Source organism: Roseovarius sp. W115, from assembly GCF_032842945.2.
GTDB classification, from domain to species: Bacteria; Pseudomonadota; Alphaproteobacteria; order Rhodobacterales; family Rhodobacteraceae; genus Roseovarius; species Roseovarius rhodophyticola.
On sequence record NZ_CP146606.1, the window covers coordinates 1,694,310 to 1,806,940 of the forward strand.

The following is a 112,631-nucleotide window of genomic DNA, read 5'->3' on the forward strand; positions in this document are numbered from 1 at the left end:
CCGTTCTTTCGACGCAGAGTATTCCGGTTGCGATGCAGGGTGTTGAGGCGCGCCAGTTGTTTGGAGCGAAGCCCGACGCATCACAACAAAGCACAGCGCCGTTTGGCGGATATGCCAAGGGCTGTCTTGCTGGCGGCGTTCAACTTGCCGAGACCGGGCCAACCTGGCAGGCAATGCGTCTCAGCCGGAATCGAAATTGGGGGCACCCTCAGGCGATTGATTTTGTCCAAAAACTGTCGCGCTTTGCGGCAACTCAACCGGGTTGGGAAGGTCTTTACATAGGCGATATCAGCCAGCCACGTGGTGGGCCGATGCTTACCGGCCACAGAAGCCACCAGTTGGGCCTCGACATCGATATCTGGATGTTGCCACCCAAACGATTGAACCTGAGCCGTGCAGAGCGCGAGAGCCTCTCATCTATTTCTCTCAGACGGGCCAATGGGGCCTTTACCAACGACAACTACTCCCGCCAGCATCATGAGATCATGAAGGCCGCAGCTAAGGACCCGAGGGTGGCACGAATTTTTGTGTTCCCGGGTGCTAAGGTGCGGATGTGCAAGGAAGAAAAAGGTGACAGGGCGTGGTTGCGGAAGATACGACCATGGTATGGGCATCACTATCATTTCCATGTGCGGCTGAAATGCCCTAAGGGCGCGTCGGGCTGTGTGGATCAGGCAGCACCGCCTGCCGGGGATGGCTGCGCGGATGCCGAACAGTGGGCCAAGAACATCCTGAACCCGCCGCCGCCCGATCCCAATGCGCCGCCACCGAAACCGCGTCGTGAGCTTCGGATGCAAGATTTGCCACGACAATGCGTTGCGGTATTGCAATCACAGTGACGCCACATCCTGTGGATAAAAATCAGGCAACCGCTGCATTTTGTTTTGACAAGTATGAAATCTGTGGCAGGCTGCACTTGAGTTCAACAATCGAAAGGAGGTGATCCAGTGTCTATAAAGGGATTGGAGAGAGGTGTCGGAACAGTCAGGGAGGACCTCGTCTAAGGCAAACCTTGGGCGTGTTGACCCACTGATTGGCACGGCCTAACCGGCCCGCCTCCGAAAACTTTAGGGGCCGCTCCACATCTTGGAGCGGCCCTTTTAGGTGTAAATTTCCCCGTCGGTATTGCGTCGGTATAGTGTCGGTATCGCATCGGTGCGAAGGTCAGTGCGCAGCAGAGTGTTATGTTGAAGATCAACGAGCAGATCACGATTGAGGATTGGGAACTAACCGAGCAATTCGTGCGCGCGTCAGGGCCCGGCGGTCAGAATGTGAACAAGGTGGCCACGGCGGTAGAGCTTCGGTTTGAGGCGGAGCGGTCGCCGAACCTGTCCGACCCGATAAAGCGAAGACTGAGGCGACTAGCCGGAAGACGCTGGACCAAGGAGGGCGCTCTGGTGATCCAGGTGTCCGAGGAGAGATCGCAGGCTCGCAATCGCGAGATTGCCCGCGAAAGGCTCAGCGCACTCATTCGCAAAGCCTGCGAAAAACCCAAACGCCGCATCCCGACCAAAGTTTCGGCCAATCAAAAACGCAAGCGTGTAGAGGCCAAGAAAAAGCGCGCCGAGGTAAAAGCGCTCCGAGGTCGGATTGACGACTCATGATGGTTGGACCGTCGCAAGGCACGCGTGTCCTGACCGGAGCCTCCCTTCTTTCAGCAGTCCTGGGCTCTATTCATGCGTTTTCGATTTTCATTGAGCCGTTGGAAACCCAGTTTCAAGCATCACGTGGATTGGTCAGCCTGACCTATTCCGGCGGACTGATGTGTCTCACCCTGATGGTGCTGTTGGGCCATAAATTTTACGGACGAGCACCGGCACCAATACTATGCCTATTTGCCGTCGTCTTGGGTGCGATTGGCGCCAGTGTGGCGGCTAATGCAAATGCGCTTTGGCAAGTTTGGCTTGGATACAGCATCCTGTTTGGTCTGGCCAATGGGATTGGGTACGGCTTTGGGCTTCAGATGGCGGCACAGGCCAATCCAGGACAAGAAGGATTTGCGATGGGTATGGTGACTGCTGCCTACGCGCTGGGGGCCGTTGTTTCACCCGCATTGTTTGAGTTAGGCTTGGCCAGTGGAGGGTTCTGGAGTGCGATGCTGAGCCTTGCAATCGCATTGCTCGTTTTCGGATTGATCTCTGCTTGCTTAATGCGGGGTGCGCGATTTTCTGCGTCGATACCGGTACGGCCGGGGTCAAAGGTTTCAGGCGTATGGCCCATGTGGCTGGCGTATTTCGGAGGCGTTATGGCGGGATTGATGGTGATCGGTCATGCTGCCGGGATTGCAAAGGCGCTTGACCCGAGCAAGGCCTTGTGGATTGCGCCAGCTGTTGTCGCGGCATGCAACCTTTTCGGAAGCTTGCTGGGCGGTCAGGCTGTTGACCGCCTGCCTCCGCGTTGGGTTGTCGTTGGCTTCTCCGTGATCACTTTTGCCGCACTTGTTGCTTTGGTTGCAATCGGTGCGCCAATTGCAATGATCACTTTGGGGATGGTTGGTTTCGCCTATGGCGGAACGATTGCTTCTTGGCCGCCAGTGATCGCAAAACGCGTGGGAATGGATCAAAGTGCCAAAGTCTATGGTCGGGTTTTCACAGCCTGGGGTATGGCGGGCCTTGCCGGGCCTTGGCTTGCAGGAACCCTTTATGACGGTACGGGTGCCTATACGGTTGCGTTGGGGGTGGCGGCCATGTTTTCCGGAGTTGCAGTTGTGATGTCTGGCCTGGTTTTGGCGCAAGGCCGCTAGGCATCCTGAAGTGATACAACTGAGATCCCTCTCGCCACCGCCCCCTCCAGCAACCGCGCCACCTGCTTTTGCGCGCTGTAAAACCCTGGCCCCGTTTTTCGCGCTCTGATGTCGTGCCCGACGAACACCGCTGTGCCGCCGGTTTCCGCGATGAGGTCGAGGAACTCCATTTGGCGCTTCCAGCCCGGGAAGGCTTTGTGCTGCATGTCGGCGAAGCTGAGGTTGGCGAGGCATTTGTTGGCTGGTAATTCTTGATAGATACGAGCGCCGGGATTGTCGGGGTCGATGCTGCGCGGACCATCTGTGCGGATGACTTCGAACCGCTCGGCCAGGGCTTTGCGTGTTTCGGATGTTGAGGCGTGAAACGGGCAGGCGAAGCTGCGCGCGGGAAAACCCAGGGCACGATGCTCTGCGACACCGCGGTCCACTTCGTGTTCAAGCCAGTGCTCCAGGCCATGTCGCTTCAGGTACTGGTCAAGCCGAGGGTGAGTTCGGGTGTGATACGCGATCTCATGCCCATCACGCTGCAAAAGATGCAGCCCCTTAATCTGTTCAGGCGTGGCGGTGTGGAGGTGGCTGATGCAGAAAGTGACCCGCGCTTCATAGGCGTCGAACACCGGTCGCGCGGCGCACCAGTTGTTCACGAAAAGATCATCAAAGGTTAGGCACAGTTTTCCCGGCATAGCGGTGTTTTATCCGGGGTTGTCGGTATTGCCTACACGGCACCGGCATATTTGCTGTAGGCGCCATAACCATAAGGCCTCAGGGCGCCAGGCGAGACGCGGGCGAAGACAAGGCCAGTTATACGCTGACCGGCGCTATGCAAGAGGCGCAGGGCCTCGTTGACCTGTGCTTGGCTCGTTTTGTTCCAGTGAACCGTGAACAGAATGGCATCTGCCGAACGTGCGATGAGACGCGCATCGGGCACGGCAAGAACCGGCGGTGTGTCGATGACGATGTGATCGTAGCGGTCGCGCAAGGTTTCGATCAGGTTCGCAAATGCATCCGTGGCGAATAGATCGGGCGCATTGTGCATTGAGGATGCCCCGGACAGGACGTCGATCTCAAGCTCTCGCGGATGATAGATGGCGTCCTCCAAACATGCCTGATTGAGCAAGACAGACACCAGATCGGTCTCAGGCAGTTCGCGAAAGTACTCGGGCAGTGTGCTGGCGCGGATATCCGCGCCGAGGAGCAGCACACGACGGTTAAGACCGCTTAGAGAGTGGGCGAGGGCCAGCGCGTGGGTGGTTTTGCCCTCCCCGGGCATGGCGGAGGTTGAGACCAGCACTTGTGGCGGATGGTCCGGATCGGACAGAAGCAATGAGGTGCGCAGGTTGCGGATGGCTTCGGCCGCTGCAGAGGTCTGATTTTCGATCAGGCTTGCCAGAAGCTTTGGACGAGTACGAATGGCCAGGGCCGGGACCTGTCCCAGGACGGGATAGCCCGTGGTGGCCTCGATATCTTGCAAAGTCTGGAAGCTATTGCGCAGGCGCTCTCGCAAAAGGACGATCAAAGCACCGAGGACGAGACCGGCCAACCCTGAAAGCGTGAGGATACGCAATGTGCGCGGTTCGGAGGAACGCAAAGGGATCACGGCGCGGGACAGGATACGGCTGTCGGCTTGTTGGATGCCTTGTTGGGCCGCAGTTTCGTTAAATCGAGCCAGAAAGTATTCGTAGAGCACGCGAGACGCTTCGGCCTCTCGTGTAAGCTGCTGCAGGGTAATGAGATCCTGGTTTTGCGCGCTGATCTGCCTCATTAAATCCTGCTCCGAGGCGCGCAGGGAGGCCAATTGCCGGTTAATGCGAGTAAGGTCTTGTTGTTTTTCTGTGAGCTCGGCGGTTTCATGGTTCACAGCCGCGGTGAGCTTTGTTTTCGCGTCGGCCGCGGCCACGATCCGTTCGCGCAGTTCTTTGGCCTGACGCTCCAGAAGGCGCAGGGCATTAGTCGAAATCAGCTCTGTGTTTGCATTGAAATTGGCCACTTTGCTTTCAGCATCCTGCAGGGTTTGTTCCAGTTCTTCGACCTGCGCGCTGAGCCAAGCGGTTGCCTCGCGGGTGGCTTCGCGCTTCACGGTGACTTGGTCGGCGACATAGGCCTCGGCGATTGCGTCGGCAATGCCCGCGGATTTTTCGGGATCGGTTGATGACGCCGTGATGCGGAACACCAGACTGGCGCGTATGTTGGAGACGGATACCTGTGATAAAAGCGCAGAGACAACGCGATCTTCGGCGCGGCGCAGGTCGGTTTTTGCAGGGTTGCTGTCGGGTCTCAAAAGAAACAGATGTTTGACGCGGGTCAGCCAATTTGCCGGGGCTAGGCTTCGGTTGAATTCCGGGTCGCTGATGAGGTTCAATTCCTGCACCACCTTTCCCATAAGCCCACGACTGCGCAAGACTTCGAGTTCAGAATTGATCTCAGACGTATCTCCTGACAGGCCTGCGGCCACGCTTTGCAGATCAACAATCTGTTCTTGGTTGGGTTCAAGGATAATGACAGATGAGGCGCGATAAACTGGAGTTGCGATGCCGATCGCATAGTAACCGCCTATTGTTGTTACAAGTGCGCCGATCAGAGCAATGATCCACTTGCCGCGCCATAACGTTGCAAGAATGGCTCCGAAATTGATTTCTTCCCGATCAAGCTCGGACGCACCTTGGCTCGGAGCATAGAATGCCTGTCTGTGCCGGGGATCGGAAACTGTCATGAGTGGTACCAATTCTGTTAACCCTGACCTTCTTATGCAGCGCAAATGGATAACCATTTCTTAACCGTTTTCACGGCAGGGTGCGGGTTGTGGCCTTTCAGATTTTCCAAACGGAATGACAGCTCAAAAAGGATACATTGTGCTAATACGTGTCGCATGTGTTTTCATTCTTATGTGCTTGGCCCCGCCCGTTCTTGCAGAGGATGCAGCAAAGGATTTGGATTGCTCTGATATTCGCGATGCATCTTTGTCGGAGTGTCTCGACCTCCCGGATGCGGATGAGCCGATCACAAACTTTGCACCGGTCGTTGCACCGATTGCAGGTGTAGCCGCCGCATTGGGCGGTGTGTTGGGGGCAGGCGGGTCAAGCCCGTCGACCACGTCAACAAGCACCACTGGCACACAATAAAAGCCTCTCACCATTCTAAAACTCAATTCAACTTGTTGATGAGTGGATCTTCGCGCTCAACCTTTCCTTAGGACGTGTCTGGTGTTCTTGGGTGTGGTGGAACGCGCTGAGTTTGCTTTGGCGCAATGGTTTGAGTGGGTGTGTCATGCGAGTTTTTTGCAGTATAGGCGCGGGGCGTCTATTGAGAGTTTTGTTTTTTGTGGTGTCCGCTGGCGTTGGTCTGAGCCTTGCTTTTGTAGCGTCAGATCCCGTTTGGGCAAATGAGAACAAGCCTTTGGTTGTTCGCAACGACCGCGGTGGAGAGCTGAAGAAACGCCTCCACCAGCTTAGCGAATTGAGACAAAGCGGTCGTCCGGTAGAGATCCGAGGCGGTGTATGTTTTTCAACATGCACGATGTTCCTCAGCCTGCCGCAGACATGTGTTTTGCCACGCACGACATTCGGGTTTCATGGACCAAGTTCATATGGAAGACCTCTCGCGCCCAAAGTCTTTGAAGAGGCGTCGCACGTGATTGCCGATCACTACCCTCCCGCTTTGAGGCGCTGGTATCTTGAAACGGGACGGTATCGCATTCGCACGCTCTATCGCATACGCGGAGCGAAGCTGATCGAACTGGGCGTGCAGGCGTGTTGAGCTGGCAGCGCACGACGCATTAAGTATTGGGAAACCCACACGGCACAGGGTCGCGGCGACCTCAACATGGAGACCGCAATGCCGATTACAGACAGTTTCTCAAGCTTTGAAACAGGGTTGACCGGCCCGATTTGTGGCGGGTTTGATATCACGCCAGATGATGCAAGTGACCTTTTGACAATGACCCGTGCGATCATGGTTAGCGGGGCGGGTGATCTCAATGTCCTTCTCAAAGATGGCGATACGCTCGTGGTTCCGGGACTGACACCCGGTGTGATCTACCCGTTACGCGTTGTGCGCGTTCTAAGCACTGGAACAACGGCAACCGGATTGAAGGGGCTTTTGTGATGATTGGCCTGTCGACGGGTCTAAAACCACAAGCCAGCGCGCGACAAGGCGTGGATTTTCCAGCGGGGTTTGATTGGGATCAGGCACGCTTTGGGTTTGTAGTTCATAGGATGGGCAAAACCTATGGTACCGACATTCAGCCTCGCAATCTGGTTGATGCCGGAATCTGGTCGGGCGCTGCGATTCACGTGGACGGTGCAACCGGGGATGACAGCAACTCGGGGCTCGGAACACAGGACGGTAATTTCATCAATGCCAAGCGAACGATCCATGCGGCCTTTGTCGCCGGGAACGCAACGGCAGCCCCGTATCGCGTGCTGGTCAAGCCAGGCACTTACGAGGAAAGCGCCTTTACGCGCAACGGCAATGAAGAGCCGGATCAACCTGTTGCAGTGATTGGATGGCAGGGTCCGGTGCGCTATAGGACGGGGCCGTTTCAACCTGTTTGGAGCGATGCCGACGGAACCTATTCATCCGGAGTAAGCTCGGTCAAACGCGCGTTTCGGACCGACATGCTTACGGCTGAAGGACATTTCACCGAGCTTTCCAAAGTGGTTGATGTGGCCACCTGTGCCACAACACAGAATAGCTGGACACAAGATGGTGGCACAGTTCATGTCAATGTGGGTGGTGCGCCCGGCGCCGAGGATATAGCGCTTTTGCGATCCTTTCACGGCGCGCGCTTTATGAGCCATGATCAGGATTTCTATCTTGAAAACATCCATACCGAAGGCGGCATCACTGGGGCTTTGCATTTTGATGCAGTGGCCACGCGCAACATTGTCGGGGTGAATTGTTCGTTCCGCTATTCGGCCCCGTCCAATCCGTCGTCGCCTTTGGATGCTGCACGGGTGCGTCGGACGAATGGTCTGGTTGCGTTTTTGGATGCGATGCAAGCCACGGGGCCAAAGATGGCTGGTCCTTTCACGAGGACGGCACGCCGGGGATGCATGTGCTTTTGCAGAACTGCACCGGGTGGCAGAACGGGGTGGATGGGGCGACGTCATGCAACGCGTTCACCACACATGACTCGGTGCGTGCGATTGTATTGAACGGAGCTTTTGGTCTGTCGCGCAATGGCACAGAGATGCATTGCATTCAGTCCACAGAAAGTTGGCTTGCGGGGGTGCGCGCCGTGGCGCGTGATGTCGATGGAACGTCTGTTGCGTTCAAATGCTCCAACCCATCTTTCATGTGGTTGCAAGATTGTATCGGCGATGCCGCCGGGGCTGCGGCAAACTATGCGCTGGAGGCCAATGCCGGAACAGTTTTCACCCGTGATTTTGATATCGTGGCGGGATCTGTCGAAACCTCACTTGGTGGGTCTGTAACGCCCTTCTGAACCAGACGCCGGGCAAGCTCGGACCAGTCAGGAATATCTTCGGGCCTGTGCGGAAACTCTTCGCACAGGTCCATTGCGTTTGGGGTGTTGTATCCGAAAATCGATGGGTTACCGGAAGAGCAGAGCCGGTCCGGTCCAAGGATCGGCAGGCCGAAGTGTCGATAAAGAAGCATCCTGTTGGAATTGGTGACCTGATACTCAATCCCCGGCTTGTCGAGATAGGGCGAAAGCCCAATATCCGCATGAGCGATATGGGCAAGGGTCTTTTCAAAATTCTGCTCTCCGTGCCAGAACAGATTGCCGCGCTTTGGGGGAAGCTTCTTTAACCGGCCAAGGATGTGGACATTCCAGTTCGGGCGAGAGGTGGCGATGCGCATGATGGCTTCGACGTCGAGCTGTGTCGTGCCCGCGCAGACAACGATCTTGCAATTTGGGCTGTGCTTGTATGGATCGGCGTGAGGGTGATTGACCAAGGACTTTGGAATACCCATCGGATCGAGTGTGACATGCGTGTGCTTGGCAAAACGCTTCGCAAGGACAGGGCTGGCCGTGCTGATCCGGGTAAAGCACTCAAGGTTACGTTGCTCAGCCGCGATCAGTCCGTCGGGTGCGTTGAGCAGCCGGATGTCATCATTCACGCGATAGATGCGCTGGGCTTGTTGTGCATGGTGCGCAAGCGTTGGGGCCAGCAGGATGGGCGGCCCACTTTCACACATGGCAAGATCAGCTTGGCGCAGAGGCCCCTGCAAGCGGCGCTCCCAGTAGGCTGTGAAAAGTGGCCATGTGGTTTGCGCCAGTCTTGTGAGCCAGGTTTGGCGCAGGTTTATCGGGTGGACCGGGGCGTAGCCAAATATGGTTGTCAGATTCGGATTTGGATGCCAGACCCCTGTGCAGGGCTTGTCGTCCAGCGATGTCAGGCGCGGGTCGCCAAGTACCTGCGAGATCCAGGAAAACCCAACGGTGACATGTGTGACATGCCAGCCACTCTTTTGCAGGTGATGTGACACCCATAAAAGGCTTGGCCGACGTTTCTGGTTTGGGAAGTGACCGGTTAGAATAACGGCGCGCTTCATGTGAACCTCAGATGAGGTTTGGGCAGAAGAGCAAAAAGGCTGGTGTAGACCAACGTGCCGCAGAGAATTTGTGCGAGCATTGGCAAATTGGGCGTCGTCAGGACAAGAAAGCACGCGAGCCCCGCCGCAAAGAGTGGTGGTATTGCTGCTGAGAGGTCGGACGAAGTCAACGAAAGGCGCGGCAATGCCCGTCGAACATACCAAAGGCCGGTGAACATGGCCGCGATGGATAAGGCCAGTGCACAGATTTCGGCTGAGACCATTAGAGCCGGAAGTAAGAGTGCAGTGCTAAGGCATAGCGTCAGAATTGCTCGGTGCAGGACAAGTGTGGTTTCTAGTCGTGCGGTCAATGCCTGGTTCACCGGCATGATCACGGCGCTGCAAAATCCGAGACCTGCCAAGGCGCGCAAGATCGGTGCTGTGGCGCCTGCGTGTTCAGGTTCTAGAACTATACCAAGTATCTCGGGCGCAAACAGAAGGACAATCGCCCAGATCCAAGACGATAGCCAGGCCGCGTGTGCAAGATGCTGAGCAAAGCGTTGCTTGGCGCGCAGCGTATCCTGCGCCAGTTGAGGTAAGGCAATGAAGCGGAGCGGTGATAGAGTCAGCGCGTCAATCAGATTGTAAATACGTGCCGCAATCTGGAACGCGCCTGCGGACTGCAAGCCAAGCATCATCCCGATGGCCATCAGCGCCAAAGGCATCTGAGCGGCTCCAATAAAGTCGCGCGCGGCAATCTGGGTGACTTTTGGCAAGAGCAAAACAACCTTTGCAAATGTTGGCCAACCGGATGGAGACCAGCGCGCCAAATAGGCCGTTAGAAGGCAATTTCCGAGCGCATTTATCACTGCAAAGCTCACCAGGGCCCAGATACCCAAATCATAAATCAAAAGCCCGAGCGCGATGACTGCTGCCAGCGATTGTATGAAGATCGTTCGAAGCGCGAGCGCGCGCAGGCGCAAGCCTCGACGCAGAAGGCCTTCTGGCACTGCGCTGATACCGTTCAAGAGAGGGATGGCACTTAGGGCGATCAGTGCAGGTATTGCTGCAAAGTGGCCTATCACTCCAAAAATAAAGGTAAGACCAACACCAGACAGACAGGACAGAGCAAAGAGTGCGTTGAGCCTTGTTTGATACTTGCCGAGAACGATCACGCTCTCAGAGATGCCCGCACGATGCAGGCCCTGACTCAAACGGACCGGAGCGAAGGCAGTGGCGAAGAGACCGATTTCTGCCAGGGTCAAAAACCGGGTCGCAACAAGAAACAGTGCGGCGTTGATGCCCACGCGTGACCATTGCAAGCCAAAAGACCAGAGTTGCGTACTCATGCCGGAACCACTTTTGGATAAGATGCCAGAGCACGCATTATGGGTCGCTCTAAAAGCAGGTGGGTCAGAATGCCCAATCCAAGAGCCAGGCCTGTTACCAGTCCGATGTAAATCCACGCGCCCAGCTGCGTTTGTGGCAGGAGCGGCAAAAGCAACAGCGTCGCAGCGCGAAGGGCAAACCGATGAGACAGGTAAAGCGCGTAAGACGCGTCGCCAAGGAGCTGCCCGGGTGTTGCTCTGTTGGGACAAAGCAAAGTGCCGCTGGCCACAATCAAAGACGCGGGCAGGCCGGCAGCCAATACGCGGGGAATGTTGAAGGCATCAAGGAGTATCAGGAGAGCGACGCCCAAAAAGAGACCGGCAATGGCAAGCACGGTGTTTGGCCTGTGCCAGCCGGTTTGATAGAGCCGCGCCAGTCCCACGCCGAAGAGAAATTCAAGGATGAGAGGATTGGTCCAGAAAACGAATGCCGTGGTGGTGCCGGGATAGACCAGACCAGCGATGACGCAGGCCGAAAGGATTGCGGCAAGGGCGATCCGAGGAGAACGAAAGGCCAAGCACAGGGCAAACATCGCATAAAAGAAAACTTCGTAGTTTAGGGTCCAACCCAGAGAGAGGACAGGCGCGATGCGTCCATCTTCCCGGGCATAAGGCAGGAAGCTATAGGACGAAAGGATTTGAGCCGGATCGAGAGATGTGTCCTTGGTCGCACCGGGCAAGAAAAGCAGGACAATCACCATCAATGTGGTGAACACATAGTAGAGCGGTACAACTCGGAGCATGCGCCGTTTCAAGAAGTTAACAGGTTCCGCGCGCAACCGGTCAGCCGACAACGCAATGACGAACCCTGAAATGACAAAAAAGAGGTCTACGCCTCGGGTCCAGGGAACAGTATCTCCCGGAAGTGACAGGTCAAAATAGTGCTCGGCCTCGGCCAGTACGTGCCCGATCAGGACCATTCCGGCGGCGAGTGCTCGAAGCGATTGAAGTCCGGGCAGTTTCTGGGTGTTCGACAGTGTCACGCGATATGCGCTCTGCGGCAGCTTTTGAAAACGGGCCTTTCGGGGGGCTTTAATGAGCTCTTTGTGCGGCGCGCCACGCGGCAGATTACGGCTATGACCACCACGGAGAACAGGAAGTTCTGATGCGTGACATAGACGGAATGGCTGGAGAAGAGCAGAGCCGCCCCGATCTGTGCGTAGATTGCGGCCCAGCCGAGTGACTGGCAGGCGCGATGGAACACAAAGCGGAACAGAATTGCAAAACACCCGATTACCACCATGCCCAATACAGGGCCAAAATCGACGTAGGCGGTGGTAAAGAATGGAAACTCGCCACCGCCGAGAACGGCATTCAACTCGGGGATCTGGCTTGGGTTTGCACCATCAAAGAGACCATCGGTCAGGGTCAGGAATGTCAGCCCTTCGAACGTAAGTGCGCCATGCGTGTGGGGGATTGGGCGACTGAGCGGAGCAAGGCTGTTCCATGTGTCGTTGATTATGTAGAATGTCAGTTTCTGCCAGGCAATGTCGGCGGCGGAATGATCGAGACTTGGATTTGTGATGATCTCACGGGCGATCCAAAGCCCAAGAAAAAGACAAAGTCCCAGACCCAGAAACCGCAGGCCAAAAACATGCCCGCGCACAAGGCAAGCGGCGATGTAGGCTGAGAGCAGGAACTGTAACAGCAAGAGCCGCTGGCTCATGACGATGGGCAAAACGAAGAGAAGAACAAGGTTTAACACAAGCGTGATCTGGCACATACGCCGCGCTTTGGATGATAACTGGCCATGTGCCAGCAATGCCGCAGCAAGACAACCCGTGGCAGGCAAAGCAGCATAGAACAAGCGCATGCCGGTGAAGAGCTTGTTCTCCAAAAGCATGTCGCGGGTGTTCAGGCTGTCGACATAGACAGCCGTGGCTAGTTGCAGCAACCCACCTGCGCCACGTGCCGTTCCAGCGATCCAGAGCAGGGTCACAAAGGCAAAACAGGTGTTGATCGCGAAGGTTGCTTTTGCCGCAGCGTTCACGTCCAGACGCGGGTGAAATGGGCGTGGTTTGGGTAATGACAGGCGCGCAATCCAATCGGCCAGGATGTAGATTGTGAGGCTGAAGAGAACCCAGAGGATACCAGCCAAAGTGATGGCCGAGAGATCAAGATGCTCGCGCGCAATGAAGATTTGCACCAGCGGCAGGCGATCGAGCGACATAAAAGCCCAGATCGAGAAGGCGCCCGTCAAACCCCAGCAGCACAGCATCAAAGTCAGCGGTGATAGAGCTTGGCGCGTCATGCTGCAGCCTTATGGTGGCGCACACTTTCAAAGATTTCCAGATCGGGCGCGCAGAGATGTTCAAGGCGGGATCGTAGGTTGCGTGGAACCGACACGCTTTGCGGCGCGCGATTGCGATGCCAAAGGGGAAGTGGTCCGTTGGTTATTTCTCGCAAAGCAGCGTGACAGGCCTGGGGATCGGACAAGTCTCCGACAAGGTCAAAGCAGGACAGCGCGCGAATGGCACGGATCACAAGCGGACCGGTATCCTGTGCCTGCCCTTGGCTTTGGCCTGCGAAGTAGAAGAGATATTGTGAGGCCAGCCTGTGGGCGGCGCGGGTTTCGAGAAAGGCGTCCAGCGTATCGGGCCGCTGCGCATCAGGATGTTTGCGCTGCAGGTAATTGTAGTGCGACACGAACCGGCTGACGGGGTCTCGCAACAAGGTCAGAAAGCCATAGTTTTGCGCTTCATTCAGGTGCAAGTCAGAGTCGTATTGCACATGTCCGGAAATCATCCGAACGCCCCGTGCCACATGAGCGTGCAACTCACGTCTGCGCGCGGCGTAGTCGCTCAGGATGTGGGCTTCTCCGGTCAGGCTGAGATCCCCTTGGCCCAGTCGGATGGTGGCCTGTGATGTCAGGAAGCGCAGGCGCAGAGCTGCTCCAAAAGACGAGCCGCCGCATTTGGGTACATGGATATAGATGAAGCCTGCCACGTTGCTTTGAGCCTCCCTCTTGTGGTGGATCAGGTACAGGATGCAACACCCGGTGGGGTGTTAGCCTTTTGGTAAGATTCGCACGGCAGGGTTAACGGGTGCTTAACGTCCAAAGGAGGCTGCACCCGTATGCATATTGTGCATCTGATTACCCGTCTTCTGCGTGCAGGATCAGAAGAAAATACAGTCGAAACAATGCGCTGGCAGCTTGAAGCCGGGCATGAGGTCACACTGATCCATGGCTCTGACGCAGATCCCTTTTGGGACATGAACTTGCCCGAGGGCTTAGGGCGAATCGTGCTGCCTGATTTGGTGCATCCTGTCGATGCAAAGCACGATTTTCGCGCGATCCGCTGGTTGCGTGATATCTACAGAACCCTGTCGCCGGATATCATTCACACGCACCAGAGCAAGGCCGGTCTGGTTGGTCGGTTGGCGGCGGATGCTGTGCCAAATGCGCTTGTTGTACACGGCGTGCATATTCTGCCGTTTGAAGGCGTCAGCCCGATGAAGCGCGCAATTTACCTTGCGGCGGAACGCATTGCGGCGCGGCGCACCGACGCCTTTGTTGGAGTCTCAGAGGCGGTGTCGGATGCCTATGTCGACGCCGGTCTGGCGGATCCGGAGCAGATCTATTGTGTGCGTTCCGGCATGGGTCTGGATCGATTTCGAAACGCGCAGCTGCCGCCTGACTGGCGAGCATTGTCCAATGCCGATAAAGATGGTCGCCGTGCACCTGTGGCGCTGATGATGGCTGCGTTTGAGCCGCGCAAACGGCACATACCATTTCTGCGCGCGTTTGCACGTGTCGCGAACCGGTTGCCGCAAATGCGTCTGTTGCTGGCGGGACAAGGACCCGAAGAAAACCGCGTGCGCGATGAGGTGGCGCGTCTTGGGCTTGAAGATCAGGTGGTGTTTTGTGGGCATCGCGTTGATGCCGAAGCGCTCTTTGCTCTTGCCGATGTCTCGATACTTACCTCTGAACGAGAAGGTCTGCCGCGTGTCGTGGTGCAATCCATTGCCGCAGGGTGCCCGGTGCTGGCGCAAGCGTTGCCGGGTTTGGATGAAATCCTGGCGCATGACATCAACGGGTTGATCCTGCCGGCTGACAATATGGATGTGGTGGCGGATCAGCTGATCGAGGTGTTGGAGGAGCCGGCCAAGCGCACGCGCCTGTCTCGTGGTGCGCGACACACAGATGTCTCGGATTGGGAATTGGCGCGACTGGGATCGGGAACCGAGCGTTGCTATCGCAGCGCCTTGGGTAAACAGGAGCTTGTCCTGCAGGCCAAACTCGCATGACGTTGTTTATCAACGGGCGGTTTTTGACCCAGCCCTTGTCAGGTGTGCAACGATACGCGCACGAATTGGTGCGGGCGCTGGATAATCATTTGGCAAAGCATCCTTCGGTCAAGGCGCGGTTTGGGCAGGTTGTGGTTTTGACACCATTTGCATCCGGCACTCAGCGTAAAAATCTGCCCCGTTACCGCAGCATTGAAGTGTTTCCGACAGGCGCCTCACAAGGGCATGTGTGGGAGCAATCACGGCTTTATCAGATCAGCAAGGATGGTGTTCTTCTAAGCCTTGGCAATTGCGGCCCGCTTGCGCATGAGGCACATGTGGTTGCGTTTCATGATGCGCATGTCTTTGAAATGCCCGAAGCGTTTTCGCCGGGTTATCGTCGTTGGCATCGGTTTCTGCGGCCTCGACTGGCGCAGCGTGCCAAGGGCTTGATCACAGTGAGCCAACACTCGGCGCAGACTTTGGCACATTGGTTGGACGTGGATACAGATCGGTTCGCGATCGTACCGAATTCGGCGGAACATGTGCTTCGAATAGAAGAAAACCTGCAAGCCACCGAAGAGCATGGATTGAACCCAAAGAGATATCTTTTGTCTGTTGGCAATCAAAGCCCGAACAAGAATCTCATTCGGCTGATCGAAGCACATCGCGATGCGGGATCGGATGTTCCGCCCCTCGCCATTGTCGGAGACGCGCCGCGTGCGTTGAACATTGCAAAACTGGAAACTCAAAACGGATTGTATGTTCTGGGCCGTGTGTCCGATGCAGACCTGCGTGGACTGTACAAGGGTGCATTGGGTTTCGTGTTTCCATCCCTGAATGAAGGATTTGGCATACCGCCTCTAGAGGCGATGCAGCTCGGTGTCCCTGTGCTCAGTTCGAACGCCACGGCGATGCCCGAGGTGCTGGGCAATGCGCCGATGTGGTTTGATCCCCGGGATCAGCTTGGGATGACCTTGGCGCTCAAACGCTTCGCGGCAATGGCAGAAGAAGAGCGCAAAATTCGGATCACCAAGGGCTTGGCACGTGCAGGGCGCTATTCCTGGCGGGCCAGTGCAGAGGCGCTTGTAGAGATGTTGGGCCCCATGTTTGCTGCTGGTGCGAGACCAGTACGCAATCCGCGGCTGCGCAAGCTGATCAGCGCCCGGTAGGGCGAAAGATCACAGTCGCGGTGCGCAGTATGAGCGTCAGATCCCGAAGCGGCGTGATAGCGCGGGCATAAGCCATATCAAGGCGGAGACGCTCAGTGTAACACCCATCACTGCGACCCATGACTTGCCACAGGCCCGTGATGCCCGGACGCAGTTTGAGATAGACTTTGGCGTCAGGTCCATAGCGATCCAGTTCAGGTTTGGTGACGGGACGCGGCCCGACAAAGGACATATCCCCGCGCAGCACATTCCAAATCTGTGGCAGTTCATCAAGGCTGGTGCGGCGCAGAAACTGGCCAAGTTTTGTAATACGCGGATCGCGGCTGAGTTTCTGTGTCCTTCGCCATTCGTCAGCGGCCAGTGGGTCAGCATCAAGAAGTTCAGTCAAAAGCCGTTCGGCATTGGGCACCATGGTTCGGATTTTCCAACAAGAGAATTCTGCTCCGTTTCGACCTACCCGTTTATGGCAATAGAATCCGCTGCCACCTTGCAGGCGTATGAGCGACCACAACAGCCCAATCATCGGAAGCAGGATCGGCAAGAGCAAAACAGCGATTGCAATGTCCAAAAGACGTTTGCCCAGAGTTGAGTAGGCCAGCGAAAGAACAGATGCGGTCGAAGGAAAAGGGCGTGCGTGCGCGTGGTCCAGCATGGCCATAGGTTGGCTCCGTCGTATGTCCCCACTCACACGTCGATAACCAATCTTTAAGCATCGCAAGGTTTAACAAGCGGTAAACAAGACAGCTAAATTTTGCTGAAACCGGATAGTTTTTGTTCAAGCGGTCTCGAAGCGGACCTGCCCTGTCTCGATGATCGCCGCCGTCAGGCAGTCCGTGGCATAAGCGCCTGTGTCAATGGCGATGCGCCCGCCCTCGGCGATGGCTGCGTCGACAACCGTGTGCCCATGTACCACCCACATGCCGTCGGTGCGCGGGGTGGTCAGGAACGCCGGATGCCCCCAGCGCAGGGTCTGCGGTTTTTGATCCGCGATGGGTTGCGCTGGATCCGCCCCGGCATGAAGCACGGCCACATTGCCGGATTGCCAGAGCGTGGGTAGGTCCCTGAGCCAGGTCAGCATCTCATCGCCCATCGTTTTCACAAACACATCGCGCAGTTTGACAAGCTCTTCGCCACGTGCCGAAGGAGAGATCCCACCCAGACCAAAGCTTGCGACGGTCTGCATCCCGCCGTGCAAGAGCCAACGACCGCCTTGTTCAGGTGTATCAATAAACTTCAGCATCATGTCTTCATGATTGCCCGATAAACAGGTGATATCTGTTCGCTCCATCAGCAGGCGCAGCACCTCGGCGCTGTGATCCCCACGGTCGACATAGTCGCCCACGCAGATGATCGGAAGATCAGGCAGGCGTGGGAGCAAACGAGTCAAAAGGTCGATACGTCCATGGATGTCGCCGATGGCAACAAAAGGCGTGTCAGGCGCAGGCGGGCCGAGCTCGATATCTGGCTTGTTAAGAAAGTTCCGCAGCGCGTTAAGCATATATTAACGACCCGTCTCCGAGAATTTTAATCAAACTATCGCGTTGTGACGCGCGTGCCCACCTGTTTCGCGCAGCGTGGCGCGACTTGGGGTGAGAGTGTGAATGAGATTTAGGAACGCTGTTTGAGATTTACGGAATTTTTCCCTCGGCTCTTATGCTGTGTTCTGATCCTGGTTTTGGCATCACCCATGCAGCTCAGGGCCGAAACCCTGTCGACATTTGGTACGCCTGGTCTGATCGATATGCCAACCGCTGTGGTGCTGCCTGATGGGCATGTGGCGATAACCGCAAGCACGTTTGAGAACAACCAGCGTCATACGCTCACCTTTCAGGTTTTGCCGCGGGTTTATGGCTCATTTCGGTATTCAATCCTGCGCGATTTGGTTCCCACAGGTCCAAATGGTGGTGATGTGTTTGATCGCAGTTTCGATGTGCATGTCCAGCTCTTGGAAGAACGTCCAAACCGTCCGGCGCTGGCCTTTGGCTTGAGGGACATTGCCGGAACGAGCATTTTTTCCAGTGAATATGTTGTGGCCACCAAGTCGCTTGGCCCAAACCTTCGGGTAACCGGCGGTTTTGGATGGGGGCGATTGGCGCAGCGAGGCTCGTTTTCCAATCCGCTTGGGGTTTTGTCTTCTGGATTTGACACGCGTGCACCACGCGCCACCACGGGGCAGTTGGCGGTGGACTCGTTCTTTCAGGGACCCGTTGCTTTTTTTGGCGGGGCAGAGCTGCGGCTTAGCGATCGTTTGAGTTTGCAGTTCGAGTATTCTTCGGATGCCTATGACCGCGAGCGCGCGGCGGGTAATATCGATATAGACAGCCCAGTTAACATTGGGCTGACCTATCAGTTCGACCAAGGCGCGCAGCTTCGCGGGTATGTGGTTGGGGGAACGACACTCGCGCTGCAGTTCAGCTACTTGTTTGATCCCGCGAAACGTCCTGTGCCCGGTGGACGTGACAAAGCGCCTGTGCCCTTTTCCAGCTCGGCCGTGTCCAGTTTTGGCGATTTTGATGACCCTACAACCCGCGAGAAAGCGCAGGCGCAGCTGTTCAAACAGCTTGATCAGGAAGGGCTCACACTTCAGGGCTTCAAAATCCAAGGTGGCCGGGCACTGGTGCGCGTTGAGAACCGGCGCTGGGATGTCGAGGCACAGGCTGTTGGGCGCGCAGCGCGTCGGCTGGCAAAGGTACTGCCTGCACAGATTGACGTCTTTGAAATCACAGTGCAGCGACGCGGCACCCCGATCAGCACTATCACGCTGAACCGTTCTGATCTTAAAGAGCTTGAACGGCACTACGACGGACCCTGGCGAAGTCTGACGCGTGCACGCATTGCAGATGAACATCGTGTTGATCAGGCAGGTGAACCGAAATCAGCATTCCCCGTTTTTGACTATTCTGTTGGGCCTTATGTCGCGCTGTCGTTTTTCGACCCGGACCAACCCGTGCGCGCGGATGCCGGGATACAGGTAAATGCCGATTATCGCCCATCGCCGGGCCTGACGTTTTCAGGGGTGTTTCGCCAGCCGTTGGTTGGAAACATTGATGATGCGACACGTATGTCTGACTCAGTTTTGCCAAGGGTGCGCTCGGATGCTGTGCTCTTTGCACAGCAATCTAATTTTGAGATCAACGAGCTTACCGCAGAATACCTATTCCGCCCCGGCGCTGATCTCTTCGGGCGCATCACCGCTGGATATCTTGAAAGCATGTTCGGTGGTGTGTCTGCCGAACTACTCTGGTTTCCTATTGAAAGCCGTTTGGCGCTTGGTGCAGAGCTGAACTATGCCCGGCAACGCGATTTCGACATGCTCTTGGGTTTTCAGGATTACGATGTCCTGACAGGCCACGGCTCTGTCTACTATGATCTTGGCCATGGCTTTACCACGCAACTTGATGTCGGTCGTTATCTCGCGGGTGACTGGGGCGCTACATTTTCGTTGGCGCGGGAATTCAACAATGGATTCAAAATCGGTGGGTTCTTTACACTCACCGATGTGCCGTTTTCTGAGTTTGGCGAAGGCTCATTTGATCGCGGAATTACCGTGGAAATTCCCATATCGTGGTTCACCGGTCGTTCCTCTCGCCGCACTTTCCGGCAGGTGATACGCCCGCTGCAACGTGATGGCGGCGCACGGCTGAACGTGAGCAACCGGCTCTATGAAGCGACCAGGGATTACCGGGCGCAAAGACTTAGCGCGGGCTGGGGACGGGTGTTCCGATGAAGCGTGTTTTGGTACTCATGAGTGCAATCTTCGGTTTGCTGGGCTGTGGCACTTTTCAGGCCCCGGAGACACGTCGCTTACTGGCGCAAGTTACTGGGCAACCGGAAGAAATCGCGCCGCGCTACGCTACTCTGATCAAGTCAAAGGCGCCTGCTTTGCAAATCGGGTTTCCTGACCTAGGCAAAGGGGGCGGGACGCTTTTGCTGGAAAGGCGCGAAGGCGCTTTTGAATACTGGCTCAGCCCCGAAGGCGCTCAGGTCATTCTGCAAGGCGGAATGCTGCATGGATTGCATGGCTTTGGAGAGGGGCTTTTGGCCTCGGAACTGACCGAACCCCTTGCGTTAGTTCGCGCGCTACACCCGGGCGTGTCTGACCGATTCCAGACCTTTTTGGATGGCGGTGATCGTGCCGTCACGCGGACCTATCGCTGCACCATCGAACGCATCGGCCCAGAGGACATCGCCCTGGCAGATCGTCTGGTGAGCACCGTTCTGATGGTCGAACGGTGTCGTAGCCTCGATCAGTCTTTTGAGAATTTCTACTGGGTTGTGCCTGCGAGCGGCCAGATCGTCTTGTCGCGCCAATGGGCGGGGCCGTTTCTTGGCGCGCTGTCAACACGTGTTGTGCCGTGAGCGTGCTGATGAAAACTAAAAGGAGACGTGTGAGATGAGGATGATCATTCTTCTGGTATCGATGATTGCGTTGACGGCGTGCGGTGCTGTTTATCGATCCTCGTCCGTAAGCCCCGGTTTGCAAAACGGCACTCAAGTGCGTGTCGTGCCGCTCTCGGCTGAGACAGTGGTGCAGGCCAATCGCTCAACCTACACGCCCAAAACACTTCCAGCTGTGTTTTCCCTGACTGCGGGCACAGGTGGTGGGGTGCGCAGCGTGGGCACGTTACCGCAACCTACATTTGATGCCCAGCTCAAGCCCGAAACCCTCGACGTGCGTTTGCCACCTTCGACAAGGCCGGGTCCGTACCGGATTGGCGTGGGGGATGTGCTTGTGCTGACCACACCAGACACTGGCGTATTGCTCTCAGAGTCGAGTGTGCCGTCTGGTCTCAGGAATGGAAGGCAGGCCTACACGGTGCAGGATGACGGTGCGATCAACATTCCCTCTGTTGGGCGTGTTAAGCTTGCCGATCTTACAATTGAATCCGCTGAGGCGGAGCTTTTCCAGAAAATGGTGACCAATCAGCAGGATCCGACCTTCAGTCTTGAGATCGCCGAATTCAATTCGCGGCGCGTCTCGGTGGGTGGCGCCGTGGCCGCCCCTGCAGTGGTGCCGGTAACGCTGACGCCGCTGTCTCTAGATGCCGCGTTGGCGGCAACGGGGGGTGTTGCGGTGCAGGATCAGGACAGTGCATCGGTGCGGCTCTACCGCGATGGATCACTTTATCAAATCCCGCTCAGTGTGCTTTATGCGCGGCCTGATCTTCTCAAGACCCGGCTTCTCGACGGCGACTCCGTCTTTGTGGACACCGAGTACGAACTTGGCAAAGCGCAGGCGTTCTTTGAACAGCAGATTGCGCTGGTAGCTGCCCGCCAGCAAGCCCAACAAGCAGCCTTGTTGGAGTTGCAGACCGAAGTCAGCCTGCGTCGTGCGCAGCTCACAGAAGCGCGCAGTAACTATCAGGCGCAAGTGGCGCTCGGGGCAGACAAGAATGACTACGTCTACCTGACCGGTGAATTCCGTGAGCAAGGGCGGTTCGCTTTGCCTTTCGAGCGCCGTGCGGTCCTGGCAGATGCGCTCTTGGCGCAGACGCGGGGTTTTTCGGTGCAATCGGCGGACATATCACAGGTCTATGTGCTGCGCGCCTCAAGCGACCCGCGGGAATTTGGAGCGGTCACGGCCTGGCATCTTGATGCCCGCAACGCTGCGAGCTTTACCCTCATGACCCGTTTTGAGTTGCGTCCCAACGACGTGATCTTCGTTGCACAACAGCCCATCACGAAATGGAACCGTGCGGTGTCACAGATATTGCCCTCTTTGATCAACGTGAGCCGGGTAGCGGTGGAGTGAGGGTGTTAAACCACAACCTCCATTTCTTCTTGTTTCCCAACACCAAACACCCGCTTGTAGCGGTCAATCTGGTCTTGGGGGCCCATCGCCTTGCGCGGGTTGTCCGAGAGTTTGACCGTTGGTGTGCCATTGGCGGCCACGGCCTTGCAGACAAGAGAGAAAGGCGCGAGGCTATTGTCGGTGGTGAGGTCTCGGAAGTCGTTCGTGAGCAGCGTGCCCCAACCAAACGATACTTTCACCCGGCCAACGAATTGCTTGTGCAACGACAGGATTTTCTCCTCGTCCAGCCCGTCAGAAAAGATGATGAGTTTTTCTTTTGGGTTCTCACCTCTCGCCTTCCACCAATTGATCGCAGTTTCAGCGCCCTCGGCTGGGTCTCCAGAATCGATGCGAATTCCCGTCCATCCTGCCAGCCAGTCTGGGGCGGCATCGAGAAATCCCTTGGTGCCGTAGGTATCGGGCAGGATGATGCGGAGATTACCATCGTGTTCTTCGTGCCAGTCCGAGAGCACCTCATACGGTGCCTGGCGCAGGGCCTCATCGTCCTTGGCCAGGGCGGCATAGACCATCGGCAATTCATGCGCATTCGTGCCGATGGCCTCAAGGTCGCGGTTCTTTGCAATCAGACAGTTGGATGTGCCAACAAATGCGCCTTCCAGTCGTTCGGTCATGGCCTGAACGCACCAATCCTGCCAGAGGAATGAGTGCCGCCGTCTCGTGCCGAAATCGGCGATGCGAAGCCCCTCAACGTCACGCAGGCGCTCGACTTTTTCCCAGAGTTTGGTCATCGCGCGGGCATAGAGCACCTGAAGTTCGAACTTCCGCAAAGTGTTCAGTACCGCCCGAGAACGCAGCTCCATCAAAACCGCCAAAGCGGGAATTTCCCAGAGCATGACTTCGGGCCACTTGCCCTCAAATGTCAGCTCATACTGCCCGTCACGTTTCTCCAGATGGTACGGCGGCAGGCGCAGGTTCTCAAACCAGTCCATGAATTCCGGTGTGAACATCTGACGTTTGCCGTAAAACGTATTGCCGCGCATCCACGTGCTTTCGCCACGTGACAGCGACAGAGAGCGGATATGGTCAAGCTGTTCGCGCAACTCGCCCTCATCCACCAGCTCTGCCAAACGCACGGATTTGGTGCGATTAATAAGTGAGAAGGTGACGTTGGTGTCGGGTTTGTTTCGAAAAACTGACTGGCACATCAGCAGTTTGTAGAAATCCGTGTCGATCAAAGACCGGACAATCGGGTCGATCTTCCACTTGTGGTTCCAGACGCGTGTGGCGATGTCGACCATATGTGGCCTCCAGGGCAAATTCAGCGATGTCCTTTAGATCAAACAGCTCCTGAATCCGCAAGTTACCGCTTCGGAATGTGTTTCTTGCCGCGCTTGATACAGTTTCCTGGCCTGAGTTTCCTGGTCTGAGCGGCCTGCGCGGACGTGGCTCAACGACGTCGACACCTGAATGTGCTATAGTAGGCTATTCTCAATGGAGGATTTGCCATGCCTATGAGTGCAACCGATATTGAGTTGGTACAGCGTAGTTTTGCGCATGTCCGGGCCGAGTTGGAAACCCACTCTGACGTCTTTTATACCGCTCTCTTTGAGCGCGCCCCCGCTTTGAGGGCTTTGTTCAGGGATGATTTGGAAGGTCAGGGCATGAAATTCATGACGACCTTGCGGTTCGTTGTGCGCAACCTTGGCGATCAAAAAGCCATGGATGAAAAGCTGGGTCAGCTGGGCCACGCACATGCAACCCTTGGCGTAAAGACGGCCGAATTTGACCCAATGGAAGAAGCGCTGATCGACACAATAAGAAACACCTTACAGGACTTGTTCACACCACAGTTGGAATCAGCTTGGAGAGCGGCCTACGCAGAGGCACGCGATACAATGGTACATTCAGGTGGTATTGTCGGCTAACGACGTCTGGTCGGATCTGTCAGCCGCCATGAACCGCTTTGCTGTCTTCCGGTGTCTCGTCGCGCTCGAACATGCCATAGTCGCGGATCACGCTGACCACCCGCAGACGGTAGTCGTCAAACATGATGTCGCGGCCTGCCTTTTGTGCGTTGCGATGGGCCGTCAGGCAGCGCCATTCATCGAGCGCAGCTTCGTCGCGCCAGAAACTCAGTGACAGGAGTTTACCGGGTGTCGTCAGGCTCTCGAACCGCTCAACTGAAATGAACCCGTCGATTCCTTCGGCCAGAGGCCGCATTTTGGCCGCCATGTCGAGATATGCGTCTTTTTGATCTGACTTTGGATGAACTTCGAAGATGACGGCGATCATTTTGGGTCTCCATGCGGGTGTGACACACATTTCACAAAGGTCCGCCTCTCGCGCAACAGGAACTTCTCTGACCTCGCGAATTCGTAATTGGCCTTGCCCAGTGGATCGGCCGCCAATCTTGCGCGATAGGCCTCATATTCTGCTAGTGAGCGGATGTTGTAGATACCATAGGCAAGGTTTGAAGACCCTTCATGGGGCGCAAAGTATCCGATCAGGTCGGCGCCGCAGCGCGGGATGGCCTGACCCCAGGCGCGGGCGTATTGGGTAAAGGCATCACGATTGTTGGGATCGATGTCGTATTCAATGATGCAGGTCAGCATGGTGTATCTCCTTTGTGTTCGACACTAATGGCCTATGGACGTGATTAGATGCTTCGGTTAACGTCGAACTATGAAAGACGGTCCTGACATCTCTCGTGTTGCGTCCCTTATTGGCGACCCTGCCCGCGCCAACATCCTGACAGCGCTGATGAGCGGCAAAGCTCTTACAGCCAGCGAACTTGCGAATGAGGCTGGCGTGACGTTGCAAACTGCATCCTCACATCTGGCTAAACTGGAGAGCGGCGGATTGATACGCCTTCGCAAGGAAGGGCGGCACAAGTATTTTCGCTTGTCCGGAGAGGAAGTGGCCTCTGTGCTCGAGGCTTTGATGGGTCTGGCGGCAGGTACAGGCCATTTGCGTCACCGACCGGGCCCCAAGGACCCCGATTTGCGCAGGGCGCGCGTGTGCTACAATCATCTGGCAGGTGATATGGGCACGCAGATGTTCGACAGCCTGAAATTCCAGAGCTTTTTGTCCTCGAACGGTGATCGTCTTGCACTGACGGCAAAGGGGCGGGCGTTTGTGACCAAGTTCGGAGTGGATTTGGACCATCTGCCCAAGTCCCGCGCGCCGTTGTGTCGCGAATGCCTTGATTGGTCCGAACGGCGATCACATCTTGCGGGTCAGCTTGGACGCGCGATGTTGGCCCGGATGGAAGCTTTGGGTTGGTCCAATCGGATCGAGGGCACGCGTGTGGTGCGGTTCACACGACATGGAGCGGCGGCGTTCGACCAGTGGTTTGGCGTGCGCATGTAGCGACCCTGACGGTCATGCAGAATGCCCCGCAATAAATACATCCAGATTGCGGCTGTGATAAGTCCAGTGTAAACCCCATGCATGGCAATATCGGTCGAAACCTTTTTCCTTGCTCCTGGCGCAGAGGGCACGCTTCAGGCGCAGATCCAGCAGATGATCGCCCAAGGCATCCTGTCGGGACGTTTCCGTAAAGGTGAAAAGCTCCCATCTTCGCGTCAGCTCGCACAGCACCTTGGAGTCAGCCGGATCACCGTCACGCTGGCCTATACAGAGCTTTTGGCCAACGACTATCTCGAAAGCCGCGACCGGTCTGGGTACTTTGTTTCTGAAAACGCGCCAGAGCCACCGCAGTTTCCGCCGCGCGTGTCCCGCCGGGACGTCGTTGATTGGACGCGTGCGTTGGGGCGCAAATTTACCGGCGGCGCGATGCCGGACAAACCCAAAGACTGGTCGCAATATCCCTATCCGTTTATTTACGGCCAAACAGATCCAGGCCTGTTCGATCATGCAAGCTGGCGGCACTGCGCGCTTAGGGCGCTGGGACAGAAGGACTTTCAATCTCTGGCGGCGGATCACTATGATCAGGATGATCCACAGTTAATTGAGTTCATCGTGCGTCACACACTGCCGCGGCGGGGGATACTGGCCGAACCTGGTGAGGTGCTTTTGACAATGGGCGCGCAGAATGCGCTTTGGCTGACGGCACAGGTTTTGTTGACACAGCGCCGGACGGCCGCGGTCGAAGAACCATGCTATCACGCTTTGCGCGATATTCTGACTCAGTCACGGTGTCATCTGGTCTCTGTGCCTGTCGATCGTGACGGGGTGCCGCCCGACCTGCTTCCCAGCGAAGTAGATGTCATCTTCACGACGCCCAGTCACCAGTCGCCAACCAATGCGACAATGCCTCTGGAGCGGCGACAGGCGCTCTTGCAGGAAGCCAAAAAGAGGGATGCGCTGATCGTCGAGGACGACTATGAGTTTGAGATCTCGTTCCTGCGCGCGCCGCTACCTGCGCTCAAGTCGCTCGATACGGATGGCCGCGTCATCTATGTTGGCAGTTTTTCCAAGTCTATTTTTCCCGGTTTACGACTGGGCTACCTTGTTGGGCCCGAGCCTTTCATTCGCGAGGCGCGCGCGCTTCGGGCCAGTGTCCTGCGTCATCCTCCGGGGCATATGCAGCGCACAACTGCGTATTTCCTCAGCCTCGGATATTATGACAGTTTGATCCGTCGCATCGGTCAGGTCTATGCCCGCCGTCGCAAAGTTATGGAGGCCGCACTTGATGCGCATGGTTTGGGTGTGGAAGGGCGCGGCGTGTTTGGCGGCAGCTCTATCTGGATGCGTGCGCCTGAGGATGTGGACACGGAAAAACTGGCCGAGGCTCTAAAAGCCAAGGGTGTTCTGATCGAGCCGGGATTGCCCTTCTTTGATGCAGAGCAGGCGCCCAGAAACAACTATCGTTTGGCTTACTCTTCGATTCCTTCAGAAAAGATACCAGCGGGCATCGCGATTCTGGCTGAAACTTTGCGGAGCTGGGTTGACCATTAAGGCTCGAAGTCAGGGACATGAAAGCGTATTATAAACAATACTTTAAAGACATTGTTCGGCTATGTGAGGTCGCAAGGTATTTGCCAAAAAAGTCAAAAAATGAGATGCAGTGTCTCAATAATTCCCACTTCTGGACATAGAATGCTTGACCATCTGGCCCTAGAATGGGAGCGGGACCGAGTCTAGTTTCCCTTCAAATGCGCCGGGAGACCGGCTCCTTTGCTATTGGATAGGAGCACACCCATGAAGATGACGACCGAAGAAGCCTTTGTCAAAGTTCTGCAACGCCACGGCATTCAGCATGCTTTTGGTATTATTGGTTCGGCGATGATGCCGATCTCTGATATTTTCCCTGATGCTGGTATCCAGTTCTGGGACTGCGCCCACGAAGGCTCCGCAGGCATGATGTCTGACGGGTACACGCGCGCCACCGGCAAAATGTCGATGATGATCGCGCAAAACGGCCCCGGCATCACCAACTTCGTGACAGCCGTGAAAACAGCTTATTGGAACCACACACCCCTTTTGCTGGTTACACCACAAGCGGCCAACAAAACCATCGGTCAGGGCGGTTTCCAGGAAGTCGAGCAGATGAAATTGTTCGAAGATATGGTTGCCTATCAAGAAGAAGTCCGCGACCCAAGCCGTGTGGCAGAGGTTCTGACCCGTGTGATCAGCCAAGCCAAGCGTTTGTCTGGCCCAGCACAAATCAACATCCCTCGCGATTTCTGGACACAAGTTGTCGACATCGAAATCCCAGACCCGATCGAATTCGAAGCCAGCCCCGGCGGCACCAACTCTGTTGCTGAAGCAGCCGCGCTGCTCTCTTCCGCGAAAAACCCTGTCATCCTGAACGGCGCGGGCGTTGTACTGGCCAAAGGTGGTCTGGAAGCCTCCCAAAAACTGGCAGAGCGTCTGACCGCCCCAGTTTGTGTTGGCTACCAGCACAATGACGCCTTCCCAGGCAACCACCCGCTCTTCGCAGGTCCATTGGGCTACAACGGCTCCAAGGCCGGCATGCAGCTGATCTCTGAAGCAGATGTTGTTCTCTGCCTCGGTACGCGCCTCAACCCATTCTCCACACTGCCAGGCTATGGCATCAACTACTGGCCAGCGGATGCGAAAATCATTCAGGTTGATATCAACCCGGATCGGATCGGTCTGACCAAGAAAGTCACTGTTGGTATCGTCGGTGATGCGGCGAAAGTGGCGGAAGGCATTCTGGCCCAGCTGGCGGATGATGCCGGTGACGCAGGCCGCGAAGAGCGCAAAGCGAACATCGCGCAGAAGAAATCTGCATGGGCGCAAGAGCTGACGTCCATGAACGAAGAGCAAGACGATCCAGGCACCAACTGGAACGAGCGTGCACGTGCCGCGAAGCCAGATTGGATGTCCCCACGGATGGCATGGCGCGCGATTCAGTCCGCACTGCCACGTGAAGCGATCATCTCTTCCGACATCGGCAACAACTGCGCGATCGGAAACGCTTACCCAAGCTTCGACGAAGGCCGCAAATATCTGGCACCCGGCCTCTTTGGCCCATGTGGTTATGGTCTGCCTTCCATTGTTGGTGCGAAAATCGGTCAGCCTAACGTTCCAGTTGTTGGCTTTGCGGGAGACGGTGCCTTTGGCATTGCTGTGAACGAACTGACGGCGATTGGCCGCGGCGAATGGCCTGCGATCACGCAGATCGTCTTCCGTAACTACCAGTGGGGTGCGGAAAAGCGTAACTCGACCCTCTGGTTCGATGACAACTTTGTTGGAACAGAGCTTGATGAGCAAGTGTCTTACGCTGGCATCGCTCAGGCTTGTGGCCTGAAAGGTGTGGTTGCGCGGACGCAGGAAGAACTGACCGATGCGTTGAACCAGGCGATCAAGGATCAAATGGAAAACGGCATCACCACACTCATTGAGGCGATGATCAACCAGGAATTGGGTGATCCGTTCCGCCGTGATGCGATGAAGAAACCTGTCAAAGTTGCTGGCATCAGCAAAGACGACATGGTTGAGCAAGTCGTATAAACCACGAAACGGGCCGGGATATGACTGCAAAACCTATTGCGTTGCTGCTGTCGGATCCCCGGCCTGAACCCGCTACGATTGCGATGAGCGAAGGCACGGACCCTCGCATCGTTCAAGGCGCTCTGGCGGCTGTGAAGCAAGGCTTTGCGCACGTGATCCTTGTAGGTGATGCCAGCACGATTGAAGCTGAGCTCGCCAAACATAATGCGCTGGGCAGCGATGGGGTTGAGGTGCATGATCCGGAAAACTCGCCCTTGCACGACGAGTTTGCCAAGGCATTTTTTGAGCTGCGCAAGCATAAAGGCATCGATGAGGTCAAAGCGCAGGCTGCTGTTCAAGATCGCCTGACCTATGCGGCCTTGCTGGTACGTCAGGGATATGCCGATGGCACGGTCGGCGGTGCGGTTGAAACGACGTCCAATGTCGTGCGCGCGGCTATTCAGGTCATCGGCAAGGCACCATCCGCCAAGCTCGTGTCGAGTTTCTTTCTGATGTACCCGCCGGATGCGGCACCTGACGGCGCACGTGCCATGCTGTATTCCGATAGCGGTTTGGTCATTGATCCAAATGCGGAAGAGATGGCAGCAATCGCTGCTGATGCGTCGACCTCGTTCAGGGCGTTGATGCGGGATGATCCAAAAGTTGCGATGTTGTCTTTCTCGACGAAGGGGAGCGCCAAGCATCCGATGACCGAGAAGGTGGTTGAGGCCACCGCACGTGTGAAGTCGGACCACCCTGATCTAAACGTCGATGGCGAACTGCAATTTGACGCGGCCTTTGTGCCGTCAGTCGGCGCGAGCAAGTCGCCGGGATCGGACGTGGCGGGTCAAGCAAACGTCATGGTGTTCCCAAATCTCGACGCGGGGAACATCGCTTACAAGATCACGCAGCGTGTCGGCGGTTACACGGCCATTGGTCCTGTGCTTCAGGGTCTTGCAAAGCCTGCCAATGACTTGTCGCGTGGGTGTGTGGCAAGTGACGTTACAGAGATCATCGCCGTCACAATTCTTCAGTCGCGCGCTAGCACGGCGTGAGGACTCTGTGACGCGTTAAACCTGATTTTTCGGAACATCTGTTCCTGAAGATCAGCGAAACAGGAAAACAGTCGCGAAGGTCGGGAAACTGGCCTAACGTGATTTGAATGCGAACAGGGAAGGCAAGTTGATGCTCGATCAGCCCAAGGTAGATACGTCGCCCAAAGTGTCCGACGAGGTGCGCAAAACGACCTGTTACATGTGCGCCTGCCGCTGCGGCATCAACGTGCATATGAAGGATGGCAAGGTGGCCTATATCGAGGGCAACCGTGATCATCCGGTGAACAAGGGCGTGCTCTGTGCCAAGGGCAGTGCCGGTATCATGCAGCACAATGCACCGTCTCGCTTGCGCGCACCTTTGAAGCGGGTTGGCCCACGTGGGTCGGGTGAGTTTGAAGAGATCAGCTGGGATGAAGCGCTGGAGATCGCCGCGGGCTGGTTGGAACCCATTCGTCAGGAAGACCCCAGCAAACTGGCCTTCTTCACTGGGCGCGACCAAAGTCAATCTTTCACCAGCTTCTGGGCACAAAACTTCGGAACGCCCAACTATGCCGCGCATGGTGGCTTTTGCTCGGTCAACATGGCGGCGGCTGGCATCTACACGATGGGTGGTGCGTTCTGGGAGTTCGGCCAGCCGGATTGGGATCACACCAAGCTTTTCATGATCTTTGGCGTGGCTGAAGACCATGACAGCAACCCGATCAAGATGGGCATCGGCAAGATCAAAGCGCGTGGCGCCAAGGTTATTGGCGTGAACCCCATTCGTAGCGGCTACAATGCCGTGGCTGATGAGTGGGTTGGGATCACGCCGGGGACGGATGGCTTGTTCATTCTGGCGCTGGTGCACGAATTGCTCAAAGCGGGCAAGATTGACCTCAATTACCTCGCGCAATTCACCAACGCGCCGGTATTGGTCAACTCTGACCCCGACTCGCCGGAATACGGCCTCTTGATGCGCGACAAAGATGGCAAGCTACTGGTCATTGATCGCAAGACGGGCAAGCCCGCGCCGTTTGACAAAAAAGGCGTCAAGCCTGACCTCTCGGCGACCTATCGTCAGGCGGGCATCACGCATCGTCCGGTTATGCACCTTCTGGCCGAGCGCTATATGAGCGATGAGTATTCGCCCGAAAATGTGTCGGATCGTTGCGGCATCAGCGCGCGCCGGATCAAGGCGATTGCCGCGGAACTTGCGCGCGTGGCTTTTGAGGAAGAGATTGTCCTCGATCACGAGTGGACGGATTTCCGTGGTGAAAAGCACAAAACCATGGTCGGTCGGCCTGTGAGTTTTCATTCGATGCGCGGGATTTCGGCGCACTCCAATGGCTTCCAGACCTGTCGCTCACTGCACCTTCTGCAAATCCTGCTCGGCTCGGTTGAAGTGCCGGGTGGCTTCCGGTTCAAGCCGCCCTATCCCAAACCGGTGAGCATTCATCCAACGCCGCATTGCAAGGTGACACCGGGTAAACCGCTCGATGGTCCACATCTGGGCTTTGTGCGTGGACCCGAAGACCTGGCGCTTAAGGATGACGGAAGCCCGGCGCGCATTGACAAGGCCTACACCTGGGAAAATCCGATGAGCGCCCATGGCCTCATGCATATGGTCATCTCCAACGCCTATGCGGGTGATCCTTACAAGATCGACACGCTCTTTATGTACATGGCCAACATGTCCTGGAACTCGTCGATGAACACCCGTGGCGTGATCGACATGCTGACCGATAAAGATGAAAGCGGCGACTATGTTATCCCGCGTATTATCTATTCGGATGCGTATAGTTCTGAGATGGTTGCTTACGCCGACCTTGTCCTACCCGACACCACGTATCTGGAGCGGCATGACTGTATCTCGCTTCTGGACCGCCCGATCTGTGAGGCAGACGGAGCCGCCGATGCGATCCGCTGGCCGGTGGTTGAGCCGGACAGGGATGTGAAAGGCTTTCAGACCGCTCTGATCCTGCTTGCCAACAAGATGGGTCTTCCCGGCTTCACGAACGAAGATGGCAGTGCCAAATATCAGGATTATGCGGATTACATCGTCAATCATGAGCGCAAGCCAGGTATCGGTCCGCTTGCAGGGTGGCGTATGGGTGAGAAAGGCCTGACTCACGGGCGCGGTGCCCCGAACGAGGCACAACTTCAGAGCTACATCGCCAATGGTGGGTTCTTTGTGAAGCATATCCCCGATAACTGCGCCTATATGAAGCCGTGGAACATGGGGTATCAGGATTGGGCCGTCGAGCTTGGTCTCTATGACACGCCGCAACCCTATATTTTTGATCTCTATGTCGAGACGATGCGCAAGTTCCAATTGGCAGCTGAAGGGCATGGTGAACGGCAACCGCCCGATCACCTGCGGGAACGGGTCAAGAAGACACTGGACCCGCTGCCAATCTGGTATCCGCCCTTTGAAGATGACCATGTGGATGCGAATGAGTATCCGGTGCATGCGCTGACGCAGAGACCCATGGCAATGTATCATTCCTGGGGCACGCAAAACGCGTGGCTGCGGCAGATTCACGGGCGTAATCCACTCTACGTTCCCACCAAGATATGGGAGGCCGAACGCTTTGCCGAAGGCGATTGGGCGTCTGTGTCGTCGGCTCATGGCGAGATCACAGTCCCAGTGGCGCATATGGCGGCGCTGAATGAAAACACCGTCTGGACCTGGAATGCGATAGGCAAACGCAAAGGCGCCTGGGCCTTGGACAATGACGCGCCGGAGGCCACGAAAGGGTTCCTGCTCAACCATCTCATTCACGAGCTGCTGCCGCCCAAGGGCGATGGTCTGCGCTGGGCCAACAGTGATCCGATCACGGGGCAGGCTGCCTGGTTCGACTTGCGCGTGAAGATCAAAAAGACCCACGCCCCCGCCGAGGCACAACCGGCCATGGCGCCGATCAAATCCCCGGTGGGACAAGGGCCTGATGAATTGACATGGAAGGTGGGCAAATGAGCACGGCCCAAAACTTTTCAGAAAAGTTTGGGCAAAAGTCTTTTGAAGACTTTTGCTGCGGAGGATTGGCATGACGACGCTACCTGAAAGCACCCAACGCAAGATGGGTCTGGTGATTGATCTTGACACTTGTGTGGGTTGCCACGCATGTGTGGTGTCCTGCAAAGGCTGGAACACCGAGAATTATGGCGCGCCGCTGAGCGACCAAGACCCTTATGGTGCCAATCCTTCCGGCACGTTTCTCAATCGGGTGCATTCCTACGAAGTTCAGCCTGCTGAAGGCGCGGCGCAGCTTATTCACTTCCCAAAATCCTGTCTCCATTGCGAAGACGCACCATGCGTGACCGTATGTCCAACTGGTGCGAGCTATAAACGCGTGGAAGATGGCATTGTTCTGGTCAATGAGAGCAACTGCATTGGCTGTGGTTTGTGTGCGTGGGCCTGCCCTTACGGCGCGCGCGAGATGGATGCCGCCGAAGGCGTTATGAAAAAGTGCACGCTTTGTGTGGACCGTATCTACAACGATAACCTGCCTGAGGAAGACCGGGTGCCTGCTTGTGTGCGGACTTGCCCGGCAGGCGCGCGGCATTTCGGGGATCTGGGCGACCCTGAAAGCGATGTGTCCAAACTGGTCGCGGAACGCGGCGGGATGGACCTCATGCCGGAACAAGGCACCAAACCGGTGAACAAGTATTTGCCGCCGCGCCCTAAAGATCAGGTCATGGCCGCACCTGAGGCTGAGATTGACATTCTTGCCCCGCTGCTGGCCCCGGTTGCCGAAGAACCCAAAGGGTTCATCGGCTGGCTCGACAAAGCTCTGGAGAAAATCTGATGCATCCAGCCCCGTCCGTTATTGTTTTCACCACCCTTTCGGGCCTCGGCTTTGGTCTTTTGTTCTGGCTGGGCTTGGGTTTACCAGCCGTGACAGGCTGGGTTGCTTTCGTGTTTTTTGCCATCGCCTATGCTTTGGCAGTGGGTGGTCTTATGGCTTCGACCTTTCACTTGGGTCATCCCGAACGCGCGATGAAGGCATTCACGCAGTGGCGCTCGTCTTGGCTTAGCCGGGAGGGCGTTTGCGCCGTGGCAGCGTTGATTGTCATGGGCGTCTATGCTGCGGCTATCGTGTTCTTTGGCGTCAGGCTGGCTGCTTTGGGCGTGATTGGCGCAGTGCTATGTGCCGGAACGGTTTTCACCACCTCCATGATTTACGCACAGCTTAAAACCGTGCCGCGTTGGAATTCGCCTCTTACCTCCGTGTTGTTTCTGTCGCTGTCGCTTGCTGGTGGCGCATTGCTGGCCGGGCAGACGCTAATTGCACTGGTGCTTTTGCCTGTTGCAGCTGCAGCGCAGGTTGCCTGGTGGTTTGTTGGTGATAAGGCTTTTGTCAAAAGCGGCACAAATCTTGCGACAGCAACCGGCTTGGGCAATATCGGCGCTGTTCGGGCATTCGAGCCGCCTCACACGGGAACAAATTATCTGCTGCGGGAGTTTGTGCATGTGGTGGGACGCAAGCATGCCGCGAAACTGCGGATGATTGCTTTGGCGTTTGGCTACACGGTGCCATTTGTGCTGTTGCTGGTGCCGTTTTCACACGTGGTCGCACTTTTGGCAGTTGCCAGCCACTTGGCCGGGATCGCCGCGTCACGCTGGCTCTTTTTTGCAGAAGCCGAGCATGTTGTGGGGCTCTATTACGGCAAGCGCTGAGTACGGCCAGGCGCTGATACTGCCGGGCGGCAGTTCACCCCCAGCCATCCGTCCATTCATCGACCACCGGGTTGATCTTGTTCTCGCGGAACCGGATCCATCGGACGCGGATGGCCCAGAAGATGGCGAAGAGCAGAGCAAGAATAAAGATGCTGAACCACGGGATGAAGCGCACATCCGGGCCGCTCACGGCGCGCACGCCCACCGCGTTGGGGAAAATCGAGATCAATTCGTTGCGCCAACCGTAGTGCTTGATCGCCACCCATTTGGGCGCTTCTGCTGTGGATTTTAAATCGGCTGCCTCGGCCTGCAGGTTCGAGGTGTCGAACTTGAAATAGGGTGGCCAGCCCCAACCTGTGTCTTCATTCCGATAGACCATGACGCGCCCATTGGTCCGAACGGCTTGGATGAAGAACACATCGCGGTTGGAGGAGGTTGTGTCATTGCCCACATCAGGCGCGGCCCAGAAGATGCTGTTTTCACCAAAATCAATACGCTTTGTGTAGGTGTCGGTGACGCGAGCGACATCGGTTTGTGGCAGTGTGTAGTGTAGAAAAGCCGCGACAAAGACCCACATCAGTGCCCAGAACAGAAATTTCACATAGATCATTTGGGTCTCTCTTACGCGGTCAAAGGGTGCCAATGTCGGGCGTGTGAATTGACCTGCCACGTTCACATGTCATGTTATCGGTGGAAACAACCCTAATTCAACCGACAGGAGGAAAGAATATGTGCGACATCTGTGTGATGAATGCGGTGAAAGACAAGATGCTCTCACGGAGACAGTTCTTTAGCGCGAGTGCGGCCGTTGGCGCCGCCGCTGCAATTGGAACCGTGACGGCACCACCTGCTTTGGCGGATGGACACAGCTCGGTCGAAGATTTAACGCATACCTATGACGATACCTTTCCCACCTATTTCGGAGAGCCGGGTATTTCGATGGAGCAAGTGTTCAATTATGCCGAACACAAGTTCAACCTCCTGAAACTGTCAGTCAATGAGCACACCGGGACGCATATTGATGCGCCTTTGCATTTCTCGGCAGATGGAAACGCGGTGGATGAGATTCCCGTCGACACGCTTGTGGCACCCCTTTGTGTCATTGACGTCGCCGCTAAAGCTGAAGGTGATGCGGATGCGCAGGTGACGCCAGATGACCTAAAAACCTGGATTGCTGCCAATGGCGACATTCCCGACAATGCCTGTGTCGCGATGCATTCCGGATGGGGTGGTAAAACCGGGGGTGACGCCTATCGCGGCTTTGATGGCGAAAAAATGCATTTCCCCGGCTTTCATATCGAAGCGGCAACCATGTTGATGGAAGAAACCGGTGCGCAATCGATGGCGGTCGATACGCTGTCGCTCGATCATGGACCGTCAGCGGACTTTGCAGTGCATTACGCGTGGCTTCCAACAGGTCGGTTTGGGATTGAAAACATCGCCAATCTCGACAAGCTTCCCGCAAATGGTGCCACTATCGTGATTGGGGCGCCCAAACACAAGGGTGGCACAGGCGGCCCAGCGCGAATTATGGCACTCGTCTAAATTTTAAAGGCCCCGGTGTATCGCCGGGGCCTTAGCCTTTTATCCCACGACGTTGAACTCAGGTCCATAAGGATAGCCCGTGATGTTCTCGTTGCCATCTTCGGTGATGATCAGAACGTCATGCTCACGATAGCCGCCTGCGCCGCGGTGATCGTCAGGTAAGGTCAGCATCGGCTCCATTGAGATCACCATGCCGGGTTTGAGCACAGTGTCGATGTCTTCGCGCAGCTCAAGGCCAGCTTCCCGGCCATAGTAGTGAGATAACACACCGAACGAATGACCATACCCGAACGTACGGTATTGAAGCAAGTCTCTTTCGCCCAGGAAATCGTTGATCTTGTGTGCGACCTCCGCACAGCTGATCCCTGGTTTCAACAGCGACATGCCATATTCATGCGCCGCAACGTTGGCTTCCCAAATGGCAAGCGACGCGGGATCGACCTCTCCGACAAACAGCGTGCGCTCAAGAGCGACATAGTAGCCAGAGATCATCGGAAATGTGTTTAAAGACAGGATATCGCCGCGTTCCAGTTTGCGCGCTGTGACCGGGTTATGTGCGCCGTCTGTGTTCATCCCGGATTGAAACCAGACCCAGGTGTCGCGATATTCCGCATCCGGAAAATCCTTTGCAATCGCAAGCTCCATCGCATCTCGACCGGCCATTGCGACGTCTACCTCGCGGGTGCCTTCGCGAATAGCATCGCGGATCGCATAGCCTCCGATATCAGCTATGGCAGTGCACTTACGGATATGGGAAATTTCTGCTATAGATTTTTCCATACGTTGGCGCATTGTTTCTGTAGAGATATCCTTGACGTGGCTTGGGGACAGAAAACTATCGAGCATAGTGCGCTGCACCAGTGTCAGGTGGTCACCTTCGATGCCGATGACTTTGCCTTCGCCTGAAACGGAACGGATTGCGCGCCAGTAATTGTCGCGCTGCCAGTCGGTATAGGTGATATTGTCACCGTAGCACCGGCGCCAGGGCTGACCAGCATCGATGCCGGCGGAAATGGTAACGTTTTCGGTGGGCGTCACAACCAGCGCATAGGGTCGTCCGAAGGCACAGTACAAAAACCCTGAATAATAAGCGATGTTATGCATTGATGTTAGGACTGCGACATCAACGCCTGTCTCTGACATGATACGACGCAACTTGGCAAGGCGCGCCTCATATTCTTCGGGCGCAAAGGGCAAGGGTGCCTTTTCGCCATTGTGAAAACGGTAGAATTCGGGACGTGTGCCCACGAAATCAGTGGATTGGATAGGTGCAGTCATAGTGACCCTCCTTCGTAAAGAAAGGTCCCGGCGTTCAGGACTGTTTGGGATGTGAAGTCCGGCTTGCTGAACGACGCCATCGCTCGCGGACTTACCCGCTTGTTGCGCTCTGGGCGCAATCTGGCAAGATGTTTTGCGACAAAGTGAGGACGGAAACAGACCATGGATGCGAGGCCAGGACAGCGTAATCTGATTACCGATGTGCCGGGTTTACAGGTAGGGCAGGCCCAGGATGACGTTGTCAAAACTGGCGTCAGCGTGGTTATGGGCGCCGCGCCTTTCACGGCTGGTGTGCATGTCATGGGCGGAGCGCCGGGCACCCGAGAGACGGATTTACTCGGGGCTGACAAAGTGGTGGAGCAGGTCGATGCGTTGGTTTTGTCTGGTGGGTCCGCTTTTGGTTTGGATGCGGCCTCTGGAGTTGCGGATGCTCTTCGCAGTGAGGGTCGCGGATTCGCCATAGGCGATCAACGCGTGCCCATCGTACCAGGAGCAATCCTGTTCGACCTTCTTAATGGGGGCGACAAGGCATGGTCCGAGAATCCCTATAAACGTTTGGGTCGAGACGCACTGGCCAAACGCAGCGAGGTCTTTGAGTTGGGCTCTCATGGGGCTGGTACAGGGGCGACCACCGCCGATTTCAAAGGTGGTATCGGATCGGCGTCTTTGGTCCTGCCGGATGGCATAACAGTAGGTGCGTTTGTGGCTGTAAACGCGCTGGGGTCTGCGGTTGCTGGCACTGGCCCAAAATTCTGGGCTGCGCCATTTGAGTTTGGCGATGAGTTTGGCGCTTTGGGTGTTTCAAGCGACCCAGGCGATGTGCAATTGCCAAACACCAAGCTGGGCCAGCATCAGGCGACGACAATCGGCATTGTGGCAACGGATGCAGCGCTAAGCCAAGCGCAGTGCACGCGTATGGCTGTGGCTGCACATGATGGATATGCACGTGCCTTGCTGCCATCCCATACGCCGATGGATGGAGATTTGATTTTTTCACTCTCTACAGCAGATCGAACAGCGCCCGATCTGGCAGGGCAACTTGCCATTGGTCATGCCTCGGCAACCTGCATCTCGCGCGCCGTTGCGCGGGCTGTTTTTGCGGCGCGTCCTGCGGCAGGAGACACGCTGCCATGTTGGGCCGAGGCGTTTGGGTATTTGTGACAAGAAAGAAGCAGGCGGCGTTAGAGCAAAACGTCTTTCATCATCTCGCTATTGGGATCCGAAAGTGCATCGATGACATCGAAATGGTGTTTGTTCGTTGCGATGTGAAGCGGGCAGGACCAGGCTTTGCTCTGCCACTCGGCCTGATCAAGGAAGGCCGGACGCTCTTTGCTTCCGACCCAGATTGACACAGGAACAGATAGGCGATGTGTCATCAAAACGGGGCTCTCGGCAGCAGCACTATCTTCAGTCAGTTTAAAAAGCTCATTCATTGACGTGTGCAACAAGGGTCGCAGATCGGATACAGGAGAGATCGGAAGGATCCGCTTCACTCTCTGCGCGGTCGTTTCTCTCAATAGACCCGGTTCACACATGCGGGACACAAGATGTCCACCTGCAGAATGCCCTGTCAGAATGAGGGGGCCCTCTACGTGTTCAGCGATCGTCTCAATTGCACGGGTGATCTGTTGGGTGATATCGGCGATGCGCACTTCGGGACAAAGATCGTATGACGGCATCGCGACGCAGTATTCGTGCGCCAACGCGCCTTCACTTAGATGGGACCAGAAGCTGCGATCAAACCGCCGCCAATAGCCGCCATGCACGAAGACCAGTGCGCCCTTGGCGGCATCTTTAGGATGAAAAAGGTCAAACGCTTGTCTCTCAGTGCCGCCATAAGGAAGGCCAAGCAATGCGCGTCCCTCGGCGATCAGTACGTCACGATATGCCCCTGCGGCTTTGGCCCAGCGAGGAGGATAGGACATAGCATCGGGAATATACCCGACATTGTCATAGGCATCATCCAGTTCCATGGCACATTCCTCGTCTTACGGCCTAGACAATCCTTGCCCCAAATGCTTAGCCAAGACGAGACGTTTTCTGGGAGGATACGCTATGCTCGATACAACCACCAATCTGAAGTCGCTATTGAAAGACCCTGCGCTTTTGGCCGAGCAAGCCTATGGCGCGGGCGAGTGGATGGACGGGGCGGACGGCACCTTCGAGGTGACCAACCCTGCGCGTGGAGATGTGATCGCCAATGTCGCGGATATGAGCCGCGCGCAGGTGGCTGATGTGATTGCCAAGGCTGAGGCGGCGCAGAAGGATTGGGCCAGCTGGACGGGCAAAGAGCGCGCAACTGTGCTGCGCCGCTGGTATGAGCTGATGATGGAGCATGCCGATGATCTGGCGACCATCCTGACCGCCGAACAAGGCAAGCCGCTGGCCGAAGCCAAGGGCGAGATTGCTTATGGCGCATCTTTCATCGAGTTCTTTGCCGAAGAGGCCAAGCGCATCTATGGCGAGATGATCCCCGGCCATCAGCGGGACAAACGGATCATGGTGCTCAAGCAGCCGATTGGCGTGGCCGCCTCAATCACACCGTGGAACTTTCCCAACGCGATGATCACGCGCAAGGCAGGCCCTGCGCTTGCAGCGGGTTGCTCCTTCGTGGGGCGTCCGGCGAAAGAGACGCCGCTCTCTGCCACTGCGATGGGTGTTCTGGCAGAGCGTGCGGGTATTCCGAAGGGCATCTTCAGCATTGTCACCTCATCGAGTTCCTCAGCCATTGGCAAGGAATTCTGTGAGAACCCGGCTGTGCGCAAATTGACCTTTACTGGCTCGACTGAGGTGGGTCGTATTCTGCTGCGGCAGGCGGCGGATCAGGTGATGAAGTGCTCCATGGAGCTTGGCGGCAATGCGCCCTTTATTGTGTTTGATGATGCCGATCTTGATGCCGCCGTTGAGGGCGCCATCATGTGCAAATTCCGTAACAACGGGCAAACCTGTGTCTGTGCCAACCGCATCTATGTGCAGGCGGGTGTGTATGATGCCTTTGCCAAGAAGTTGCAGGATGCAGTGTCGAAGATGAAGATCGGCGATGGTCTGGAAGAGGGCACGCAGCTTGGGCCGCTCATTAACGCCGATGCGATTGAAAAAGTGCAAGAGCATGTGGCCGATGCCACAGCGAAAGGCGCCAAGATTGCCATGGGGGGCGGAGACCCCATTCAGGGGCTGGATATTTCCTACCACCAACGATCCTGACGGATGTGACGCAGGACATGATGGTCAGCCAGGATGAAACCTTCGGACCTCTTGCGCCGCTCTTCAAGTTCGAAAACGAAGATGACGTGATCGCGATGGCCAATGACACGATTTTTGGTCTGGCGAGCTATTTCTACGCCAAGGATCTCAGCCGAGTCTACAAAGTCGCTGAAGCGCTGGAATATGGCATTGTGGGTGTGAACACCGGGATCATATCGACAGAGGTTGCGCCGTTTGGCGGGGTCAAGCAATCGGGCCTGGGACGCGAAGGCAGCCATCATGGAATCGATGATTACCTTGAGATGAAGTATGTTTGCATGAGCGTTTAAACGAAGGGTCCCAGCAATGGCTTCTCAGGTGGAAAAAGCAAGCTTTTTCAAGGCGCTTCATGTTAACGGCGCGCCGGTCATCCTCTACAATATTTGGGATGCGGGTAGTGCCAAAGCAGTGGCCGATGCTGGTGCTAAGGCGCTTGCCACTGGCAGTGCGCCTGTGGCCATGGCGAATGGGTTCAGCGATGGACAGGCAATGCCACTTGAGCTTGCGCTGGCCAATGTGGCCCGGATCGTCGAGGCCGTTGATCTTCCGGTTTCCATGGATTTCGAAGGTGGATACGCGGTTGATGCCGATGCAGTGACGGCGAATTTCGCGCGTGCGGTTGAAGCGGGCGCGGTCGGGTTCAACTTCGAGGATCAGGTCGTTGGCGGGGAAGGGTTGCATGCAATTGACGTGCAAGCCCAACGCGTCAGCGCGGCGCGAAAGGGTTGTGACATAGGCGGAGTTGGCGCATTTCTCAATGCGCGGACGGACGTGTTTCTCAAAGCGTTCATCGCCAAGCAAGACCCGACACGGGCCATGCTGGATGAGGCAATCACACGCGCGGCGGCTTATGCCGATGCAGGGGCCGATGGGTTTTTTGCGCCTGGTCTGCTCGATCGTGAAATGATCACTGAGCTCTGTGCGGCGGTGTCTTTGCCAGTCAATATCATCGCTTTGCCCGGTGCACCTTCAAACGTGGATCTGGCCAAGGCGGGTGTGGCGCGGATCAGCTATGGGCCTGTGCCGTATCGGCAGATGTCGGCATGGCTGACGGAACAGGCGACAGCCGTTTTTGAGGGCAGTTAAGCCGATCTCAACAAAATTTCAAAGTACTGCCAAGGATTGACCTCTGGCGCGCGTCCAACAATCGTGATGCGCATGGAAGTGACGGATGAAAGCCTGGCCAGGGCGGCGGCGGAAGGGGACGCGGAGGCGTTTACGACCCTCCTGCAGCGCCATTACGGTGGCGTCTTTCGATTGGCGTTTCGTCTGACCGGTGCGCAGGCGGAGGCCGAAGATCTGACACAGGATGTTTGTGCGGCATTGCCTGCGAAACTGCAGGGTTTTCAAGGTTCTGCACGATTTACCACCTGGCTTTACCGGGTTGTTGTGAATGCGGCGCACGACAGTCGTCGCCGCCGTGCGACGCGGGCAAAGTATGCCGATGGCTGGGGCGACTGGGAGGTGGACCGCCGCGCGGCGGATGCTGAAACAGCAGAGGCGCTTGATTGGCTTACCCAGGCGATGCGCGCCTTGCCTGAGGATTTGCGCGACACGTTGGCGTTGGTGCTGGATGACATGAGTCATGCGGAAGCCGCGGAAATCATGGAGGTTTCTCCTGGCACAATCAGCTGGCGCGTCTCGGAAGCAAAGAAACTTCTGCGCGCTTTGCGCGAGAGTGAGGAACGCTCATGAGTGATGATCTTGATGACCTGAAGGCGGCGATGCGGGCCGCTATGCCCACGCCGGATGCGGCGCGGAAGGCCGACGATATTGCCCTGGCGCAGAAAAATTTTACGGCGCTCCAAGAATCCCGGGATGCCGCCCGTCAAACCTCTGAACGCCCCAAACCGGGGCTGATCAGAGGAGTGATGAATATGATCATGCGGATGAACACGCGCGGGGCGCTGACGGCGACCACGGCATTGGTGGCGCTGGGATTGGTGGCTGTTGTGCCGGACTGGCAGACCGCGCCGCGGCTTAACGGGCCGCAGCCGGTGGTTTTGGAGTCGGATGATGTATTGACGGACCGGAGCGAAGACCGGACACGTCAGGTGGCCGAAGAACAATTTGCAACAGAGGCCGCACCGGAGGTGGCGGCTGAGCCTGCACCAGCGGAAGCCCTTGAGTCGGAAAGCGCGCAAGACGCCGAAAGTGCCATCGCGCCCCAAGCTCTGCAACCCAGTGAGACTTTGAAGCGAGAGCAAGCTCCGACAGACGGGCAGACACTGGGTGGTGCAGTGCAGGGATTGGTTCTGCAAGATAGCGAAAACAGCCGTGCATTGATTGCACCGGCTCCTTCGGTGGATGATGTCTATATCCAGTCTGAGGCTAACACCGAGGCTTTTCCCGATGCCGACCCGAACCCATTGAAAGTCACGGCCGAGGAACCGGTTTCGACCTTTTCCATCGACGTGGATACGGCATCCTATGCCGTGGTCAGATCGTCCTTGATGGCAGGGCAGGTGCCACCGAAAGACGCAGTACGCATTGAGGAAATGGTGAACTACTTCCCCTATGACTATGCCGCACCCGAAGGTGATGCGCCGTTTCAGCCGACCGTGACGGTGACGGGAACGCCATGGAATGCCGATACGCAGCTGGTGCATATTGCGATCCAGGGGGAAAACAAATCCTTAACGGAGCGTCCCCCGCTCAATCTGGTATTCCTGATTGATACATCCGGGTCGATGAATGCACCGGCTAAGCTGCCGTTGTTGAAGCAGTCTTTGGCGCTGATGTTGCCGGAACTGACCGAGCGCGACAGTGTTGCGATTGTCACCTATGCAGGAAGTGCGGGGCAGGTTCTTGAGCCGACGCCAGCGACGGACCGGACGCGCATTCTGGAGGCTTTGGACCGGCTGGATGCAGGTGGGTCAACTGCCGGGCAGGCCGGGTTGCAACAGGCCTATGCGGTGGCCGAAAGCATGGCGGAAGAGGGCGAAGTGACCCGCGTCTTGCTGGCCACGGATGGGGATTTCAATGTCGGCCTATCAGACCCCGAGGCACTGAAAGACTTTATTGCCGACAAGCGCGAGAGCGGCACCTACCTTTCGGTTCTGGGCTTTGGTCGGGGCAATCTCGATGATGCGACAATGCAGGCGCTGGCGCAGAACGGCAATGGGCAGGCGGCGTATATTGATACGCTCAGCGAGGCGCAGAAGGTGCTGGTGGATCAGCTTTCTGGCGCGCTTTATCCCATTGCGAATGATGTGAAGATTCAAGTGGAATTCAATCCGGCGGCGGTCGCGGAGTATCGGCTTATTGGGTATGAAACCCGTGCCCTGGCGCGCGAGGATTTCAACAATGACGCGGTGGATGCGGGCGATATTGGGGCCGGGCATCAGGTGACGGCGCTTTATGAGATCACGCCGGTGGGCTCACCTGCGCGATTGACCGATCCGTTGCGGTATGGCGAGGCGGAACTGGCCAGTGATGCCAGTGAGCTGGGCTTTCTCAAGCTGCGCTACAAGCGACCCGGTGAGACGCAAAGTGAGCTGATTGAGCAGCCGATTGTGCCGGGTGGGCAGGCCAATGCCGAGATGCAGTTTACCGCCGCCATCGCAGGGTTTGGTCAGCTTTTGCGGGGAAACCAGTATCTTGGCGACTGGGGCTATGACGATGCGATTGCCTTGGCCAATGAGGCGCGGGGGGTAGATGCGTTCGGCTACCGCGCCGAGGCGGTGCAGCTGATGCGGTTGGCGCAGAGTTTGCAGCGATAGCGCGACTCAGGGTTAACGCGCGGATTCAAAGCGAATTTGGCATGTCGGTATCACGTCGGTATTTTATCGGTGCGACGTTGGTTCGGTCGCCGCGTTAACGGGGCGTTCGATGACCCCAAGACAAAATTAAGCGCCCCGTGGAATGCTCCAGGGGCGCTTGGTTCGTAACGGTGAAGCGTGTTGCTTAGTTTACCGCTTTGGCGTCAACCACGTCTTTGGTGATCACATCGCCACGGGCAATTTCGATCTGACGGGGTTTGAGCGCCTCGGGCACTTCGCGCACGAGATCGATGTGCAGCATCCCGTCTGCGTGGCTTGCGCCATCGACACGCACATGATCGGCAAGTTGGAACTTGCGTTCAAAGGCGCGGGTGGCAATGCCTCGGTGCAGATAAGTGCGCTCGGCATCATCTTCGGATTTGCGGGCCGAGACGATCAGGGCGTGTTCACGCACTTCGACCGAGAGGTCCTCATCGGCAAATCCGGCCACGGCGATCGAAATACGATACGCATCATCGGCGGTTTTCTCGATGTTGTAAGGGGGTAGGTGGGTTGGTTGACGTCGCCGGACAGAACACGGTCCATCATGTCAGCGATTTGGTCAAAACCAATGGATGCGCGGTAAAGCGGCGCAAGATCAAAGTTTCGCATGGGTCATCCTCCATTGAGCGATAACGATATGTTTGCCTTCCCTTTTTGGGACAGGCGAAGGGAACCGGCCCGCTCGGCGGCGCCGGATCCAATATATGTGGGATTTCAGAATTGAGGTTTCAAGATGCTATTAAACACCTGTAAAATCAGGGTTTTGCGAACTTTGCACCGGAGGCAGTTCCGCCTTGGCCGACCTTTACACGCTTGTGTTCGGTGGTTGTGGCGACGGCGGCAGGTGCGGCGCTGCGCAGTTTGCGCTTGAGCGCGTCCAGAACAGGCGGCAGATGCATGCCGTACGCCGTGGTCGTGCCGTCGGGGTTTTTCGATCCGCCGACAACGAGTGACACGATCTGCGCCCGGTAAGCGCCATCGGTGAAGACGGGCGCGCCGGAAGAGCCGAAGGTAACGTCGCAATCAAAAGACACCAGCCCTTTGTGTCTCCAAAGAACGCTGCATTCGCGCTGGCGTGACGGGGCGCGATCACGGCTTTGGCCATAAGACACAACGCTGAGCTTGTCGCCGGGTCGGGGGCTTTCATAGGGCACGAATGGCCCAGCCACCGCGGTGGGGATGGCCTCGGTCAGTTCCAAAAGCGCTGCGTCCGTGCGAATGTTGTCGAGTGTCATGCCGACACCCGGCGCATATCCGTCTGCAACCACGAACCGCCCCACAGAGCGTGTGGCGATTGCGGTGCCATCGCTCAGCCCCGCACGGAATTGCAAGTCCGATGCTTCACGCATTTTGCCGCTGTAGTCAAAAACACAATGCGCGGCGGTTAGGACGAGGTTGCTTGCCACAAGTGAGCCCGTGCAATAACCGTCATCGGTGATATCCACGCGGCCCACGGCCTCCCATCCAAAGAGGTCATCGCGGTCGGACAATCGGGTCAGACTGTCGGCTTGAGACTGGGCGCCGAGCAGGAGCGCGACAGCCGTCAAGGCAGATATGACCGTGAGCCGTTTCAATCTGCTGCGGTCTCCGGTTTGGCGAATTTTGCGCCGGTGTCTCTATTGGATCCGTTCGAAAACAGGCTTTTCTTGCTCTGTGTCTGCAAGCGACCGGTGGAGCGAAGTTTTTCACGCATATCATCGAGCGGTGTTTGAAGTTGCGCGCCCAGAGCAACCTTTTCACCATCCACTTCGGCCATAGCCGAGACGACGGACACCACGCGTGGTGTGCCATCTACGATGGAAAAGACCGGTGCGCCGGACGAGCCGAAGTTCACATCGCAAGACATAACGAGCACGCCGTGTTGACGGGCCAGGACTTTGCAGACTTCTTGCAGTGATGGGGCCTCGGAACGGTCGCGCGCATAGCTGACGACGCCGATTTCATCGCCTTTTTTGGGACGTTCATCGGTGCGGAATGGTACGACGCCTGATTTTGAGATCGGGTGCTGCAGTTCAAGAAGGGCGATGTCGTTGCGCACGCGCTGGGCGTCGACATCTTTGGAAAACACGTAGTCGGGATGGATCACAGCGCGGCGGACCCAGCGATAGGCCGAGGCGCGGCCATTGCGCCAGCCGGCCAGGAACTCAATTTTGGATATATCGACTTCTTTTCCGGTGTGTTTGTTGTAAAGGCAATGCGCGGCGGTCAGAACCAGATCCGGCTCAATGAGCGCGCCTGTGCAAAACCCCTCACCGCCAATATCCAGGCGACCCACGCCTTCCCACAGACGGGTGTCATCACCGGTATCGAGACGTTTCAGAGCACCTTCATCAGCAAACGCAACCGACGCGGCCAGGCCAAGCCAGGCCATTACCAAAAACTTCCGCAAACCCTTACCTCCTGCTTCGATTTGGGCTTACGTGTGTTTTAGGGCAAAAATTTGGCGTTTCAGAGCCCTGCTTTGGCCAATGCGGGTGGTTTTGGACCACCTGTTGCCCAATCGAGCAGTTCTACGGTGTGCACCATGGGGATGTCCGTGCCTGAGCCGATTTGCATCATGCAGCCGATGTTGCCTGCCGCGATAATGTCGGGGTTCTTGGCCTCAAGTGTTTGAACCTTACGGTCTTTGAGCTGTCCTGAGATTTCGGGCTGCATTAGGTTGTACGTGCCAGCCGAGCCGCAGCAGAGATGTGAATCCTTGGGTTCCACCACCTCAAACCCGGCCTTCTTGAGAAGGGTTTTGGGGTGTGTCTTGATCTGTTGGCCGTGCTGCAGAGAGCAGGCGGCGTGATAGGCGATGCGCAGGCCTTTGTCGGCACCTTCGGGGATATCGATCTGCATCAGCAGTTCTGAGATATCCATCGCGATGCCAGAGACGCGCGCGGCATCTTCGGCGAGGGGTTCGTTGCGGAACATATGGCCATAGTCTTTGACCGTGGTGCCGCAGCCCGAGGTGTTGATGACAATCGCATCCAGCCCGACGCCATCCATCTCGCGCGCCCAGGCCGCGATGTTTTTGCCAGCAGTGCCATGGCTCTCGGTGGTTTTGCCCATGTGATGGGTCAGCGCGCCGCAGCACCCTGCGCCCTCGGCCACGACCACCTCACAGCCTAACCGTGTCAGAAGTCGGATTGTAGCATCGTTGATATCCGTGTTGAGTGCCTTTTGCGCACAGCCGGTCATCAGAGCCACGCGTTTGAGTCTCTGTGTCTTGGGCGCAAAGGTTTGCGGGTCGTCATTGCGGCTGACGGGCGGAATTTCCTTGGGGGCCATGGCGAGCATGGCGCGAATGCGCGCGTCAGGTATCAGACGGGCAAAGGGTTTGGCCATCTTGGCCCCCAGCATCGCCACGCGAAAGCGCATCGGGTAGGGGAGGATACGCGCCAGCGTCCAACGCAGAATGCGCTCGAAGACCGGGCGATCGTAGCGCTCTTCGATGTATTCGCGCGCATGGTCCACGAGATGCATGTAGTGCACGCCCGAGGGGCAAGTGGTCATGCAGGCCAGACAGCTGAGGCAGCGGTCGATGTGCTTGACCGTCTTGGGGTCCGGATCCCGGTCGTTTTCCAGCATGTCTTTGATGAGGTAGATACGGCCGCGGGGGCTGTCGAGTTCGTCGCCCAGCACTTGGTAGGTGGGGCATGTGGCGGTACAGAACCCGCAATGCACGCAGGTGCGCAGGATCTCATTCGAGCGCTCTATGGCCGGGTCGCGCAGGCGTTCGGGGGCGAATTCTGTTTTCATGTCAGATGCTTATCATTCTATGTGTAAAAGGATCAGGCCGCCTGGCCCATGAGACCGGGATTGAGAACACCCTTGGGGTCAAACCGGGCGCGCAGTCCGTTTTGCAGCGCCGCGACAGGTGCGGAGAGGGGTTGGAACGCACCGGCCGCGCGATTGCCCCGGATCAAAGTGGCGTGGCCGCCTTTATCTGCCACTGCCGAGCGGATGACCTCTGCTCCGGTATCTTGCGGCATCAGGAGCCAGATCAATCCGCCGCCCCAGTCGTAGACCACGTCTTCGGGCCCAACTTGCGCAACAATGTCGGGGGCGTCGGACGGTTTGACCGACAAGCGCCAGACATCGCCGTCGCGCCCGTGAAATGCGTCAACGTCGCGGATGTTCTGCCAGAGTGTCGCGTTTGCTTGCTGATCCAGTTCAAACTTGACCTCGCCAAGATGCCCGAGCATTTTGAATAGCTCACCAGAGCGATACTTGACGGAGTTTTCGAACCCTTCAATGCGGATGAACGTTTGCGGCGTGCTGTCATTTCCCTTCGGAAGATGCGCGGCGCCGGTGACTTCGTAGGGGGACCCAAGCGCGGCAGAGAGAGCAGAAATCGCCTGAACGTCGGTCAATCCGGCCAGCTTCAGGGTGCCGGTGACATTGCTGCGCGGCAGAACCTTGAGCGCGACTTCGGTTAAAACGCCTAGGGTGCCGTAGCTTCCTGCCATGAGTTTGACGATGTCGTACCCTGTGACATTTTTCATCACGCGGCCGCCGTTGCGGGTAATTTGCCCCTGACCATCGACGAAGCGCACGCCCAGCAGGAAATCGCGCGCGGCTCCGCATTGGATGCGCCGGGGTCCAGAGACATTGGCGGCAAAGACCCCGCCAATCGTCGGTTCCCCCTTGGTGCCTAGCAGGCCGCGATGATCCATGGGTTCAAAGGCCAGACGCTGGTTTTCCTTTGCCAAAGCCTTTTCTATTTCCGCGACGGTCGTTCCCGCCTTGGCGACAAGGGTCAGTGCGCCGGGTTCATAAAGCGCGATGCCACTGATTTTTTGCGTGGTCAAAGGCTGCGCGTTGACCGGGACACCAATAGGTCGCGTACCACCGCCCATCACGCGCAAAGGTTCGGACGTGCTTGAGACGAGTTCGGCCAGCTCGGCCTCGGATGAGGGAGAAAGAGGTTTCATCGTTCCAAAAATACTCCGGAGGTGAGGCCAAAGGCCTCGCAAGACAGGTTGTGGGGCAGCCCCTATTCGGCAGCGATGCGGCGCGCGTCGCTTGACGCAAGCGGGAAGACCTTGGCCGGGTTCAACAGCCATTTGGGATCAAAGACATCTTTGATGGCCATTTGAATTTCGAGATCCGCCGGGTCGTATTGATGCAGCATCAGATCGCGCTTCTCGATGCCCACCCCATGTTCGCCGGTCAGACAGCCATCGACCTCGACGCAGAGCTTGAGGATCTCTGCCCCAAACTCTTCGCAGGTTTCCAGATCGCCGGGTTTGTTGGCATCAAACAGGATGAGCGGGTGCATGTTGCCGTCGCCTGCGTGAAAGACGTTGGCCACGTCGAGGCCAAATTCCTTGGACATTTCACCGATGCGCTTCAGAACGTATGGCAGTTGGCTGATGGGGATCGTGCCGTCGAGACACATGTAGTCATTGATCTTGCCCATTGCCCCGAATGCCGATTTGCGACCCAGCCAGATCTTGGCGCTTTCCTCGGGAGAAGAGCTTTCGCGGAGGTCCACAGGATTGTGGCCTCGCGCTATTTTCATGATGGTTTCAAGCTGTTCGTCAATCTCGGCGTCCGAGCCTTCGACCTCAACGATCAGGAGCGCCTCGCAATCGGGATAGCCTGCGCCGGCAAAATCCTCGGTCGCGCGGATGCAGGGGCGGTCCATGTATTCGATGGCCACGGGCAGGACGCCCGCCTTGATGATGTCTGAGACGCATTGACCGGCAACTTCGGCCGAGTCAAAGCCCATGAGAACGGGCCGTGCACCTTCGGGTTTGTGCAGGATGCGCAGTGTGGCCTCCGTGACGACGCCAAGCTGCCCTTCAGAGCCGCAGATAAGACCCAGGAGGTCATAGCCTTCGGCATCGAGATGTGCCCCGCCGATATCCATGATGGTGCCGTCCATCTGAACCATTTTGACACCCATCAGGTTGTTGGTGGTCACGCCGTATTTTAGGCAATGTGCGCCGCCAGAGTTCATTGCGATGTTGCCTGCAATGGCACAGGCGAGTTGGCTGGATGGGTCAGGGGCGTAGAAGAATCCGTCTTCTTCGACAGCGCCGGTGACAGAGAGGTTGGTTCGCCCGGTTTGCACGCGGATGAAACGATTGTCATAATCTGTCTCCAGCACGTCGTTCAGTTTGGCGACGCCAAGGATCACACTGTCTTCGGTTGGCAACGCCCCTCCGGCCAGGGACGTGCCCGAGCCGCGCGGGACGACCGGGACGTTCATGTCGTGGCAGATGCGCAATGTGGCGGAGACTTCCTCGGTTGAGGATGGCAGCACGACGGCAAGTGGCGGACATTTGTAAGCGGTCAGACCATCACATTCATACGCGCGCGTTTCAGATGGATCGTGGATCACCGACGCCTTCGGAAGCACCTGTTCCAAACGTTCGATCAGCTCTGCTTTCCTGGACAGGACTTTTGGGTCCGGGCTTGGCATTTCCATTGGCGTTCTCCCTGAATTGGTAAGATAATATAACCAATTTAAAAAATAGCAAGAATTATTCAGAAAATCCTGCTGGTCGCGGTTTGTTGAAGCCGCGACAGTGGGTCGTGACTGCACAATTGCATAGTTTGGAGTATAGTCCGATTCATGAAAAAACGACTGGCTGTTCTCATGTTCTCTCTGGCAATGACCCCGGTCTTCGCGGATGAGCCGGTGATCACTGATGTCGCGGCCAAGAAAGTAGGGATGGTTTGGACTTTCAAAGTCACTGTTGAGCATCCTGACACAGGGTGGGATCACTATGCAGATGGCTGGGAAATTCTGGACAGTAACGGAAAGCAGATCGGGTATCGCAAGCTGTTGCATCCGCATGTTGAGGAACAGCCCTTTACGCGGTCGCTGACCGGGGTAGTGATTCCGGATGGCACGCGAGAGGTGTTTGTGCGGGCGAAGTGTTCGGTGGACGGATGGTCCAGCGAAAAAATCCGGGTTGAGCTTTCGCCCTGAGGTTTATCGGCGGCCTTCGCGCAGCCATCCGCCGACGACAAATCCGGACATAAGCAACAAGACCAGCCAAGGCGGCAGCAAATCTGTTTGCCGGACCGAGCGTGTTTCGTAAGCGCCACGTGGCGTTATGCCGATCCAGCCGCGACCGACCGCTGCGCGCCCTTCGCGAACGGCGCGCAAACGTGGGGTCCCATCGGACAGCGCGACAACGCCGCCGCCGGTGGCGTCAACGATGGGTTCCAGAGTCGTGGTGTCGGCAATGGTGTTCACAAACTCTACCGGGGCAGCGGGGCCAAGGCCAATCACGGCGGTGTGGTCTTGGTTCTCAAGCCTGTAGAGGCCGATATCGGGGCCGTCATAGAGCGTCTCAAACCGGCCTGGCGCGACTTCTTCAAGCGACATTTCAATTTGTTCGCCACTCGGGGTGGTGATGATGACCGGTCCGACGGTGTCCTCAAGAGACCGACGGATGATGCGCATTTGCTGGCCGGTGGCTTCGGCCCAGAGCGCCTCTTCCTCCAACTCGGGTTCTTTCATCATCCAGTGTGCAAGGCGACGCAGCAGTTCCAGTTGCGGCCCGCCACCTTCGTAGCCACGGTTCCAAAGCCAGGCGTGATCCGAGGCCAGAAGCGCCACGCGCCCTTCGCCAACGCGGTCAAGCACCAGCAGAGGACGATCATCGACTCCTGTCATGACGGCATCGCCAGAGGCTTGTTCCACTTCGATCTGGCGCATCCAGCGGCCCCATTCGGCACCAAAATCCTGTTCCAGACCGGACGTCACCGGGTGACGTTGGCCTAAATCGGTGATGGCCGGTCGGAAGCGTTCTTCAAGCACGCGGGCGGTCGGACGCGCTGGCAAAATGGCCTCCAGAGGGGTGCGAAAGAGGCTATCGGCGGAGGCGAAATCAGGGCCAGCGGCGATGAGCACAGCACCGCCGCCTTCAACATAGTTGCGCACGTTCTCCAAATAGACTGATGGCAGGATGCCGCGGCGCTTGTAGCGGTCAAAGATTATGAGGTCGAAATCGTCAATCTTCTCCAAAAAGAGCTGCCGGGTAGGGAAGGCGATGAGGGACAGTTCCCGGACAGGCACGCCGTCTTGTTTTTCCGGCGGACGCAGAATGGTGAAATGGACCAGATCCACCGAGCTGTCAGATTTCAGAAGGTTGCGCCAGGTGCGGCCACCGGCGTGAGGTTCCCCTGACACCAACAAAACCGAAAGCCGGTCGCGTACCCCGTTGATCTGCACCAGCACAGTGTTGTTGCGATCCGTGAGTTCACCATCGACCGTGGGTGTCGAGAATTGCAGCACATTGCGACCACCATGGGGTAGCCGCACCGGCAGGTCGATGTCTTCGTTCAGTGGTACCTGAAACCGTTGCGGGGCTTCTCCGTCGATGGACACATCGACCGAAACAGTAGTCGCATCGGCAGGCGCCGCGCCCAGATCAGAGACGCGCAAGGTCATTGAAATATCCTCGCCCAGAATACCGAAGGCGGGGGCGTTGTTGACCTCGATCTTACGGTCCCAATCTTGTTCCTGGCCGGTGTGCAGAAGATGCAAAGGGGCCGGCATGTCTGGTGTTCGATCGAGATCGTGCAGGCGGCCATCTGAGATCAGGATCCCCCCGGCAATGCGGCCCCGAGGTTCTTCGGCCAGTGCCTCAGAAAGGGCCGTCATGAGGCGCGTGCCGGTGTTGTCCGGTCCATCGCGCAGGGTGATGCGGCGCAATTCGGTGTTGGGGCGAGCCTCTATGGCGGTGGCGAGGGCATCGGCGGTCTTAGATGTGGTTGTGCCGCGATCTGCCAAAGTCTGGCTGGCGGTCTCGTCCTCAACCATGATGACGATGTCACTGAGCGGTTCGCGCTCTTCGAGCTGGTAGACCGGACCAAGAAGCGCACCGAGGATCACCAACCCACCCAAGGCGCGGAGCGGCCAGCCGGACAGGCCACGCCAGTAGGCAAAGGCGATGCCAACGACAAGCAAGACGGCCAGTGCTGCAATCAGCCAAACATTGAGCAGTGGATCAAAGAGGATATTTCCTGTCATTGGCCCAACCTGTCCAGAAGGGCCGGTACGTGGACCTGATCGGATTTGTAGTTGCCCGTCAGAACATGCATCACCAGGTTCACGCCAAAGCGATAGGCCAGTTCCCGTTGCCGTTCGCCCGCAAAGCCGCGCCCGACCGGGAACAGGGAGTTGCCCCTTGTATCCGTCGCCCAGGCCGAGGCCCAATCGTTGCCACCGATGACCACCGGCGTGACGTTGTCGTTGAGGTTGCGGAACGGCATGCCTTCGACCTGTTCCGCATCGGGGGTGCTGCTTCAACCCAAACGCCGCGGCCCGTATGGCGGCCCGGGAAGTCCTGTAGCAGGTAGAAGGTGCGTGTCAGCACGTGGTCCTGCGGGATGGGTTCCAATGGGGGCACGTCGAGTGAAGCGGCGAGGCGTTGCAGTTTTTGTCCATTGGGCGAGGAGGCCCCGAAACTGGCGATATTGGCGTCGCGGGTGTCAAACAAGATCATGCCGCCGGTGCGCAGGTAGGTGTTGAGCTTAGCATAGGCTTCGGCAGAAGGGATCGGCTGGTTTGGCGTTATGGGCCAGTAAAGCAGCGCATAGACCGAGAGCTCATCGGTTTCCAGATCAATGCCGACGGGCGTGTCCGGTTCCACCGAGGTGCGGAAAAAGAGCGTCTCGCCCAACCCGCGCAGCCCGGCCTGAGCGGTTTGATCAAGCTGTGGATCGCCGGTCAGGATGTGGCCCAGCACAACCTCTGAAGCCGCCAGGAGTGTTTTTTCCTCGGCTGTCAGGTCGCTTTGTGCTTCGGCGGTTTGTGGGATGAGGATTATTGTCAGAAGGAACGCGGAAAGTGTGGCGCGTGCTGGGACCAATCGGCCTGAGAGGGCCAAAGAGGCCATGATATCGGCCATCAAGAGCGCCAGTGCCGCAGCCAGCAGCCATCCGCCAAGCGGCGTTTCGGGCGCGCGTTCCAGGCCCAGAACCGGAACGTTTGCAGGCCATGTTGCAGGCTGCAGAACGGATTCCGTGTCGAGCACATTGAGCGCAAGGCGCCGGTCGGGGCCTTCATAGATGCCGGGGCGCAAATCTGGCCCGAGTGGGTCTTGCAGGAAATTTTCTCCATCGACACCCGGTAGGGTTCCGGCGTCGGTGAGTGCGCCAAAGCCATTGAGCACCTGAACGGGCTGCCACGTCGTGCCCTGCAGTTCGCTCAGGTCCGGAAGGGCCAGAGTCGAGGATACGGCGAGCCGTTCGAGCATCTGCACAAACACGCCGGAGAGTGGCAGAGTGGACCATTCGGCATTGGCGGTGATGTGGAAGAGCACAACTTGTCCCGCGCCGATGCGCTTGCGGGTGACAAGCGGTGTGCCGTCAGAAAGCTGTGCGATGACGCGCTCTGCCAGGGTCGGGTCAGGTTGCGCCATGACCTGTGCCGAGACGGTGATGTCTGGCGACGCCGTGAGGTCAAAGAAGGGACTGTTCTCTGAGAATGGGGCCAGTTGCTTGGGTTCCCCCAGCTCATGGCACCACCAACCGTCCGCCCCCCGCGCGCAGGCGCACCGGGAGCAGTGGACTTTCGGAACTGCGCGAGACGTCAGATGCGGCGAGACGAGGTCCAGCAAAGCGCAAGAGCATGCCGCCTTCGTTCGCCCAGTCGAGAAGGGCTTCTTCTTCCGCTATGGACAGGGTGGCGACATCGGCCAGCACGACGACGTCGGGGTTGGCAGGCAGGATATCGAGAAGGCTACCTTCCAGAAGGTCTGCGGTGGGTTCCAGCGCCTGTTCAAGATAGTGTAGCGGCGAGAGGAGTTCGAGACCTTCGCGGTCTTCGCGCCCGGCGATCAAGGCCACTTCGCGACGTTTTAGGCTGTCATCGGTCAAGGTCACGGCGCCTGCATGACGCTGGCCGGCAATCTCGAAACGGGTGAGACGCGCGCGCAGCTCGGAGGGCAGCGAGAGCAGACCAGTGGCTTCAAGGTCATCGGGTTGGAATTGCAGAGTCAGGTCTGCCAAGACGCGCGAAATACCGGAGGGATCGCGCCCATGGGCCTCGACCTGCACCGCGCGCGGGGTGCCCGCAACAGCACGCAGGCCTGTGATGCGGATATCACCATCTTCGACAATAGCTTGCTTGAGGGCGATGATGGGGACAGGGCTTTCATAAACAGTGACGGGGCCGCGATCTTCGAGTGCTTGCAAAAGCGTGTCGCGACCTGAGCGGTCAAGGCCGTCAGACATCCAGCGGGTTTCGAAGTTCTCGTCTCCTAGCATACTGGCGGCGTCCGTCATCGTGGTTTCAGAGGCAGTCCACGGAGAGGGGGCCATACCAGACAACCGGCTGCGCCAAGCTTCTGCTGCCTGAAAGACAGGTGGCTCTGCATCCGAGAGGCGCATCATACCAACCGGACGCGCATCGCGGCCTGCCTCAGCGAGCATGGCATCGAGCAGGTCGGATTTCGCGGGCCAGTCGCGGGCGCTGGCCCAGCTTGCGTCCAGCACAATAAGAAGTGGGCCAGAGTTCTGCGTTTCCGCGGTTTGACGCGGGTTCAGAATGGGGCCCGCAAGCGCCACGATGGCGGCAGCCACGGCCAGCATGCGCAACAAGAGCAACCACCAGGGTGTGCGGTCCGAAACGGTGTCGTCGTCTTTGAGACCCAACAGAAGCGCGACACCGGGAAAGCGCCGCCGGATTGGCGCAGGCGGTACCGCGCGCAGGATGATCCACAGAATGGGCAAGACCAGAAGTGCGGTCAGAAGCCAGGGTGTGGTGAAGCCAATTGCGCCGAGCGTCATCTGTGATGCTCCCCGTCAATGGCGTTGTATAGCCACAGAACTGCGGACTGCGCGCTTTGGGACGTGTGGTGCAAGCCGTATTGCCAGCCGGTTGCTGTGCAGAGGGCCTGCAACTCATCTTTACGGGTGGCGAGGCGTGCCAGATAACGATCTCGTAATTCAGACGCTTTGAGCGTTTCATGCGCAAGGGTTCCGCCGACACTTTCAAAGATCGTGCGGCCGCGGTACGGGAAGCTTTCTTCGGCTGGATCAAGAATTTGGTAAAGCGCGCCGCGCACGCCTCGATCAGCGGCGCTGGTCAGGGCTTCTTTGACCGGGTCCAGTTCGCCCAGGAAGTCCGACAGAAAGACACCGCGCCCGTGGGAGAGCATTCCGGTGGTTTCGGGGGCGCCGTAGTCGGCGCTGTCTTCGTGCATGAGCGCCATTGAGATGCGTTCGACTTGTGCTTCGCCGCGCCGCGGCGGCAAGTTCGCCCCGGACAGGCCGACACGTTCTCCACCACGATTGAGAAGGATGGCCATGGCGAGGGCGAGAAGCCGCGCGCGATCGGATTTTTCGGGCAAAGCATCATCTGACGAAAACCGCATGGAGGCGGCACCGTCGACCCAAAGTGTGACGCTTTGCGCAATCTGCCATTCGCGTTGGCGCAGGAATTGACCGTCCGATTTGGCCGAGCGCCGCCAATCGATATGGCGCAACTCATCCCCGGCTTGCACGGGGCGGTATTGCCAGAAATCATCACCCATGCCCGACCGTCTGCGCCCGTGTTCGCCCAAGAGAACCGTGCCTGCCAGATGTTCGGCCCTCGCGAGCAGCGCGGGGAATCTGGCGGCTTCGGCCTCGGCCTGAGCGCGGAGGGGCGCGATTGGACTCACGCAGCAGCCTCGGACCGTGTAAAGTTGGTGACGGTTTCAGCGATGATGGTGTTCAGTTCCTCGCCACGTGCGCGAGCCGCGAAGTTCAGCGCCATGCGGTGGGTGAGGACCGGTTGCGACATCGCGGCCACGTCGTCGGCATCAGGCGCGAGGCGACCATGCAACATCGCACGCGCCCTAACAGTGAGCATCATCGCCTGAGCAGCACGAGGACCAGGACCCCAGGCCACAGTCTCGCGGATTTTCTCTGAGGCTGAGGGGTCTTCGGGCCGGAAGGCGCGGACGAGATCAATGATCTGTTCCATCACAGCTTCACCGACAGGCATCCGGCGTAACAGGTTTTGCGCGTCGATTAGTTCCTGTGGTGTGAACACCTCGTGCGATTCATCTTCTGTCAAGCCAGTGGTGGCGAGGATGATGTCACGTTCTGTGTCACGGTCCGGGTATGGGACGTCGATTTGCACCAGGAATCGGTCAAGCTGCGCCTCAGGGAGCGGATATGTGCCTTCTTGCTCGATCGGGTTTTGCGTGGCCAGCACGTGGAAAGGGGTGAAAGCGGGCGATCTTCGCCTGCGACAGACACTTTACGTTCCTGCATGGCTTGCAGTAGGGCGGATTGAGTTCGAGGGCTGGCGCGGTTGATCTCGTCCGCCATCAGCAACTGGCAAAAGATCGGGCCGGGTATGAATTTGAAAGCCCGTGTGCCGTCGGCACCGGTTTCGAGCACTTCTGAGCCAAGAATATCGGCTGGCATCAGGTCTGGGGTGAACTGAATGCGGTTGGAGTTTAGACCCATGACCGTGCTCAGTGTCTCGACGAGGCGCGTTTTACCCAGACCTGGCAGACCTACCAATAATCCATGACCACCACATAGAAGTGCGGAAAGCGCGAGATCCACGACGCTTTCTTGCCCGATGAAGCGGCGGGTAATTGAGGCGCGCGCCTGGGCGAGCTTGTCTTCCAGGGCTTCGATTCCCTTCAGAAGGTCCGCGTCGTCGGTCATGGAAAGTCTCCGTTTGGGTCTATATCACTCTGGTAGAATGTATCGTGTGTATTCAAAATGGCAAAAGCAATGAGCAAAGATTCCATCACGACACCGTCAGCAGAGCGTTTGGCGGATGCTGCACGTGCAGTTGTGGGCAAAGGTCTTCCGCCTGTGCATCTTTGGAACCCGCCATTTTGCGGTGATCTTGATATGCGCATTGCGCGGGATGGCACGTGGTTTTACCTCGGTTCACCGATTACGCGTCCTGGTCTCGTGCGCTTGTTTTCCACCATTTTGCGGCGTGAAGATGGCAAGTATTTTCTTGTCACACCCGTAGAGAAGGTTGGCATCACAGTGGATGATGCGCCCTTTGTGGCGGTGGATTTTGAAGTTGCCGGTGAAGATGAGGCTCAGGTTTTGGTGTTTGAAACCAATGTCGGGGACAAGGTTTTGGCGTGCTTGGATGCACCAATACGCTGTGAAACAGACCCGGCCACAGGAGAACCGTCGCCTTATGTTCATGTAAGAGCAGGTCTTGAAGCTCTCATTGACCGTAAGTCATTTTATCGGCTGATCGACATTGGAACTCATCACGAGGGGGCGTTTGGATTGTGGTCGGACGGGGTGTTTTTTCCAATCGCAGATTCAAATGAGGTGATGGTCGACTGAGTCTTTTAGGGTTTTTACGCTGATCTCGAAGTGGACCGACGCAGAAGCTGAGCTTGTCACAGCCTATCGAACGTGTTTCGACTTTAACTGGAATCATCAAAAAAGGCGAAGCACGCGCAACATCCAAAGGTCACGCCGAGTCTCGCAAAAAGCCGTGACGCAGGTTTTTCTTGGGACGCTTTGGCGTTCGAAATCCGCGTTCGAAATTTTGAAGCAAAAAATGTGATCTGCGTTCATATGAACGCGTCTCTGCAAACCCTACATCAGTGGATGCAAGGGCCAAAAAATTTTCGGGACGAGGGCATATGGCGAACCCGCCATAGCTCCCGTCCCGAAGAATTCTGAAACGCGTTAACGTTTTAGAGTTTTGTTGAAACAGGCTCGGGCTCAATCGGCGCCGGTGCTGGTTCTTCTTGTTGCGCGCAAGCTGCTACGCCTACGGTTGCGACGAGTGCTGCAATCAGTGCAAGTTTATTTGTCATGTGAACAGTTTCCCTCCAAGTGACATTCCATACATTCCGTTAAAGGGAATCGTTGTCAACACTAAGGCGTTGCGATTAGGCGGATTCCCGTTGACGCGCGGCATTTTTGACAACGTTTGGGGGAAATGTCACTGGTTTGTTTCCAAAATAGGTAACAACCTGTTGCAAATAAACAATTTCAGTGAGCTTCTGCCCAGTTTTTCCCTGTCCGGCGTCCACTACAAGCGGGACATCAATATGTAACGCAGGCTTTGCCGCATCTTGCATGACATTTTTTGCTGTGGCGATCACGCGGTCTTCCTGTCCTTTTTCGACCTCAAAGAGCAATTCATCATGCACTTGCAGCAACATTTTGCAGGGAAGGGCGGAAATCGCGCCTGGCATCCGAATCATGGCTCTGCGGATGATGTCCGCCGCTGTGCCCTGAATCGGGGCATTGATCGCCGCGCGCCGTGCGAACCCCGCGCGTGGGCCTTTGGCAGCAATCTCGGGCGTATGGATTTTGCGGCCAAACAGGGTCTGGACATAGCCATGTTCCTTGGCGAACTCGATGGTGCTGTCCATATAGCCGCGAATGCCGGGGAATCTTTCGAAATACCGGTCGATGAAGGCTTGAGCCTCAGATCTGGGGATACGTAGGTTGCGGGCCAGACCAAAGCCGGAAATCCCGTAGATCACACCGAAATTGATCGCCTTGGCGCGTCGGCGCACCTCGGGTGTCATCTCATCAAGCGGAACGTCGAACATTTCCGAAGCCGTCATCGCGTGAATGTCGAGCCCGTCGGAGAAGGCCTTCTTGAGTGCCTCGATATCGGCCATATGCGCCAGAATGCGCAGCTCGATCTGGCTGTAGTCCAACGACACAAGCGTATTGCCCGGCTCTGCGACAAAGGCCTCTCTGATACGGCGGCCTTCCTCGGTACGGACAGGTATGTTCTGCAAATTGGGGTCGGTGGATGCGAGCCGTCCGGTGGAGGCGCCGGTCTGAACATATGACGTATGCACTCTGCCCGTATCAGGATCGATGTGATCCTGCAGAGCGTCAGTGTATGTGCTTTTAAGTTTGCTCAACTGCCGCCAGTCGAGCACGCGCGCAGGCAGCTCATGTTCGGTGGCGAGGTCTTCAAGCACGTCCGCGCCTGTGGCATAGGCGCCGGTTTTGCCCTTTTTGCCTCCTTCAAGCCCCATCTTGTCGAACAAGATTTCGCCGAGTTGCTTGGGCGAGCCAACATTAAAGCTTTGCCCGGCCAGTTCATGAATCTCTGCTTCAAGCCCGGCCATTTTCTGAGCAAAGGCATTGGACATGCGGCTCAGGGTTTCGCGATCGATCTTGATTCCATGACGCTCCATTTGCGCCAGCACAGGGACAAGTGGGCGTTCAAGGCGTTCGTAAACAGTTGTGACATGTGATTTGTGAAGTTGATGCTTGAATGTGTGCCAAAGCCGAAGTGTGATGTCAGCATCTTCGGCGGCGTATTTGACGGCCTCGTCAATGGGGACACGATCAAAGGTTATGGCGGATTTGCCTGTGCCCAAAAGTTCCTTGATTGGGATGGGAGTATGGGTCAGATAGCGCTCGCTGAGTGTGTCCATGCTGTGGTTGTGGATGCCGGAATTGAGTGCGTAGGACATCAGCATCGTGTCGTCGATGGGATGGATCGATATGTTGTATCGAGCCAGCACCTTGGCGTCGTATTTCATATTCTGCCCGATCTTGAGGATCGCCGGGTCTTCAAGGATGGGTTTGAGTGCGGCAAGTGTGTCTTCTAGGGGCAGTTGACCATCGAGAATTGCATCTGACCCGAAAAGGTCATCAGCATTTCCATCCTTGTGCTGAAGCGGGATGTAGCAGGCCTCACCAGGGACGACGGACAAGCAGATACCTACCAGATTCGCCTGCATTTCGTTGAGCGACGTTGTTTCCGTATCAAAGGCCACGTAGCCGCGGGTGATAATCTGGTCGATCCAGCGTTGCAGAGCATTGGTATCGGAGACGCGCTCGTATTTTTCCGAATCGATAGCGGGCCATTCTGGGGCGGTGTCTTCGGACGTGCTTGGCGCAGGTGCATCTGGTATCACCGGAGGCTCGACATCCAAAGCTTGGGAAATGCGTTTGGTCAGAGTGCGGAATTCCATTTCGGCCAGGAAAGCCAGCAGCCTGTCGGCGTCAGGGTCTCGCACCTCAAGATCATCGAGCGTGAAATCAAGCGGCGTGGCGCAGTCGAGTTGCACGAGGCGTTTGGACAGTTCGATCTGATCACGTTTCTCGATCAGGGTTTCCCGGCGCTTGGGCTGTTTGATCTCTTCGGCGCGATCGAGCAAGTCTTCGAGCGTGCCATACTCGTTGATGAGCAAGGCGGCGGTTTTCACGCCAATGCCGGGCGCGCCGGGCACGTTGTCCACGCTATCACCGGCGAGCGCCTGTACGTCCACGACGCGCTCCGGGCCAACACCGAACTTTTCCATGACGCCGTCGCGGTCGATGCGGCGGTTTTTCATAGCGTCGAACATCTCGACGCCACCGCCCACGAGTTGCATCAGATCCTTGTCAGAACTGATGATTGTGACGCGACCGCCGGCGTCTCGCGCTTGCACAGACAGGGTTGCGATGATGTCGTCGGCCTCAAAGCCTTCCAACTCTTTGCATGCGATGTTGAAAGCCTCTGTCGCCTGTCGCGTCAGCGGGATCTGTGGGCGCAAGTCCTCTGGCATGGCTTCGCGGTTGGCTTTGTATTCGGGGAACATGTCATTGCGAAACGTGTGACTGCCCTTGTCAAAGATCACAGCGACATGGGTGGGGGCATCGGGGCCTGTATTGTCCGAGATGTAGCGCTGCAACATGTTGCAGAAGCCCGAGACTGCGCCGATTGGAAGACCGTCGGATTTGCGGGTGAGCGGCGGCAAAGCGTGATAGGCACGAAAGATAAAGGCGGAGCCATCAATCAGGTGCAGATGATGCCCTTTGCCGAAATGTGTGCTCATCCTGGCCCCCGCCGTTTGCAAACTGGTGTTGCAAAACTATTGCCACGAAGCGGCGCGGGCTTCCACCCGGATTGCATCGAAAGCTGTCAGGCAGTTTCAGCTTGTTGATCGAAGAAAGAGGTAGAGGTGGGCTTTTCCGGGATCTCCATCTCGTAGGAGGAGCAGCGCACGCGCCCGGTTTCGACACCGCGCACAAGCTCATGCGTATGGCGGCTGGGTAGGTGATTGGCGCTGAGTTCAATCGCGTCTTCGGCGTAATAGGTGGCGATATAAAGCGTGCGCGGTTGATCCGAGAGGTTGGGGGCGGAGCCGTGCAGAAGGCTGGAATGCATCAAGCAGACAGACCCGGCTTTGCCGGTGCACTGTACGATGTCGTCCTTGTGCGTGTTCAGAACGTCATCTGAGACAGCGCCGGTGAACTGCCCGTTATGCCAATGCGAATAAAGCGGGCCTTTATGTGTACCGGGAACGACTTCAAGCGGGCCGTTTTCGAGTGTGACATCATCGACAAAGAGAAGGGCCGTGATCAGGTCATCGTTGGTCATCGGTTGAAACGAAAAGTCCTGATGAAACTTGATTTCCGTTGCGGCGCCCGGCTGCTTGGAATTTACCTTGCCATGGTGAAAGCGCAGGTTGGGGCCGATCAAGTCAGCAACCATATCGACGGTTTGGGCCGTGCGCATGGTGTTGAGAAAGACATCCGAGACTTCTTCCGGGGATTGCACCCGGCGCAAGGCAGGAGTTTCGGCGCTGTGGCCCGGTTCAACGGAGAACCGCGCGCGGCCATCCATGGTCTCGCCATAGTCGTTCTGGTGAGCACGGCTTTCTTCGATCCAGCCCTCGAACTCTTCGCGCATGGCGGCAAGTTGATCTGGACTGACGGCGTTCTCAACAGTGAGCACACCATCGCGCCAAAACGCATCGATCTGTGTTTGGGTCAGCACGGTCATTGGCGTTTCTCCGCATACTCCAACTCGAATGGAACATGGGGGACAAGGCGTATGTCAATGCTGTTTCAGCGCCATGAGGCAGGAAGGATGTCGGTTTCAGACTTTGCCTTCAAAATCCTTGTGAACCAGCTTGGCGTCACAATAGGGGCATTCCACAAAGCCGGTGTCATGGGGAATGGAAAGCCACACACGCGGGTGGCCCAACGCGCCTTCACCTCCGTCACAGGCCACACGGTAGCTGTCGACAATACGTGTTTCGGGGGCTTCGGTCACCATTGATGGATTTCCTTTTGGCTTCATGTTCCCTAAACCGCGACTATATCCAAGCGCGGGCCGGGGACAAGGGTTGCAATGCCATCACATGCGATAGAATTACGAGGGTTGCAAAAGACCTATCCGGGTGGACGGCAGGGACCTGCCAAAGAGGCATTGAAAGGTGTTGATCTTGATATTCCGGCAGGGTCCATTTTTGGGCTGCTGGGGCCAAATGGTGCGGGCAAGTCGACGCTCATCAATATTTTGGCCGGTCTCGTCGTCAAATCTGCGGGCAGCGTGCGCATTTGGGGGTTTGATCAGGATGTGAACCCTCGCCAAAGCCGGGCGGCGATTGGAGTGATGCCGCAGGAATTGAACCTAGATCCTTTCTTCACACCGCGCGCCGCATTGGAAGTGCAGGCCGGACTTTATGGGGTGCCGAAGGCACGGCGACAGAGCGACGAGATCCTCGCCATGGTGGGATTGTCCGATAAAGCCGAGGCTTATGCGCGGACACTTTCCGGGGGTATGCGTCGGCGGCTGTTGCTGGCCAAGGCTTTGGTACATCAGCCGCATGTTCTGGTTCTGGATGAGCCGACGGCAGGCGTGGATATCGAGCTGCGGCAAATGCTTTGGCAGAACATTCGCAAGCTCAATGAAGAGGGGATGACGATCATCCTGACGACGCATTACCTCGAAGAAGCGGAGGAGATGTGTGACGAGATCGCAATTATCGATCAGGGCAGTCTTGTGGCACGCGACAGCACGGCGAACCTTTTGGGGCAGCTTGATGCGCGATGTCTGGTGGTCGTGCCAGAGCAAACGCCTGGCCTTATGCCAAATCTGCCGGGTCTGGATGTGTCTGAAAGAGACACGGGCGAACTTGCCCTGTCTTACAGAGGGTCTGTTTTAACCGCGGATGCCGTTTTGGAAGCTGTGCGCGCAGCCGGTATCGTGATCCGGGATGTGCGTACTGAGCAGGCCAATCTAGAAGATGTCTTCTTGTCGTTGACCGGGTCGCACTAGGGTTTGCCGGTCCCGTTCAGGCGCTCTTCGATGGATTGCAGGCGCTTGAGAACCTCATCACGGTACTCATCCGTGCGTTCGGCATCTTCGACACCATGTGCTTCCTGCATAGAGTTTACGATCAGACCCACCACGAGGTTCACAGTGGCAAAGGTTGTCACAAGGATGAAGGGCACGAAAAACGCCCACGCATACGGATAGACCACCATGACAGGCCGCACGATACCCATGGACCAGCTTTCGAGCGTCATGATCTGAAAGAGTGAATAGGCCGAGCTTCCTATGGTGCCGAACCAGTCCTGAAAGTTTGCCGCTTGTTCGGGTGTGCAAGCGCTACAATCGCCGCCAAAGAGCTTGGTCGCCATGACCGAGCCAATGTAGAAAATGATGCCCATCAAAAGAAATACTGAGCCCATCCCAGGTAAAGCGCTCATCAATCCTTCGACCACTCGGCGCAGGGATGGCATGACTGAGACAACGCGCAAAAGGCGCAAGATACGCAGCGCGCGTAGAACGCTTAGTCCCTGTGCGGATGGAACCAAAGAAATGCCGACAATGATGAAATCGAAAATGTTCCAGCCATCGCGGAAAAACGTGAGGCGATAGACGTAAAGCTTGAGCAAAAGCTCCATCACAAAAATGCCAAGGCAAATCGTATCAAGCGCCTCAATGACCGGCCCCGCGGCGTTCATCGCAGTTTTTGAAGTCTCAAGCCCCAGAATGACAGCGTTGAAGAGGATCACACCGAGGATGAAGTTCCTGAATGTGAAGGATTCCACCAATTTCTTGATGCGAGACTGCTCTGATGCGTCATTCATTGGTGTGCTTTGGCTCATGGGGGTGGATATGTATCACCCGAACCATGCCTTCAAGATGGCGAAAAATTGACGCATGGGTGAGTGTGGCATCTGCCACTCACTGTGGTTTGGAGATCATACGACCCAGGCCACGGCCTCCAAGGATGTGCAGGTGGTAATGTGGCACATCCTGCACCCCGGCCTCTCCGGCGTTTGAGATCGTGCGGTACCCGCTTTGACCATCTCCCGGTGAGACACCCGTCATCTCGCAGACTTTGGCCGTGGCTCTGATGAAATCAATGATTTCCGCCTCGCTGGCCTCGGCCGCGAAATGGTCGTGGCACACATAGGCCCCTTTGGGGATGACCAACACATGCACGGGCGCCTGCGGCTGAATGTCGTTGAAAGCCAGCGTATGCTCTGTTTCCAGCACGGTGTTGTTGGGAATCTCGCCGCGCAGGATTTTAGCAAAGATGTTCTGGTCGTCATAAGAGTAAGGCATGGCGTCTCTCAGTCAGCGAAAAGATGATCTGTTTGGGCGATTTCAAGCGCCTTGTCGGGCGCGATCTTTAGGAAGTTTTCAATTTGTTCGGCGTTTGCGTCGGGTGGGTTTGACTGCTTCAAAATCAAGTGGTTCTCAAATTCCGCGTCACGGATGCGGTCGGATTCGAAGTTTATGTCACCCCGGATCGTGGGCAAGAGACGCTCTAGAGTTTCGCGCGGCGTGCGTTCCCCAGCAAGACCCACACGCTTGGCGTGGCCGATCAAGTAGTCGTCGGTGAAGTCACATTGGATTTCCAACATCCGAGTTGTGGATCGGTCGCTGTTGAAATCTTCCAAAAGCTCAATGTTGCCGGGGTCCATGCAGACGATCAAGCGGTCGGTTTCGAAATAGTCAAACAGCATCCGCATCAACGCGCGACGATGGCGTGTACGTTTGCCTAACGACCTTTGGATGCCGCCCAGATCAGGCAGGGGCGTGTCATCTTCGTTAAAGAGATACTCAACAGCGGGCACATTTGTGACCTGACGGATGCGAGCCAACAGGCGCTTGGCCACGTGCCATTTCTTGCACACCAGGATCATCAGCTCGCGTTCGCGACCCAGGGTGCTTTCGGTTTCCCAAAATCGCAGGGCAAAACGACGACCAATCCGCCCTCGTCCGGAAAGGAACTTAAAGAGACTGCGCCCTTCGTCGGAGATTTTGAATTCCGCATCCTCATCGGCATAAAGCGCGCCAAGTCGTTTTTTGAGTTCGGTCGCTTCAGCACTGATTTTGCGGGCAAAGAGCGCATCCTGGCTCAGCAACAGGTCGTAATGATCATTGTAGAAGGTGACCGGCATTCCGTAGTCGGTGAACATCAAGAAGGTCAGAGTTCGTGTGCGGATTTCATTTTCCGGGACGAGGTGGCGGACAATGGTTTGAAAAAACGTCTCGTCTGGGATCCATGTGGTGCGGAAAAATCGCATCACGTCCGGACGTTTGCGCGTGAAATCCAAAATCCATTCAATGGTCCGGCGGCGCAGGCACCACCACTGGCTTCCGATCATGATTTGAATATCAGAGGGAATCTTTCGGGTTAATCCAAGCTTTCTTTGCAAATTGAAGGAAGTGTAGAACAGTTTCTTGTTGTTGCGCTCATTGAAGACGTGCCGATAGATCAGCCTTTCTTCCTTCATCCCCGTTTTGATCCAGTCGCTGGCGAAGAAATCGAAGCTTTCGATATAATCGTTGTCTTCACGATCCAGAAAGTCATGCGCAAAGCGCGCTGATTTTATGGCCGCGCAGTCGCCTGACAACATATAAAAATGCGTAGCGCGCGGAAATTTTTCCACTGCCGCCTCTATGGCGTTGAGCGTTGCCTGGACCAGTGACCATTCCCCCCAGCCGCATTTGATGCGTTTTTTCGCAAAGGTCACATTGGGATTGTCGGCCAGGGCGGCGCGAATCTTCTGATAGGCTTTCGCATCTGCGCGCGCATCAAAATGAATCGCCATGTAATCACCGGCGGCCGTGAGCATATTGGCTTGCCCAATGATGGCATTCGGGTCTTTGTGACACAGAAGAATAAAGGCGATTTTAGCCATATCTCAGCGAAGGTCTGCTCTTTTTGCGTTTGCCTATAGTGATAGTCGTGAACAGGCGTTGAATAAACAGCCTTTCTTTGGTTTTTTGTTGGATATAGTTTGGTAAGACCCGACAAAGGCAAAAGAACGGGTTTGGAGGCAGGGAATGGGCTTTCCCGGAACATGGATGACGGAAAGCGAGAGCGTGGTTTACCGCGTTGTGCCGAAATGCGCCTGCTCGACCATCGGTCAGATCATGTACTACTCCGACCATGGTGCCTTTTTTGATGGCGACATTCACGATGCTGTGGATGGGTTGCACAAATGGGCGCGTGAAGACAGCCAGCCCTTGATCAAGGCCAATGTGCGCACGCACACGTCTTATGCTTTTACCTGTGTGCGGAACCCCTACACCCGCATCCTGAGTTCGTTTTTCGACAAGATTTGCGGCATTCAGCGCAATGGAAAACGCTATCGCGGCAAGCTGGTGCCGCTGCTCATTCAAAAATACGGCATTGATGTTGGCGGTGAGGATGGCAAGCGGGAGTTTGACCAGATCAAGAGCTTCCGGCGTTTCCTGCTCTTTGCGCGGGATACCATTCGGTGGAAGCGTCCGATGGATCCAGACATCCATTGGTCGTCAATGTCAGGACATGTCTCGACCTTCATTGTGAATGGCGGGACCTATGACAAGATCTTCTGGACCGAGCAATTCAATGATGGGATGGGCGAGGTTCTCAAAGAAATCAAAACGCCAAAGAAAATTGATCTGAAGAAAATTCCGCGTTTCAATGAAAGCGAAGGGCATGGTCCCAAGCGCGCGCATCCGGTGGAAGATTATTTCGATGATTTGTCGATGCACCTGATCAAGGAAATCTATCACCGGGACTTTGAACTCTTCAAATATGACTTCGACAATCCGGGCAACAAGATGCCGATTGGCGAAATTGATTTGGCCGAGGTTCACGCGAAACTGGGGGAGTAGGCAGGGAGCACTCAATTCTTTTTAGTTGTTTTCGGTACTTGATTGGTGCTGAGTAAACGAAGGATGAATTGAGCCTTCGGACCAACAGAATTGAACCCAGACCAAGCCAGATTTGATTCTTTGATCAAAGAAGCAGAGTTGCTGCGCACTGAAGCGTTGCAATGCATCGGTAATGTGCGACGGTTGACTGGGTTTGTTACATCCGTCGCGGGAGCCGGTATTCCCTTGCTGGCAGCTCTATTGAACATAGGACCAACATCAGACGTCAAAATTTCCACGCTTTCTGAACTGAACACTCAGATCATAGAGAACGCCATTATCGTTCAGATGGTGATGGTGAGTATTTCTATAACCTGTGTGTGTTTTCTGATGATTTATACAGGAGTTTTCACCCAAATCTTTGTGATTGCAAAATACTTCCGAGAGTATCTGAGCATCGAGATCAATAAGATCGTCACACAACCCGATGACGGGATTACGCCCGTTTTTCATTGGGAAGATTGGTTGCAAAAGTCTCGCAAACATTCCGGTTTCAAAGTTGGTGACATTGAGCTTGCTATTGAACCGCTGATGATGACCGCCTTTAGTGTTATTTATGCGGGGCTGGCGTGCTATGTGTCCTACATCAGCACAAACGCTTGGATTACGTATTCCATCAGCGGAGTGGTTGGCTTTTTGTGCCTCGCGTCATTGGTAAAATTCTTTAGAACGCTATCTGGATCTTTGGTCGTTTCAGAAGCTGTTGCAGATCCGGAAACTGAAAAAGAAACAGTCGAGGAAAAATCAGAAGAAACTTAGGCTTGGTTTTTCGTGAAGTGAAGAATTCCTGTCCCTGTCCACATTAGAAAGGACGGGTTTGAAATTCGAAGGTCGAAGCCGGCATCCGCCATATCCAAGAGAAGTTTGCGTACTTTGTCGGGTGTGGCGTAGTTGCAATGAATCTCCATTGAAATCGAACTAACTCTGGAAAGATACGGCAGGTTGGCGCCCGAAAAGACGTCGAATTCTCCGCCTTCAATATCACATTTTACGAAGTTGAGCCTTTCAATTTGATGGGCTTCGAACAGCGTCTTGAATGTAATGTTCTCCACGGTTTCTGATGTCTTGCTCGGGCCTTTGAACAGCGTCGACGACATGCCGTTGTTCACGTCGTGAAAGTTAAGCGTGCTTTTACCATCCTGAGATGCCGCGCATGCATGTATGGTTGACATATTGTCCAACGCGTTGAGCTTGATGTTCTTTTGTAAGCGCTGAAAATTCTGCGTTGAAGCCTCGATGGCGATCACGTGTTCTGCCGTTTGCGCCGCATAGATTGAAAACGCGCCGATGTTTGCTCCGATATCGAGGACGACGCCAGTGTGGTTTTCGCCGTACTCGTGATTTTGCCAGACTTCATCTATAACAAAGCTGTCGGATGTTCCGCGGCGCACCTCAAAGCGTGAGCCTTTTTTCGCAATTTGATAGAGTTCTGGTTTTTTGCGGTCCTGTTTGACGAATTGCTTGTGCAGGAAGTAAAGCAAGATGCGAAAGCACATCCACCTGAGCTGCCAAAAACCGGGGAAACCGAACCCGTTCAGCTGTCGAACAAGAGCTTTCAAGCCATCTTTATCAGACTGAGAGTATTGCGTTTGCAATTGGAGACCTGAGACAGAGGTTCACGATGCGAGTGTTTATACAGTCAGTCCTTTGAAACTGAAACAATATCAGCAAGAGTTCGCGTGTACGATCCGCGCTACACCAAGCCGTGATCTTTGAAAGCTTGCATTACATCCGATTCCGGTCGCGCGCCGTAGTGGCCTATGACCTCTGCTGCTGCTACACAACCCATGCGGCCTGCAATCTCCAGTGAAACACCTGTTGCCAGGCCGTAGATGAAACCCGCTGCGAACTGATCGCCTGCACCGGTTGTATCTATCGGGGGCACTTCATGCACAGGAACAGTGATTGTGTCGTCGCCTTCGACAATCACAACATCATGGCCTGAGCGGGTGCAGACGATGAGTTTACTTTCCGAGGCTGCCGCCTCCAGTGCCGCGCCCAGATCGTCTGTCTCATAAAGCGACCGCCATTCGTGTTCGTTGCCGATGACGACATCAAGTTCTCGGGCGATTTTGCGGAAATCGGCGCGATGGCGGTCAACGCAGAATGGATCGGAAAGGGTGATCCCGGCCTTGCCGCCAGCTTTCCGACAGGTCCGTGCAGCGCTGAGCAGGGCTTCTTTGCCTTTGTCCTTGTCGTAGAGGTAGCCTTCGAGAAAGAGCAGCTGCGTAGCTGCAGCTACGGCATGGTCCACGTCATCGGTGCTGAGTTCTGTAGAGATGCCCAGGTAAGTGTTCATCGACCGTTCGCCGTCTGGTGAGACGAAGATCATTGAGCGTGAGGTTGGTAACTCGCCATTGGTTACGGGGTCGTTGATAAATGCCGTGCCGCTCTCTTTCATTCCTGCGATATAGTCTCGCCCAGCCTCATCATCGCTAACGCGTCCGATAAAGGCAGTATCAAGACCCAAAGCTCCGATTCCCGCGATGGTATTGGCGACAGACCCGCCTGCCATTTGCGTGCGGTTTTCCATGTTGTCATAGAGAAACGCGCAGCGATCTTCATCAATGAGCTGCATCACGCCCTTTTCGATGTCCATGCGGCTTAGGAAACTATCGTCAGCTTGGCTAATGATATCGACGACGGCATTGCCGATGCCAACAACGTGGTACTTTGTCATAGAGTTTTGTCCTCGAATGGGCAGAGATCGCGAATAAGGCACGCACCGCATTTGGGCTTGCGCGCAACACAGATGTAGCGGCCATGCAGGATAAGCCAGTGATGGGCGTGCAGTTGGAAATCAGCGGGGATGTGGTCTTCGATTGCGCGTTCAACGGCATCGACATCTTTGCCGGGGGCGATGCCGGTTCGATTGCCAACGCGGAATATATGCGTGTCGACGGCCTGAGCCGGATGGCGCCACCACATGTTGAGCACCACATTTGCGGTCTTGCGCCCGACACCGGGCAAAGATTGCAGAGCGGCCCGGGAATTGGGCACCTCGCCGCCATATTCCTCGACCAAAATGCGCGAGAGTTTCATCACGTTTTTGGCCTTATTGCGGTAAAGGCCAATGGTCTTGATATGCTCGATCAATTGCTCTTCGCCAAGATCGAGCATTTTTTGCGGGGTGTCGGCTTTTTTAAAGAGCGCCTTGGTGGCTTTGTTCACTCCTGCATCCGTTGCTTGCGCCGAAAGGGCGACCGCCACGACAAGCGTGTAGGCGTTGACATGGTGCAGCTCGCCTTTGGGCGCATCCTCGGCGTCGCGAAAGCGGGTGAAGATTTCGCGGATGGTGTGGTAGTCGAGTTGCTTGGCCATAACCGCCTTTTGCCGGAAGGCCGAGGAGGGAGCAAGAGTGCGTCAACACTATTGAAACCGGAGCCTGTCATTGTGCGCCAGGTTTTAAGTGGTGTGAGTTATGGCGACGTACGAGTTCTACATCTACAACACCAGTGCGGTGGGATATAATTCCGGCACTGGACGTTTTGATTTTAGTTCCAGCTATACCGCGGATAGTGGTCGTTATCGTGTTGTTGTGACCGATGATGATGCCACAGCGCATGCAACTGGAGATTCGAACCAAACGGCCGATGTTTATGACACCGCCGGAAACATAGTCACCAGTGGGGCAATGGAACTGCCTGGCTACGCCGAGCTTTCTGGACCGGGTGGATACATCTATTTGGATCGGCTTGAGGTGGGCGGCATGCATGTGGGGTATGCCTCAAGCGAGCACCTTACACCGGGCGGTAGCTATCCGGTCACAGACTCATATCAAGTTGATATTGCGTATTCCTATTTCGAAGGAAACTCGATCCCTTGTTTCACCCAAGGAGTAAAAATCGAAACTGAACTGGGCGCTCTGGACGTTGCCGACATTGCCGCTGGAACCCGGGTGCAAACGCTTGACCATGGATTGCAAGAGGTCCTTTGCCATTTTATAACGCCGGTTTCTTTGGCGCGTCTGGTGACGTCTCCCAAGCTGTGGCCAGTAGTGGTTTCCGATAAAACAACAGGTTGCAAGGATTTGTGGGTATCGAGAGACCACCGGATTCTTGTGCGTGATCCCCTGATTGGCTTGTGCTTTGGATATGAAGAAATGCTTGCTCCGGCGGCCGAATTTGGGCGCTCCAGACTAAACCCGGAGCGATGGCCGGGTGGAATTCAGTACCACCATCTTCTGTTTGAAACACATCAGATTATACGAGCTAACGGTCAATGGGTTGAGAGCTTTTTCCCCGGTAGAGAAGCGATCCAACGTTTGTCGTACAAGGACCTCATGCAGGCGGAAGAAGCTTTGGGCGATGCGCTCTACAAAATGAAAACGGCCCGTCCCTGCCTAAGTGTGAGAGAGGTGCGCGCGTATCTGAAAATCAGAAAATCGCTTCGCATGAAACGCAAATCACCACCACAGTTGCGCAATATTCGGGTCGCAGGGGACATGCGCATAGCCTAAATTCGGATCATCTAGCCTACGAGGTCCGCTATGAATGTTCCTGCACACGATGGATATCATTTTAACGTCATGCGCCGCGCCATTGACCTTATCGATGACGCAGATCCAAAGCTTTCGCTGAATGAGCTGGCTGAAAAAATGAACATGAGCCCGGCGCATTTTCAGAGGCTTTTCACTCAATGGGTGGGTGTTTCTCCGAAGCGATATCAGCAGTATCTTGCGCTGGGACAGGCAAAAGACATGTTGGCTGAGCGGTTCACCACACTCGATACGGCGCATGAATTGGGCCTTTCCGGCACTGGTCGGCTATATGATCTTTTCCTGCGTTGGGAAGCGATGAGCCCAGGTGAATTCGCGCGCAAGGGTGAGGGGCTCACGATCTATTGGGGGTGGTTCGACAGCCCCTTTGGTTTGTCGCTTGTGATGGGGACTGAGAAAGGCATCTGCGGGATTGGCTTTGCCAGTGAATCTGGTGAGGACGCTGCCATGGAAGATCTTTTATCCCGCTGGCCCAAAGCAAACTTTGTGGAAGATCCGATGATGCTTCGACCTTGGGTTCTGACCGCCTATGGTGCAGGGGACCAGGCGGTGGAAAAGACACCTCTCTACATGATCGGTGCGCCGTTTCAGATCAAGGTTTGGGAAGCTCTGCTGCAGATTCCATCAGGGCACGTCACCACTTACTCGGAGATTGCAGAGGCGATCGGTCATCCCAAAGCCGTGCGTGCCGTTGGCACTGCGGTTGGTCGTAACCCTGTGAGTTTTCTCATCCCATGCCATCGCGCGCTTCGTAAGTCCGGTGGTTTGGGTGGGTATCACTGGGGCCTTCCGGTCAAACGCGCCATCCTGGCTTGGGAAAGTGCACGGGCCGACGCCTGATCCTAGATTTGAGCAGGCCACAATACGGGAATCAATGTGGCGACCAGAAGAGTGGCCATTACGATGTTGAACACCCGAAGGCGTGTCGGGCTATTGAGGAACCGGCGCATTTGTTGACCGAGGGTGGTCCAGCTTGTTGTACTTACAGTGGACATTGCAACATAGGCGCCCGACACCCACAAGATCGCCTGTAGATCCCGGCTTGTCGCGTAGAGAGTGATGGCGGACAACGCCATGCTCCATGCCTTGGGATTGACCCACTGAAACGCTGCAGCTTGTAAAAAGGTGAGCGGGCTGCCCTTGGATTGCGCGTTTTCGGGTGGGGCTGCATTGGCAATCTTCCATGCCAAATAGAGCAGATATATGACACTGAGGCCCTTAAGGATCGTGTAGCTTGGCTCCCACATGTCAAAAATTTGCATGATGCCAAGGCCCACAAGAAAAATCATTGATGGAAAGCCAAGGCCGATACCCAACATATGTGGTACCGTCCGGCGGAAGCCAAAGTTTGCACCTGAAGCCATCAGCATCAGGTTGTTTGGGCCCGGTGTGATGACCGTAATGAAGGCAAAGCCGACCAGCGCAAGGAAGAGTTCCGGTGTCATTGCGCAATGATATGCACGCCAGAGTGCATAAAGATTGCTTTGTATCGTGCATTTTAAAATTTTTTGCAATATTAAGTGACTATGGATCAGATAAATGAACAAATATTGCACGAACTTCAAAAGGACGGCCGTCTCACCAATCTGGAGCTTGCCGATCGTGTTGGGCTATCGCCGTCGGCTTGCTTGCGGCGGGTCCAGGATCTGGAGAAAAGGGACGTTATTGTAGGGTATCGTGCCAAGCTTGATCGCGCCAAAACCGGGATTGGGTTTGTGGCCTACACAACAGTTGGCCTGAATTCACACACCAAGGACAGTCAGCAGGCGTTTGAACGTGCCATGTCCATCGCGCCGGAAGTTGTCGAGTGTCACAATATCACCGGATCTGTTGAATACTTGTTGCGAATCGAGGTGGCAGACCTGCCTGCCTACAAGGCGTTTCATACCGATGTGATCGGGACCTTGCCGCAGGTGAATGCAATTACGTCTTATGTGGTGATGGGATCGCCCAAGGACATGCGAGCCTGAGCCGATTGATACAAAAGAAAACACCCGATCCTGAGATCGGGCGTTTGGGATTGGTTTCGACTAGACCCGGCCTTTCCAGGGCACGAGCCAGTTTTCGAGGGCGCGTACGCCGACGTCGATCAGGAACCCGATGATGCCAATCAGGATGATCCCCACGAGCACGATGTCGGTCAGCTGAAACTTGGATGCGACCACGATCATCTTGCCAAGCCCAACTTCGGCAGCCACGAGTTCAGCGGCCACAACCGTGCCCCAGCAGACCCCCATGGCAACCCGCGCCCCAGTGAAGATTTCCGGTAGCGAGTTTGGTACGATGACCCGACTGAGAATTTGCCACTTGGACGCGCCAAGGGAATAAGCCGCGTGAACCTTCGAAATGGCGACACCGGACACACCGGACCTTGCGGCGATGATCATGATCCACAAGGCGGCCAGGAAGAGCAGGATGACCTTGGACAGCTCTCCAATCCCGAACCAGATGATCATCAGCGGGATCAAGGCCAGAGGTGGCACGGGGCGCATGAATTCAACGATCGGGTCAAACCAGCCGCGCGACCAATTGGTCAGGCCCATGGCATAACCGATGGGAATGCCAATCAGTGCACCGAACAGAAAGCCCAAAAGCACGCGTTGCAGAGAGTACCGTGTGTGTTCCCAGAGTGTGAACCCCTGATACCCCTCTTGGTTCAGGCGGATGAACCGTTCCAGCACAACTTCGGGCGCCGGCAAGTAGAGCCGGGCCATGCGCAGGCCTGTTTTGGGCTCGAAGGTTGGCGTGCCCTTGTCGGTCAGACCAATCGTGCCTTCTGCAATGGTGATCTTTTGTCCCGGTTCGACAGGTTGTCCATTCAGATGTGTGATCTTTGATCCATCGCTTTTCGACACGTCGTCATTGTTCCAGACTGGAATCACCTTGAACCCGTAGCGCGCCACAGTGAGCGAGTCGTTCTTGGCAAAACCATCCCCTGGTTCAACTTCGGGAGCGGGCGGTTCTCGTCCGGGATTGCCATCTTCGTCGAGCGTTTGCTGTATATCCTCACGGAACACACGTATCGTGACTTCGGCGTCGTCAGTTGCGCCGTCAGGTAGTGTGGCTGTGTAGGTGAAGGTCACGTCTCCATCGAACGGTCCGGGCAGCTTCGGCAGCGGAATTGCGGAGTTCGTGAAGGCGACCCACAGGAAGAAGACAGTTATGACCGAAAGGAACGAGGCTATTCGGTTGGCTTTCACAGCACTTTCGTCGCCGAAGGTTACAGTCTTGAGTTTGTTGAACCCTTCGCGGGCAAAGTAACGTTGAAGCAGTCTGGACAGGATCAGGTAACTGCCAAAGAAGGCGCCCACATAGAGCGCAAGTACGAGAATACCGGTCATGCGCTTTCCTCCGCCCGGCCCATGATCTCTTCTTCCATGTTCCAGATCATTTCGAGAATTTCTTCACGGGTTGTGTTGTAGTCTTTGTGTTTCTTAACATCCCGAAGGTCGTTGCCTACGCCGAGATCGGCAAAGGGCAGACGGTATTCTTTGTGAACACGCCCTGGACGTGGCGCCATGACAAGCAGGCGCTCCCCGAGAAGAAGGGCTTCTTCCACGGAGTGCGTTATCAGGATGATGGTCTTGCCCGTGTCCTTCCAAAGATCGAGCACGAGGCTTTGCATTTTTTCGCGCGTCAGAGCGTCAAGCGCGCCAAGCGGTTCGTCCATCAGGATCACGTCGGGATCGTTTGCCAGACAGCGGGCGAGCGCCACACGCTGTTGCATGCCCCCGGAAAGTTCGTAGACGGCCTTTTCCTTAAAGTCCTGAAGTCCCACGATATCGAGCAGATGCTCAACGTTTTCGGCACTCTCCTTGCGGCTCATGCCTTTCATGTCCGGACCGAAACTCACGTTGTCACGAACGTTCATCCATTCAAATAAGGCACCTTGCTGGAACACCATTCCGCGTTCGGGGTGTGGCCCGGTGACTTCATGACCGTTCAACATAATCTTGCCTTCGGTCGGTGCGAGAAATCCCGCCACGATGTTCAGCAGGGTTGTCTTCCCGCAACCAGATGGACCAAGAACGCTCATCAACTCGCCCGACTTAATGTCGAGCGTCACATTTTTCAGCGCCTGTACATGTCCACCATTTGGCAGGTCAAAGCGCATTGAGATGTCATCTATGAATAGACCGTCCACAAGTGTCCCCTTTTTGGCAGGTCGTTTGGCGCTTGGATGCGCCGTAAAGAAAGACGGGCGCACAAGGCGCCCGCCTTTTGAGCTTCGTAAGTTACTGACCCAGCGGGCCGGTGTTTACGTTATCGGCATAAGATGCTTTGGCCGCGTCAATAGAGCCCGCTTCCACGAAGACGTCTGCAACGCCCTTCATGAATTCCTGAGCGCCACCGCCGAGCCATTTCTCGGACATCTGATCGTCTACAGTAGGGAAGACGAAGGTGCTGATAGTGGCCATTGTGTCTTCTTCGGACATACCCGCATCTTTTGCGATCACGGGCAGCATTTTGGCGTGGTTGGCCTCATCGGCCCACATCGCATTTGCGTCTGCCGTCACATCAAGAAATTTGGCAACCATGTCGCTGTTCTCAGCTACAAAAGACGTTGGTGCGGATGTTACGTCGAAGACGAGAATCCCCAACTCTTCTTTTTCGGCGCCGGTCAAAAGCACGTTGCCGCTTTCTTTCATGCGACGCAGTGCGCCACCCCAGCCACATGCCATGTCAACAGCGCCTTGTGCCAGCGCTGCCTGACCTTCGGCAGGTGCCATGTCGACAACATTCAGGCTATCGAGGGCCACGCCAAAGTGGCTCATCTGCTTGAGGAAGCCATAGTGCGCAGCTGTGCCGAGCGGAACAGCGACTTTCTTGCCAGCAAGCTCTGCGGCGCTTTCCTTGTCGATTTCGAGGCCTGAGGACACAACGCAGTTGTCGTTGTTCGAGTAGGACACGGCCACGTCGATGATTTGCAGGTCCTGACCGGCTGATGTTGCGACTACGAAGGGCGGTACACCTTGGCTGACAGAGATCTGGACGTCGCCCGATGCCATGGCCGCGCTCATGGCGGTCCCTGTATCGAAGCTCACCCAGTTGACCTTGGCGCCGAGTGCTTCGTCATACATGCCTTGTTCTTTGGCAAACTGGAACGGCATTGGCCATTCTAGGAAATAGCCCACGGTGATTTCGTCCGCAGCCTGCGCTGCGCCTGCCATAACGGCCAGACCGGCCACGGCACCCATGAGTGTTGACTTGCGTGTCATGTGAAGATTTCTCCCTATATTCTTCGGTCATTGTTTTGTTGTGCGCCTGCCCATGACCTTGAAGCAGACACAAAAATCCTGCGCCACTCCTGTGGGAGTGGCAACAGACGCGCCGACATCCCATCCGAATTTACGATTCCGTTCAATGGTTTTGTGACATTTCAAACCAATGTTTTGCACATCCGAAACTGAACTTTCGAAATTCTTCCGCCAAACCTTTTGAAAATAAATGTTTTTCAAGGGCGAGTTGTAGGGGTTTCATTTGAATTGGCTGTAATCAAAGCTCCCAACTGGCCCTATTTTAGAGGCGGGATTCAATGCTGATACTGGGCAGAGTTTTTGAAATGGCAATCACCTGTGCCCGTCCCGTTGACGGGCTTTACTTGATGGAGCTTCTCATGGATGGCAACCAGCTGAATGATATTGAAAAAATCGTCGATGCCGATCGCGCACATGTGTGGCATCACCTGATCCAGCACAAACCGTTTGAAACCGGTGCTCCACGGATCATCGTGGAAGGTAAGGGCATGCGGGTTTGGGACCAGCATGGCAAAGAGCATCTGGATGCAGTGTCCGGTGGTGTTTGGACCGTTAACGTAGGCTATGGCCGCGAGCGGATCGCCAATGCGGTACGCGACCAGTTGATCAAGTTAAACTACTTCGCTGGTACGGCTGGCTCGATCCCGGGCGCGCAATTTTCCGAACGTTTGATTTCGAAAATGCCTGGCATGAGCCGCGTGTACTACGTGAACTCAGGGTCAGAGGCGAACGAAAAAGCGTTCAAGATGGTGCGTCAGATCTCGCACAAGCGTTACGGCGGCAAAAAGCACAAGATCCTTTATCGTGATCGCGATTACCACGGCTCGACCCTGGCGACGATGTCAGCCGGTGGTCAAGATGAGCGCAATGCGCAGTATGGCCCCTTTGCGCCGGGCTTTGTGCGGGTTCCGCACTGCCTTGAGTATCGCGCGCAATGGGATCTGTCGGGTGAGGAATACGGCATCGCGGCGGCTAATGCGATTGAAGAAGTCATCCTGGCAGAAGGTCCGGATACTGTCGGAGCACTTTGCCTTGAGCCAGTGACAGCGGGCGGCGGGGTAATAACGCCCCCAGAAGGTTACTGGCCACGTGTGCAAGAGATCTGCCGCAAGTATGACATCCTTCTGCATATCGACGAAGTGGTTTGCGGTGTGGGACGTACGGGCACCTGGTTTGGCTACCAGCATTATGGCGTTGAGCCGGATTTCGTCACCATGGCCAAAGGTGTGGCCTCGGGTTATGCGGCTATTGCATGCTGCGTGACCAATGAGCGTGTCTTTGAGATGTTCAAAGAGAATGTTGAGGATCCGCTGGACTACTTCCGTGATATCTCGACTTTTGGTGGCTGTACTGCGGGCCCTGCAGCGGCTCTTGAAAACATGGCGATCATCGAGGAGGAGAACCTTCTGGAGAACACGGCCCAGATGGGCGATTACATGTTTGATCAACTCAGCGCGCTTGCCGACAAACATGCTGTGATTGGCCATGTGCGTGGCAAGGGTCTATTCCTTGGCGCAGAGCTTGTGGCGGACCGTGACAGCCGTGATCCTGTAGACGAAAAGCAGGCTCAGGCGGTGGTTGCCGACTGTATGCAGCAAGGTGTCATCATTGGGGTGACCAATCGGTCGATCCCGGGGTTCAACAATACGCTTTGCTTCTCACCTGCGTTGATCTCAACCAAGGACGATATCGACGAGATTGTCTCGGCTGTGGATAACGCGCTGGGCAAGGTCTTCGGCTAAGCTTCAAGGTATCTAAGTCAAAAGGGCCCTTCGGTTGCGCACCGAAGGGCCTTTTTAGTGCCACCACGCGGTCCGGTGATGCCGGTTAAGCCAGCCGCCCAGGCTCAGGTGATCTCGACGGATCAAGAGCACCAGCGCGATCAAGGCGCCGAGAACGGCAAGATCAATTACCGGGTTTCGGTTGATGGGAAACCCACGATCATTGAGGGCGAAGGGATCAAAAAACCGCTCCCAACGACGTGCCACCGTGAAAAAATGCATAACCAGAAGCGTCGAATAGGAAGCGTATCGGAAGATGCCAATGGCCACGCATAGGCAGATTGCAATTTGTAGCCCGCCTGCAGAGTAGACCTGCCAGAGGCTTAGCTCGACCTCATCAAAATGGCGGGCCAATTGTTGATACTGGCCTGGCGTGATGATCTTGTGTGCGGCCCACAGGAACATAAACCACGCCAAACCCAGACGCAGGATCAAAAGTGCTGTGCCATCCAGCCAGTCGTTTTTGGTCAGGCGAAACTGATCATCCATCCCTTAGCTGTCCTTTTGTGCCGGGGTTTGGCCATACGATCGGAAACCAATCTTCGCGCAGCCTGTCACCCGGTTGCATTTCATGACCGGGAAAAGGTGGTGATGTCCGCCCTTGCCGTTCGACATAGCGCGCGTCATCGCCAACCAACCGAAGCGAAAAGGCCCGTCGGCGTCGGGTGGTTTCATTCCCGCGTGCGCCGTGCAGGGTGCCAAAGTTGAAGGCTACGGCATCGCCTGGTTGCATCGGCCATTCCGCAATGTCCATTTGTCCGGCATCTGGGTCCGGTACGGGCATAAATTCGTTTGGGTCAGGATAGAAGTTCTCTTCGCTGAGCCATCTTGTGGGCAAGACTTGTTTCTCCCAAAGGTGCGAGCCTTTGACACAACGCAGGCTGGCCTCATCCACCGGATCTACTGGACACCAAAAGCTGATGCTCTGTTGACCTCCAACAAAATAGTAAGGCGCGTCCTGATGCCAGGGCGTGGGTTTCGAGGTCCCGGGCTCTTTGACCAGAACATGGTCGTGAAAAACTTGAACAGTCCCGGACTGCATCAGGTCTGCAGCGACTTCACCCACGGCGGATTTCTCGATCACTTCAGCAAATTCTGGGACATCTTGCCAGTTGCAGTAATCATCGAAGAAACGTCCGTTTTCGCCTTCTTTGAGGTTTTCCGCTGCATATGGCCCAGGGTTTTGCATGTTACGTTCTATGCCGTCCCGCAATGTGTCGACCCAGCCAGCAAAAAGACCGGGGATCATCACGACGCCATCGCGTTGAAATGTTTCAATGTCAATTTGGCGGATGCGTGGATGTGGCATCATGCGTCTCCCTGTCACGAGTACAACTTACTGATGCGGTGTAGAACGTCTACGGCAAAAAAAACCGGACGTGTTTGCCGCCCGGTTTCAAAATGGTCTTTGAAATTGGTTAAGCTGCGTTTGGCAGGATCACGATCTCAACGCGCCGGTTTTGTGCTTTGCCTTCGGCGGTCAGGTTCGACGCAATTGGCTGGTCCTCGCCACGCCCGAAGGTCTGGATGCGACTGAAATCAACGCCGCCATCCATGAGGACGTCAGCCACTGAGTTGGCGCGCCGTTCCGAGAGTGCTTGGTTATATGCCGCACCACCGGAATTATCGGTATGGCCAATGACCTGAACAGTTGTGTCCGGATAGTTTTGCATGCTTTCCGCCACTTTAAGGAGGTCCGTCCTCAGAGCTGGGAAGACTGCGGCACTGTCGACATCAAAGAGAATGTCTTGGGGTAAGGACACAATCAGACGGTCGCCGGTGTTTGTGATCGTCACGTCCTCATTGCCAAGCGACTGCCGCAACTCGGCTTCTTGTTCGTCCAGCAGGCTACCGGCCACAACGCCGCCGGCCGCGCCAACGACACCACCGATGACGGCACCTTTGCCCTTGTCATCGCTCACAAGTGCGCCGACGCCCGCGCCGAGAATGCCGCCCAAAAGTGCGCCCGACTTGGCGTTCTTGTTAGGGTCGTTTTCGTTCAAATGTGCCGGGCTGGTGCACGCGGCCATAACGCCAAGTGAAAGCCCTGCCATCATAAGAGGAAATTTCTTTGAAATGCTCATGTCCTGAAGCCTCGTAAGTTACGCCCGTTGGTCCGGGTCTGAATTTTATATTAAGCAATCAAAACCCATTCCCCAAGCCATATCTGGGGGGAAATTGGCGTCTTGGGGTGCAAATCATGGGGAAATGGGGGATTTTTCGGAGAATGCGCAGATCTGATCACCGCTGGCCGGGCCTCGGGGTGCATGCTAGGGACAAAAGATGAGTGTGCATCTTGTTCATACCGCCCGAGTTCATTGTGCAACCTTTGATCGCTTGCGTGACTTGATTGCGCCGGGTGTCGAGGTTTCTCACCATGTCCATGAGTCCTGGTTGGATCGTGCGCGCAGGGCGGAAGATAACAGCCTCAAGGTCGAAATCGCGGACTATTTGAGCCAACTTCATGGTCCGGTTCTTTGCACTTGTACGACCATTGGGCCTATGGCCGAGGCTGCGGGTGCTTTGCGTATCGATTGGCCCATGATGCAGGCCGCAGCGCAGACAAAAGGTTCTGTTCTGTTGGTGTATTGTCTTGAAAGCACGCGGGAGCCAAGCCGTGTGCTATTGCAGCGGGCACTGGATGACGTGGGTTCCGAACACTCCGTAATTGATCTACCACTTTTGCATCTTTGGCCGCTCTTTGAGGCGGGTAAGGCAGATGAATTTTCAACCGCGATTGCGAAGGGAATTCGGCAAACTCTGAATATTCAGCAAGGCGTGAAAACTGTCATCCTCGCACAGGCGTCTATGGCTGCTGCGGCTGACAGATTAGAGGATGTCGAGATCCCAGTTCTGAGCTCTCCCAGGCTTGCTCTTGAGGTGCTGCTTGGACTGGGCGGCGTTAAAGCCGGTTGAAAGGCCCCTTGTATTCAATATATCCATCCTGCCAGAACGAAGACTGGCGTGGAGACCAGCCATGACGAATTATCTCGACTTCGAAAAGCCTTTGGCGGAGATCGAAGGCAAGGCAGAAGAGCTTCGTGCTATGGCCCGGACGAATGAGGAAATGGATGTTGAGGCCGAGGCCGCAGCACTGGATCGCAAAGCGTCTGATATGCTGGTCGACCTCTACAAGTCTTTGACACCCTGGAGAAAATGTCAGGTTGCGCGTCACCCTGATCGGCCGCATTGCCAGGATTATATCAAGGCACTTTTTTCTGAATACACGCCATTGGCCGGGGATCGTAACTTTGCCGATGATCAGGCTGTCATGGGTGGGTTGGCGCGGTTCAATGACACGCCGGTTGTTGTGATTGGCCATGAGAAAGGCACGGACACCAAGAGCCGGATTGAACGCAATTTTGGGATGGCGCGCCCCGAAGGATATCGAAAAGCTATTCGTTTGATGGATCTGGCGGATCGTTTTGGGTTGCCGGTGATCACGCTTGTAGACACGCCCGGGGCCTACCCCGGAAAAGGTGCTGAGGAGCGAGGTCAGAGCGAGGCGATTGCGCGGGCCACAGAGATGTGTCTCCGCATCGGTGTGCCATTGATCAGCGTGATTATTGGCGAAGGAGGTTCAGGTGGTGCCGTGGCCTTTGCCAGTGCGAACCGCGTGGCTATGCTGGAACACTCGATTTATTCGGTGATCAGTCCCGAAGGATGTGCGTCCATCCTGTGGAAAGACGCCGAGAAAATGCGCGAGGCGGCAGAGGCGCTGCGTTTGACGGCTCAGGACCTGACCAAGCTTGGCGTGGCCGACAAGGTCATTACTGAGCCGTTGGGTGGGGCGCACCGCGATCCGCAGGCGGCGATCGAGTCAGTAGGGCGAGCGATTGAGCAGATGCTCAAACAGCTTTCTGACAAGAGCCCGGAAGCATTGGTTGAAGACCGCCGCACAAAATTTCTGTCGATGGGGTCGCAAGGTTTGGCGGCGTGAGAAGAGAGTGACCTCCCTTCCGCACTGATCAGTCTTTGAAATTCATAACGAAAAGCGAGTACGTGAAAACGCTGTCCTCGTCTTTGATAGCCGCGTCTGCAACTGCTGCTGCGACCATAACACCAATGACGCCAAAGAACTCTGATCCCTGTGTCTTTTCAAGCTCTGTAAGGTTGATTGGTTTCTGAACTCTGGATTTGGTTTCGTCATTGTAGACACAGGTGAACGTGGCGTCGGGTGTCTTGTCGGCAAAACTCGGGACGTTCGCAAAAGCAGGTGTCACAACGTCTATGGTGTATAATGAAGTCGAAATTTTGCAGGGCACGCCGACGAGTTCGGTGCGACCGCCCGAGCCGTTTTTGAATGTGCGTATCTCGTTTTTGATCAACTTATTCGGCGTCAGGGCCTTACCAGCGCTATTGTAAACTGGGTTGACCGGTGGGGACGTGATTGCCGAAGTCTGGGGTGCCGAGCAACCGGACAAAACCGCCAAGCCAAGTCCAAAAGCCGCGAATTTCTTGATCATTTTTGCATCTTTCTACTTAATGTGGAATTCAATAATAATCACTCACTCTTAGGAGGCAATTTCCGACAACCAAGAAACTACGGATGTCTTTGAAACTGTTGCAAAAAGGCTATTTTTGGCGCGGAAAACTTATCCCAGCAACATCTTCAACCCTTGCGTGACGTCCGAGCGTACAGCGAGGCGCAGTCCCGGTTCGTCCCCTGCCTTGAGTGCCGCGATCATAAGACGATGGTAGCGCGGGGGTTCTTTGTGTCGCAAACGCCCATACAGCGCGCGCATCGTGGGACCAAGTTGCAGCCAGACGGTTTCCGCCATGGCAAGCATCGCAGGTGCCTGCGCACGCAGGTAAAGCGTTCTGTGGAACTCCAGATTGGCACGGATATAGCCAACAGCGTCCTGCTGCGAGATCATGTCGGCCACGCGGGCGTTGATGCTGTTGAGACGATCAATAAGGGCGATATGGGCGCGTGGTAGAGCGCGGCTGGCCAGCTCGACTTCGATCAGTGCACGTAAGGCGGCCAGTTCTTCGATACGTTCGTTGGCCAGATCGGGGGCCGTGACCCTGCCGGAGCTTGATACGCTCAACGCACCTTCTGCCGAGAGACGCCTCACAGCTTCACGCGCTGGCGTCATAGAGACATTATACTCCGCACCAATGCCTCGCAGAGTCAAAGGCTGTGCTGGCTTGAGCTCGCCATGCATAATGCGCGCGCGCAATCCGCGATAGACGCGATCATGGGCTGAACCCGACTGCGCCGCGCCCGGTGGCGCAAAAACTTCTGAGCGTTGAGCAGAAACCATAGCCACTTGTGATCACAAAACGGGCTCTGGTCAATCGTGTGGCGTGGTTTCAAACCGAAACCTGTGCAGGGCGGCGCCGTTTTCTCGCAGCCAACGCCGAGGCTCGTCGTAGTCGGGAAATATATTCTCAACAGTGGACCAGAACCGCGCTGAGTGATTCATCTCGACCAGATGCGCCACTTCGTGGGCAGCCACATATTCCAACACTTGAGGTGGGGCCAGGATCAGACGCCAAGAATACATCAGTCCACCCTGATGCGTGCAAGACCCCCATCTGGATCTTGTGTCGCGCAATGTGATGCGCGTGTAGTTGCGCCCAAGCAGAGCGGCATAGTGATCCGAAGCCCGAACCAGTCTTTCACGTGCCTGCACCTTGAGCCAACCTTGCAGGCGTGCAGCGACTGTGTTCTCTGGGCCGGGGACGTAGATCCCCTCGTTGTCTCTGATTATGCGTTTGCCGCGTCCTTTGAGAACTCTCAGAGTTTGCCCTTCGATGGGCAGATCCGCCCCCAATCCTACAGTCTCTATATCCGGGTGCCGATCAAGTTGCTTACGCAGCCAGCCCGACTTTTCTTCCACAAAGGCCAGACCTTCTTGATCGGGCACATTTTTCGGCAAAGTGAGAGTCACACGGCCGTCGACCCCCGAGACTCGCAGCGAAATTCGGCGCGCCCGGCCAGACCGGCGGAGGGTTATTGCAACAGGGGGGTTGCCCGGCAGGACATGTTGGCCCATATGACCTCGCAGTTTATGACATAGCCGCCCGCGTCAAAGCCTTTGACACCTCTTTCGTCTTATGGCAGGGGACGCGGATCGTCTGCAAGACAAAGAGATGCCAAAGGGGATCAAAATGCCCAAGGAAGAATGGGGCGTTAAGCGTATTTGCCCAACGACAGGTAAACGCTTTTACGACTTGAACAAGGATCCGATCGTTAGCCCCTACACGGGTGAGGTCGTAGAGATGCATGCTGGCAAAAGCCGGTCCATCACGGCGGATGCGGAAGATGCTGAAACCAAGAAGCTGAAGACCGCGGAAGTCGAAGACGAAATCCTCGAAGATGATGAAGACGTCGATGTAGATGTTGATCTTGGTGATGACGTTTTGGATGATGACGACGAAGAGGACAATGTCTCGCTCGATGACATTGCCGATGTCGCGCAGGAAGACGACGACAGCTGAGGATTGGCTGTTGACGGCAGGGGCGCGCCGCGCGGGAATTTAGACTTGATCCCGTCCGGCGCTTTCCTTAGACAGCGTCGAGCGTTTGGCCAATTGGCCGCGTTAAAAAAGGGGCCTTAGCTCAGCTGGGAGAGCGCTTGCATGGCATGCAAGAGGTCAGGGGTTCGATCCCCCTAGGCTCCACCAAATCTCCTAAAAATTGTAATGTTTACTGTCATTGTCGAGATGTGACTTTCAGCGAAGTTCCTCTTTGAAAAGCTCGACGATTTCTTCGCGGTGTACTTTGGTTCTCTGTTTGCGATCATCTTGTGTACGGGCAAACAAAGGTTCGCTTTGACCGGTGGTCAACAGCGCGCCGAAAGTCGGCACATAGTGTTTTAGCAGTTCGCTCATGTCTTCCTCCTGTTGCTCTGCTTCGGGTCAAAGGCAGCAACCCGAGAGCACGAGGATGAGATCGCCTGTGACGATTACAGAAATCAGTGGGAATGGACTGCTCACGTTACCCGGAAACTGAAATTATCTTTAAAATTCAAAGCTAAAGAACAAGGCTGTTGTTTTGTGACGTAGCGTCATCAAGTCAGCGCGCAAACCTCATGTTTTTCGCGCTGTTCAACAATGTGTGGCCTTTGGAAAGTATTGTTCACGACTCTGGGGCTATCTAGTTTCGATGATTCTTCGAAGAAACAATGGCAGACAGGTCGTTATCCAGTTACTTCAATTTCTGTCCCGTGCGTATTGCAGAATTGTGTGCAGCGGGTTGATGGGTGCTTGTCTGTAAAGAACACATCAATCTCAGAAAGGTCTGCAATTTTTGCTGGCGCACGCCGCTCAAACTTTGAGGCATCTGCGGCGAGAAACACCGCCTGGCTTTGGCGGATTATGGCCTTGCTCACGCCAACTTCCTGAATATCAAAGTCCAGGATATCGCCTTCTTCGCTGAGTGCTGAGCATCCGATCACGGCGAGATCAAAACGAAACTGTTTAATTGTCTGTTTGGCCAACTCGCCAACCAAGCCGCCATCAGAGCGCCTCAAGTTGCCTCCTGTAACGACGACTTCAATGTTAGGATTTGCCGAGAGAATGAGCGCGATATTGGTGTTGTTGGTGACAACCAAAAGCCCCTGGTGATGCAGCAATTCTGTTGCGATGGCCTCGGTCGTCGTGCCGATGTTGAGAAACACAGAACAGTCATGCGGAATATGCTGTGCGCAAAGTCGCGCGATATCGACTTTCGCAGATTGATTGAGCCCGCGTCTTTCGTTGTAGCCAATGTTTACTGTGGTAGATGGCAAGACGGCACCACCATGAACGCGCTCTAGTTGACCTGAGTTTGCGAGTTCAGTGAGATCGCGGCGGATGGTTTGCGGGGTCACGCCAAAGTGCTCTACCAGCATATCCACCGTGACTTTCCCTTCGCGCCGGGCAATGCCAATAATCTCTGGTTTTCGCAGTGTTTGGCCCATGATTCCTCTAGGTGCTTTTGTGCGTGAGTCGCGCGATTTTTCCATAAGAAGCAACCAAATGCGCGCGAAATTTTTCGTTTTGAGCAAATCGCACTGATTATGAACATGTGTATGTGAGAGTTTGGGTGGCAAAAGTGAAATGAATTCATATGTTTATGCGTAAACGCGCATAAACGAACATTTTTTTCTTCCATTTGATATCGAATTTTGTCAGCGATTGTATGTGTGGCGCGCTAAGCCACATGGGAGGATTTCGATGACGCCGGACTTTGACCTGCTGATTATTGGCGGGGGGATCAATGGATGTGGCATCGCCCGTGACGCAGCGGGTCGTGGCCTCTCTGTGTGTCTGGTGGAAATGAATGACTTGGGTTCTGCGACTTCCGGAGCGTCAACGAAACTCTTTCATGGCGGGTTGCGCTATCTGGAGTATTTCGAATTTCGGCTTGTGCGTGAGGCGTTGATGGAGCGCGAGGTTCTCTTGCGCGCTATGCCGCATATCTCCTGGCCGATGCGCTTTGTTCTCCCTTACCACCACGAAATGCGGTTTGATTCCGAAACGCCCACATCGAAATTGCTCAGCTATGTTATGCCGTGGATGAAAGGCCGTAGACCGGCTTGGCTCATCCGGTTGGGTCTTTTTATCTACGACAACCTTGGTGGTCGCGATCTTTTGCCAGCCACAACATCCATGCGTCTTCAGGGTCGTTCAGAGGGCGCCCCCTGAAGCCAGAGTTTCAAAAAGCTTACGAGTACTCTGATTGCTGGGTTGAGGATTCGCGCCTTGTTGTTCTGAATGCCCGGGATGCGGAAGCAAAAGGCGCTTCTATTCGTCCGCGCACGAAAGTCACTTCAGCAACGGTCGAGGACGGCATTTGGCGGGTGTCCGTGAATGACAGGGTGGCGAATGAAACCTACGACGTAACTGCCAAGATGGTGGTGAATGCGGCTGGCCCCTGGGTGGGCGATGTGCTTCGCGGGACACTCAAGAGCAATCAGCAAGGCGGTGTCAGGCTTGTACGCGGCAGCCATATTGTGACGAGAAAGCTATTTGATCACGACAAAAGCTACTTTTTTCAAGGAATTGATGGGCGGATCATCTTTGCCATTCCGTATGAAACGGATTTTACCTTGATCGGGACAACGGATTCAGATCACGCGGATGCGGATGAACGTCCGCAGATTACAGAAGCGGAACAAAGCTATTTGATCGAATTCATCAATCAGTATCTGGCCAAGCCGATCTCGAATACAGATGTCGTCTGGACGTATTCTGGCGTGCGGCCGCTCTATGATGATGGCGCCAAATCAGCGACGGCAACCACGCGTGAGTATGTTCTCAACCTGGACAAAAGCAGAGGTGCTGCGGCGCTTCACATTTTTGGTGGGAAAATCACGACATATCGAAAACTAGCTGAAGCCGCGCTTGAGAAGGTGGCCGGTGTTTTTCCGCAAATCGATGAGGCCTGGACTGCTGGTGTTGCGCTCCCGGGCGGAGACTTTCCGGTCGACGGTTTCGACGCATTGGTCGATGCCTTGCAGGCCGAGTTCATGTACTTGAATGAGCGTTGGGCCAAGCGTCTTGTAAGAGCGTATGGCACTGAGGCACGCGACATTCTCGGGGACGCGGTTACCAGAGATGATCTTGGTGCTGACTTTGGAAGTGACTTGACGCAGCGCGAAGTTGAGTGGCTCATTCACAAGGAATACGCACGTGCTGCTGATGATGTGCTCTGGCGTCGGTCCAAGCTTGGTCTGCGCTTGAGCGAGGCGCAGATTCAAAAGCTTGACAATTGGATGGCGGACTACCTGCGTAAAAGCTTTCCAGCGGCGGCAGAATAGGGGGGATGAGATGACATTGGAGCTCAGGAACATCTCAAAAGTGGTGAACGGCGTGACGCATATTCGCCCCACTGACCTTGTTCTTGAAAAAGGCACGATGAACATCCTATTGGGACCTACACTATCCGGGAAAACCAGTCTGATGCGCCTGATGGCGGGGCTGGATATGCCGACCGGTGGGCAGGTGTTTTGGGAAGGACAAGACGTCACTGGCGTGCGCGTGCAGGACCGGGGCGTCGCCATGGTGTACCAGCAGTTCATCAACTACCCCTCTATGAGTGTTTACGACAACATCGCCTCGCCGCTCAGGATTTCTGGCATGTCCGGGGCCGAGTTGGACAAGGCGGTCAAGAAGGCGGCGGATTTGATGAAACTGACGCCGATGTTGGACCGTAAGCCTTTGGAGCTTTCAGGTGGTCAGCAGCAGCGCTGCGCACTGGCGCGGGCGTTGGTCAAGGATGCTGGACTCGTCTTGCTGGATGAGCCTCTGGCAAATCTTGACTACAAGCTACGCGAGGAATTGCGCGCTGAGATCCCGAAGATCTTTGAAGAGTCAGGCGCGGTTTTCGTCTATGCCACAACCGAGCCGGAAGAAGCTCTGTTGCTGGGTGGGTCTACCGCAACCCTTTGGGAAGGGCGGATCACACAGTTTGATGCGACCCCCTCTGTATACCGCCAGCCAGTTGATGCCACCACGGCGCGTGTCTTCAGTGATCCTCCGATGAATTTCCTGAAGATCAGCAAGACCGGCACCAAATTGATGTTCGGCGACGGTCAAACTGCCCCGGCAACAGGTGCGCTGGAAGGCTTGGCAGATGGTCGTTACCTCGCTGGTTTCCGGCCCAACCATGTCGAGATTAAGAGCCATACGACAAGTGCCATGGTCTTTGAGACGAGCTTGGTTGTCACTGAACTGACGGGATCTGAAACATTCGTGCATCTCGATCATCATGGGGAGCGCTGGGTGGGACTTTTGCATGGGGTGCACAATCTTGAGATAGGCGCTGCCCTGCGCGTCTATCTCGACCCAAGCCACGTTTACATTTTCAGTGAAGACGGGACGCTGGTTGCGCCTGCGTCCTACGCGTTGGCGGCATAGGGGGCGACGATGGCGAAGATAACCCTGGACAATCTGGCGCATTCATACTTTCCCAACCCAACCGGAGAGGCGGATTTCGCGCTCAAGGAGTTGAACCACGATTGGACGGATGGTGAGGCCTATGCGCTTTTGGGGGCCTCAGGCTGCGGCAAGACCACGTTGCTTAATATCATTTCGGGACTTTTGATACCAAGTCAGGGTCGCATTCTGTTCAACGATGTGGATGTGACGGCGTCTTCGACTACGGATCGCAATATCGCGCAGGTGTTCCAGTTTCCAGTCGTTTACGACACGATGACGGTGCGCGATAACCTTGCCTTTCCATTGCGCAATCGTGGGGCGGATGCGGGGTATATTGCTGCACGTGTGCAAGAGATTGCTGCGATGATCGGGCTAGAGGAGACGCTGGACCGCAAGGCGCGGGGCCTGACGGCAGATGCCAAGCAAAAGATCAGCCTTGGGCGTGGCATGGTGCGTGAAGACGTCAATGCCCTTCTCTTTGATGAGCCGCTGACGGTGATTGATCCCCATATGAAATGGGAATTGCGCACACAGCTCAAGCAATTACACCAGAAATTTGGGCACACGATGATCTATGTGACCCATGACCAGACCGAAGCGCTCACATTCGCCAACAAAGTGGTCGTGATGCATGACGGGCGCGTGGTTCAGATCGGCACGCCACAAGAGCTGTTTGAGCGACCTGAACATACGTTTGTTGGCTATTTCATCGGCTCTCCGGGCATGAACCTTATCCCGGCGGACGTCGATGGGAAGACGGCTAAGGTGCATGGGGCATCGCTTTCGCTGGCGCGCGCCTATGGGGCGTTATCGGGCAAGGTAGAGCTTGGCGTGCGGCCTGAGTTCGTGTCGCTGACCGAGGATGAAGGCCTGCCGGTCAAGGTGCGCCGAGTTGAGGATGTGGGACGGCACAAGATCGTGCGCGCGGATCTCTTTGGAAGTGAGATCAACATCGTGGCGGGTGAAGACCAATCCATCTCGCCAGATATGACCCGTGTGGCGTTCGATCCGGCTCGCGTGAATGTCTATGTCGATGACTGGCTGACCGAGGGGGAGGCCGCATGATGGAGAAAACCCCAAATCAAAAGGCCTGGTTCCTCGTTCTACCGGTTCTGATCCTTGTGGCGTTCTCGGCAGTGATCCCGCTGATGACGGTGGTCAATTACTCCGTGCAGGACACGTTTGGAAATAATCAGTTTTTCTGGGCCGGTCTGGAATGGTTTGAAGAACTTCTGGCCTCGGACCGCATGTGGGATGCGCTGGGTCGGCAATTGATGTTCTCGGCGATCATTCTCGCGATTGAGATTCCTTTGGGCATCTTCGTGGCACTCAACATGCCCAAGAAAGGCGTATGGGTGTCGGTCTGTCTTGTGCTGATGTCCTTGCCCCTGCTTATCCCGTGGAACGTAGTTGGCACAATCTGGCAGATTTTTGGTCGCGTGGATATTGGCCTTTTAGGCTATACGCTGTCAGCTTTGGGGATCGATTACAACTACACGCAAGACACGTTTGACGCGTGGGTGACTGTCATTGTCATGGATGTCTGGCACTGGACCTCGCTTGTGGCTTTGCTGGCCTATGCCGGGCTGCAGTCTATTCCAGATGCCTATTATCAGGCGGCCAAGATTGACCAGGCCTCGCGTTGGAAGGTGTTCCGCTACATCGAGCTTCCCAAGATGGCAGGTGTTTTGATGATCGCGATCCTGTTGCGGTTCATGGACAGTTTCATGATCTACACAGAGCCTTTCGTGGTGACGGGCGGTGGTCCCGGCAGTGCGACGACCTTCCTTAGTATTGATTTGGTGAAGATGGCGCTGGGGCAGTTTGACCTAGGACCGGCGGCGGCGTTCTCGATCATGTATTTCCTCGTGATCCTGCTCATCTCCTGGGTGTTCTACACCGTGATGACCAATCTTGACCGGCGGGAGGGATAAGCGATGTCTGACGCAACAGCACCTCAAACACGGTCTTCTTCGATCCCGGCCATCAATTCGCGGGCCGTGGTGATGGGGCTTTACCTGATCTTCCTCATGCTGCCGATCTATTGGCTGCTTAATATGAGCCTGAAGACCAATACGGAGATCCTGAACACCTTCACGCTTTGGCCGGACAATCCAACGCTCGACAATTACAAGACGATCCTGACCGATCCGGCGTGGTACTCCGGCTATATCAATTCGTTGATCTACGTGGTGATCAACACGGTGATTTCCATCGCTGTGGCCTTGCCTGCCGCCTATGCGTTCTCGCGCTATAGCTTTATGGGTGACAAGCATCTCTTCTTCTGGCTTTTGACGAACCGTATGGCGCCGCCGGCGGTGTTTGCGCTGCCGTTCTTTCAGCTCTATTCAAGCGTGGGTCTCTTCGACACCCACATCGCTGTGGCGCTGGCGCATTGCCTCTTCAACGTGCCTCTCGCGGTCTGGATTCTTGAGGGCTTCATGCGCGGTGTGCCCAAGGAGATTGACGAGACGGCCTATATCGACGGGTATTCCTTCCCGCGTTTCTTTGTGAAGATATTCATGCCGCTGATTGCCTCGGGCATCGGTGTGGCTGCGTTCTTCTGCTTTATGTTTAGTTGGGTTGAGCTGCTGCTCAGCCGGACACTGACAACCGTGGACGCCAAGCCCATCGCCGCCATCATGACCCGCACTCAGGGTGCTGCTGGCATTGACTGGGGTGTGCTTGCGGCGGCCGGGGTTCTGACCATCGTGCCGGGGGCTTTGGTGATCTACTTTGTTCGAAACTACATCGCCAAGGGCTTTGCCCTGGGGAGGGTGTGAAAATGGCCTGGATGGCATGGACATGGCCCACCGCCGCTTTCTTTGGTGTTATCGCGGCCCTTCTGATCACTTTCACGATCCTTGCGATCAAGTATCCCGAAACCCCACGGGTGGGTATCCTTCGGATCGAAACCACACGGGGCGACCGGCTTTTCATCACGCTTCTGGGCTCGGCCTTTATCAACCTGGCCTGGCTGGGCCTTGTGGGGCTGTCTCAGCCTTATGCTTTAGTCGTCTGTGCGATCTATGCCTTTGCGGTGTTCCGATGGGTTTGATCGACAAAACGCCGGTGGCCTTCCCCTAAATAGGGTCGCCTTACATAACCAAAGTTCGAATAACCAATGGGAGGAAACAATGAACTTTAGATTGAAATCAACCACCGCGCTGGCGGCCGGTCTTGCCCTTCTGGGCAGCACGGCCTGGGCCGGGATGGAAGAGGCGATGGAGTTTCTCGACAACGAAATCGCCGGTCTTTCGGTGCTTGACCGCGCAGGGCAAGAGGCAGAGATGCAGTTCTTTGTCGATGCGGCCAAGCCGTTTGAAGGCATGGAGATCAAGGTCGTCTCGGAGACCATCACGACGCATGAATATGAAAGTCAGGTTCTGGCGCCTGCGTTCACAGCCATTACCGGCATCAAGGTTACTCATGACCTGATTGGTGAAGGTGATGTGGTCGAGAAGCTGCAAACGCAGATGCAGTCGGGCGAGAATATCTACGACGCCTACATCAACGACTCGGACCTCATCGGCACGCACTGGCGCTATCAGCAGGTGCGCAACCTGACCGACTGGATGGCGGGCGAAGGTGCTGATGTGACCCTGCCGACGCTGGATGTGGATGACTTTATTGGCACGTCCTTTACCACCGGACCGGATGGTAAACTTTATCAGCTGCCAGACCAGCAATTCGCGAACCTCTACTGGTTCCGCTATGACTGGTTCAATGATGAGAAGAACAAGGCCGACTTCAAAGAGGCCTATGGCTATGACCTCGGCGTGCCTGTCAACTGGACGGCTTATGAGGACATTGCTGAATTCTTCACCGGGCGTGACCTGAGCCATCTGGGTGTCGAAGGCGAAGTCTTTGGAAACATGGACTACGGCAAGAAAGACCCAAGCCTTGGCTGGCGTTACACCGATGCGTGGATGTCCATGGCCGGTATGGGCGACGTGGGTGAACCCAATGGCCTTCCGGTTGATGAATGGGGCATTCGTGTCAATGAGAACAGTCAGCCAACAGGTTCCTGTGTGGCGCGTGGTGGGGCGACCAACGGACCGGCAGCGGTTTATGCGGTGACCAAAGCGATTGAATGGCTGCAGAAATACTCGCCACCTGCGGCGGCTGGCATGACTTTCTCTGAGGCGGGTCCAATCCCGGCGCAGGGCAATGTTGCGCAGCAGATGTTCTGGTACACGGCCTTTACCGCTGCAACTGTTGAGCCCGATCTTCCTGTGATGAATGAAGACGGGACACCCAAGTGGCGCATGGCCCCCTCACCGCATGGCGTTTACTGGAAAGACGGTCAGAAGATCGGCTATCAGGACGCAGGGTCCTGGACGCTGATGCAGTCTACTCCGGTGGATCGTGCAAAGGCCGCGTGGCTCTATGCGCAGTTCGTTGTGTCCAAGACAGTGGACCTCAAGAAAGCGGATGTGGGCCTGACGTTCATTCGTGAGAGTACCATCAACTCCGATCACTTCACGCAACGCGCCGACAAGCTCGGTGGTCTGATCGAGTTCTACCGCTCACCTGCGCGGGTGCAGTGGTCGCCGACAGGCACCAACGTTCCTGACTATCCGAAGCTGGCGCAGCTGTGGTGGCAGAACATTGGCGACGCCATGTCCGGTGCCAAGACACCTCAAGAGGCTTTGGACTCACTTTGTGCAGACCAGGAACGTGTGCTTGAACGCCTGGAGCGCGCTGGGGTTCAAGGCGATCTCGGTCCGGTCATGAACGAGCCGCAGGATGCGCAGTATTGGTTTGATCAGCCAGGTGCGCCTTATGCGAAGCTCGAGAATGAGGACGAAGAGCCCAAGACCGTTTCTTATGACGAGTTGATCAAGTCCTGGCAGTAAGTCCAGGCTTCTCCCAAGTGCGGGGCGCGTGTGTTGTTGCGCGCCCCGTGCGCCTATCTTCCTGACGACTTCTTAGTGTCAACCTGAGCGGTTCAGAGGCCGCTCATTTTTTGATCACAGCAGTAGACCTCAGCGCGCCAAAGGCAACTCAAACACAAAAGCCGCTCCTTGGGCCTTGTCGTTCTCTAGATGAATCTGCCCTTTGTGCGCCGTGATGATCCGATGGCAATAGGCCAAGCCCACGCCGGTGCCTTTGCCCGCCTGTTTGGTTGTGAACAGCGGGTCGAAGATGCGACTTTTGAGGTCATCTGGGACGCCGGGACCATTGTCTGCGACGCGAAGGCATAGCGTATTGCCATTACATGTCCAGCCGATGGAAACCTGATCGCCAACACCCGAGTCACGGACCGCATGGACGCCATTGGTCAATAGATTGATGAGAACCTGTGTGAGTTGCACCTCGTCGGCTATGACCTCTGAGCACGGCTGTGAGCCATCTACTTCCAAGATGACGTTGGCTCTTTCGGCTTCTTGCGTCGCCGCCTCAACAGCATTTGAGACAAGTTCAGAAATCCGGAGTGGCTTGAGGTCAAGAGGCTCCTCGCGTGCAAGCGACAAGAACGACCGAACGATCCGAATGCACCTTTGTGCCGCCTGCGAGAGCTTTTCCACGCGTCGTTCCTGTGGCGAGTTTTCCAGCTCTTCGTGCAGGATCTCTGCATTCCCTGCGATAATAGAGAGCGGGTTGTTCAGCTCATGCGCAATGCCCGCCAGAAGCTCGCCTAAGGCGGAAAGCTTCTCAGCCTGGAACAACTGATCTCTTTGGCGGTCAAGTTCGGCCTGGACAGCCAGTTCCTTGGTCAAGTCTTCGATGTTGCTGACGATCACGTCCTCGCCGCGATAGTCTATAAGTCGCGCTGAGAGATCTGCGGGGAAATGCTCTCCACTTGCCCGGATACCGGTTACACGCATGTTGTCCACGCGCGCATCCGGCAAAAGAGCCGTGACGAAATCGGCGCGCTCTTCGGGCTGTGCAAAATGTGAGAAGCTGCTTTTGGCAGAGCCCAATAGCTCTGTTGCGGCAGGGGAGCGGTAAATCACTTGCCCATCTGTGACCCGTGACATGGTAAGACTGGTGGGGCATGCCTCGAGAACTTTGCGCAAAAGGGTTTCGGCCTCACGCGCGGCATCGATTTCCTTGGATTGATCCCGGATGTTGGATTGGGTGAGCGAAAATCCCCCATCGGAGGTCGCTGCCATGGTCAAAGCATAGGAAAGACCTCCCGCTGAAGGCATCAGAACAGGATCGGCGGATGGTCTATTGTAGTCGAGCGAAGATTCAATTTCGTCCAGTCGTTTCGCCACTGGAACAGGCATTGCCCCGTTGCTAAGCGCTTCGCGCAGAAAGATGGTCCAAGGCAATTCAGGTCGCAGCAAATCAGCGAGGTCAGGGTACATTTTTCGAAAGCTGCTATTGGCCAGAGTTAGAGTGCCATCGGCGTCGAACACCGCAATGCCCTGATCAAGTTTCTCTAGGATTTCATAAAGCGCTTTTGCAGTGACTTTTGCTGGTGTGTTTTGAGGGTCAAATGCCATAAAGCACGCCCTCTAGGCGTTTTCCGCCAGGTCGCGCATCAGAACATGCGTACCGTCTTTGGATGCTTCAGCTCCAAATTTTTCGGTAACACTGTCAGCGAAGGCCGTGTCTGTCGCGATGGTCATGTCATCCGCGATTGACCGATGATGCAGCGCGGCGCCGACTGTCGGACCAAAGACGTCGTAGATGTAGTTCTGACTGCCGACAACCGATCCAATCACCGAACCGGAGGCCACTCCGATGCGCGCGGTCCACTGGATCGGATGAGACTCGTTGCGCCGCACGAGGTAGCGCAGGAAGCGCACACAAGAATTGGCGACGGCCATGGCATGATCCTGGTTCGGGTCGGGTACGCCCGATACAGCAACATAGCTGTCTCCGTTTGTCCGGATACGTTGGCAGGAAAACTGTGCGCCTATGCGGTCAAATGCGCTGTAGATGTCGTTGAGTTCGCTGACGATCACACCGGGTTCGTGCTGCGCAAGCTGTTCATCGAAGCCAATGAAATCAAGCGCAAGAACAGAGACGGGATCGAACAATCGTGGTGAGACAACACCGAAGGTTTTGTATTCCTCATAAGCAGCTCGTGGCATCATATTGAGCAGGAGTTTTTCGACCTGCTCTTTCTCACGTTTGATCTCGTGTGTGTTGCGTTCCACCATCATGGAATAGGAATCAATCATGGACTCCAGTTCCTTGATCCGCGTGATGTTCTGACAGACAAGCACCGCGATATTTTCGCTGGCATTTTGCGCCAGATTGAATTCCAGCGCGACCGTCATGGTGCGCCGGCGCAACTTAAACGACGCTTCGGTCGTCATCCGACCGCCGCTGTGCATGTCTGCCCTAAGCGTTTGAGCGTCAAGATCAGGAAACAAATCGCTCAGTTTTGTAGACGGGTCTGGTTCGCCGAACCACTCATTGAAAGTGTCGTTGCGGAACGGAAACGACAGGTTTTCAAGGTCGACCAAAGCCACACCAACGCCAATGGCACGCAGAAGCTGCTCGTTGATGGCCTCAATTGACATCTGGTTTCTCGATCAGGATGTTGCGCCGTGCCTCAAACGCACCAACAATCGTCGCAATATCAGGACCTTCAACGTCAAAATCGGTGAGAACTTCCGCGACGATTTCCTTCAGTCGGTCAAACTGATGATCCTCTATCTGCATGCCGCGATGGGCGCGTTCGATATGATCATCACTAAAGGATGCAGGACCGCCCATTAGGGAAGACACGAATTTTGTTTGGTGATCAATCAGACGTGAGAGATCGACGTCATCGAAAAACGGCCCGACATCATCGTCTTCCAGCAAACGATCATAGAGTGTCAGGACAATTTTGCTGACGGTAGAAAAGCCGCCATATTTGTCAAAAAGAGATTTTTCCATAAATCTTCCAAGTCCTATCTGACGAAGTGAAGTTTGGGGTCAGACGTGGTGGATTAATGCAGGATTGTTCGCACCGGTCAATATCGACCCTCTGGGAATGATGAGGCTCTTTGTCTGAAAGCGATTGACCCACTCTCAGACAAAGAGGTTGTGTCGGTTTTTCATATCCGTGCCACGCGTTCAGATCATTGCGTGATCGTACCCAAGTTTTGCAAACAAGCTTGTCTCGACCAAAGGTGTTCTGCGGTGACGCGTGTCGGTGGAATGAACGTATGCCATCTCATGGGCAGCGTGGCGGTTAGAGTTGCGAAAGCGGGCCATTATGGTTTCCTTTCAAGTTGTCTACACGATCCAGCCATCGCGGTTGGAGGGCTGGATTTTGGGCAGGCTGACCATGCGTGTGACCTTTTCTCGACCTCTCTTGTGTGTGGCCTTGGCCGCGGATTTGATCCGGGTGACGAGTGAGACAAGGTTGCGCTGATCCATCGACATGGGCAGGGTTGTGTGTTCTGCGAAGGTATGCATTGTCATGTTCCTTATTGGTCTTAAGATGCGGCCCTCACGGGCGTTTGCGGTTGGGGTGATGCGAGCTCGCCGAAGGGAGGGTCGACGTCCCTGCATCGGGAATATCCTTGTTCTAAGCTTTTGATGTTTCAGCTTTTGGTCACGCGATGGCCTTTGGTGTTTCAAGTGTTTCAAAACGGGTATGATTTGGGTTTGGAAGCCTCTCAAAAGACCAAAAAACCCGCCAGGCAAGGCCCGACGGGTTCAGGAGCGGCACGCGTGAGTGGTGGCCGCTCTAGGCTCTGATATCACTCCAGAGCTTTTCAATCTTTTGGGCCAGAGCAGAGATGTGGCGGGGGCCTGTTTGCTGATTGATGATTGAAATGCGCAACACACGTTGCCCGCGCCACTGCGCCGTTTGAAAGAAATGTTGCCCATCTTCGTTGAGCGCATTTTCCATTTGCTTGGTGGCCCGGTCGGCGGCCTCCTGACCTTGCCCCGGATCAAACACCGCAACGAGCTGGTTCAAAACCACATCGTTGAGAATGCGGATGCCGGGGACTCGCCGCAGCTTATGCGCAAGAAGGCTGGCGCAGGCGCAATGATTGTGAACCATGTCGGCGATCCCGTCACGGCCAAGCGACTTGAACGTGGCCCAGGCAGAAAACCCGCGTGCGCGGCGAGACAGCTCGGGATTGAATTGCGTTGCATCGCGTCCGCCGTCCGGCGCCTCGGAGAGATAACTGGCGGTGATGTCCATAGCGCGGCGATGAGCATCGCGATCACGGACAATGGCAAAGCCTGCATCAAAGGGCATTTGCAGCCATTTGTGCCCATCCGTTGACCAACTGTCCGCGCGTTCGATGCCGCGGGTCATGAAGCGGGTTGTGACATTTGCGCGTGCCCACAATCCAAACGCCGCGTCCACATGCAACCATGCGCCATGCAGCTTTGCCAAATCCGCAAGCGCGGGAAAGTCATCGAACGCGCCGGAGTTAATATGTCCAGCGGTCGCCAGAATGATTTTTGGTGCCCGGCTGTTTGCCAGTTTGTGGCCAAGTACAGTGACATCCATACGACCTTGATCGTCGGCTGGAACTTCAACAATGTTGCGTTGTCCAAAACCAAGGAACCGCAGGGCGGCCCGGTTTGACACATGTGTGTCTGCGGACAGGAACACCTGAACAGGCGGGGCGTATTGAAGTCCTGTCTCAGCCAGGTCGTAACCCGCCCGGCGCAATACCTCATCACGCGCAGCGGCCAACCCAATGAAACCCGCCATGGTGGCCCCTGTAGTCAAGCCAACAGAGGCGTCGCGTGGCAAGTCCAAGACATCCAAAAGCCAATTGCAGGCAACTTCTTCGGCTGTGGCAGCCGCTGGGGAGCATTTATATATGCCTGCATTTTGCCCCCAGATTGACGTCAGCCAATCTGCCGCAACGCCAGTGATGTTCGCCCCACCCATAACCCAGGCGTGAAACCCAGCTTGCGTGTTGCCAACAAGACCGGGCTCGGTGGCTTGGATCAGCTCGGCGATGACATCTTCGCCGGGTTGCCCTTTGGCAGGAAGGTCTCCACCAAAGGATTTGCGCAATTCGGCCAAAGTGGCCGTGGGATGCAGGTTTGTTTTGGTCTCGCGATAGCCATTGGCATAGGCTGATGCGGTGGCCAGAGGGCCTGAGAGTGTGGGAAAGGCATGAACCTGTTGCATGGCTTGGTTCCTTTGAGATTCTGTGTTTTCGGGCATGGTTTGACCGGAGGAAAATCTGCCTTCGGCCAGGTGTTTTAGTTGCCTGCAAGAGCAGCGACGGGTGATGGTTTTGCTGGTGCGGGCACGTCAAAACGGACGCTGGGTGTCGATTCTGAAAGCGCGAGTTCCTCATCCGTCATCTCAATTGCGACATCGTCGAAAAGCGGGGTTGAGAGGTAGCGTTCGCCGGTGTCCGGCAACATTGCGAGGATCTTGGAACCTTGCGGCGCTGTCTTGGCGACATGCAAGGCGGCCGCGAAGGTCGCTCCCCCACTGATGCCGCAGAAGATGCCTTCTTTACGGGCCAGGTCCTTGGCAATGGAAATTGCATCGGGTCCGGCAACAGACACCATCTGATCGATGAAGCCGTTCTGCATCGATTGGTGTGCGATGTCCGAAATAAAGTCTGGCGACCAGCCTTGCATCGGATGTGGGTTAAAGGCGGGATGGCTTTCCGCGGCACTTCCATCAGGGTTGAATGGCTGCACCTCTCCGCTTTGCATCAGCGCAGCTGTGGCAGGTTCTGCCGTTACAATCTTCGTCTCGGGGCTTTCGTTGCGCAGTACGCGGGCCACACCCGTTAAGGTACCGCCAGTGCCAAAGCCCGTGACCCAAAAATCCAAACCGTCATTCCCGAAATCCCTTAGGATCTCCCGCGCTGTGGTGCGGCTATGGATCTCGACATTGGCCGGGTTTTCGAATTGCCGGGACATGAACCAGCCATGCTTTGCAGCCAGCTCTCGCGCCTTGGCCACCATGCCGCTGCCCTTTTGCGCAGCGGGGGTCAGGACGACTTTGGCACCAAGAAACCGCATGAGTTTGCGGCGTTCGACGCTGAAGCTCTCTGCCATAGTGACTACCAGCGGATAGCCCTTTTGGGCACAGACCATTGCCAGGCCAATACCGGTGTTACCGCTGGTGGCCTCGACGATGGTTTGCCCCGGACGCAGCGATCCATCGCGCTCGGCGGCTTCGATGACGCCAAGGGCCAATCGGTCTTTCACCGATCCCATGGGATTGAACGCTTCGAGCTTCACGAAAAGCTCCACGCCCTTGGGGCCGAGTTTGTTGATTTTGACGATCGGCGTATTGCCAATCGTTTCGAGGATGGAAGATTTGATCTGTGACATCTGACGGTCCTTTGGGGATAGATTGCTGAGTTGATGTCACAGGTTTTGGGCGTGCGATGTTGCAGTCTGATGTCCGTGAAAGCGGTTTTGTGTTTCAGTTGGGAAACAACTTAGAGGCAGCTTGAAAAACAGATTATGCAAATAATTTCAGCCGCTTGAGGGAGGCTCACTTCCTTGACTGTATTTGCTCGCTGTTACAATTGAAACAAAACAGAGGCGAATTGAAAACGAGCTGAAACATTCGCTGGATAGGTTTGTGTACATGACACCAGAGACTCAAACGGGCGCAACGGACCACTTACCAACCGCAGATCTTCTTTGGGATGCGATTCAATCCCTTTCCGAAGGGATAGCCGTTTATGATGCAGACCATCGGCTCGTGACCTTCAATCAGCAGTATCGCAACATGTTTCCAATGATTGCGGACCTGATCGTACAAGGTGTGCGTTGGGATGATCTGTTGCGGGCGGGTGCGGATAGAGGACAGTACAAAGATGCCTTGGGCCGTGCGGAAGATTGGTTAGAAGACCGGCTGGGCCAAGGTGTTCCGATTGGCCAGGCTTTGGAAGTATCTCTGACGGATGGAACGTTCTACAAAGCCCAATTCAGCGCCACGAAACGTGGTGGTTTTGTGGTTGCCAATACGGACATCACCGAACGCAAAAAAGCCGAACTTGCGGCGCAGGAACAGGCGCAGTTGCTGCGTAAGGTTTTGGAGACAAGTCCGGTTGCCGTGGTCATGGCGCAAATGTCGGACGGTAAGATACTCTATCGGTCGCCCAGAGCAATTCAGATGTACGGCGATACAGAATGTGCGCTGAAGCATTATGCTGATCCGAAGGATCGCGACACATATATCGCCGCGTTGACAAAATCAGGGGCGTTGGATGACTACCGCCTCACGATCAGGCTTTCAGACGGTGCCACGGTTCCTGCCACTTGCTGGGGTCGCGTTATTGAGTTTGAAGGCGAGACCTGTGTTGTCTCAGCAGTTGTCGATTTGAGTGAACGCCAGGCGCAGGAAGAGATGATCCGTCATGTGCTGGAGGCGTGTCCGGCACCCATTCAAATGACCAAAGCTGAAACAGGCGAAGTGCTGTTTAGCAGCCCAGAAACCATCTCACTCTTTGGAACTGATCGCAATGCGCGGACCTTTTACGCAAATACAAAAACGCGTGACGCCTATCTTCAGAAGTTGAAACAGGACAGAGCAATTCGCGATTTCAAAGCCGAATATGTCAGAGCTGATGGCTCAACGTTCTCGGGTTCGGTGTCGGCACGACTTATCCGTTACAACGAGCAAGATGTGATCGTCTCGCATACGCGTGACTTGACAGACCAGCTTCGGATCGAGGCGGAATTGGCACAACAGCAAAATCAACTTTATCAGAATGAAAAAATGTCCGCGATGGGCGAGCTTTTGGCAGGGGTTGCGCACGAGTTGAACAATCCATTGTCCGTCGTGGTCGGACATTCGCTTATGCTGCAAGAGGATTGCACCGATCCAGAAACGCTTCGCCAAGTTGATAAAATCAGCCATGCGGCGGAACGGTGCGCAAAAATTGTGAAAACCTTCCTGACCATGGCGCGGCAGGAGCCCGCGAAACAGCAGAGCACAAATATAAATGAGATTGTGCAAACCGCAGTTGATGTTGTGCGTTATGGGGATGGAGGCGGTGGTCCAGACATTACCTGTGACTTGGCAAAGGACCTGCCGTTGGTTGCGGTTGATCCCGACCAGATGACACAAGTTTTCATTAACCTCATTCTAAATGCCGAACAGGCCATAAGTAAAAGCGGCAAGGGCACAAAAATTGTGGTTAGAAGTGGCCTAAGCACGGCCAAGGACGGCGTTGAGGTTTGGGTGGAAGACGATGGACCGGGCATACCTGTAAGCATACGTAGCCGTATTTTTGAACCGTTCTTCACGACCAAGGATGTGGGCGAGGGTACGGGCATTGGCCTTGCTTTGTGTCACCGCATCGTAAAAACGCATGATGGAGGGATAGTTCTTGGGGAAACACCTGAAGGTGGTGCGAGTTTCCAGATATACTTGCCTCAGGACATCCCCACTCAGCGTCACTCAGGCAAGAAAGACCCATCGGATACGCGACCTTCCGAAATACGCGTTCTGATCGTCGATGACGAAGAAGATGTCGCAGAGCTGAACGCGGAAATTCTGATACGTGGCGGATACACTGTTGATATGTTCAATGTGGCGGATCAAGCGCTCGAAAGCTTGCGCAACCAGACATATGATATCATTCTCAGTGACCTGAACATGCCGGATACTGATGGACGTGGATTCTTTGAAGCCATATCCCAGGATTTTCCGGAAATGGTGCGGCGTATCGGATTCGTGACAGGAGACACTATGGGACGGTACTCGCAGACATTTCTCGTTGAGGCGCAGCGACCTTATATTGAAAAGCCTGTTTCGCCAAAAGAACTTCGCGGGTTCGTATCGGACATTCTGAACAAGTTGGAGCAGGGTAACGCATGACGACCACCGCCAAAATTCTCGTATGTGACGATGAACCGGATGTTCGCGATATGCTGCGCGAATATCTGACCAAGCGGGGCTTTGATGTTGTTCCAGCTGGTAACAGCGATGAGTTGCGCAATGTGATCGACACAACTTCGGTGGATCTCATTCTCTTGGATATCAACATGCCGGGTGAGGATGGATTGACCACTTTGCGCAGTCTGCGCACATCCAATCAGGTGCCAGTTGTTATGCTGACCGCCGCGGGCGAAGTGATAGATAAGATCGTGGGTCTGGAGATGGGCGCCGATGATTATCTGGCCAAACCCGTTGACCTTCGTGAGCTAGAGGCGCGCATCAAGGCCGTGCTGCGGCGCAAGGTTGAGGCGGTTCAAGAACCTGCTCAAGGGGACGCGCCCAAGACGGCACCGTTTGGTGAATTCACGCTCGACCTTACTGCGGCAAAGCTGATTGATCCCGAAGGTGCAGAGGTTGCGTTAACCGCAATGGAGTTTAACTTGCTCAGCCTGTTTGCTCGCAACAGAGGTCGCGTCTTGAATCGTGACCAGATTTTGGAGCAGGCGCATGACCGGTCCTGGGACCCGTTTGACCGCAGCATTGATATTCGGATTTCCCGCTTGCGCCGCAAGATCGAGCCCAACCCCCAGAAACCGCAGATCATCAAAACGGTTCGGGGGATTGGGTATATTTACAATCCCAAATAGAAATAGCAGTGTTCTATTTCACACGTGGCTGCGCCATTTGATGCCAAGAGCAACTTGACTTGATGCCGCAACCATACGGCGTTGTATGTTTTTAAGTGAGCCGACAGCCGCGCCAAACAGTACTTGCCATGTCGTGTCACGCATCTGGCCGATGCAAACAGCGACCAGGATCAATGTGGCGCCAGGGACAAATCCAATGCCGGGGTTTTCTCCTAACAGCACCATTGCAAAGACGATACCAGCCAAGGGTGAGACAGAAGTTGCCAGAGACAAGTCGCTGGCCCGTGCGTATTTCAGCGCGAAGAACCAGGCGAGTTGTCCGATTACGATCACCGGAATTGCATAGACCCAAATCCAACCCAGCAAAACTGGTGAGAAGAGATCCTGAAACTGCTCGGGTCCTTGCAGAATTGAGACAAGCGCAAAATACATCGCAGCACCAACAGCCGTGCGGTAGATTGAGAATATGCCCATTGGAATCCTCTTCAGGACACGGCGCGCAACGATTGCTGACGCAACGTAGGACAATGTGGCCGTAGCCGCTGCGATTTCGCCGATGTTAAACACGTTAGTGTCGCCGCCCCCCTCAAGCCGATCATCAGGGTCGCACCGATCAGGGCGACCAAACCTGCGGAAAACGCTCTGGGGTTGATGCGTTCGCGCAAGAATATCGCGGCCGCCAAAAGAAAAAGCGGTGGTTCAATCCGGCTCACCAACACAACGTTTGTCACGTTGGAGTGCTCCAATGCAAAGAAGAACAGGCCGGGGGTCAGGGCGGAGGACAAAAAGGCGGACAGTGTCAGAAAGCCCCAGTCCTTGCGTGACAACACCCGCAAGTTCGTTCGGGTCCAGTCGCCTCGGAAAAATGCGATCATCGGAACCAGCGAAATGAGCGACCCCAGAAACAATAAGTTTGTGAACGTGATGGCATTCCGCCCACCGGCAACTGGATTGGCCGACCCAATGTCAACCAATAGTGTCGCGATGGAATTTGACGCGGCATAGATCATCACGCCCACCCAAGCAAAGCCCATGCCGATGGTGGCAGGAGAGAGGTCATTCAATTTATTCAAGGCATTGCGAGGCATCGTGCCGCTCCGGGTTTATTCGATGCCGCCTACCTAGGAGTGTCGCGTTTCTGGCTTATGTCGCGTCAACTGTGTTGGGGTTTCATTTGTTTCGTTTTTGTAACCGAGAGCAGATGGTGGACTGCCCTTGCCCTTGCAAACAGCGGTTTTGATGCCATTTTCCTAGTGAACAATGAGGGAAAGGGGCCTGCGATGAAGTATGAAAAAAGCGACGCCGCATTGGCGAAACTCACGCAGGAGCAATTCCGTGTAACGCAGCAGAACGGTACAGAGCGCCCCTTCACCGGGGAGTATAACGACAACAAACAGCCCGGTATCTATGTCGATATCGTTTCGGGTGAGCCACTCTTTGCCTCTTCTGACAAGTTCGAATCCGGATGCGGTTGGCCCAGTTTCACGAAGCCAATCGAGACGGCGCATGTCACCGAGCACCATGATGCGACGCACGGCATGGTGCGCACCGAGGTGCGCAGTGCGCATGGCGACAGCCATCTGGGGCATGTGTTTCCGGACGGGCCGCGCGATCGCGGAGGTCTTCGCTATTGCATCAATTCAGCGTCATTGCGGTTCATTCATCGTGACGAGATGGAGGCCGAGGGTTATGGTGCCTACCTAGATCAAGTGGAGGACGTGTGATGACAGAAGAACGCGCAGTATTAGCCGGCGGGTGCTTTTGGGGCATGCAAGATCTCATTCGCAAGTTGCCTGGAGTTCACAAAACGCGTGTGGGTTACACTGGCGGCGATGTACCCAATGCGACCTATCGCAACCATGGAACGCACGCCGAAGGCATCGAGATCATATTCGATCCCGAGACGATCAGCTTTCGACAGTTGCTGGAGTTCTTTTTTCAGATTCACGACCCAACAACGCCGAACCGACAAGGCAATGATCGTGGTATGAGCTATCGGTCGGCGATTTACTATGCGAACGATGAACAAAAAGCGGTGGCCGAAGATACGATTGCTGATGTGAATGCCAGCGGGCTTTGGCCAGGACGCGTTGTTACGGAACTTGAGCCAGTTGGCGACTTCTGGGAAGCGGAACCAGAGCATCAAGACTATCTTGAGCGCATTCCGAATGGATACACTTGTCATTTCGTGCGCCCAAATTGGACATTGCCAAGGCGGGATGCAGCGGAATAGCCGGAAAGCTGGTCAACGAAAGAACTGATTGAATGATCCCGGTGCCGCTTCTGCGCACTGGGTTTTTCTTTGCGTTGATTAAGTTTCTTTACATTGCCCATGTAAAATCGCCTGTTGCTTGCGCGGCTCAGCCCCCTAATATCTGCCGCACAAGATAGGGAGAGAAACAATGCAAAAACTATTTGGAGCCGGCGTCACCGCCGCGCTGTCATTTGCCTTTGCCGGAGAGGCCCTGGCGACGGAATGGAATGTATCCCTTTGGGGTAAACGCCGCGCCTTTACCGAGCATGTTGAAAAGCTGGCTGAATTGGTCAGCGAAAAAACCAATGGCGAGTTTACTCTGAACATCAGCTATGGCGGACTTTCGAAGAACAAGGAAAACCTTGACGGTATCTCGATTGGCGCCTTTGAAATGGCACAGTTTTGTGCCGGGTATCACCGGGACAAGAACCGTGTGATTACTGTACTGGAACTGCCGTTCTTGGGCGTGAGCAATCTGGAAGAAGAAATGGCGGTCTCGGCGGCTGTCTATAGTCATCCTGCTGCTGCGGAAGAAATGGCGCAGTGGAATGCCAAGCTTCTGATGACGTCGCCTATGCCACAATACAACATTGTTGGCACTGGCGAACCGCGGGATGAGCTGAAAGATTTTGAAGGTATGCGCGTACGTGCAACGGGCGGGCTTGGCAAAGCTTTTGAAGCTGTTGGTGGCGTGCCAACATCCGTCACGGCGACCGAAGCCTACCAGGCGATGGAATCTGGCGTTGTCGACACAGTCGCGTTCGCGCAGCACGCCCACCTGAGCTTTGGCACAATTAATCAGGCCGAATGGTGGACCGCCAACTTAAACCCTGGCACCGTGAATTGCCCGGTTGTGGTTAATATCGACGCCTATGAAGGCTTGTCGGATGAACACCGCGCTGCATTGGACAGCTCGGTGTCAGAGGCGTTGGATCACTACCTGGCGAACTACGGCGAACTGCTCAAGAAGTGGGACAGCGTACTGGAAGAGAAAGGCGTTCAGAAAGTCGAAATCGCGGACGGCGAAATTGAAGCTTTCAAGGCCAAGGCTGCTGATCCAATTCGGGAAGCGTGGATTGCTGATATGGAATCCCAGGGCCTGCCAGGTCAGGAACTTTACGATCTTGTGATCAAGACACTCGAAGATCACCGCAGCGGAAGCTGAAGCTAAAAAGCCAGCAAACACAAGAAATCAGGCCGGGGAGTCCCTCGGCCTGAACACTATACAGGAGGGGACAATGGCCGGCGCATCCACTGTATTACAAGATTCCAGCCTGCTCAGTCGGCTGGACCGGGGCTTGCTACAGCTTGAACGTGTGTTCGCGCTCTTTAGTGGTCTTGCTGCCTTTTCCTTGATGTTTCTTGCCGCCTATTCGGTCAGTGGGCGCGAGTTTTTTGGCGCACCTTTGCCCGGCTATGTCGATTGGATTGAGCTTTTGATGCCGCTTATTGCGATCATGGGGGTGTCCTATGTTCAGCGCGAAGGCGGGCATATTCGCATGGATATTCTGATTGGTCAGCTCAACGGCCGCATTCTCTGGGCGCTGGAATTGATCGCTATCCTGTTGATCTTGCTCCTGATGGTGGCGCTGGTATGGGGGAGTTGGTCGCACTTTGATCGCAGCTTTGACATGAGCAAACCGCTGTGGAGCCGGGATAGCACGATAGATATTGGCCTGCCGATTTGGCCTGCGAAACTTCTTGTCCCAGTCGCGTTTTCTGTTCTGTGTCTGCGCTTATGTTTGCAAGCTTGGGGATACGCGCGCGCGCTGGTGCTCGGGTTGGAACGGCCCGTTGCAGTGCCTCTCAAGATGACAGTGGCAGAACAAGCTGCAGCGGAAGCAGAACAGTTGGAGGGTCGCGACTGATGGACCCAATAACAATCGGACTTTGGACCACCGCCGGCATGTTGGCCATGGTTGTTCTCGGCATGCGCGTGGCGTTTGCTGCGGGTTTGGCTGGCTTCCTTGGGCTGATTTGGCTGCGTTGGAATGGCTTTGACTATGATCCCGCCCGGTTCTGGAAGGCGGTTGAAATAAGCGTCAAGGTGGCAGGACAAGTGCCGCATTCAAAGGTATCGGCGCATGCGCTTAGCCTGATTCCGACATTCATTCTTATTGGATATTTGGCCTACTACGCCGGGTTGACACGTGCTCTTTTCGAAGCAGCAAAACGTTGGATCGCCTGGGTGCCGGGGGGCTTGGCGGTCTCGACAGTGTTCGCCACTGCAGGATTCGCTGCGGTCTCCGGGGCCAGCGTCGCCACGGCGGCGGTTTTTGCGCGGATCGCGATCCCAGAGATGCTCAAAGTCGGCTACAACAAGCAATTTGCAGCAGGTGTCGTGGCTGCTGGTGGTACCCTGGCTAGCCTTATTCCGCCTTCTGCAATTCTGGTGATCTATGCATTGATCGTCGAACAGGACGTGGGAAAGCTTTTGCTGGCTGGTTTCATCCCCGGTGTCTTCTCGGCGTTTGTCTATGCCATTTTGATCATCACTATCGCCATGGTTTTCAAATCGGTTGGGCCGCCTGTCAGCGGTTTTACATGGCGAGAGCGTTTCGCCTCGCTGCCACCGGCCTTGCCGATTGTCGCTGTGGTCGTGATTATCATCTTCTTTGTCTACAACCCTTTCGGCGATGCCTGGGGCACACCAACCGAAGGCGGTGCCGTGGGCGCTTTCATCGTGTTTCTCATGGCACTCTATCGCGGTATGGGTTGGGGAGAGCTAAAGTCTGCACTCATTGAGACAGCGAAGCTCACTGTCATGATCTTCTCGATCATCTGGGGTGTGCTGATCTACGTTCGCTTCCTCGGTTTTGCCGACTTGCCTGGCGCGTTCTCAGATTGGCTGACCGCTTTGGAAATGTCACCGTGGCTCATTCTGGTCTGCATCCTTTTGGCTTATGCGGTTCTTGGCATGTTCATGGATGCCATTGGCATGCTCTTGCTTACGCTGCCCGTGGTTTATCCTGCGGTTATGGCGCTCAATGGTGGAGAGGATGTTTTGGCCGTTGACAGCACCTTTGGCATGTCAGGTGAGATGTGCGCGATCTGGTTCGGCATCCTAGTTGTCAAAATGGCGGAGTTTTGTCTCATCACACCTCCTATTGGCCTCAACTGTTTCGTGGTTGCGGGCGTACGTGATGATCTGAGCGTGCAGGATGTGTTCAAGGGTGTGACGCCATTCTTCATCGCAGATGCCATCACGATTGCCTTGCTCGTGGCCTTTCCAGCCATCGTGCTTTGGCTGCCGAGTTTGGCATAGATCACAAAGAGAATTGCACTTCGGCTTTGAAACGCGAAAAGTAGCGCCAAGGGTCGGAGGCTTGCATCATGAAAACCATCACTGAGTTTCCTCACGAGATTGAGGTGCTGGACCCGGTATTTATCGAGATGTCCGATGGCGTGCGCCTGGTTGCCAAAATCTGGAAACCCAAAGGCACGGAACAGGTTCCAGCTATCCTGGAATATCTGCCTTACCGCCGCAGTGATGGCACTGCGGAGAGGGATGCGCTGACCCATCCGTATTTCGCAGGCCATGGCTATGCGGCGATCCGCGTGGATATGCGTGGCTCAGGTGACAGTGAAGGTGTAATGGAGGGGGAGTATCTCAAGCAGGAACAGGATGACGCGCTTGAGGTGATCAACTGGATAACCTCGCAACCGTGGTGCAGCGGCTCGGTGGGTATGATTGGCATTTCGTGGGGCGGGTTCAACGGGTTGCAAGTGGCAGCACGGCAGCCCGAAGCGCTCAAGGCCATAGTATCCATTTGTTCGACCGATGATCGCTATGCGGATGACATCCACTATATGGGCGGTTGCCTGATGATGGATAACCCATGGTGGTCCAGCTACATGTTTTCGCTCAACACCACCCCGCCAGACCCTTTGGTTGCCGGTAACAAGTGTCAAGAAATCTGGTTGGAGCGTCTTAGGGGCAGTGGGTTCTGGATTTCGGACTGGTTGCGGCATCAGCGCCGGGATGACTTCTGGAAACATGGTTCGGTCTGCGAGGATTTCTCGCAGATCAAGGCGGCGGTCTACGCTGTTGGTGGTTGGGCAGATGGGTATTCCAACGCCGTGTTTCGCCTTATGGAAGGATTGGACAGCCCTTGTAAGGGTCTTGTAGGGCCGTGGGCGCACAAGTACCCGCATTTTGCCAAACCGGGTCCGGCGATTGGGTTTTTGCAAGAATGCCTGCGCTGGTGGGACTATTGGCTGAAAGGCATTGAGACCGGCATCATGGATGAACCCGCTCTGCGCGCTTGGGTGCAGGATGGTGTGTCGCCACAGACGTTTTACGACCATCGTCCGGGACGGTGGGCTGCAACCGAAAGCTGGCCGAGCCAACAGGTAAAGCAAGAGATTTGGCACCTCAACTCAACGGGTCTTGAGCCTGTGGCACAGAATGCCCAAGCATTGACTCTCTGTTCCCCTCAGACAGTCGGCATGGCTGGCGGCAGGTGGTGTGCCTTTGGGCTCGATCCCGACGGTCCCGGGGATCAGCGCGCCGAAGCGGGTGGGTCGCTGGTGTTTGATACTCCTGTACTGGAAGTGGATTTTAGCATTCTCGGTGCGCCGGAGCTTGAGCTAGAATTGGAAAGTGATCAGCCTGTGGCAATGATCGCTGCGGTGCTGAGTGACGTGATGCCTGATGGGGCCGCAACACGCGTCAGCTACGGTGTCCTCAATCTGACGCACCGCGATGATCATGAACATCCTACGCCTTTGACCCCCGGCAAGCGCTATCGCGTGGGTCTCAAACTGAACGATTGTGGGCACAGGTTTGCGGCTGGCCACAAACTGCGTATCGCGCTTTCAACGACGTACTGGCCAGTGATCTGGCCCATGCCCGAAAAGGTCACGCTGCAGATTGTGACGGGGCAAAGTACGGTTGCACTACCAGTGCGCCACGCCTCAGACCTGGATGCCGAACTACCAGAGTTTCTACCACCAGAAGGCGCTGAGCCTCTTGATATAGAACAGCTTTCCAATCCTGAATTTGAGAATGGGTTCCAAACTGATCTGATCACCGGAGAGGTCACCTATCGTCTCAAGGTGGATGAGGGCCGGGTGCGTCACAACGATCATGATGGTTGGACCACAGCATCCACGCATGAAGAGATTTATCGCATTCACCCGGATGATCCATTGAGCGCATCGTTTGACGTGACGTGGACAGAGGAGGTGTCGCGCGGCGCGTGGCAAGTGACAACACGCACCCGAACACGCATGCACGCGACAAAGACGCACTTCGTTTTGAAAGGTGAACTAGAAGCGTATTTTGGCGAGGAAGAGATATACCGTCAAACCTGGGATGAGGAAATTCCCCGCGATCTGGTCTAGGCGGGCTTCGGTAAACGTGTTCAACATGGACAGACGGATTTTTGATCTGATTGGCCATGTTTCATGCCCGAAGATACGCAATTCAA

The 112,631-nt window shown here is 55.7% G+C and carries 102 protein-coding genes, 1 tRNA gene and 6 pseudogenes (1 of these 109 only partly in view); 55 read left to right on the forward strand and 54 right to left on the reverse strand.

Annotated features, from left to right (window positions below):
• The first annotated feature begins 32 nt into the window (after nucleotides 1–32).
• The 3 genes from mepA (at nucleotide 33) to RZS32_RS08605 (ending at nucleotide 2,743) form a co-directional block, all read left to right on the forward strand.
• On the forward strand, nucleotides 33–839 hold the full coding sequence (gene mepA / locus RZS32_RS08595) for a penicillin-insensitive murein endopeptidase (protein WP_422395964.1): 807 nt from the start codon (nucleotides 33–35) through the stop codon (nucleotides 837–839).
• A 345-nt stretch (nucleotides 840–1,184) separates the two neighbouring features.
• A complete protein-coding gene (gene arfB, locus RZS32_RS08600; RefSeq protein WP_317056580.1) occupies nucleotides 1,185–1,604 on the forward strand; it encodes an alternative ribosome rescue aminoacyl-tRNA hydrolase ArfB in 420 nt (139 codons plus the stop codon).
• Nucleotides 1,601–2,743, forward strand: a complete 1,143-nt coding sequence (locus RZS32_RS08605; protein WP_317056581.1) for a hypothetical protein — start codon at nucleotides 1,601–1,603, stop codon at nucleotides 2,741–2,743. Before arfB ends, RZS32_RS08605 begins: the two co-directional genes overlap by 4 nt.
• Here RZS32_RS08605 and RZS32_RS08610 read toward each other — a convergent pair.
• On the reverse strand, nucleotides 2,740–3,426 hold the full coding sequence (locus RZS32_RS08610; protein WP_317056582.1) for a polysaccharide deacetylase family protein: 687 nt from the start codon (nucleotides 3,424–3,426) through the stop codon (nucleotides 2,740–2,742). The two genes, RZS32_RS08605 and RZS32_RS08610, sit on opposite strands and share 4 nt — an antisense overlap.
• Nucleotides 3,427–3,458: 32 nt before the next feature.
• A complete protein-coding gene (locus RZS32_RS08615) occupies nucleotides 3,459–5,453 on the reverse strand; it encodes a polysaccharide biosynthesis tyrosine autokinase (protein ID WP_317056583.1) in 1,995 nt (664 codons plus the stop codon).
• 139 nt (nucleotides 5,454–5,592) lie between these two features.
• On the opposite strand from RZS32_RS08615, the gene RZS32_RS08620 reads away from it, so the two are divergent.
• The 4 genes from RZS32_RS08620 to RZS32_RS08635 all read left to right on the forward strand — a co-directional run bounded on the left by RZS32_RS08620 (nucleotide 5,593) and on the right by RZS32_RS08635 (nucleotide 7,896).
• Nucleotides 5,593–5,862: a hypothetical protein gene (locus RZS32_RS08620; protein ID WP_339106891.1), complete on the forward strand. Its 270-nt coding sequence runs from the start codon at nucleotides 5,593–5,595 to the stop codon at nucleotides 5,860–5,862.
• 424 nt (nucleotides 5,863–6,286) lie between these two features.
• A complete protein-coding gene (locus RZS32_RS08625; RefSeq protein WP_339106892.1) occupies nucleotides 6,287–6,496 on the forward strand; it encodes a hypothetical protein in 210 nt (69 codons plus the stop codon).
• Nucleotides 6,497–6,574: 78 nt separating this feature from the next.
• Complete coding sequence (locus RZS32_RS08630; RefSeq protein WP_317056586.1) at nucleotides 6,575–6,844, forward strand: spike base protein, RCAP_Rcc01079 family; 270 nt, start codon at nucleotides 6,575–6,577, stop codon at nucleotides 6,842–6,844.
• Complete coding sequence (locus tag RZS32_RS08635) at nucleotides 6,844–7,896, forward strand: hypothetical protein (RefSeq protein ID WP_339106893.1); 1,053 nt, start codon at nucleotides 6,844–6,846, stop codon at nucleotides 7,894–7,896. The genes RZS32_RS08630 and RZS32_RS08635 overlap by 1 nt, the downstream gene beginning before the upstream one ends.
• A gap of 187 nt (nucleotides 7,897–8,083) precedes the next feature.
• Here RZS32_RS08635 and RZS32_RS08640 read toward each other — a convergent pair whose 3' ends face one another.
• Genes RZS32_RS08640 through RZS32_RS08660 form a run of 5 tightly spaced genes read right to left on the reverse strand, consistent with a single transcriptional unit; the run spans nucleotide 8,084 to nucleotide 13,572 of the window.
• A complete protein-coding gene (locus RZS32_RS08640) occupies nucleotides 8,084–9,259 on the reverse strand; it encodes a hypothetical protein (RefSeq protein WP_317056588.1) in 1,176 nt (391 codons plus the stop codon).
• Nucleotides 9,256–10,587, reverse strand: a complete 1,332-nt coding sequence (locus RZS32_RS08645) for an oligosaccharide flippase family protein (protein ID WP_317056589.1) — start codon at nucleotides 10,585–10,587, stop codon at nucleotides 9,256–9,258. The genes RZS32_RS08640 and RZS32_RS08645 overlap by 4 nt, the downstream gene beginning before the upstream one ends.
• On the reverse strand, nucleotides 10,584–11,609 hold the full coding sequence (locus RZS32_RS08650) for an acyltransferase family protein (protein WP_317056590.1): 1,026 nt from the start codon (nucleotides 11,607–11,609) through the stop codon (nucleotides 10,584–10,586). Before RZS32_RS08650 ends, RZS32_RS08645 begins: the two co-directional genes overlap by 4 nt.
• The gene (locus RZS32_RS08655) at nucleotides 11,606–12,877 is read right to left on the reverse strand and encodes an oligosaccharide repeat unit polymerase (protein WP_317056591.1); all 1,272 of its coding nucleotides are present in this window, start codon (nucleotides 12,875–12,877) and stop codon (nucleotides 11,606–11,608) included. The genes RZS32_RS08650 and RZS32_RS08655 overlap by 4 nt, the downstream gene beginning before the upstream one ends.
• Nucleotides 12,874–13,572 carry a sulfotransferase family 2 domain-containing protein gene (locus RZS32_RS08660; protein ID WP_317056592.1) on the reverse strand — a complete coding sequence of 233 codons (699 nt, stop codon included), beginning with the start codon at nucleotides 13,570–13,572 and terminating at the stop codon, nucleotides 12,874–12,876. The genes RZS32_RS08655 and RZS32_RS08660 overlap by 4 nt, the downstream gene beginning before the upstream one ends.
• A 129-nt stretch (nucleotides 13,573–13,701) precedes the next feature.
• Between RZS32_RS08660 and RZS32_RS08665 the strand changes: the two genes are divergently transcribed.
• Together RZS32_RS08665 and RZS32_RS08670 are read left to right on the forward strand one after the other, a co-directional pair.
• The gene (locus RZS32_RS08665) at nucleotides 13,702–14,874 is read left to right on the forward strand and encodes a glycosyltransferase (protein WP_317056593.1); all 1,173 of its coding nucleotides are present in this window, start codon (nucleotides 13,702–13,704) and stop codon (nucleotides 14,872–14,874) included.
• Nucleotides 14,871–16,025, forward strand: a complete 1,155-nt coding sequence (locus RZS32_RS08670; RefSeq protein ID WP_317056594.1) for a glycosyltransferase family 4 protein — start codon at nucleotides 14,871–14,873, stop codon at nucleotides 16,023–16,025. The genes RZS32_RS08665 and RZS32_RS08670 overlap by 4 nt, the downstream gene beginning before the upstream one ends.
• Here RZS32_RS08670 and RZS32_RS08675 read toward each other — a convergent pair.
• Together RZS32_RS08675 and RZS32_RS08680 are read right to left on the reverse strand one after the other, a co-directional pair.
• Nucleotides 16,012–16,683, reverse strand: a complete 672-nt coding sequence (locus tag RZS32_RS08675) for a sugar transferase (protein WP_317056595.1) — start codon at nucleotides 16,681–16,683, stop codon at nucleotides 16,012–16,014. The two genes, RZS32_RS08670 and RZS32_RS08675, sit on opposite strands and share 14 nt — an antisense overlap.
• Nucleotides 16,684–16,800: 117 nt before the next feature.
• Complete coding sequence (locus tag RZS32_RS08680) at nucleotides 16,801–17,523, reverse strand: metallophosphoesterase (RefSeq protein WP_317056596.1); 723 nt, start codon at nucleotides 17,521–17,523, stop codon at nucleotides 16,801–16,803.
• A gap of 189 nt (nucleotides 17,524–17,712) precedes the next feature.
• Between RZS32_RS08680 and RZS32_RS08685 the strand changes: the two genes are divergently transcribed.
• Genes RZS32_RS08685 through RZS32_RS08695 form a run of 3 tightly spaced genes read left to right on the forward strand, consistent with a single transcriptional unit; the run spans nucleotide 17,713 to nucleotide 21,777 of the window.
• Nucleotides 17,713–19,752, forward strand: coding sequence for a YjbH domain-containing protein (locus RZS32_RS08685; protein WP_317056597.1), 2,040 nt, complete (start codon nucleotides 17,713–17,715; stop codon nucleotides 19,750–19,752).
• Nucleotides 19,749–20,384 carry a YjbF family lipoprotein gene (locus RZS32_RS08690; protein WP_339106894.1) on the forward strand — a complete coding sequence of 212 codons (636 nt, stop codon included), beginning with the start codon at nucleotides 19,749–19,751 and terminating at the stop codon, nucleotides 20,382–20,384. The genes RZS32_RS08685 and RZS32_RS08690 overlap by 4 nt, the downstream gene beginning before the upstream one ends.
• Before the next feature lie 34 nt (nucleotides 20,385–20,418).
• The gene (locus RZS32_RS08695) at nucleotides 20,419–21,777 is read left to right on the forward strand and encodes a polysaccharide biosynthesis/export family protein (RefSeq protein ID WP_317056599.1); all 1,359 of its coding nucleotides are present in this window, start codon (nucleotides 20,419–20,421) and stop codon (nucleotides 21,775–21,777) included.
• 5 nt (nucleotides 21,778–21,782) lie between these two features.
• On the opposite strand, the gene pncB is transcribed toward RZS32_RS08695, so the two are convergent.
• Complete coding sequence (gene pncB, locus RZS32_RS08700; RefSeq protein ID WP_317056600.1) at nucleotides 21,783–23,075, reverse strand: nicotinate phosphoribosyltransferase; 1,293 nt, start codon at nucleotides 23,073–23,075, stop codon at nucleotides 21,783–21,785.
• 207 nt (nucleotides 23,076–23,282) lie between these two features.
• On the opposite strand from pncB, the gene RZS32_RS08705 reads away from it, so the two are divergent.
• A complete protein-coding gene (locus RZS32_RS08705; RefSeq protein ID WP_339106895.1) occupies nucleotides 23,283–23,702 on the forward strand; it encodes a globin domain-containing protein in 420 nt (139 codons plus the stop codon).
• A 19-nt stretch (nucleotides 23,703–23,721) separates the two neighbouring features.
• Here RZS32_RS08705 and RZS32_RS08710 read toward each other — a convergent pair whose 3' ends face one another.
• A complete protein-coding gene (locus tag RZS32_RS08710) occupies nucleotides 23,722–24,069 on the reverse strand; it encodes an antibiotic biosynthesis monooxygenase family protein (RefSeq protein ID WP_317056602.1) in 348 nt (115 codons plus the stop codon).
• Nucleotides 24,066–24,389 (reverse strand): NIPSNAP family protein, encoded by a 324-nt coding sequence (locus RZS32_RS08715; protein ID WP_317056603.1) that lies wholly within the window; start codon nucleotides 24,387–24,389, stop codon nucleotides 24,066–24,068. The genes RZS32_RS08710 and RZS32_RS08715 overlap by 4 nt, the downstream gene beginning before the upstream one ends.
• Before the next feature lie 70 nt (nucleotides 24,390–24,459).
• On the opposite strand from RZS32_RS08715, the gene RZS32_RS08720 reads away from it, so the two are divergent.
• From RZS32_RS08720 to RZS32_RS08750, 7 genes are all read left to right on the forward strand, one after another.
• A complete protein-coding gene (locus tag RZS32_RS08720) occupies nucleotides 24,460–25,146 on the forward strand; it encodes an ArsR/SmtB family transcription factor (protein WP_317056604.1) in 687 nt (228 codons plus the stop codon).
• 81 nt (nucleotides 25,147–25,227) lie between these two features.
• The gene (locus RZS32_RS08725) at nucleotides 25,228–26,697 is read left to right on the forward strand and encodes a PLP-dependent aminotransferase family protein (protein ID WP_317056605.1); all 1,470 of its coding nucleotides are present in this window, start codon (nucleotides 25,228–25,230) and stop codon (nucleotides 26,695–26,697) included.
• Nucleotides 26,698–26,940: 243 nt separating this feature from the next.
• The gene (xsc, locus tag RZS32_RS08730; protein WP_317056606.1) at nucleotides 26,941–28,719 is read left to right on the forward strand and encodes a sulfoacetaldehyde acetyltransferase; all 1,779 of its coding nucleotides are present in this window, start codon (nucleotides 26,941–26,943) and stop codon (nucleotides 28,717–28,719) included.
• 20 nt (nucleotides 28,720–28,739) lie between these two features.
• Nucleotides 28,740–29,753 carry a phosphate acetyltransferase gene (pta, locus tag RZS32_RS08735; protein ID WP_339106896.1) on the forward strand — a complete coding sequence of 338 codons (1,014 nt, stop codon included), beginning with the start codon at nucleotides 28,740–28,742 and terminating at the stop codon, nucleotides 29,751–29,753.
• 130 nt (nucleotides 29,754–29,883) lie between these two features.
• Nucleotides 29,884–32,709 (forward strand): molybdopterin oxidoreductase family protein, encoded by a 2,826-nt coding sequence (locus RZS32_RS08740; RefSeq protein ID WP_422395948.1) that lies wholly within the window; start codon nucleotides 29,884–29,886, stop codon nucleotides 32,707–32,709.
• Between the two features lie 70 nt (nucleotides 32,710–32,779).
• Nucleotides 32,780–33,541 carry a 4Fe-4S dicluster domain-containing protein gene (locus RZS32_RS08745; RefSeq protein ID WP_317056608.1) on the forward strand — a complete coding sequence of 254 codons (762 nt, stop codon included), beginning with the start codon at nucleotides 32,780–32,782 and terminating at the stop codon, nucleotides 33,539–33,541.
• Nucleotides 33,541–34,413 (forward strand): dimethyl sulfoxide reductase anchor subunit family protein, encoded by an 873-nt coding sequence (locus tag RZS32_RS08750; protein ID WP_317056609.1) that lies wholly within the window; start codon nucleotides 33,541–33,543, stop codon nucleotides 34,411–34,413. The genes RZS32_RS08745 and RZS32_RS08750 overlap by 1 nt, the downstream gene beginning before the upstream one ends.
• 34 nt (nucleotides 34,414–34,447) lie before the next feature.
• Here the strand turns inward: RZS32_RS08750 and RZS32_RS08755 are convergent, their stop codons facing one another.
• Nucleotides 34,448–35,023: a DUF1523 family protein gene (locus tag RZS32_RS08755; protein WP_317056610.1), complete on the reverse strand. Its 576-nt coding sequence runs from the start codon at nucleotides 35,021–35,023 to the stop codon at nucleotides 34,448–34,450.
• Between the two features lie 119 nt (nucleotides 35,024–35,142).
• On the opposite strand from RZS32_RS08755, the gene RZS32_RS08760 reads away from it, so the two are divergent.
• A complete protein-coding gene (locus RZS32_RS08760) occupies nucleotides 35,143–35,958 on the forward strand; it encodes a cyclase family protein (RefSeq protein WP_317056611.1) in 816 nt (271 codons plus the stop codon).
• 39 nt (nucleotides 35,959–35,997) lie between these two features.
• Here RZS32_RS08760 and RZS32_RS08765 read toward each other — a convergent pair whose 3' ends face one another.
• Entirely contained in the window at nucleotides 35,998–37,236 is a 1,239-nt protein-coding gene (locus tag RZS32_RS08765) for an aminopeptidase P family protein (protein ID WP_317056612.1), read from the reverse strand.
• A 162-nt stretch (nucleotides 37,237–37,398) separates the two neighbouring features.
• Here RZS32_RS08765 and RZS32_RS08770 point away from each other — a divergent pair, with 162 nt between their 5' ends.
• The gene (locus RZS32_RS08770; protein ID WP_317056613.1) at nucleotides 37,399–38,397 is read left to right on the forward strand and encodes a P1 family peptidase; all 999 of its coding nucleotides are present in this window, start codon (nucleotides 37,399–37,401) and stop codon (nucleotides 38,395–38,397) included.
• A 20-nt stretch (nucleotides 38,398–38,417) separates the two neighbouring features.
• On the opposite strand, the gene RZS32_RS08775 is transcribed toward RZS32_RS08770, so the two are convergent.
• Complete coding sequence (locus RZS32_RS08775) at nucleotides 38,418–39,209, reverse strand: alpha/beta hydrolase (protein WP_317056614.1); 792 nt, start codon at nucleotides 39,207–39,209, stop codon at nucleotides 38,418–38,420.
• Between the two features lie 166 nt (nucleotides 39,210–39,375).
• On the opposite strand from RZS32_RS08775, the pseudogene RZS32_RS08780 reads away from it, so the two are divergent.
• From RZS32_RS08780 to RZS32_RS08795, 4 genes and pseudogenes are all read left to right on the forward strand, one after another.
• Nucleotides 39,376–40,769, forward strand: a pseudogene (locus tag RZS32_RS08780) (NAD-dependent succinate-semialdehyde dehydrogenase).
• Between the two features lie 16 nt (nucleotides 40,770–40,785).
• Nucleotides 40,786–41,565 (forward strand): isocitrate lyase/PEP mutase family protein, encoded by a 780-nt coding sequence (locus RZS32_RS08785; protein ID WP_317056616.1) that lies wholly within the window; start codon nucleotides 40,786–40,788, stop codon nucleotides 41,563–41,565.
• A gap of 72 nt (nucleotides 41,566–41,637) precedes the next feature.
• A complete protein-coding gene (locus RZS32_RS08790; RefSeq protein WP_317057877.1) occupies nucleotides 41,638–42,174 on the forward strand; it encodes an RNA polymerase sigma factor in 537 nt (178 codons plus the stop codon).
• The gene (locus tag RZS32_RS08795; protein WP_317056617.1) at nucleotides 42,171–44,201 is read left to right on the forward strand and encodes a vWA domain-containing protein; all 2,031 of its coding nucleotides are present in this window, start codon (nucleotides 42,171–42,173) and stop codon (nucleotides 44,199–44,201) included. The genes RZS32_RS08790 and RZS32_RS08795 overlap by 4 nt, the downstream gene beginning before the upstream one ends.
• A 184-nt stretch (nucleotides 44,202–44,385) precedes the next feature.
• Here RZS32_RS08795 and RZS32_RS08800 read toward each other — a convergent pair.
• The 6 genes and pseudogenes from RZS32_RS08800 to RZS32_RS08825 all read right to left on the reverse strand — a co-directional run bounded on the left by RZS32_RS08800 (nucleotide 44,386) and on the right by RZS32_RS08825 (nucleotide 50,664).
• Nucleotides 44,386–44,852, reverse strand: a pseudogene (locus tag RZS32_RS08800) (Hsp20 family protein).
• Nucleotides 44,853–44,998: 146 nt separating this feature from the next.
• Nucleotides 44,999–45,817: a trypsin-like serine peptidase gene (locus RZS32_RS08805; RefSeq protein WP_317056619.1), complete on the reverse strand. Its 819-nt coding sequence runs from the start codon at nucleotides 45,815–45,817 to the stop codon at nucleotides 44,999–45,001.
• Nucleotides 45,814–46,614 (reverse strand): trypsin-like serine peptidase, encoded by an 801-nt coding sequence (locus tag RZS32_RS08810; RefSeq protein ID WP_317056620.1) that lies wholly within the window; start codon nucleotides 46,612–46,614, stop codon nucleotides 45,814–45,816. The genes RZS32_RS08805 and RZS32_RS08810 overlap by 4 nt, the downstream gene beginning before the upstream one ends.
• Nucleotides 46,615–46,691: 77 nt before the next feature.
• Nucleotides 46,692–47,987, reverse strand: coding sequence for a glycolate oxidase subunit GlcF (glcF, locus tag RZS32_RS08815; protein ID WP_317056621.1), 1,296 nt, complete (start codon nucleotides 47,985–47,987; stop codon nucleotides 46,692–46,694).
• Nucleotides 47,988–48,019: 32 nt separating this feature from the next.
• On the reverse strand, nucleotides 48,020–49,162 hold the full coding sequence (glcE, locus tag RZS32_RS08820) for a glycolate oxidase subunit GlcE (RefSeq protein ID WP_317056622.1): 1,143 nt from the start codon (nucleotides 49,160–49,162) through the stop codon (nucleotides 48,020–48,022).
• Nucleotides 49,163–49,224: 62 nt separating this feature from the next.
• The gene (locus RZS32_RS08825; protein WP_317056623.1) at nucleotides 49,225–50,664 is read right to left on the reverse strand and encodes an FAD-linked oxidase C-terminal domain-containing protein; all 1,440 of its coding nucleotides are present in this window, start codon (nucleotides 50,662–50,664) and stop codon (nucleotides 49,225–49,227) included.
• Nucleotides 50,665–50,811: 147 nt separating this feature from the next.
• Here RZS32_RS08825 and RZS32_RS08830 point away from each other — a divergent pair, with 147 nt between their 5' ends.
• The gene (locus tag RZS32_RS08830; protein WP_317056624.1) at nucleotides 50,812–51,171 is read left to right on the forward strand and encodes a hypothetical protein; all 360 of its coding nucleotides are present in this window, start codon (nucleotides 50,812–50,814) and stop codon (nucleotides 51,169–51,171) included.
• Nucleotides 51,172–51,174: 3 nt separating this feature from the next.
• Here the strand turns inward: RZS32_RS08830 and RZS32_RS08835 are convergent, their stop codons facing one another.
• The 4 genes and pseudogenes from RZS32_RS08835 to RZS32_RS08850 form a co-directional block, all read right to left on the reverse strand.
• Nucleotides 51,175–53,223: a hypothetical protein gene (locus RZS32_RS08835; RefSeq protein WP_317056625.1), complete on the reverse strand. Its 2,049-nt coding sequence runs from the start codon at nucleotides 53,221–53,223 to the stop codon at nucleotides 51,175–51,177.
• Nucleotides 53,220–55,985, reverse strand: a pseudogene (locus tag RZS32_RS08840) (DUF4159 domain-containing protein). Before RZS32_RS08840 ends, RZS32_RS08835 begins: the two are co-directional and overlap by 4 nt.
• Nucleotides 55,982–56,860, reverse strand: coding sequence for a DUF58 domain-containing protein (locus RZS32_RS08845; protein ID WP_317056626.1), 879 nt, complete (start codon nucleotides 56,858–56,860; stop codon nucleotides 55,982–55,984). The pseudogene RZS32_RS08840 and the gene RZS32_RS08845 overlap by 4 nt, the downstream one beginning before the upstream one ends.
• A pseudogene (locus tag RZS32_RS08850) lies at nucleotides 56,857–57,863 on the reverse strand (AAA family ATPase). The gene RZS32_RS08845 and the pseudogene RZS32_RS08850 overlap by 4 nt, the downstream one beginning before the upstream one ends.
• 69 nt (nucleotides 57,864–57,932) lie before the next feature.
• Here RZS32_RS08850 and RZS32_RS08855 point away from each other — a divergent pair.
• Nucleotides 57,933–58,514 (forward strand): DUF1285 domain-containing protein, encoded by a 582-nt coding sequence (locus tag RZS32_RS08855; protein WP_317056627.1) that lies wholly within the window; start codon nucleotides 57,933–57,935, stop codon nucleotides 58,512–58,514.
• A gap of 660 nt (nucleotides 58,515–59,174) precedes the next feature.
• Here RZS32_RS08855 and polA read toward each other — a convergent pair.
• From polA to RZS32_RS08870, 3 genes and pseudogenes are all read right to left on the reverse strand, one after another.
• Nucleotides 59,175–61,978 (reverse strand): annotated as a pseudogene (gene polA / locus RZS32_RS08860) (DNA polymerase I).
• 86 nt (nucleotides 61,979–62,064) lie between these two features.
• Nucleotides 62,065–62,928 (reverse strand): phytanoyl-CoA dioxygenase family protein, encoded by an 864-nt coding sequence (locus RZS32_RS08865; protein WP_317056629.1) that lies wholly within the window; start codon nucleotides 62,926–62,928, stop codon nucleotides 62,065–62,067.
• A 96-nt stretch (nucleotides 62,929–63,024) separates the two neighbouring features.
• The gene (locus RZS32_RS08870) at nucleotides 63,025–63,204 is read right to left on the reverse strand and encodes a zinc-finger domain-containing protein (protein ID WP_317056630.1); all 180 of its coding nucleotides are present in this window, start codon (nucleotides 63,202–63,204) and stop codon (nucleotides 63,025–63,027) included.
• 75 nt (nucleotides 63,205–63,279) lie between these two features.
• On the opposite strand from RZS32_RS08870, the gene RZS32_RS08875 reads away from it, so the two are divergent.
• Nucleotides 63,280–64,209: an ABC transporter ATP-binding protein gene (locus RZS32_RS08875; RefSeq protein WP_317056631.1), complete on the forward strand. Its 930-nt coding sequence runs from the start codon at nucleotides 63,280–63,282 to the stop codon at nucleotides 64,207–64,209.
• On the opposite strand, the gene RZS32_RS08880 is transcribed toward RZS32_RS08875, so the two are convergent.
• The 3 genes from RZS32_RS08880 to RZS32_RS08890 all read right to left on the reverse strand — a co-directional run bounded on the left by RZS32_RS08880 (nucleotide 64,206) and on the right by RZS32_RS08890 (nucleotide 67,094).
• Nucleotides 64,206–65,027, reverse strand: a complete 822-nt coding sequence (locus RZS32_RS08880) for an ion transporter (RefSeq protein WP_317057878.1) — start codon at nucleotides 65,025–65,027, stop codon at nucleotides 64,206–64,208. The two genes, RZS32_RS08875 and RZS32_RS08880, sit on opposite strands and share 4 nt — an antisense overlap.
• Before the next feature lie 97 nt (nucleotides 65,028–65,124).
• On the reverse strand, nucleotides 65,125–65,508 hold the full coding sequence (locus RZS32_RS08885; RefSeq protein WP_317056632.1) for an HIT domain-containing protein: 384 nt from the start codon (nucleotides 65,506–65,508) through the stop codon (nucleotides 65,125–65,127).
• 8 nt (nucleotides 65,509–65,516) lie between these two features.
• A complete protein-coding gene (locus tag RZS32_RS08890; protein WP_317056633.1) occupies nucleotides 65,517–67,094 on the reverse strand; it encodes a DUF5928 domain-containing protein in 1,578 nt (525 codons plus the stop codon).
• A gap of 145 nt (nucleotides 67,095–67,239) precedes the next feature.
• On the opposite strand from RZS32_RS08890, the gene RZS32_RS08895 reads away from it, so the two are divergent.
• Entirely contained in the window at nucleotides 67,240–68,058 is an 819-nt protein-coding gene (locus RZS32_RS08895; RefSeq protein WP_317056634.1) for a sulfotransferase family protein, read from the forward strand.
• Nucleotides 68,059–68,178: 120 nt separating this feature from the next.
• A complete protein-coding gene (locus RZS32_RS08900) occupies nucleotides 68,179–68,856 on the forward strand; it encodes a hypothetical protein (RefSeq protein WP_317056635.1) in 678 nt (225 codons plus the stop codon).
• On the opposite strand, the gene RZS32_RS08905 is transcribed toward RZS32_RS08900, so the two are convergent.
• The 3 genes from RZS32_RS08905 to nth all read right to left on the reverse strand — a co-directional run bounded on the left by RZS32_RS08905 (nucleotide 68,853) and on the right by nth (nucleotide 71,418).
• On the reverse strand, nucleotides 68,853–69,692 hold the full coding sequence (locus RZS32_RS08905) for an FkbM family methyltransferase (RefSeq protein WP_339106897.1): 840 nt from the start codon (nucleotides 69,690–69,692) through the stop codon (nucleotides 68,853–68,855). The genes RZS32_RS08900 and RZS32_RS08905 overlap by 4 nt on opposite strands.
• 98 nt (nucleotides 69,693–69,790) lie before the next feature.
• Nucleotides 69,791–70,777, reverse strand: a complete 987-nt coding sequence (locus RZS32_RS08910; protein WP_317056637.1) for an adenosine kinase — start codon at nucleotides 70,775–70,777, stop codon at nucleotides 69,791–69,793.
• A complete protein-coding gene (gene nth, locus RZS32_RS08915) occupies nucleotides 70,774–71,418 on the reverse strand; it encodes an endonuclease III (protein WP_317056638.1) in 645 nt (214 codons plus the stop codon). Before nth ends, RZS32_RS08910 begins: the two co-directional genes overlap by 4 nt.
• A 100-nt stretch (nucleotides 71,419–71,518) precedes the next feature.
• On the opposite strand from nth, the gene RZS32_RS08920 reads away from it, so the two are divergent.
• Together RZS32_RS08920 and RZS32_RS08925 are read left to right on the forward strand one after the other, a co-directional pair.
• The gene (locus RZS32_RS08920; RefSeq protein WP_317056639.1) at nucleotides 71,519–72,556 is read left to right on the forward strand and encodes a Hint domain-containing protein; all 1,038 of its coding nucleotides are present in this window, start codon (nucleotides 71,519–71,521) and stop codon (nucleotides 72,554–72,556) included.
• A gap of 30 nt (nucleotides 72,557–72,586) precedes the next feature.
• Nucleotides 72,587–73,435 (forward strand): bifunctional helix-turn-helix domain-containing protein/methylated-DNA--[protein]-cysteine S-methyltransferase, encoded by an 849-nt coding sequence (locus RZS32_RS08925; RefSeq protein WP_317056640.1) that lies wholly within the window; start codon nucleotides 72,587–72,589, stop codon nucleotides 73,433–73,435.
• A 2-nt stretch (nucleotides 73,436–73,437) separates the two neighbouring features.
• Here RZS32_RS08925 and RZS32_RS08930 read toward each other — a convergent pair whose 3' ends face one another.
• On the reverse strand, nucleotides 73,438–74,040 hold the full coding sequence (locus RZS32_RS08930) for a LysE family translocator (RefSeq protein WP_317057879.1): 603 nt from the start codon (nucleotides 74,038–74,040) through the stop codon (nucleotides 73,438–73,440).
• 81 nt (nucleotides 74,041–74,121) lie between these two features.
• Here RZS32_RS08930 and RZS32_RS08935 point away from each other — a divergent pair, with 81 nt between their 5' ends.
• Nucleotides 74,122–74,565, forward strand: a complete 444-nt coding sequence (locus RZS32_RS08935; RefSeq protein WP_317056641.1) for an Lrp/AsnC family transcriptional regulator — start codon at nucleotides 74,122–74,124, stop codon at nucleotides 74,563–74,565.
• Between the two features lie 60 nt (nucleotides 74,566–74,625).
• Here the strand turns inward: RZS32_RS08935 and RZS32_RS08940 are convergent, their stop codons facing one another.
• The 3 genes from RZS32_RS08940 to RZS32_RS08950 all read right to left on the reverse strand — a co-directional run bounded on the left by RZS32_RS08940 (nucleotide 74,626) and on the right by RZS32_RS08950 (nucleotide 77,814).
• Nucleotides 74,626–75,927 carry an ABC transporter permease subunit gene (locus RZS32_RS08940; RefSeq protein WP_422395965.1) on the reverse strand — a complete coding sequence of 434 codons (1,302 nt, stop codon included), beginning with the start codon at nucleotides 75,925–75,927 and terminating at the stop codon, nucleotides 74,626–74,628.
• A gap of 5 nt (nucleotides 75,928–75,932) precedes the next feature.
• Nucleotides 75,933–76,739, reverse strand: a complete 807-nt coding sequence (locus RZS32_RS08945; RefSeq protein ID WP_317056643.1) for an ABC transporter ATP-binding protein — start codon at nucleotides 76,737–76,739, stop codon at nucleotides 75,933–75,935.
• A 91-nt stretch (nucleotides 76,740–76,830) separates the two neighbouring features.
• Nucleotides 76,831–77,814 carry an ABC transporter substrate-binding protein gene (locus RZS32_RS08950; protein WP_317056644.1) on the reverse strand — a complete coding sequence of 328 codons (984 nt, stop codon included), beginning with the start codon at nucleotides 77,812–77,814 and terminating at the stop codon, nucleotides 76,831–76,833.
• 398 nt (nucleotides 77,815–78,212) lie between these two features.
• Here RZS32_RS08950 and RZS32_RS08955 point away from each other — a divergent pair, with 398 nt between their 5' ends.
• Nucleotides 78,213–79,595 carry an aspartate aminotransferase family protein gene (locus tag RZS32_RS08955; RefSeq protein WP_317057880.1) on the forward strand — a complete coding sequence of 461 codons (1,383 nt, stop codon included), beginning with the start codon at nucleotides 78,213–78,215 and terminating at the stop codon, nucleotides 79,593–79,595.
• Between the two features lie 54 nt (nucleotides 79,596–79,649).
• Here RZS32_RS08955 and RZS32_RS08960 read toward each other — a convergent pair whose 3' ends face one another.
• The 3 genes from RZS32_RS08960 to RZS32_RS08970 form a co-directional block, all read right to left on the reverse strand.
• Complete coding sequence (locus tag RZS32_RS08960; protein ID WP_317056645.1) at nucleotides 79,650–80,123, reverse strand: hypothetical protein; 474 nt, start codon at nucleotides 80,121–80,123, stop codon at nucleotides 79,650–79,652.
• Nucleotides 80,116–80,943 (reverse strand): phytanoyl-CoA dioxygenase family protein, encoded by an 828-nt coding sequence (locus tag RZS32_RS08965; protein ID WP_317056646.1) that lies wholly within the window; start codon nucleotides 80,941–80,943, stop codon nucleotides 80,116–80,118. The genes RZS32_RS08960 and RZS32_RS08965 overlap by 8 nt, the downstream gene beginning before the upstream one ends.
• A gap of 109 nt (nucleotides 80,944–81,052) precedes the next feature.
• A complete protein-coding gene (locus tag RZS32_RS08970) occupies nucleotides 81,053–81,718 on the reverse strand; it encodes an OmpA family protein (RefSeq protein WP_317056647.1) in 666 nt (221 codons plus the stop codon).
• A gap of 199 nt (nucleotides 81,719–81,917) precedes the next feature.
• Here RZS32_RS08970 and RZS32_RS08975 point away from each other — a divergent pair, with 199 nt between their 5' ends.
• Both RZS32_RS08975 and RZS32_RS08980 read left to right on the forward strand, forming a co-directional pair.
• Entirely contained in the window at nucleotides 81,918–82,550 is a 633-nt protein-coding gene (locus tag RZS32_RS08975) for a hypothetical protein (RefSeq protein WP_317056648.1), read from the forward strand.
• Nucleotides 82,551–82,611: 61 nt separating this feature from the next.
• Nucleotides 82,612–83,574, forward strand: coding sequence for an acetyl-CoA carboxylase carboxyltransferase subunit alpha (locus RZS32_RS08980; protein ID WP_317056649.1), 963 nt, complete (start codon nucleotides 82,612–82,614; stop codon nucleotides 83,572–83,574).
• A 28-nt stretch (nucleotides 83,575–83,602) separates the two neighbouring features.
• On the opposite strand, the gene RZS32_RS08985 is transcribed toward RZS32_RS08980, so the two are convergent.
• The 3 genes from RZS32_RS08985 to RZS32_RS08995 all read right to left on the reverse strand — a co-directional run bounded on the left by RZS32_RS08985 (nucleotide 83,603) and on the right by RZS32_RS08995 (nucleotide 85,636).
• Nucleotides 83,603–84,100, reverse strand: a complete 498-nt coding sequence (locus RZS32_RS08985) for a hypothetical protein (RefSeq protein ID WP_317056650.1) — start codon at nucleotides 84,098–84,100, stop codon at nucleotides 83,603–83,605.
• Between the two features lie 129 nt (nucleotides 84,101–84,229).
• Complete coding sequence (locus RZS32_RS08990) at nucleotides 84,230–84,901, reverse strand: GntR family transcriptional regulator (protein WP_317056651.1); 672 nt, start codon at nucleotides 84,899–84,901, stop codon at nucleotides 84,230–84,232.
• 30 nt (nucleotides 84,902–84,931) lie between these two features.
• The gene (locus tag RZS32_RS08995) at nucleotides 84,932–85,636 is read right to left on the reverse strand and encodes a SprT family zinc-dependent metalloprotease (RefSeq protein WP_317056652.1); all 705 of its coding nucleotides are present in this window, start codon (nucleotides 85,634–85,636) and stop codon (nucleotides 84,932–84,934) included.
• 115 nt (nucleotides 85,637–85,751) lie between these two features.
• Between RZS32_RS08995 and RZS32_RS09000 the strand changes: the two genes are divergently transcribed.
• The gene (locus RZS32_RS09000; protein ID WP_317057881.1) at nucleotides 85,752–86,081 is read left to right on the forward strand and encodes a TIGR02300 family protein; all 330 of its coding nucleotides are present in this window, start codon (nucleotides 85,752–85,754) and stop codon (nucleotides 86,079–86,081) included.
• A gap of 110 nt (nucleotides 86,082–86,191) precedes the next feature.
• Nucleotides 86,192–86,267 (forward strand) — tRNA-Ala (locus RZS32_RS09005).
• A gap of 48 nt (nucleotides 86,268–86,315) precedes the next feature.
• Here the strand turns inward: RZS32_RS09005 and RZS32_RS09010 are convergent.
• Together RZS32_RS09010 and RZS32_RS09015 are read right to left on the reverse strand one after the other, a co-directional pair.
• The gene (locus RZS32_RS09010) at nucleotides 86,316–86,474 is read right to left on the reverse strand and encodes a hypothetical protein (RefSeq protein WP_317056653.1); all 159 of its coding nucleotides are present in this window, start codon (nucleotides 86,472–86,474) and stop codon (nucleotides 86,316–86,318) included.
• 308 nt (nucleotides 86,475–86,782) lie between these two features.
• Nucleotides 86,783–87,544, reverse strand: coding sequence for a DeoR/GlpR family DNA-binding transcription regulator (locus tag RZS32_RS09015; protein ID WP_317056654.1), 762 nt, complete (start codon nucleotides 87,542–87,544; stop codon nucleotides 86,783–86,785).
• A 256-nt stretch (nucleotides 87,545–87,800) separates the two neighbouring features.
• Here RZS32_RS09015 and glpD point away from each other — a divergent pair.
• The 7 genes and pseudogenes from glpD to RZS32_RS09050 all read left to right on the forward strand — a co-directional run bounded on the left by glpD (nucleotide 87,801) and on the right by RZS32_RS09050 (nucleotide 95,365).
• Nucleotides 87,801–89,386: pseudogene (glpD, locus tag RZS32_RS09020) on the forward strand (glycerol-3-phosphate dehydrogenase).
• Nucleotides 89,387–89,396: 10 nt separating this feature from the next.
• The gene (locus RZS32_RS09025; RefSeq protein ID WP_317056655.1) at nucleotides 89,397–90,485 is read left to right on the forward strand and encodes an ABC transporter ATP-binding protein; all 1,089 of its coding nucleotides are present in this window, start codon (nucleotides 89,397–89,399) and stop codon (nucleotides 90,483–90,485) included.
• A gap of 9 nt (nucleotides 90,486–90,494) precedes the next feature.
• On the forward strand, nucleotides 90,495–91,571 hold the full coding sequence (locus tag RZS32_RS09030; RefSeq protein ID WP_317056656.1) for an ABC transporter ATP-binding protein: 1,077 nt from the start codon (nucleotides 90,495–90,497) through the stop codon (nucleotides 91,569–91,571).
• The gene (locus tag RZS32_RS09035; protein WP_317057882.1) at nucleotides 91,571–92,440 is read left to right on the forward strand and encodes a carbohydrate ABC transporter permease; all 870 of its coding nucleotides are present in this window, start codon (nucleotides 91,571–91,573) and stop codon (nucleotides 92,438–92,440) included. The genes RZS32_RS09030 and RZS32_RS09035 overlap by 1 nt, the downstream gene beginning before the upstream one ends.
• A 3-nt stretch (nucleotides 92,441–92,443) precedes the next feature.
• Nucleotides 92,444–93,289, forward strand: a complete 846-nt coding sequence (locus RZS32_RS09040) for a carbohydrate ABC transporter permease (protein WP_317056657.1) — start codon at nucleotides 92,444–92,446, stop codon at nucleotides 93,287–93,289.
• Between the two features lie 2 nt (nucleotides 93,290–93,291).
• Nucleotides 93,292–93,564, forward strand: a complete 273-nt coding sequence (locus tag RZS32_RS09045; protein ID WP_317056658.1) for a DUF2160 domain-containing protein — start codon at nucleotides 93,292–93,294, stop codon at nucleotides 93,562–93,564.
• Nucleotides 93,565–93,643: 79 nt separating this feature from the next.
• Nucleotides 93,644–95,365 carry an ABC transporter substrate-binding protein gene (locus RZS32_RS09050; protein WP_317056659.1) on the forward strand — a complete coding sequence of 574 codons (1,722 nt, stop codon included), beginning with the start codon at nucleotides 93,644–93,646 and terminating at the stop codon, nucleotides 95,363–95,365.
• Nucleotides 95,366–95,494: 129 nt separating this feature from the next.
• On the opposite strand, the gene RZS32_RS09055 is transcribed toward RZS32_RS09050, so the two are convergent.
• The 6 genes from RZS32_RS09055 to cysK form a co-directional block, all read right to left on the reverse strand.
• Nucleotides 95,495–96,961, reverse strand: a complete 1,467-nt coding sequence (locus RZS32_RS09055; protein ID WP_317056660.1) for an ATP-binding protein — start codon at nucleotides 96,959–96,961, stop codon at nucleotides 95,495–95,497.
• Nucleotides 96,962–96,973: 12 nt separating this feature from the next.
• Entirely contained in the window at nucleotides 96,974–97,990 is a 1,017-nt protein-coding gene (locus RZS32_RS09060; protein ID WP_317056661.1) for an adenylate/guanylate cyclase domain-containing protein, read from the reverse strand.
• Complete coding sequence (locus RZS32_RS09065; protein ID WP_317056662.1) at nucleotides 97,980–98,351, reverse strand: group I truncated hemoglobin; 372 nt, start codon at nucleotides 98,349–98,351, stop codon at nucleotides 97,980–97,982. The genes RZS32_RS09060 and RZS32_RS09065 overlap by 11 nt, the downstream gene beginning before the upstream one ends.
• Before the next feature lie 342 nt (nucleotides 98,352–98,693).
• Nucleotides 98,694–98,876 (reverse strand): hypothetical protein, encoded by a 183-nt coding sequence (locus RZS32_RS09070; RefSeq protein WP_317056663.1) that lies wholly within the window; start codon nucleotides 98,874–98,876, stop codon nucleotides 98,694–98,696.
• 274 nt (nucleotides 98,877–99,150) lie between these two features.
• Nucleotides 99,151–100,566, reverse strand: coding sequence for a pyridoxal phosphate-dependent decarboxylase family protein (locus RZS32_RS09075; RefSeq protein ID WP_317056664.1), 1,416 nt, complete (start codon nucleotides 100,564–100,566; stop codon nucleotides 99,151–99,153).
• 74 nt (nucleotides 100,567–100,640) lie between these two features.
• The gene (gene cysK / locus RZS32_RS09080) at nucleotides 100,641–101,735 is read right to left on the reverse strand and encodes a cysteine synthase A (protein WP_317056665.1); all 1,095 of its coding nucleotides are present in this window, start codon (nucleotides 101,733–101,735) and stop codon (nucleotides 100,641–100,643) included.
• 262 nt (nucleotides 101,736–101,997) lie between these two features.
• Here cysK and RZS32_RS09085 point away from each other — a divergent pair, with 262 nt between their 5' ends.
• The gene (locus RZS32_RS09085; RefSeq protein WP_317056666.1) at nucleotides 101,998–104,238 is read left to right on the forward strand and encodes an ATP-binding protein; all 2,241 of its coding nucleotides are present in this window, start codon (nucleotides 101,998–102,000) and stop codon (nucleotides 104,236–104,238) included.
• A complete protein-coding gene (locus RZS32_RS09090; RefSeq protein ID WP_339106899.1) occupies nucleotides 104,235–104,945 on the forward strand; it encodes a response regulator in 711 nt (236 codons plus the stop codon). The genes RZS32_RS09085 and RZS32_RS09090 overlap by 4 nt, the downstream gene beginning before the upstream one ends.
• Before the next feature lie 18 nt (nucleotides 104,946–104,963).
• Here RZS32_RS09090 and RZS32_RS09095 read toward each other — a convergent pair whose 3' ends face one another.
• Nucleotides 104,964–105,512: a DMT family transporter gene (locus RZS32_RS09095; RefSeq protein WP_317056668.1), complete on the reverse strand. Its 549-nt coding sequence runs from the start codon at nucleotides 105,510–105,512 to the stop codon at nucleotides 104,964–104,966.
• A complete protein-coding gene (locus RZS32_RS09100; protein WP_317056669.1) occupies nucleotides 105,431–106,033 on the reverse strand; it encodes a DMT family transporter in 603 nt (200 codons plus the stop codon). Before RZS32_RS09100 ends, RZS32_RS09095 begins: the two co-directional genes overlap by 82 nt.
• A 192-nt stretch (nucleotides 106,034–106,225) precedes the next feature.
• Here RZS32_RS09100 and msrB point away from each other — a divergent pair, with 192 nt between their 5' ends.
• From msrB to RZS32_RS09135, 7 genes are all read left to right on the forward strand, one after another.
• Nucleotides 106,226–106,669, forward strand: a complete 444-nt coding sequence (gene msrB / locus RZS32_RS09105) for a peptide-methionine (R)-S-oxide reductase MsrB (RefSeq protein WP_317056670.1) — start codon at nucleotides 106,226–106,228, stop codon at nucleotides 106,667–106,669.
• Complete coding sequence (gene msrA, locus RZS32_RS09110) at nucleotides 106,669–107,178, forward strand: peptide-methionine (S)-S-oxide reductase MsrA (RefSeq protein ID WP_317056671.1); 510 nt, start codon at nucleotides 106,669–106,671, stop codon at nucleotides 107,176–107,178. Before msrB ends, msrA begins: the two co-directional genes overlap by 1 nt.
• Before the next feature lie 169 nt (nucleotides 107,179–107,347).
• Complete coding sequence (locus RZS32_RS09115; RefSeq protein WP_317056672.1) at nucleotides 107,348–108,364, forward strand: C4-dicarboxylate TRAP transporter substrate-binding protein; 1,017 nt, start codon at nucleotides 107,348–107,350, stop codon at nucleotides 108,362–108,364.
• A gap of 73 nt (nucleotides 108,365–108,437) precedes the next feature.
• Entirely contained in the window at nucleotides 108,438–109,067 is a 630-nt protein-coding gene (locus tag RZS32_RS09120; RefSeq protein ID WP_338549405.1) for a TRAP transporter small permease subunit, read from the forward strand.
• A complete protein-coding gene (locus RZS32_RS09125; RefSeq protein ID WP_317056673.1) occupies nucleotides 109,067–110,464 on the forward strand; it encodes a TRAP transporter large permease in 1,398 nt (465 codons plus the stop codon). Before RZS32_RS09120 ends, RZS32_RS09125 begins: the two co-directional genes overlap by 1 nt.
• A 68-nt stretch (nucleotides 110,465–110,532) precedes the next feature.
• Nucleotides 110,533–112,545: a CocE/NonD family hydrolase gene (locus RZS32_RS09130; RefSeq protein WP_317056674.1), complete on the forward strand. Its 2,013-nt coding sequence runs from the start codon at nucleotides 110,533–110,535 to the stop codon at nucleotides 112,543–112,545.
• 63 nt (nucleotides 112,546–112,608) lie between these two features.
• Nucleotides 112,609–112,631: the 5' portion of a GlxA family transcriptional regulator gene (locus tag RZS32_RS09135; RefSeq protein ID WP_317056675.1), read on the forward strand. The gene runs 973 nt beyond the window's last position; 23 of the gene's 996 nt are visible here — the first part of the coding sequence; it begins with the start codon at nucleotides 112,609–112,611; its stop codon lies off the right edge, out of view.

What these genes read in the sequence shown, in the direction of transcription:
- RZS32_RS08865 (WP_317056629.1), bottom strand. Translation starts at nt 62,928, where the DNA reads ATGACCGTGCTGACCCAAACACAGATCGATGCGTTTTGGCGCGATGGT.
- RZS32_RS09130 (WP_317056674.1), top strand. Translation starts at nt 110,533, where the DNA reads ATGAAAACCATCACTGAGTTTCCTCACGAGATTGAGGTGCTGGACCCG.
- RZS32_RS08880 (WP_317057878.1), bottom strand. Translation starts at nt 65,027, where the DNA reads ATGAATGACGCATCAGAGCAGTCTCGCATCAAGAAATTGGTGGAATCC.
- RZS32_RS08855 (WP_317056627.1), top strand. Translation starts at nt 57,933, where the DNA reads ATGAGCAAAGATTCCATCACGACACCGTCAGCAGAGCGTTTGGCGGAT.
- RZS32_RS08960 (WP_317056645.1), bottom strand. Translation starts at nt 80,123, where the DNA reads ATGGATGATCAGTTTCGCCTGACCAAAAACGACTGGCTGGATGGCACA.
- RZS32_RS08645 (WP_317056589.1), bottom strand. Translation starts at nt 10,587, where the DNA reads ATGAGTACGCAACTCTGGTCTTTTGGCTTGCAATGGTCACGCGTGGGC.
- RZS32_RS08680 (WP_317056596.1), bottom strand. Translation starts at nt 17,523, where the DNA reads ATGCTTAACGCGCTGCGGAACTTTCTTAACAAGCCAGATATCGAGCTC.
- RZS32_RS08910 (WP_317056637.1), bottom strand. Translation starts at nt 70,777, where the DNA reads ATGACAAAGTACCACGTTGTTGGCATCGGCAATGCCGTCGTCGATATC.
- RZS32_RS08810 (WP_317056620.1), bottom strand. Translation starts at nt 46,614, where the DNA reads ATGGCCTGGCTTGGCCTGGCCGCGTCGGTTGCGTTTGCTGATGAAGGT.
- RZS32_RS09115 (WP_317056672.1), top strand. Translation starts at nt 107,348, where the DNA reads ATGCAAAAACTATTTGGAGCCGGCGTCACCGCCGCGCTGTCATTTGCC.
- RZS32_RS08830 (WP_317056624.1), top strand. Translation starts at nt 50,812, where the DNA reads ATGAAAAAACGACTGGCTGTTCTCATGTTCTCTCTGGCAATGACCCCG.
- RZS32_RS08895 (WP_317056634.1), top strand. Translation starts at nt 67,240, where the DNA reads ATGGGCTTTCCCGGAACATGGATGACGGAAAGCGAGAGCGTGGTTTAC.
- RZS32_RS09000 (WP_317057881.1), top strand. Translation starts at nt 85,752, where the DNA reads ATGCCCAAGGAAGAATGGGGCGTTAAGCGTATTTGCCCAACGACAGGT.
- RZS32_RS08975 (WP_317056648.1), top strand. Translation starts at nt 81,918, where the DNA reads ATGAGTGTGCATCTTGTTCATACCGCCCGAGTTCATTGTGCAACCTTT.
- cysK (WP_317056665.1), bottom strand. Translation starts at nt 101,735, where the DNA reads ATGTCACAGATCAAATCTTCCATCCTCGAAACGATTGGCAATACGCCG.
- RZS32_RS09065 (WP_317056662.1), bottom strand. Translation starts at nt 98,351, where the DNA reads ATGGAAAAATCTCTTTTTGACAAATATGGCGGCTTTTCTACCGTCAGC.
- RZS32_RS09085 (WP_317056666.1), top strand. Translation starts at nt 101,998, where the DNA reads ATGACACCAGAGACTCAAACGGGCGCAACGGACCACTTACCAACCGCA.
- RZS32_RS08890 (WP_317056633.1), bottom strand. Translation starts at nt 67,094, where the DNA reads ATGGCTAAAATCGCCTTTATTCTTCTGTGTCACAAAGACCCGAATGCC.
- pncB (WP_317056600.1), bottom strand. Translation starts at nt 23,075, where the DNA reads ATGGTCGACATCGCCACACGCGTCTGGAACCACAAGTGGAAGATCGAC.
- RZS32_RS09120 (WP_338549405.1), top strand. Translation starts at nt 108,438, where the DNA reads ATGGCCGGCGCATCCACTGTATTACAAGATTCCAGCCTGCTCAGTCGG.
- RZS32_RS08765 (WP_317056612.1), bottom strand. Translation starts at nt 37,236, where the DNA reads ATGACTGCACCTATCCAATCCACTGATTTCGTGGGCACACGTCCCGAA.
- RZS32_RS09125 (WP_317056673.1), top strand. Translation starts at nt 109,067, where the DNA reads ATGGACCCAATAACAATCGGACTTTGGACCACCGCCGGCATGTTGGCC.
- RZS32_RS08740 (WP_422395948.1), top strand. Translation starts at nt 29,884, where the DNA reads ATGCTCGATCAGCCCAAGGTAGATACGTCGCCCAAAGTGTCCGACGAG.
- mepA (WP_422395964.1), top strand. Translation starts at nt 33, where the DNA reads ATGCAGGGTGTTGAGGCGCGCCAGTTGTTTGGAGCGAAGCCCGACGCA.
- RZS32_RS08985 (WP_317056650.1), bottom strand. Translation starts at nt 84,100, where the DNA reads ATGATCAAGAAATTCGCGGCTTTTGGACTTGGCTTGGCGGTTTTGTCC.
- RZS32_RS08835 (WP_317056625.1), bottom strand. Translation starts at nt 53,223, where the DNA reads ATGACAGGAAATATCCTCTTTGATCCACTGCTCAATGTTTGGCTGATT.
- RZS32_RS08635 (WP_339106893.1), top strand. Translation starts at nt 6,844, where the DNA reads ATGATTGGCCTGTCGACGGGTCTAAAACCACAAGCCAGCGCGCGACAA.
- RZS32_RS09045 (WP_317056658.1), top strand. Translation starts at nt 93,292, where the DNA reads ATGGCCTGGATGGCATGGACATGGCCCACCGCCGCTTTCTTTGGTGTT.
- RZS32_RS09030 (WP_317056656.1), top strand. Translation starts at nt 90,495, where the DNA reads ATGGCGAAGATAACCCTGGACAATCTGGCGCATTCATACTTTCCCAAC.
- RZS32_RS09050 (WP_317056659.1), top strand. Translation starts at nt 93,644, where the DNA reads ATGAACTTTAGATTGAAATCAACCACCGCGCTGGCGGCCGGTCTTGCC.
- RZS32_RS08750 (WP_317056609.1), top strand. Translation starts at nt 33,541, where the DNA reads ATGCATCCAGCCCCGTCCGTTATTGTTTTCACCACCCTTTCGGGCCTC.
- RZS32_RS09090 (WP_339106899.1), top strand. Translation starts at nt 104,235, where the DNA reads ATGACGACCACCGCCAAAATTCTCGTATGTGACGATGAACCGGATGTT.
- RZS32_RS08655 (WP_317056591.1), bottom strand. Translation starts at nt 12,877, where the DNA reads ATGACGCGCCAAGCTCTATCACCGCTGACTTTGATGCTGTGCTGCTGG.
- RZS32_RS08870 (WP_317056630.1), bottom strand. Translation starts at nt 63,204, where the DNA reads ATGGTGACCGAAGCCCCCGAAACACGTATTGTCGACAGCTACCGTGTG.
- RZS32_RS08640 (WP_317056588.1), bottom strand. Translation starts at nt 9,259, where the DNA reads ATGAAGCGCGCCGTTATTCTAACCGGTCACTTCCCAAACCAGAAACGT.
- RZS32_RS08725 (WP_317056605.1), top strand. Translation starts at nt 25,228, where the DNA reads ATGGCAATATCGGTCGAAACCTTTTTCCTTGCTCCTGGCGCAGAGGGC.
- RZS32_RS08705 (WP_339106895.1), top strand. Translation starts at nt 23,283, where the DNA reads ATGCCTATGAGTGCAACCGATATTGAGTTGGTACAGCGTAGTTTTGCG.
- RZS32_RS09010 (WP_317056653.1), bottom strand. Translation starts at nt 86,474, where the DNA reads ATGAGCGAACTGCTAAAACACTATGTGCCGACTTTCGGCGCGCTGTTG.
- RZS32_RS09040 (WP_317056657.1), top strand. Translation starts at nt 92,444, where the DNA reads ATGTCTGACGCAACAGCACCTCAAACACGGTCTTCTTCGATCCCGGCC.
- RZS32_RS08935 (WP_317056641.1), top strand. Translation starts at nt 74,122, where the DNA reads ATGGATCAGATAAATGAACAAATATTGCACGAACTTCAAAAGGACGGC.
- xsc (WP_317056606.1), top strand. Translation starts at nt 26,941, where the DNA reads ATGAAGATGACGACCGAAGAAGCCTTTGTCAAAGTTCTGCAACGCCAC.
- RZS32_RS08685 (WP_317056597.1), top strand. Translation starts at nt 17,713, where the DNA reads ATGCAGCTCAGGGCCGAAACCCTGTCGACATTTGGTACGCCTGGTCTG.
- RZS32_RS08665 (WP_317056593.1), top strand. Translation starts at nt 13,702, where the DNA reads ATGCATATTGTGCATCTGATTACCCGTCTTCTGCGTGCAGGATCAGAA.
- RZS32_RS08995 (WP_317056652.1), bottom strand. Translation starts at nt 85,636, where the DNA reads ATGGGCCAACATGTCCTGCCGGGCAACCCCCCTGTTGCAATAACCCTC.
- RZS32_RS08930 (WP_317057879.1), bottom strand. Translation starts at nt 74,040, where the DNA reads ATGACACCGGAACTCTTCCTTGCGCTGGTCGGCTTTGCCTTCATTACG.
- RZS32_RS09035 (WP_317057882.1), top strand. Translation starts at nt 91,571, where the DNA reads ATGGAGAAAACCCCAAATCAAAAGGCCTGGTTCCTCGTTCTACCGGTT.
- RZS32_RS08795 (WP_317056617.1), top strand. Translation starts at nt 42,171, where the DNA reads ATGAGTGATGATCTTGATGACCTGAAGGCGGCGATGCGGGCCGCTATG.
- RZS32_RS08775 (WP_317056614.1), bottom strand. Translation starts at nt 39,209, where the DNA reads ATGGAACTGGATGATGCCTATGACAATGTCGGGTATATTCCCGATGCT.
- RZS32_RS08825 (WP_317056623.1), bottom strand. Translation starts at nt 50,664, where the DNA reads ATGGAAATGCCAAGCCCGGACCCAAAAGTCCTGTCCAGGAAAGCAGAG.
- RZS32_RS08990 (WP_317056651.1), bottom strand. Translation starts at nt 84,901, where the DNA reads ATGGTTTCTGCTCAACGCTCAGAAGTTTTTGCGCCACCGGGCGCGGCG.
- RZS32_RS08980 (WP_317056649.1), top strand. Translation starts at nt 82,612, where the DNA reads ATGACGAATTATCTCGACTTCGAAAAGCCTTTGGCGGAGATCGAAGGC.
- RZS32_RS08755 (WP_317056610.1), bottom strand. Translation starts at nt 35,023, where the DNA reads ATGATCTATGTGAAATTTCTGTTCTGGGCACTGATGTGGGTCTTTGTC.
- RZS32_RS09075 (WP_317056664.1), bottom strand. Translation starts at nt 100,566, where the DNA reads ATGCAACAGGTTCATGCCTTTCCCACACTCTCAGGCCCTCTGGCCACC.
- glcE (WP_317056622.1), bottom strand. Translation starts at nt 49,162, where the DNA reads ATGAAACCTCTTTCTCCCTCATCCGAGGCCGAGCTGGCCGAACTCGTC.
- RZS32_RS08970 (WP_317056647.1), bottom strand. Translation starts at nt 81,718, where the DNA reads ATGAGCATTTCAAAGAAATTTCCTCTTATGATGGCAGGGCTTTCACTT.
- RZS32_RS08745 (WP_317056608.1), top strand. Translation starts at nt 32,780, where the DNA reads ATGACGACGCTACCTGAAAGCACCCAACGCAAGATGGGTCTGGTGATT.
- arfB (WP_317056580.1), top strand. Translation starts at nt 1,185, where the DNA reads ATGTTGAAGATCAACGAGCAGATCACGATTGAGGATTGGGAACTAACC.
- RZS32_RS08695 (WP_317056599.1), top strand. Translation starts at nt 20,419, where the DNA reads ATGAGGATGATCATTCTTCTGGTATCGATGATTGCGTTGACGGCGTGC.
- RZS32_RS08950 (WP_317056644.1), bottom strand. Translation starts at nt 77,814, where the DNA reads ATGACACGCAAGTCAACACTCATGGGTGCCGTGGCCGGTCTGGCCGTT.
- RZS32_RS08785 (WP_317056616.1), top strand. Translation starts at nt 40,786, where the DNA reads ATGGCTTCTCAGGTGGAAAAAGCAAGCTTTTTCAAGGCGCTTCATGTT.
- RZS32_RS09015 (WP_317056654.1), bottom strand. Translation starts at nt 87,544, where the DNA reads ATGGGCCAAACACTGCGAAAACCAGAGATTATTGGCATTGCCCGGCGC.
- RZS32_RS08925 (WP_317056640.1), top strand. Translation starts at nt 72,587, where the DNA reads ATGAATGTTCCTGCACACGATGGATATCATTTTAACGTCATGCGCCGC.
- RZS32_RS09070 (WP_317056663.1), bottom strand. Translation starts at nt 98,876, where the DNA reads ATGCATACCTTCGCAGAACACACAACCCTGCCCATGTCGATGGATCAG.
- nth (WP_317056638.1), bottom strand. Translation starts at nt 71,418, where the DNA reads ATGGCCAAGCAACTCGACTACCACACCATCCGCGAAATCTTCACCCGC.
- RZS32_RS08760 (WP_317056611.1), top strand. Translation starts at nt 35,143, where the DNA reads ATGTGCGACATCTGTGTGATGAATGCGGTGAAAGACAAGATGCTCTCA.
- RZS32_RS08615 (WP_317056583.1), bottom strand. Translation starts at nt 5,453, where the DNA reads ATGACAGTTTCCGATCCCCGGCACAGACAGGCATTCTATGCTCCGAGC.
- RZS32_RS08610 (WP_317056582.1), bottom strand. Translation starts at nt 3,426, where the DNA reads ATGCCGGGAAAACTGTGCCTAACCTTTGATGATCTTTTCGTGAACAAC.
- RZS32_RS08965 (WP_317056646.1), bottom strand. Translation starts at nt 80,943, where the DNA reads ATGCCACATCCACGCATCCGCCAAATTGACATTGAAACATTTCAACGC.
- RZS32_RS08720 (WP_317056604.1), top strand. Translation starts at nt 24,460, where the DNA reads ATGAAAGACGGTCCTGACATCTCTCGTGTTGCGTCCCTTATTGGCGAC.
- RZS32_RS08715 (WP_317056603.1), bottom strand. Translation starts at nt 24,389, where the DNA reads ATGCTGACCTGCATCATTGAATACGACATCGATCCCAACAATCGTGAT.
- RZS32_RS08885 (WP_317056632.1), bottom strand. Translation starts at nt 65,508, where the DNA reads ATGCCTTACTCTTATGACGACCAGAACATCTTTGCTAAAATCCTGCGC.
- RZS32_RS08605 (WP_317056581.1), top strand. Translation starts at nt 1,601, where the DNA reads ATGATGGTTGGACCGTCGCAAGGCACGCGTGTCCTGACCGGAGCCTCC.
- pta (WP_339106896.1), top strand. Translation starts at nt 28,740, where the DNA reads ATGACTGCAAAACCTATTGCGTTGCTGCTGTCGGATCCCCGGCCTGAA.
- RZS32_RS09060 (WP_317056661.1), bottom strand. Translation starts at nt 97,990, where the DNA reads ATGTCAATTGAGGCCATCAACGAGCAGCTTCTGCGTGCCATTGGCGTT.
- RZS32_RS08770 (WP_317056613.1), top strand. Translation starts at nt 37,399, where the DNA reads ATGGATGCGAGGCCAGGACAGCGTAATCTGATTACCGATGTGCCGGGT.
- RZS32_RS08670 (WP_317056594.1), top strand. Translation starts at nt 14,871, where the DNA reads ATGACGTTGTTTATCAACGGGCGGTTTTTGACCCAGCCCTTGTCAGGT.
- msrB (WP_317056670.1), top strand. Translation starts at nt 106,226, where the DNA reads ATGAAGTATGAAAAAAGCGACGCCGCATTGGCGAAACTCACGCAGGAG.
- RZS32_RS09025 (WP_317056655.1), top strand. Translation starts at nt 89,397, where the DNA reads ATGACATTGGAGCTCAGGAACATCTCAAAAGTGGTGAACGGCGTGACG.
- RZS32_RS08920 (WP_317056639.1), top strand. Translation starts at nt 71,519, where the DNA reads ATGGCGACGTACGAGTTCTACATCTACAACACCAGTGCGGTGGGATAT.
- RZS32_RS08710 (WP_317056602.1), bottom strand. Translation starts at nt 24,069, where the DNA reads ATGATCGCCGTCATCTTCGAAGTTCATCCAAAGTCAGATCAAAAAGAC.
- RZS32_RS09055 (WP_317056660.1), bottom strand. Translation starts at nt 96,961, where the DNA reads ATGGCATTTGACCCTCAAAACACACCAGCAAAAGTCACTGCAAAAGCG.
- RZS32_RS08955 (WP_317057880.1), top strand. Translation starts at nt 78,213, where the DNA reads ATGGATGGCAACCAGCTGAATGATATTGAAAAAATCGTCGATGCCGAT.
- RZS32_RS08790 (WP_317057877.1), top strand. Translation starts at nt 41,638, where the DNA reads ATGGAAGTGACGGATGAAAGCCTGGCCAGGGCGGCGGCGGAAGGGGAC.
- RZS32_RS08675 (WP_317056595.1), bottom strand. Translation starts at nt 16,683, where the DNA reads ATGGCCATGCTGGACCACGCGCACGCACGCCCTTTTCCTTCGACCGCA.
- RZS32_RS08630 (WP_317056586.1), top strand. Translation starts at nt 6,575, where the DNA reads ATGCCGATTACAGACAGTTTCTCAAGCTTTGAAACAGGGTTGACCGGC.
- RZS32_RS08690 (WP_339106894.1), top strand. Translation starts at nt 19,749, where the DNA reads ATGAAGCGTGTTTTGGTACTCATGAGTGCAATCTTCGGTTTGCTGGGC.
- RZS32_RS09100 (WP_317056669.1), bottom strand. Translation starts at nt 106,033, where the DNA reads ATGCCTCGCAATGCCTTGAATAAATTGAATGACCTCTCTCCTGCCACC.
- glcF (WP_317056621.1), bottom strand. Translation starts at nt 47,987, where the DNA reads ATGAAAACAGAATTCGCCCCCGAACGCCTGCGCGACCCGGCCATAGAG.
- msrA (WP_317056671.1), top strand. Translation starts at nt 106,669, where the DNA reads ATGACAGAAGAACGCGCAGTATTAGCCGGCGGGTGCTTTTGGGGCATG.
- RZS32_RS08875 (WP_317056631.1), top strand. Translation starts at nt 63,280, where the DNA reads ATGCCATCACATGCGATAGAATTACGAGGGTTGCAAAAGACCTATCCG.